113 protein-coding genes, 1 tRNA gene and 1 pseudogene (1 of these 115 running past the window's edge) are annotated in these 110,519 nt (G+C 63.8%); 73 read left to right on the forward strand and 42 right to left on the reverse strand.

Annotation, left to right across the window (positions count from 1 at the left end; genetic code table 11):
• Window positions 1-80 precede the first annotated feature (80 nt).
• From CKO27_RS03950 to CKO27_RS03960, 4 genes are all read right to left on the reverse strand, one after another.
• Window positions 81-275 (reverse strand): hypothetical protein, encoded by a 195-nt coding sequence (locus CKO27_RS03950; RefSeq protein ID WP_200373586.1) that lies wholly within the window; start codon window positions 273-275, stop codon window positions 81-83.
• Window positions 276-506: 231 nt separating this feature from the next.
• Window positions 507-2,399 (reverse strand): AAA family ATPase, encoded by a 1,893-nt coding sequence (locus CKO27_RS03955; protein ID WP_242470718.1) that lies wholly within the window; start codon window positions 2,397-2,399, stop codon window positions 507-509.
• Entirely contained in the window at window positions 2,348-2,674 is a 327-nt protein-coding gene (locus CKO27_RS24395) for a hypothetical protein (protein WP_242470719.1), read from the reverse strand. The genes CKO27_RS03955 and CKO27_RS24395 overlap by 52 nt, the downstream gene beginning before the upstream one ends.
• A gap of 2 nt (window positions 2,675-2,676) precedes the next feature.
• Complete coding sequence (locus tag CKO27_RS03960; protein WP_200373587.1) at window positions 2,677-3,105, reverse strand: hypothetical protein; 429 nt, start codon at window positions 3,103-3,105, stop codon at window positions 2,677-2,679.
• Between the two features lie 109 nt (window positions 3,106-3,214).
• Between CKO27_RS03960 and CKO27_RS03965 the strand changes: the two genes are divergently transcribed.
• Window positions 3,215-4,276, forward strand: a complete 1,062-nt coding sequence (locus CKO27_RS03965; RefSeq protein WP_200373588.1) for a helix-turn-helix transcriptional regulator — start codon at window positions 3,215-3,217, stop codon at window positions 4,274-4,276.
• Window positions 4,277-4,489: 213 nt separating this feature from the next.
• On the opposite strand, the gene CKO27_RS03970 is transcribed toward CKO27_RS03965, so the two are convergent.
• Complete coding sequence (locus CKO27_RS03970; RefSeq protein WP_200373589.1) at window positions 4,490-5,839, reverse strand: histidine phosphatase family protein; 1,350 nt, start codon at window positions 5,837-5,839, stop codon at window positions 4,490-4,492.
• A 659-nt stretch (window positions 5,840-6,498) separates the two neighbouring features.
• Here CKO27_RS03970 and CKO27_RS03975 point away from each other — a divergent pair.
• The 3 genes from CKO27_RS03975 to CKO27_RS03985 are packed head-to-tail and all read left to right on the forward strand — an operon-like array spanning window position 6,499 to window position 10,069.
• Complete coding sequence (locus CKO27_RS03975) at window positions 6,499-7,521, forward strand: glycosyltransferase family 2 protein (RefSeq protein ID WP_200373590.1); 1,023 nt, start codon at window positions 6,499-6,501, stop codon at window positions 7,519-7,521.
• Between the two features lie 53 nt (window positions 7,522-7,574).
• Window positions 7,575-9,164 carry an ArnT family glycosyltransferase gene (locus CKO27_RS03980; protein WP_242470725.1) on the forward strand — a complete coding sequence of 530 codons (1,590 nt, stop codon included), beginning with the start codon at window positions 7,575-7,577 and terminating at the stop codon, window positions 9,162-9,164.
• Window positions 9,165-9,217: 53 nt separating this feature from the next.
• Window positions 9,218-10,069: a phosphatase PAP2 family protein gene (locus tag CKO27_RS03985; protein ID WP_338115875.1), complete on the forward strand. Its 852-nt coding sequence runs from the start codon at window positions 9,218-9,220 to the stop codon at window positions 10,067-10,069.
• Window positions 10,070-10,171: 102 nt separating this feature from the next.
• Here CKO27_RS03985 and CKO27_RS03990 read toward each other — a convergent pair whose 3' ends face one another.
• Window positions 10,172-11,794: a sensor domain-containing diguanylate cyclase gene (locus CKO27_RS03990; RefSeq protein WP_200373592.1), complete on the reverse strand. Its 1,623-nt coding sequence runs from the start codon at window positions 11,792-11,794 to the stop codon at window positions 10,172-10,174.
• A gap of 23 nt (window positions 11,795-11,817) precedes the next feature.
• Window positions 11,818-12,642 (reverse strand): ABC transporter substrate-binding protein, encoded by an 825-nt coding sequence (locus CKO27_RS03995; protein ID WP_200373593.1) that lies wholly within the window; start codon window positions 12,640-12,642, stop codon window positions 11,818-11,820.
• A 160-nt stretch (window positions 12,643-12,802) separates the two neighbouring features.
• Between CKO27_RS03995 and sdhC the strand changes: the two genes are divergently transcribed.
• The 9 genes from sdhC to CKO27_RS04040 all read left to right on the forward strand — a co-directional run bounded on the left by sdhC (window position 12,803) and on the right by CKO27_RS04040 (window position 21,172).
• Window positions 12,803-13,186: a succinate dehydrogenase, cytochrome b556 subunit gene (gene sdhC / locus CKO27_RS04000; RefSeq protein ID WP_200373594.1), complete on the forward strand. Its 384-nt coding sequence runs from the start codon at window positions 12,803-12,805 to the stop codon at window positions 13,184-13,186.
• Window positions 13,183-13,527 (forward strand): succinate dehydrogenase, hydrophobic membrane anchor protein, encoded by a 345-nt coding sequence (sdhD, locus tag CKO27_RS04005; protein ID WP_200373595.1) that lies wholly within the window; start codon window positions 13,183-13,185, stop codon window positions 13,525-13,527. Before sdhC ends, sdhD begins: the two co-directional genes overlap by 4 nt.
• Before the next feature lie 7 nt (window positions 13,528-13,534).
• Window positions 13,535-15,298: a succinate dehydrogenase flavoprotein subunit gene (gene sdhA, locus CKO27_RS04010; protein ID WP_200373596.1), complete on the forward strand. Its 1,764-nt coding sequence runs from the start codon at window positions 13,535-13,537 to the stop codon at window positions 15,296-15,298.
• On the forward strand, window positions 15,298-15,990 hold the full coding sequence (locus CKO27_RS04015; protein WP_200373597.1) for a succinate dehydrogenase iron-sulfur subunit: 693 nt from the start codon (window positions 15,298-15,300) through the stop codon (window positions 15,988-15,990). The genes sdhA and CKO27_RS04015 overlap by 1 nt, the downstream gene beginning before the upstream one ends.
• Before the next feature lies 1 nt (window position 15,991).
• A complete protein-coding gene (locus tag CKO27_RS04020; RefSeq protein ID WP_200373598.1) occupies window positions 15,992-16,273 on the forward strand; it encodes an FAD assembly factor SdhE in 282 nt (93 codons plus the stop codon).
• Window positions 16,274-16,276: 3 nt separating this feature from the next.
• Entirely contained in the window at window positions 16,277-16,741 is a 465-nt protein-coding gene (locus tag CKO27_RS04025; protein WP_200373599.1) for a protein YgfX, read from the forward strand.
• 47 nt (window positions 16,742-16,788) lie between these two features.
• Complete coding sequence (gene galE, locus CKO27_RS04030; protein WP_200373600.1) at window positions 16,789-17,799, forward strand: UDP-glucose 4-epimerase GalE; 1,011 nt, start codon at window positions 16,789-16,791, stop codon at window positions 17,797-17,799.
• Between the two features lie 128 nt (window positions 17,800-17,927).
• On the forward strand, window positions 17,928-19,502 hold the full coding sequence (locus CKO27_RS04035) for an AAA family ATPase (protein WP_200373601.1): 1,575 nt from the start codon (window positions 17,928-17,930) through the stop codon (window positions 19,500-19,502).
• 95 nt (window positions 19,503-19,597) lie between these two features.
• Complete coding sequence (locus tag CKO27_RS04040; protein ID WP_200373602.1) at window positions 19,598-21,172, forward strand: AAA family ATPase; 1,575 nt, start codon at window positions 19,598-19,600, stop codon at window positions 21,170-21,172.
• A gap of 30 nt (window positions 21,173-21,202) precedes the next feature.
• On the opposite strand, the gene CKO27_RS04045 is transcribed toward CKO27_RS04040, so the two are convergent.
• The 10 genes from CKO27_RS04045 to hrpB form a co-directional block, all read right to left on the reverse strand.
• Entirely contained in the window at window positions 21,203-22,543 is a 1,341-nt protein-coding gene (locus CKO27_RS04045) for an ATP-binding protein (protein ID WP_200373603.1), read from the reverse strand.
• Window positions 22,540-23,238, reverse strand: a complete 699-nt coding sequence (locus CKO27_RS04050; protein ID WP_200373604.1) for a response regulator transcription factor — start codon at window positions 23,236-23,238, stop codon at window positions 22,540-22,542. Before CKO27_RS04050 ends, CKO27_RS04045 begins: the two co-directional genes overlap by 4 nt.
• 17 nt (window positions 23,239-23,255) lie before the next feature.
• Window positions 23,256-23,477, reverse strand: a complete 222-nt coding sequence (locus CKO27_RS04055) for a PepSY domain-containing protein (RefSeq protein WP_242470720.1) — start codon at window positions 23,475-23,477, stop codon at window positions 23,256-23,258.
• A 125-nt stretch (window positions 23,478-23,602) separates the two neighbouring features.
• Window positions 23,603-23,896, reverse strand: coding sequence for a hypothetical protein (locus tag CKO27_RS04060; RefSeq protein WP_200373605.1), 294 nt, complete (start codon window positions 23,894-23,896; stop codon window positions 23,603-23,605).
• A gap of 111 nt (window positions 23,897-24,007) precedes the next feature.
• On the reverse strand, window positions 24,008-25,369 hold the full coding sequence (locus CKO27_RS04065; protein ID WP_200373606.1) for a DegQ family serine endoprotease: 1,362 nt from the start codon (window positions 25,367-25,369) through the stop codon (window positions 24,008-24,010).
• Between the two features lie 147 nt (window positions 25,370-25,516).
• Window positions 25,517-26,767, reverse strand: coding sequence for a pectin acetylesterase-family hydrolase (locus CKO27_RS04070; RefSeq protein WP_200373607.1), 1,251 nt, complete (start codon window positions 26,765-26,767; stop codon window positions 25,517-25,519).
• Window positions 26,768-26,955: 188 nt separating this feature from the next.
• Window positions 26,956-27,411, reverse strand: coding sequence for an Hsp20 family protein (locus CKO27_RS04075; RefSeq protein ID WP_200373608.1), 456 nt, complete (start codon window positions 27,409-27,411; stop codon window positions 26,956-26,958).
• A gap of 141 nt (window positions 27,412-27,552) precedes the next feature.
• The gene (mobA, locus tag CKO27_RS04080; RefSeq protein ID WP_200373609.1) at window positions 27,553-28,203 is read right to left on the reverse strand and encodes a molybdenum cofactor guanylyltransferase MobA; all 651 of its coding nucleotides are present in this window, start codon (window positions 28,201-28,203) and stop codon (window positions 27,553-27,555) included.
• Window positions 28,200-28,937 carry a carbonic anhydrase gene (locus tag CKO27_RS04085; protein ID WP_200373610.1) on the reverse strand — a complete coding sequence of 246 codons (738 nt, stop codon included), beginning with the start codon at window positions 28,935-28,937 and terminating at the stop codon, window positions 28,200-28,202. The genes mobA and CKO27_RS04085 overlap by 4 nt, the downstream gene beginning before the upstream one ends.
• A gap of 118 nt (window positions 28,938-29,055) precedes the next feature.
• Window positions 29,056-31,617, reverse strand: a complete 2,562-nt coding sequence (gene hrpB, locus CKO27_RS04090) for an ATP-dependent helicase HrpB (protein WP_200373611.1) — start codon at window positions 31,615-31,617, stop codon at window positions 29,056-29,058.
• Between the two features lie 145 nt (window positions 31,618-31,762).
• Here hrpB and CKO27_RS04095 point away from each other — a divergent pair, with 145 nt between their 5' ends.
• The 18 genes and pseudogenes from CKO27_RS04095 (at window position 31,763) to CKO27_RS04180 (ending at window position 43,946) form a co-directional block, all read left to right on the forward strand.
• Complete coding sequence (locus CKO27_RS04095; protein ID WP_200373612.1) at window positions 31,763-32,479, forward strand: transposase; 717 nt, start codon at window positions 31,763-31,765, stop codon at window positions 32,477-32,479.
• Between the two features lie 50 nt (window positions 32,480-32,529).
• Entirely contained in the window at window positions 32,530-32,865 is a 336-nt protein-coding gene (locus tag CKO27_RS04100) for a cupin domain-containing protein (protein WP_200373716.1), read from the forward strand.
• 126 nt (window positions 32,866-32,991) lie between these two features.
• Window positions 32,992-33,576 (forward strand): flavin reductase, encoded by a 585-nt coding sequence (locus CKO27_RS04105; RefSeq protein WP_200373613.1) that lies wholly within the window; start codon window positions 32,992-32,994, stop codon window positions 33,574-33,576.
• A gap of 91 nt (window positions 33,577-33,667) precedes the next feature.
• Entirely contained in the window at window positions 33,668-35,116 is a 1,449-nt protein-coding gene (gene pyk, locus CKO27_RS04110; RefSeq protein WP_200373614.1) for a pyruvate kinase, read from the forward strand.
• A gap of 81 nt (window positions 35,117-35,197) precedes the next feature.
• Window positions 35,198-35,272 (forward strand) — tRNA-Val (locus CKO27_RS04115).
• Between the two features lie 160 nt (window positions 35,273-35,432).
• On the forward strand, window positions 35,433-36,359 hold the full coding sequence (locus tag CKO27_RS04120; protein WP_242470721.1) for a tyrosine-type recombinase/integrase: 927 nt from the start codon (window positions 35,433-35,435) through the stop codon (window positions 36,357-36,359).
• Window positions 36,356-36,646, forward strand: a complete 291-nt coding sequence (locus CKO27_RS24400) for a tyrosine-type recombinase/integrase (RefSeq protein WP_242470722.1) — start codon at window positions 36,356-36,358, stop codon at window positions 36,644-36,646. The genes CKO27_RS04120 and CKO27_RS24400 overlap by 4 nt, the downstream gene beginning before the upstream one ends.
• An 81-nt stretch (window positions 36,647-36,727) precedes the next feature.
• Entirely contained in the window at window positions 36,728-37,300 is a 573-nt protein-coding gene (locus CKO27_RS04125; RefSeq protein WP_200373615.1) for a DUF2267 domain-containing protein, read from the forward strand.
• Between the two features lie 93 nt (window positions 37,301-37,393).
• Window positions 37,394-37,600, forward strand: coding sequence for a helix-turn-helix transcriptional regulator (locus tag CKO27_RS04130; RefSeq protein WP_200373616.1), 207 nt, complete (start codon window positions 37,394-37,396; stop codon window positions 37,598-37,600).
• A 329-nt stretch (window positions 37,601-37,929) separates the two neighbouring features.
• Window positions 37,930-38,193, forward strand: coding sequence for a hypothetical protein (locus CKO27_RS04135; RefSeq protein WP_200373617.1), 264 nt, complete (start codon window positions 37,930-37,932; stop codon window positions 38,191-38,193).
• Window positions 38,190-38,342 carry a DUF3077 domain-containing protein gene (locus CKO27_RS04140; RefSeq protein WP_200373618.1) on the forward strand — a complete coding sequence of 51 codons (153 nt, stop codon included), beginning with the start codon at window positions 38,190-38,192 and terminating at the stop codon, window positions 38,340-38,342. The genes CKO27_RS04135 and CKO27_RS04140 overlap by 4 nt, the downstream gene beginning before the upstream one ends.
• A gap of 639 nt (window positions 38,343-38,981) precedes the next feature.
• A pseudogene (locus CKO27_RS04150) lies at window positions 38,982-40,871 on the forward strand (DUF3987 domain-containing protein).
• The gene (locus CKO27_RS04155; RefSeq protein WP_200373619.1) at window positions 40,868-41,221 is read left to right on the forward strand and encodes a hypothetical protein; all 354 of its coding nucleotides are present in this window, start codon (window positions 40,868-40,870) and stop codon (window positions 41,219-41,221) included. The pseudogene CKO27_RS04150 and the gene CKO27_RS04155 overlap by 4 nt, the downstream one beginning before the upstream one ends.
• Window positions 41,218-41,508: a hypothetical protein gene (locus CKO27_RS04160; protein WP_200373620.1), complete on the forward strand. Its 291-nt coding sequence runs from the start codon at window positions 41,218-41,220 to the stop codon at window positions 41,506-41,508. The genes CKO27_RS04155 and CKO27_RS04160 overlap by 4 nt, the downstream gene beginning before the upstream one ends.
• Before the next feature lie 350 nt (window positions 41,509-41,858).
• Window positions 41,859-42,113 carry a hypothetical protein gene (locus CKO27_RS04165; RefSeq protein ID WP_200373621.1) on the forward strand — a complete coding sequence of 85 codons (255 nt, stop codon included), beginning with the start codon at window positions 41,859-41,861 and terminating at the stop codon, window positions 42,111-42,113.
• Window positions 42,110-42,997, forward strand: a complete 888-nt coding sequence (locus CKO27_RS04170; RefSeq protein ID WP_200373622.1) for a hypothetical protein — start codon at window positions 42,110-42,112, stop codon at window positions 42,995-42,997. Before CKO27_RS04165 ends, CKO27_RS04170 begins: the two co-directional genes overlap by 4 nt.
• Before the next feature lie 30 nt (window positions 42,998-43,027).
• On the forward strand, window positions 43,028-43,504 hold the full coding sequence (locus CKO27_RS04175; protein ID WP_200373623.1) for a Mor transcription activator family protein: 477 nt from the start codon (window positions 43,028-43,030) through the stop codon (window positions 43,502-43,504).
• A gap of 136 nt (window positions 43,505-43,640) precedes the next feature.
• Window positions 43,641-43,946, forward strand: coding sequence for a hypothetical protein (locus tag CKO27_RS04180; protein WP_200373624.1), 306 nt, complete (start codon window positions 43,641-43,643; stop codon window positions 43,944-43,946).
• Between the two features lie 408 nt (window positions 43,947-44,354).
• On the opposite strand, the gene cas6 is transcribed toward CKO27_RS04180, so the two are convergent.
• The 4 genes from cas6 to CKO27_RS04200 all read right to left on the reverse strand — a co-directional run bounded on the left by cas6 (window position 44,355) and on the right by CKO27_RS04200 (window position 47,066).
• Window positions 44,355-45,053, reverse strand: a complete 699-nt coding sequence (cas6, locus tag CKO27_RS04185; RefSeq protein ID WP_200373625.1) for a type I-MYXAN CRISPR-associated protein Cas6/Cmx6 — start codon at window positions 45,051-45,053, stop codon at window positions 44,355-44,357.
• 56 nt (window positions 45,054-45,109) lie between these two features.
• Complete coding sequence (locus CKO27_RS04190; RefSeq protein WP_200373626.1) at window positions 45,110-45,829, reverse strand: hypothetical protein; 720 nt, start codon at window positions 45,827-45,829, stop codon at window positions 45,110-45,112.
• Window positions 45,830-45,851: 22 nt separating this feature from the next.
• Window positions 45,852-46,043 (reverse strand): sulfur relay protein DsrC, encoded by a 192-nt coding sequence (locus CKO27_RS04195; protein WP_200373627.1) that lies wholly within the window; start codon window positions 46,041-46,043, stop codon window positions 45,852-45,854.
• Window positions 46,044-46,157: 114 nt separating this feature from the next.
• Complete coding sequence (locus CKO27_RS04200) at window positions 46,158-47,066, reverse strand: TauD/TfdA family dioxygenase (RefSeq protein ID WP_200373628.1); 909 nt, start codon at window positions 47,064-47,066, stop codon at window positions 46,158-46,160.
• 446 nt (window positions 47,067-47,512) lie between these two features.
• On the opposite strand from CKO27_RS04200, the gene dsrA reads away from it, so the two are divergent.
• The 17 genes from dsrA to CKO27_RS04285 all read left to right on the forward strand — a co-directional run bounded on the left by dsrA (window position 47,513) and on the right by CKO27_RS04285 (window position 63,002).
• On the forward strand, window positions 47,513-48,766 hold the full coding sequence (dsrA, locus tag CKO27_RS04205) for a dissimilatory-type sulfite reductase subunit alpha (protein ID WP_200373629.1): 1,254 nt from the start codon (window positions 47,513-47,515) through the stop codon (window positions 48,764-48,766).
• A 61-nt stretch (window positions 48,767-48,827) separates the two neighbouring features.
• Entirely contained in the window at window positions 48,828-49,898 is a 1,071-nt protein-coding gene (gene dsrB / locus CKO27_RS04210; RefSeq protein ID WP_200373630.1) for a dissimilatory-type sulfite reductase subunit beta, read from the forward strand.
• A 37-nt stretch (window positions 49,899-49,935) separates the two neighbouring features.
• Window positions 49,936-50,328 carry a sulfurtransferase complex subunit TusD gene (tusD, locus tag CKO27_RS04215; protein ID WP_200373631.1) on the forward strand — a complete coding sequence of 131 codons (393 nt, stop codon included), beginning with the start codon at window positions 49,936-49,938 and terminating at the stop codon, window positions 50,326-50,328.
• A gap of 12 nt (window positions 50,329-50,340) precedes the next feature.
• Complete coding sequence (gene tusC, locus CKO27_RS04220) at window positions 50,341-50,751, forward strand: sulfurtransferase complex subunit TusC (RefSeq protein ID WP_200373632.1); 411 nt, start codon at window positions 50,341-50,343, stop codon at window positions 50,749-50,751.
• A 12-nt stretch (window positions 50,752-50,763) separates the two neighbouring features.
• The gene (gene tusB, locus CKO27_RS04225) at window positions 50,764-51,072 is read left to right on the forward strand and encodes a sulfurtransferase complex subunit TusB (protein ID WP_200373633.1); all 309 of its coding nucleotides are present in this window, start codon (window positions 50,764-50,766) and stop codon (window positions 51,070-51,072) included.
• A gap of 36 nt (window positions 51,073-51,108) precedes the next feature.
• Window positions 51,109-51,447, forward strand: coding sequence for a TusE/DsrC/DsvC family sulfur relay protein (locus CKO27_RS04230; protein WP_200373634.1), 339 nt, complete (start codon window positions 51,109-51,111; stop codon window positions 51,445-51,447).
• Window positions 51,448-51,534: 87 nt separating this feature from the next.
• Window positions 51,535-52,263: a respiratory nitrate reductase subunit gamma gene (locus tag CKO27_RS04235; RefSeq protein WP_200373635.1), complete on the forward strand. Its 729-nt coding sequence runs from the start codon at window positions 51,535-51,537 to the stop codon at window positions 52,261-52,263.
• Window positions 52,264-52,310: 47 nt separating this feature from the next.
• Window positions 52,311-53,879 carry a sulfate reduction electron transfer complex DsrMKJOP subunit DsrK gene (gene dsrK / locus CKO27_RS04240; RefSeq protein ID WP_200373636.1) on the forward strand — a complete coding sequence of 523 codons (1,569 nt, stop codon included), beginning with the start codon at window positions 52,311-52,313 and terminating at the stop codon, window positions 53,877-53,879.
• Between the two features lie 113 nt (window positions 53,880-53,992).
• Window positions 53,993-55,957 (forward strand): NAD(P)-binding protein, encoded by a 1,965-nt coding sequence (locus CKO27_RS04245; RefSeq protein WP_200373637.1) that lies wholly within the window; start codon window positions 53,993-53,995, stop codon window positions 55,955-55,957.
• A 17-nt stretch (window positions 55,958-55,974) separates the two neighbouring features.
• Entirely contained in the window at window positions 55,975-56,445 is a 471-nt protein-coding gene (locus CKO27_RS04250; RefSeq protein ID WP_200373638.1) for a sulfur reduction protein DsrJ, read from the forward strand.
• A 1-nt stretch (window position 56,446) separates the two neighbouring features.
• Entirely contained in the window at window positions 56,447-57,256 is an 810-nt protein-coding gene (gene dsrO, locus CKO27_RS04255) for a sulfate reduction electron transfer complex DsrMKJOP subunit DsrO (protein ID WP_200373639.1), read from the forward strand.
• Between the two features lie 21 nt (window positions 57,257-57,277).
• A complete protein-coding gene (nrfD, locus tag CKO27_RS04260; RefSeq protein ID WP_200373640.1) occupies window positions 57,278-58,528 on the forward strand; it encodes an NrfD/PsrC family molybdoenzyme membrane anchor subunit in 1,251 nt (416 codons plus the stop codon).
• A 19-nt stretch (window positions 58,529-58,547) separates the two neighbouring features.
• Window positions 58,548-59,978 carry a cobyrinic acid a,c-diamide synthase CobB gene (locus tag CKO27_RS04265; protein WP_200373641.1) on the forward strand — a complete coding sequence of 477 codons (1,431 nt, stop codon included), beginning with the start codon at window positions 58,548-58,550 and terminating at the stop codon, window positions 59,976-59,978.
• Window positions 59,979-60,048: 70 nt separating this feature from the next.
• The gene (locus CKO27_RS04270; protein ID WP_200373642.1) at window positions 60,049-60,363 is read left to right on the forward strand and encodes a HesB/IscA family protein; all 315 of its coding nucleotides are present in this window, start codon (window positions 60,049-60,051) and stop codon (window positions 60,361-60,363) included.
• A 39-nt stretch (window positions 60,364-60,402) separates the two neighbouring features.
• Window positions 60,403-61,512, forward strand: coding sequence for a sulfur reduction protein DsrS (locus CKO27_RS04275; RefSeq protein ID WP_200373643.1), 1,110 nt, complete (start codon window positions 60,403-60,405; stop codon window positions 61,510-61,512).
• Between the two features lie 148 nt (window positions 61,513-61,660).
• Window positions 61,661-62,455: an EF-hand domain-containing protein gene (locus tag CKO27_RS04280; protein WP_200373644.1), complete on the forward strand. Its 795-nt coding sequence runs from the start codon at window positions 61,661-61,663 to the stop codon at window positions 62,453-62,455.
• 157 nt (window positions 62,456-62,612) lie between these two features.
• Entirely contained in the window at window positions 62,613-63,002 is a 390-nt protein-coding gene (locus CKO27_RS04285) for a YchJ family protein (protein WP_200373645.1), read from the forward strand.
• A 101-nt stretch (window positions 63,003-63,103) separates the two neighbouring features.
• Here CKO27_RS04285 and CKO27_RS04290 read toward each other — a convergent pair whose 3' ends face one another.
• The 5 genes from CKO27_RS04290 to grxC all read right to left on the reverse strand — a co-directional run bounded on the left by CKO27_RS04290 (window position 63,104) and on the right by grxC (window position 67,668).
• Window positions 63,104-65,140, reverse strand: coding sequence for a TIGR03768 family metallophosphoesterase (locus tag CKO27_RS04290; protein WP_200373646.1), 2,037 nt, complete (start codon window positions 65,138-65,140; stop codon window positions 63,104-63,106).
• Window positions 65,141-65,449: 309 nt separating this feature from the next.
• On the reverse strand, window positions 65,450-66,307 hold the full coding sequence (locus tag CKO27_RS04295; RefSeq protein ID WP_200373647.1) for an SDR family NAD(P)-dependent oxidoreductase: 858 nt from the start codon (window positions 66,305-66,307) through the stop codon (window positions 65,450-65,452).
• 234 nt (window positions 66,308-66,541) lie between these two features.
• Complete coding sequence (locus CKO27_RS04300; RefSeq protein ID WP_200373648.1) at window positions 66,542-67,000, reverse strand: hypothetical protein; 459 nt, start codon at window positions 66,998-67,000, stop codon at window positions 66,542-66,544.
• A gap of 9 nt (window positions 67,001-67,009) precedes the next feature.
• The gene (locus tag CKO27_RS04305; protein ID WP_200373649.1) at window positions 67,010-67,417 is read right to left on the reverse strand and encodes an RNA-binding S4 domain-containing protein; all 408 of its coding nucleotides are present in this window, start codon (window positions 67,415-67,417) and stop codon (window positions 67,010-67,012) included.
• Window positions 67,414-67,668, reverse strand: coding sequence for a glutaredoxin 3 (gene grxC / locus CKO27_RS04310; RefSeq protein ID WP_200373650.1), 255 nt, complete (start codon window positions 67,666-67,668; stop codon window positions 67,414-67,416). Before grxC ends, CKO27_RS04305 begins: the two co-directional genes overlap by 4 nt.
• A gap of 177 nt (window positions 67,669-67,845) precedes the next feature.
• Between grxC and pepN the strand changes: the two genes are divergently transcribed.
• Window positions 67,846-70,488, forward strand: coding sequence for an aminopeptidase N (pepN, locus tag CKO27_RS04315; RefSeq protein ID WP_200373717.1), 2,643 nt, complete (start codon window positions 67,846-67,848; stop codon window positions 70,486-70,488).
• A gap of 36 nt (window positions 70,489-70,524) precedes the next feature.
• On the opposite strand, the gene CKO27_RS04320 is transcribed toward pepN, so the two are convergent.
• Window positions 70,525-70,764 carry a TraR/DksA C4-type zinc finger protein gene (locus CKO27_RS04320; RefSeq protein WP_200373651.1) on the reverse strand — a complete coding sequence of 80 codons (240 nt, stop codon included), beginning with the start codon at window positions 70,762-70,764 and terminating at the stop codon, window positions 70,525-70,527.
• 101 nt (window positions 70,765-70,865) lie between these two features.
• Here CKO27_RS04320 and lptF point away from each other — a divergent pair, with 101 nt between their 5' ends.
• Window positions 70,866-71,990: an LPS export ABC transporter permease LptF gene (gene lptF / locus CKO27_RS04325; protein ID WP_200373652.1), complete on the forward strand. Its 1,125-nt coding sequence runs from the start codon at window positions 70,866-70,868 to the stop codon at window positions 71,988-71,990.
• Between the two features lie 267 nt (window positions 71,991-72,257).
• Here lptF and CKO27_RS04330 read toward each other — a convergent pair whose 3' ends face one another.
• From CKO27_RS04330 to CKO27_RS04345, 4 genes are all read right to left on the reverse strand, one after another.
• The gene (locus tag CKO27_RS04330) at window positions 72,258-72,461 is read right to left on the reverse strand and encodes a hypothetical protein (RefSeq protein ID WP_200373653.1); all 204 of its coding nucleotides are present in this window, start codon (window positions 72,459-72,461) and stop codon (window positions 72,258-72,260) included.
• A gap of 57 nt (window positions 72,462-72,518) precedes the next feature.
• Window positions 72,519-72,818, reverse strand: coding sequence for a DUF4342 domain-containing protein (locus CKO27_RS04335; RefSeq protein WP_200373654.1), 300 nt, complete (start codon window positions 72,816-72,818; stop codon window positions 72,519-72,521).
• Between the two features lie 103 nt (window positions 72,819-72,921).
• Window positions 72,922-73,908 (reverse strand): serine/threonine protein kinase, encoded by a 987-nt coding sequence (locus CKO27_RS04340; RefSeq protein ID WP_200373655.1) that lies wholly within the window; start codon window positions 73,906-73,908, stop codon window positions 72,922-72,924.
• Between the two features lie 124 nt (window positions 73,909-74,032).
• Window positions 74,033-74,377 (reverse strand): TusE/DsrC/DsvC family sulfur relay protein, encoded by a 345-nt coding sequence (locus CKO27_RS04345; RefSeq protein ID WP_200373656.1) that lies wholly within the window; start codon window positions 74,375-74,377, stop codon window positions 74,033-74,035.
• Between the two features lie 274 nt (window positions 74,378-74,651).
• On the opposite strand from CKO27_RS04345, the gene CKO27_RS04350 reads away from it, so the two are divergent.
• Complete coding sequence (locus tag CKO27_RS04350) at window positions 74,652-75,620, forward strand: CHAD domain-containing protein (RefSeq protein WP_200373657.1); 969 nt, start codon at window positions 74,652-74,654, stop codon at window positions 75,618-75,620.
• 28 nt (window positions 75,621-75,648) lie between these two features.
• Here the strand turns inward: CKO27_RS04350 and CKO27_RS04355 are convergent, their stop codons facing one another.
• Window positions 75,649-77,148, reverse strand: coding sequence for a leucyl aminopeptidase (locus CKO27_RS04355; RefSeq protein WP_200373658.1), 1,500 nt, complete (start codon window positions 77,146-77,148; stop codon window positions 75,649-75,651).
• A gap of 112 nt (window positions 77,149-77,260) precedes the next feature.
• Between CKO27_RS04355 and lptG the strand changes: the two genes are divergently transcribed.
• Window positions 77,261-78,325, forward strand: a complete 1,065-nt coding sequence (gene lptG, locus CKO27_RS04360; RefSeq protein ID WP_200373659.1) for an LPS export ABC transporter permease LptG — start codon at window positions 77,261-77,263, stop codon at window positions 78,323-78,325.
• A gap of 204 nt (window positions 78,326-78,529) precedes the next feature.
• Here the strand turns inward: lptG and CKO27_RS04365 are convergent, their stop codons facing one another.
• Window positions 78,530-78,985 carry an RDD family protein gene (locus CKO27_RS04365; RefSeq protein ID WP_200373660.1) on the reverse strand — a complete coding sequence of 152 codons (456 nt, stop codon included), beginning with the start codon at window positions 78,983-78,985 and terminating at the stop codon, window positions 78,530-78,532.
• 111 nt (window positions 78,986-79,096) lie between these two features.
• On the opposite strand from CKO27_RS04365, the gene CKO27_RS04370 reads away from it, so the two are divergent.
• Window positions 79,097-81,634, forward strand: coding sequence for a PAS domain-containing sensor histidine kinase (locus CKO27_RS04370; RefSeq protein ID WP_200373661.1), 2,538 nt, complete (start codon window positions 79,097-79,099; stop codon window positions 81,632-81,634).
• A gap of 1 nt (window position 81,635) precedes the next feature.
• Complete coding sequence (locus tag CKO27_RS04375) at window positions 81,636-82,247, forward strand: response regulator transcription factor (protein ID WP_200373662.1); 612 nt, start codon at window positions 81,636-81,638, stop codon at window positions 82,245-82,247.
• 227 nt (window positions 82,248-82,474) lie between these two features.
• Here the strand turns inward: CKO27_RS04375 and CKO27_RS04380 are convergent, their stop codons facing one another.
• The gene (locus tag CKO27_RS04380; RefSeq protein ID WP_200373663.1) at window positions 82,475-82,744 is read right to left on the reverse strand and encodes a FitA-like ribbon-helix-helix domain-containing protein; all 270 of its coding nucleotides are present in this window, start codon (window positions 82,742-82,744) and stop codon (window positions 82,475-82,477) included.
• A gap of 188 nt (window positions 82,745-82,932) precedes the next feature.
• Here CKO27_RS04380 and CKO27_RS04385 point away from each other — a divergent pair, with 188 nt between their 5' ends.
• Complete coding sequence (locus CKO27_RS04385) at window positions 82,933-83,340, forward strand: hypothetical protein (RefSeq protein ID WP_200373664.1); 408 nt, start codon at window positions 82,933-82,935, stop codon at window positions 83,338-83,340.
• A gap of 229 nt (window positions 83,341-83,569) precedes the next feature.
• On the opposite strand, the gene CKO27_RS04390 is transcribed toward CKO27_RS04385, so the two are convergent.
• A complete protein-coding gene (locus CKO27_RS04390; protein WP_200373665.1) occupies window positions 83,570-83,830 on the reverse strand; it encodes a hypothetical protein in 261 nt (86 codons plus the stop codon).
• Window positions 83,831-84,159: 329 nt separating this feature from the next.
• On the opposite strand from CKO27_RS04390, the gene CKO27_RS04395 reads away from it, so the two are divergent.
• The 6 genes from CKO27_RS04395 (at window position 84,160) to CKO27_RS04420 (ending at window position 87,224) form a co-directional block, all read left to right on the forward strand.
• A complete protein-coding gene (locus CKO27_RS04395; protein ID WP_200373666.1) occupies window positions 84,160-84,903 on the forward strand; it encodes a hypothetical protein in 744 nt (247 codons plus the stop codon).
• A 157-nt stretch (window positions 84,904-85,060) separates the two neighbouring features.
• The gene (locus CKO27_RS04400) at window positions 85,061-85,228 is read left to right on the forward strand and encodes a hypothetical protein (protein WP_200373667.1); all 168 of its coding nucleotides are present in this window, start codon (window positions 85,061-85,063) and stop codon (window positions 85,226-85,228) included.
• Between the two features lie 190 nt (window positions 85,229-85,418).
• Entirely contained in the window at window positions 85,419-85,589 is a 171-nt protein-coding gene (locus CKO27_RS04405) for a hypothetical protein (RefSeq protein WP_200373668.1), read from the forward strand.
• 163 nt (window positions 85,590-85,752) lie between these two features.
• The gene (locus CKO27_RS04410) at window positions 85,753-86,628 is read left to right on the forward strand and encodes a hypothetical protein (RefSeq protein ID WP_200373669.1); all 876 of its coding nucleotides are present in this window, start codon (window positions 85,753-85,755) and stop codon (window positions 86,626-86,628) included.
• Window positions 86,629-86,685: 57 nt separating this feature from the next.
• A complete protein-coding gene (locus CKO27_RS04415) occupies window positions 86,686-86,907 on the forward strand; it encodes a hypothetical protein (RefSeq protein WP_200373670.1) in 222 nt (73 codons plus the stop codon).
• Between the two features lie 65 nt (window positions 86,908-86,972).
• The gene (locus CKO27_RS04420; RefSeq protein WP_200373671.1) at window positions 86,973-87,224 is read left to right on the forward strand and encodes a hypothetical protein; all 252 of its coding nucleotides are present in this window, start codon (window positions 86,973-86,975) and stop codon (window positions 87,222-87,224) included.
• Between the two features lie 232 nt (window positions 87,225-87,456).
• Here the strand turns inward: CKO27_RS04420 and CKO27_RS04425 are convergent, their stop codons facing one another.
• From CKO27_RS04425 to CKO27_RS04440, 4 genes are all read right to left on the reverse strand, one after another.
• Entirely contained in the window at window positions 87,457-87,780 is a 324-nt protein-coding gene (locus CKO27_RS04425) for a PIN domain-containing protein (RefSeq protein WP_200373672.1), read from the reverse strand.
• Window positions 87,780-88,013: a hypothetical protein gene (locus tag CKO27_RS04430; RefSeq protein ID WP_200373673.1), complete on the reverse strand. Its 234-nt coding sequence runs from the start codon at window positions 88,011-88,013 to the stop codon at window positions 87,780-87,782. Before CKO27_RS04430 ends, CKO27_RS04425 begins: the two co-directional genes overlap by 1 nt.
• Window positions 88,014-88,182: 169 nt before the next feature.
• Window positions 88,183-88,935, reverse strand: a complete 753-nt coding sequence (locus CKO27_RS04435; protein WP_200373674.1) for a class I SAM-dependent methyltransferase — start codon at window positions 88,933-88,935, stop codon at window positions 88,183-88,185.
• The gene (locus CKO27_RS04440; RefSeq protein WP_338115879.1) at window positions 88,932-90,086 is read right to left on the reverse strand and encodes a BtaA family protein; all 1,155 of its coding nucleotides are present in this window, start codon (window positions 90,084-90,086) and stop codon (window positions 88,932-88,934) included. Before CKO27_RS04440 ends, CKO27_RS04435 begins: the two co-directional genes overlap by 4 nt.
• A 292-nt stretch (window positions 90,087-90,378) precedes the next feature.
• Between CKO27_RS04440 and CKO27_RS04445 the strand changes: the two genes are divergently transcribed.
• Together CKO27_RS04445 and CKO27_RS04450 are read left to right on the forward strand one after the other, a co-directional pair.
• Window positions 90,379-91,362 carry an aldolase catalytic domain-containing protein gene (locus CKO27_RS04445; protein WP_200373675.1) on the forward strand — a complete coding sequence of 328 codons (984 nt, stop codon included), beginning with the start codon at window positions 90,379-90,381 and terminating at the stop codon, window positions 91,360-91,362.
• A gap of 3 nt (window positions 91,363-91,365) precedes the next feature.
• Window positions 91,366-92,664: a citrate synthase gene (locus CKO27_RS04450; protein ID WP_200373676.1), complete on the forward strand. Its 1,299-nt coding sequence runs from the start codon at window positions 91,366-91,368 to the stop codon at window positions 92,662-92,664.
• Window positions 92,665-92,887: 223 nt separating this feature from the next.
• On the opposite strand, the gene CKO27_RS04455 is transcribed toward CKO27_RS04450, so the two are convergent.
• Both CKO27_RS04455 and CKO27_RS04460 read right to left on the reverse strand, forming a co-directional pair.
• Window positions 92,888-93,280, reverse strand: coding sequence for a DNA-binding transcriptional response regulator (locus CKO27_RS04455; protein ID WP_200373677.1), 393 nt, complete (start codon window positions 93,278-93,280; stop codon window positions 92,888-92,890).
• Complete coding sequence (locus CKO27_RS04460) at window positions 93,280-93,594, reverse strand: hypothetical protein (RefSeq protein ID WP_200373678.1); 315 nt, start codon at window positions 93,592-93,594, stop codon at window positions 93,280-93,282. Before CKO27_RS04460 ends, CKO27_RS04455 begins: the two co-directional genes overlap by 1 nt.
• A 204-nt stretch (window positions 93,595-93,798) precedes the next feature.
• On the opposite strand from CKO27_RS04460, the gene CKO27_RS04465 reads away from it, so the two are divergent.
• From CKO27_RS04465 to pmbA, 4 genes are all read left to right on the forward strand, one after another.
• Window positions 93,799-97,854, forward strand: coding sequence for a YhdP family protein (locus CKO27_RS04465; RefSeq protein ID WP_476718494.1), 4,056 nt, complete (start codon window positions 93,799-93,801; stop codon window positions 97,852-97,854).
• A 210-nt stretch (window positions 97,855-98,064) separates the two neighbouring features.
• On the forward strand, window positions 98,065-98,895 hold the full coding sequence (locus CKO27_RS04470) for a carbon-nitrogen hydrolase family protein (protein ID WP_200373680.1): 831 nt from the start codon (window positions 98,065-98,067) through the stop codon (window positions 98,893-98,895).
• Window positions 98,896-98,981: 86 nt separating this feature from the next.
• Complete coding sequence (tldD, locus tag CKO27_RS04475; protein ID WP_200373681.1) at window positions 98,982-100,427, forward strand: metalloprotease TldD; 1,446 nt, start codon at window positions 98,982-98,984, stop codon at window positions 100,425-100,427.
• A 193-nt stretch (window positions 100,428-100,620) separates the two neighbouring features.
• Window positions 100,621-101,970, forward strand: a complete 1,350-nt coding sequence (gene pmbA, locus CKO27_RS04480; protein ID WP_200373682.1) for a metalloprotease PmbA — start codon at window positions 100,621-100,623, stop codon at window positions 101,968-101,970.
• A gap of 2 nt (window positions 101,971-101,972) precedes the next feature.
• On the opposite strand, the gene CKO27_RS04485 is transcribed toward pmbA, so the two are convergent.
• Window positions 101,973-105,224, reverse strand: a complete 3,252-nt coding sequence (locus tag CKO27_RS04485) for a PAS domain S-box protein (RefSeq protein WP_200373683.1) — start codon at window positions 105,222-105,224, stop codon at window positions 101,973-101,975.
• Window positions 105,225-105,534: 310 nt separating this feature from the next.
• On the opposite strand from CKO27_RS04485, the gene CKO27_RS04490 reads away from it, so the two are divergent.
• The 6 genes from CKO27_RS04490 to serB all read left to right on the forward strand — a co-directional run.
• Window positions 105,535-106,881 (forward strand): NAD(P)/FAD-dependent oxidoreductase, encoded by a 1,347-nt coding sequence (locus CKO27_RS04490; RefSeq protein ID WP_200373684.1) that lies wholly within the window; start codon window positions 105,535-105,537, stop codon window positions 106,879-106,881.
• Window positions 106,878-107,645, forward strand: a complete 768-nt coding sequence (locus CKO27_RS04495; RefSeq protein ID WP_200373685.1) for a DUF1365 domain-containing protein — start codon at window positions 106,878-106,880, stop codon at window positions 107,643-107,645. Before CKO27_RS04490 ends, CKO27_RS04495 begins: the two co-directional genes overlap by 4 nt.
• Window positions 107,645-108,871 (forward strand): SAM-dependent methyltransferase, encoded by a 1,227-nt coding sequence (locus tag CKO27_RS04500; RefSeq protein WP_200373686.1) that lies wholly within the window; start codon window positions 107,645-107,647, stop codon window positions 108,869-108,871. Before CKO27_RS04495 ends, CKO27_RS04500 begins: the two co-directional genes overlap by 1 nt.
• Window positions 108,872-108,932: 61 nt before the next feature.
• Complete coding sequence (locus CKO27_RS04505) at window positions 108,933-109,262, forward strand: type II toxin-antitoxin system RelE/ParE family toxin (RefSeq protein WP_200373687.1); 330 nt, start codon at window positions 108,933-108,935, stop codon at window positions 109,260-109,262.
• A 4-nt stretch (window positions 109,263-109,266) separates the two neighbouring features.
• On the forward strand, window positions 109,267-109,590 hold the full coding sequence (locus tag CKO27_RS04510; RefSeq protein WP_200373688.1) for a helix-turn-helix domain-containing transcriptional regulator: 324 nt from the start codon (window positions 109,267-109,269) through the stop codon (window positions 109,588-109,590).
• Between the two features lie 11 nt (window positions 109,591-109,601).
• A protein-coding gene (serB, locus tag CKO27_RS04515; RefSeq protein ID WP_200373689.1) for a phosphoserine phosphatase SerB crosses the window boundary here: on the forward strand, window positions 109,602-110,519 show its 5' portion. It continues 306 nt past the right edge of the window; 918 of the gene's 1,224 nt are visible here — the first part of the coding sequence; its start codon is at window positions 109,602-109,604; its stop codon lies beyond the right edge, outside the window.

Below are 110,519 nucleotides of genomic sequence, written 5' to 3' on the forward strand. Positions count from 1 at the left end.
CAGGGTTCGGAGCCGTTTGACGGTACGGATTTCAGACATCAGGACATTGGGGGCAGAATCTCATGGCGATGTCATTATAATCAATATCTTAATGTGAAATGCACTGTACTGAGCAGCAGGCCAAAGGATTCGCCCTCGTGCTTACTGATCTTCTTACCTTTCCGCGGTTTGGTCGCGCCGGCCCTGGCGCGGATATAATCGGAGGGAAAGGTCTCGATGCTGGAGATCAGCAGGCTTTGGAAGGCGTAATCGCCAAGATGGACAATGACTGACATGGTGTATCCGTTTTAGTTGTCTCGGATGGATCGCCGGAGAGGCGTCTACCGAAGTCATCCGAAATGAAGCCAGTCTCTAGGCTTCGATCGCCACCGCGCGGGTGGCAAACACTCCGCGCGGAGGATCCGATGTCGCGTCAGAACAACAGCACCAGTTGAAAGGCGATTGAGTGTGCGCCTGGAACCATCGACAGACTGTGGTACAGGCGACAGTTCCAGCGCCGGTTTTGGCTAGACCGCTTGGACACCGTCGCGTGGCTTGAGCCGACACTCCGCCGCCAACCGGCGCAAGAACTGCTCGGGCGTCAACCTCTCGCCGATCAAGGTCTGCTGCCGGCAGACGTTGGCGACGTCGCCCGGCGTCAACCCCTGAAGCCCGTCGAGAGACCGCGCCAGGTCCGGCGGAATCGTCGCGGTTTCGTCCCCGAGCGCCTCGCGGGCGAAGAGTCCCCGCCGCTGCGCCGGGTTGAGGGCGCGAAAGCCCAGCTTGAAGTCGAAGCGCCGCAGTGCCGCCCCATCAATGCCGGCCATCAGGTTGGTCGCGGCGATGAAGATACCGGGGTAGGTTTCCATCTGCTGCAACAGTTCATTGACCGCCGTGCGCTCCCAGGAATGCCGCGCCTGCCGCCGATCGCTCAGAAAGCTGTCGACCTCATCGAGAAACAACACCGTCCGCGTCGGATCGCACTCGCGGAACAACCGCGCCAGGTTCTGTTCGGTCTCCCCGACATAGGGCGAGATCAGGTCCGACGCCTGCCGCGCGATCAACTCCCGATCCAGCGCCTCGGCCAGCACCTCGGCGAGGGCGGTTTTGCCGGTGCCGGGCGGGCCGTAGAAGCAGAGACTCCCCCGACCCTGGCGGTGCAGCGCCTGAGCGATGGCACTCGGGGCCAGGCCGCCCGTCAGGTTCAGGTAGGCGACATCGAAATCCGTCGCCGGGGTGCGGCGTCGCGGCGCCGGGGCGCCGTGCAGCAGAGTGCGCAGGGCGGCCACGCCGGCGCGCACCGTCGCCTCGGGCGGGGCGGCGGGACGCAGGTCGAGTAGCCGGCGTGCCGCACCCAACTGGGCCGGGGCGAGCGCCGGATCGGCGGCCAACTCGTCGAGCAGGTCGGGCGCGAGTCCGCAGCCCCCCAGATGCCGCTCGGCCATCTGCCGGCGCACCGAGCGCGGCGGGGTGACAAAGGCCACCGGCAGCAGGAAGCGGCGCAGAAAGGCCGGATCCATGCCGTCGGTCGCATTGGCAATCCAGAGTGCCGGCACCCGGTTTTCCTCCAGGATGCGGTTCATCCAGCCCTTTTGTTTGCCGGTGACGCTCTGCCCACGCAGCAGGGCGAACAGATTGTCGCCGGAATCGAAGACATCCTCGACCTCGTCGAAAATGAGCAGGGCGTCATGCCGACGGGCCAGCAAGCGTTGCGCCAGCAGATAGGCCGACAGCCGCCCCCGGCGCGACAGCCCGTCGTCCTCGTCATCGGCGCTGCGCACCTGGTAGGCGGTGAGTCCGCAGGCGGCGGCCACGGCGCGCGCGAGTTCGGTCTTGCCGGTGCCGGGCTCGCCGTGGAGCAAGGCATTGACCCCGACCGTGCCGGTCCGTGCCGCCTCGCCCAGCACCTCGGTCAGGCGCGCGCTCTCGGCCGCCAGATGCGGAAACGACACCAGATCCCAGACGGCGGGGGGCGCGGGCTCGATCAGCAGCGCGAGCAGCGCCGCGCCGTCGGTGGGCGCGGCCTCCAGCACCTCGCGCAGCAGGTCGCTCGGGCGCAGGAAATCTTCCAGATCCGAGGGGTCCGCGTCGTATTGGATCAGCCCCAAGGCGCGCAGCGGGGCCTGCCGACTCAGGGTCTCGCGCAGCGTCGCGGCAGAGAGTCCGAGCAGAGCGGCCAATCGTGGCAGATTGACCCGCGCCGGCGCCCGCCCGCATTCGCGCAGCAGTACGCGCAATGGTTCGACCAGGGTGTGCTGGTCCAGAAAGTCCAGCACCCGCAGCGCCGCTGCATCCAGGTCAAACTGCTCGCCGAGCAGGGCGACGGTCGGCGACAGGGGTGCCGCATCGTCGGCCCTCGTCAGGTGTGTCAGGACGGTGCGCGGCACGGACTGGAAACACTGCCGCAGACGCTGGCGCAACCAGCGGTCATGCTGAGGGGGGCGGGCTCCTCGTCCCCATCGTCCGGCCGTTCGTCATCCTCGTCGTCCGGTTGGGTCACGAAGGACGCGACCGTGCGCGGATGGAGCACGGGCTGCAGTAACTGCCATAAAGCGCCGAGGAAATCGGGATCCTGGAAGCGTGGCTTCAGGTCCGGTGAGCCTTGGAGCATCTGCAAAACGTAGAGGGCGAGACGCCGCTCGGTGGCCGGAACGGCACTGACATCGGTCAACCAGAAGGTCCGCAGATGCGTCATGTTCAGCACTCCTCGTCCGCCGCCTGGAAGCGACGACTGTCATAGTGGAAAGTCACGAACTCGCCGCGCGCGGGGCCTTCGTCCAGCAGTAGGCCGAGCACGATATCCAGCGGCTCGCGGAAATAGGTGCTGCCGGCGGCGTCCTCGCGATCGAGCACGGGCGTTTCCAGGATCTCGATCACCACGGCGGGTTGACCGTAGCGGGGGATGCGCTTGTTTTTCAGTCCGGGTTTCCACGCTACGAGCTGACCGGGGGTGAAGCGCTGGCGCTGGACGAAGGACTGGTAGCGTTCGCGCAACACCGCGCCGGGATCGCCGCACGGATCCTCCAGCGGTTCGTCGTCGAGCAGGTCGAACGGGTGCTCCTCGCTCAGTCCGATGCGCGCGAGCAGTTCGTGCGAGGACAGTTCCTGGGGCTTCTGGCGTGACATGGCGGATTCCTCTCGGTCCGGTTGGGCGGGGTCTGGACGGCCCCTCGGGGGGGCTTGGAGGGCATTAAAGCCCATCGACGCGAAAGACCTTTTCGCATAGGCTCGCCTCATGAGTGCCACCCATGACACCCGCATCAAACGCCTGAAACGCCTCGTCGCCGTCTTGCCGCCGGCGGGGACGGGCCAGGAGCACTGCCCAGACGGCCAACGTCTACTCACGGTGCTCGGCGAGGACTACGGAACCGGCGACGAGAAGGCACGCCGGCGGTCTCTCCAGCTCGATCTCAAGGATCTGGTCGAGGAGGGACGCATCGAGGCGGCCAATCCGGGCGGCAAGCCCCGGCACTACCGGCGCGCCGGCGCGGATCCCGAGGACGCGCCGCTGCTTTGGCACTACACGCTGCAACAGATCCAGGATCTGGTGGCCGACGCCGTGCCGCGGCGTCAGCTCAACCGCATCTGGGAGCGCTTACTGGCCGAGGACGTGGGGCCACGGCTCGACCGCGACCGTCTGCGGATCGTTCCCGACACCCTGCGCTTGCAGCCCGTCGAGCTGTATCAAGATGTGCTGATGGCGGTAATCACCGCACTGGCCAATGGTCTGGCCCTGGAGGTGCGCTACCGCCGTGCCGGGAAAGACCCCGCCCCGGCCCGGCTGCATCCGCAGGCGCTGGTTCAGCGGGGTCCGATTCCCTACCTCCTGGCCCTGAAGAACCACGAGGAAGCGCCGGTGCGGTTCTATGCCCTGCACCGGATGCTCAGCGCCACCGCCTTGGTTAACGTGTGTGCGCGTCAGGCCGAGGATTTCGATCTGGACGTAGCCATCGCCGAGGGCGTGATCGATTTTGGTCAGGGCGACTGGATCGACCTGGAACTGCGAGTGCGCGGCTACCTGACAGACCTCCTCACCGTCTGCCCGCTGGAACCGGGCCAGCGCTGGAAAGACGAACCGGACGGCACGGGCTTCGACATTCGGGTCTGGGCAACACTGCCCTCGACCGGGCAATTGCTGCGCTGGCTGCTCGGCGCGGGAGACAATGTCGAGGTGGTGTCGCCAGCGGAGCTACGCCAGACCGTGGCGGTGCAGGCGGCGAAGATGGCGGGGATCTACGGCACGGCATGCGGTGCGGCTGTTTCCGGAGCCGCCGGTGTTTCCGGGGCGAGTGACTAGATGGTCGGTCGCGAGGTGGGTGAATCCTGGAGACTCATGACGGAATACTCTAATCCGGTCTGGCTGGTGGGTGGACCTCCCCCCAACGCATCGGCGAGACCGAGGTGACGCACCAGGCGCGCCAGGACCGAAGGACGGATGCACGCCGGGCGATCCGCCATCCAGCCAGCCGCCGAGATGGCGGAACCGCTATCTCACTTTCTGCCCCGCGTGCTAATTCAATGGAACATTGTCTAACACGCCAGGTGGCACCTCGTTCCAGAAAGGTTGCACATATCTCTGGTCGATGGCTTCCGTCAGAAGGTTGGCGAAGCTGTCGAAACTGACATCCAGGTTTGCGGCCGAGCGGCGCCCCCCTGGGATCGTCAGTTGCATGGTCGCGGGCGGTTCTTCCTGGGTCAGGGGTGTCAGATTCCGCAGTTGATCGAAGGTCTGCGCGGTGAAGTAGGCGCGCACGAAATACTCTTGTGATTCGTTGGACTGTCGCAGCTCGAAAACGAGCGCGCCACCCGGCGGACAAAAGTCCGGTTGATAGCCGGGCAGTGTCCAATGGAGGTTAAGAAGCCCCGCCAGCCCAACGACGTAGACATCGGAGCTGGTAATGACAAAAATCCGCGATTGGGCGTCACCAAATGCGCCACGAAGCACGTCTTGATCGTTGTGCCAGCCATCACGTCCGATCGAGGGTGTGACATTCCACCATTCCGCAGGCGGGAAATCCGGTGCCCGGCCGAAACCATGATCGGGACCAGGCGGCTGGCCGCCGAAGACGACTTGATTCATGGTGTGAAGGACGTGAGAGGCTGCGTTCGAGCTTTGCGCTCGGCTGACATAGGGTTGCTGCATGGCTATGTTGAATTCCAGCACAGAAAGCCGCGTCAGTTGGGAGAGTGTTTCTAATGACAGCCGGCCCCAGGCGACATCCTCAAGCGCGAAGCCATCCGCGTATTGCATGACAAAGGGATCGGTTGCGGCATTCGTGGCCGCCAGTCCGCCGCTATCGATGGACGTGCCTGCATAGTTAGCCTGAGGATAAGCCGTCAGCGTCATGGGTTGCGAGGTTGGATCAACCGAGCCCTGTGCCGCGCCGGGTGTTGGCTGTGTTCCTGGCGGATAGAGCAGACCACGAACGAGGGACAGTTCGCCGCTATAGGCGGACGTCAGTGCGGTTCCATCACCGAGAATGCCCTGAGCTTCGGTCGCGGCGCGCGCCGGGTCGATTGTCACCACCTTCGCCGCAACGGGATCGAACACAGGGTCCGGCTCGGCGGCTGTGCCGGTATTGGGGTCGGCGATTCTGTAGGCGTGAACCGGTACGGCCGCGCCAGGGATCAACCCTTCACCAAATTTGGTGGCGGTGACGAAGGAGCGCTGAATGGAATTGGCACGAAAATAGGAGCGAGACAAATCCGTTTCAGTGTCACCCGTCAGAAGCCCTTCGTGAAGCAGATAGTCGCGGAAGTAGGAACCAAGAAGACCGGCCGCCCGCTGTCCATTTGGGGTCAAATAACCCCTCTTCACCCCGGCGAAGCTGGGATAAGGATCGACGGCGAATTGTTCCAAGGTGGATGGATCGGTTGTGGTTGAGCGGATGCTATGGCGGCCGAAGATGATGATCTGCCGAAGCGTGGTGCCGTCATCGGTATCCGCGATGGTTTGCGCAAGACCCGGAACTGAAGATGCGAGCGCAAGTACCAGACCGGTCAGAATCGCATGGCGTTTAAAAGGATTAATGGCGCACCTCCAGACTCATGAATAGAGTGACTCGTTTTGCTCGGCGTGGATTTTTGGCGTGTAATTGGAATTCCAGGGGCAGTATATGCAAATCGTCAGCACGGCACACGTCGGCTGTCCACTCGACCGCTGACGCCGACCGACGAAGGACCAGTGAACGCTAATGGGACGAGGCCGTCAGTGACAGTAGCGGGCTCAGTGACCGGTCTGGCTCGATTTCCGACTGTCGGTCGCGAGCTGGGCGAATCGTGGAAACGCATGACGCAAGACGCAAGACTCTTGGAGACAACAGACACGGGCGGATCCCGGTCAAGATCTTCACCATTCATGCGCCTAAGCCGCGCGGGCGCGCATCGAGCTTCCCGATCCGCTCAACTCCGCTCAACGTCCTGCCGCCTCTGGCCTGCGAGCGGTTGAATTTTCCCTCCGGACCCTTTAGCTTGCCGGCGCTGGGGCGGCTTCGCCCTGAATCTATGGATGCCCGCTTGATGTCCCTCTCCGTCGCCAATCCATCGTCCGCCGAGCGGCGGCCCGCGCTCTCGGTCGTGATCCCCATGTATGAGGAGATCGACAATGTCGAGCCCCTGGTCGCGCGGGTGCATGAGGGCTTGGCCGATTATCGCGGCGACTGGGAGCTGATCGGCGTGGACGATGGCAGCCGCGATGGGACCGGGGAGCGGTTGCGGGAAGTCGCGGAGCGCGCCGGGCCGCATCTGCGGGTGATCCGGCTACGCCGTAACTTCGGCCAGACGGCGGCGATGCAGGCGGGCTTCGACGCGGCACGCGGCGAGCTGATCGCGACCCTGGACGGGGATCTGCAGAACGATCCGGCGGACATCCCCCGGATGGTCGATGAGCTGCTGGAGCGCGATCTGGATCTGCTGCAAGGCTGGCGGCGCCAGCGCCAGGACGCGCTGCTGATGCGCAAGATCCCCTCGCGGATCGCCAACGCCCTGATCGGCAAGGTGACGGGCGTGGCGCTGCACGACTATGGGTGCAGCCTCAAGGTCTATCGCGCGGAGGTCATCAAGGAGGTGCGCCTGCTGGGCGAGATGCATCGCTTCATTCCGGTCTGGATGGCGGGGGTGACCGCGCCCCAGCGCATCGGCGAGACCGAGGTGACGCACCAGGCGCGCCGGTTCGGCGTCTCCAAGTATGGGATCTCGCGCACCCTGCGGGTGTTGCTGGATCTGCTCGCCGCCTTCTTTTTTCTACGCTTCGGCTCGCGGCCGGGTCACTTCTTCGGCTCCATCGGCCTCCTCTTCGGGGGGCTTGGAAGCCTGATGATGACGCACCTGCTGGTGGTCAAGTTCATCCTGGGTGAGTCGATCGGACAGCGTCCGCTGCTGTTCGTCTCCATCCTCTTTCTGGTCGCCGCGATTCAATTTCTCACCACCGGTGTGCTGGCCGAACTCCTGACGCGGACCTTCTACGCGACCGGCGAGCGCACCCATCACCGCATCCGCTGGGAGTCCAATCCCGAGTCGGCTGGCTGGAAGGTTTACCCATGAATACAGACGCAAGTCTCACGAAAGCGGGCGCTCCGCGCGGTTGGCTGCACGCGATGCGGGCGGTGATGACCTCGCCGCTGCTGCTCGCTCTGGTGATCGCCCTGAGCTTTTTCTGGTCGTTGGGGTCCATGCCGCTCTACGACCTGGACGAGGGCGCCTTCACCGAGGCGACCCGCGAGATGCTGGCGAGCGGCAACTTCATCACCCCGCATAAGGACGGCGAGCCGCGCTACGACAAGCCGGCGCTCATCTACTGGCTGCAAGGCGGTTCCACCCAGGTGCTTGGGTTCAACGAATTCGCGTTGCGCCTGCCTTCCGCGCTGGCCGCGACCCTGTGGGTGATGGCGCTCTGGCTGTTCGTGCGCGAGCGGTTGGACGCGCCGACCGCGACCGTCGCCGGTCTGGTGATGGCGCTGAGTCTTCAGGTGTCGCTGATCGGTAAGGCGGCGGTCGCCGATGCCCTGCTCAATCTCTTCATTGTCCTGACCTTTTTCGAGATCTACCGCTTCTATCTCAACCCCGATCCCAAGGCCAATCGGGGCGCGATTCTCCGCGCCTATCTCTGGATGGGGCTCGGCTTTCTGACCAAGGGGCCGGTCGCGGTCTTCTTTCCGCTGGTGGTCAGCTTTCTGTTCTTTCTCTCCGGGATCCGCTGGTCGAAACCGAGCCTCCTGGCCTTCGGGCGCTGGTTCAAGGCGGCGTTCGACCCGCTTGGCTGGCTGGTCTTCCTGCTGGTGGCCGGTCCCTGGTATCTGGCGATCTATCTGGACAATGGCGCGGGCTTCTTCCGGAGCTTCTTCCTCGATCACAATCTCGGGCGCTTCGGCGACGCCATGCATGGTCACGGCGGATTTCCCGGCTATTACCTGGTGATCCTGCTCCTGATCCTCTTGCCCTTCACCGGCTGGCTGCTGAATCTGGTGAAGAGCTACCGCTCGGCCTGGTCGGATCCGCTGGATCGCTTCCTCTGGATCTGGTTCCTGGTGGTGATCCTTTTCTTCTCCTTCTCCGGAACCAAGCTGCCGCACTATCTGCTCTATGGCGCGACGCCGCTGTTCATCCTCATGGCGCGCCATCGTGATGCTCTGACCAATCGCTGGCTGGCGTTCGCGCCGCCCCTGATCTTTTTCGCTCTGCTGGTGGCGCTACCCTTCATTCTCGACGTCGCCATGGTGCTGGCCAAGAAGCCCTATGACGCCATCCTGCTTGAGGAAGGTCGGATCGCGATCGATCGGGAATACGGCGTCGTCGCCCTGGCCGGCTTCTTTCTCACGGTCCTGCTGTTCTGGTGGTCCAGGCCGGCGCTCTGGCCGCGTCTGGTACTGGTGGGGATCATCCAGACCCTGGTGGTCTACGGCGCCCTGGCGCCGCGCGTGCTCGATACCATGCAGGGGCCGGTCAAGGAGGCGGCGCTCTTGGCCAAGCGAATGGATCTGCCGACCGTCGTCTACCGGACCTCGATGCCGAGCTTCAGCGTCTATCGCGAGGCCATCACGCCGAGCCGTGTGCCGCGACCCGGCGAACTGGTCTTCCTGCGGGTCGATAAGCTGGAGCAACTGACCAGGGACAACCCTGGGTTGAACCTTGAGCTGGCCTATCATCGCGGCCCGGTGGCCCTGTTGCGGGCGCGGCCGGCCGAATGATGGGGAACTCCGAACGCGCGGGCCGGCTGTCGGAGGCTGCGTCAGATCTCGTCGTGCGGATCCGTCGCTGTGATTTCCGGCGCGCCTGGGGCGAGCGCCTGACGGCCGGAGCCGTCCGGACGCCCCTGGACGCGCCGGGCGGGGATCGCTGGCTGTTGAGCTGGGTCCTGGTGGGCGCGATCGTCGGGGCCAGTCTGTTTCTGGTCTGCGGCTATCACGCCGGTTTTCTGAGGCTTAACGCCCTCGCGGCCGAGGTTCCGGGCTGGATCTGGCCGTACCTCACGGTGCTGGGTGACGAGCGGGTGGCCTTCGCCCTGACCCTGTTCTTCTCGCTGCGTTATCCACGGCTGTTCTGGACGCTGATCCTGGCCGCCGTGATCGCGATCGCCATGGGTCGGGGCCTGAAGCTGCTCTTCGACGCGGCCCGACCACCGGCCGTGCTGGCGGCGGACCTCTTCAATCTGATCGGGCCGTCTCATCAGCGGGCCAGCTTTCCATCCGGTCACAGCCTGACGGCCGCGGTCTTCCTTGGTGTTCTGATCCATCAGGCGCGGTGGGTCGGGTGGCGGGCGCTCCTTACGCTGCTCGCGGTCCTGGTCGGGCTGAGCCGGGTCGCGGTCGGGGTGCATTGGCCGGTCGACGTGGCGGCGGGTCTGACGATCGGGGCGCTGGCCGCCTGGATCGGTGGACGACTGGCCGCGCGCTGGCCGGGGCCGGCGACCCATGTGGGCGTCCACATGGGTTTCGTGCTGCTGGCCTCTCTCATGGCGCTCGGCCTGATCTTCGACGATGGCGGCTACTCGGAGGCGGCGTCCGCGCTGCGCCTGCTCGGGCTGGCCGCCATCGGGAGCGCCATCGGACACTACGTCCTGCCTCCGCTGAAAGCCGCTCGTCTGGGTGGCTGACCCGGCCTCGGAGCGCGATTTTCCGCCCATCCTTCGACTGCTCGACAGGCTCACAGCTCAGGATGAACGGAAAATCGGTAAAGTCTTTCCCTGAAATCCGCTTCAAGCGACCGGCCGGCGATCCATGGGCGGATCCGGGCCATGGAGGGCGTCGACTCGCTGGGACGGAGTTTCCCCGAAACCGCCGGCAATCTCGACGCGATTCCGTCCCCGATGCTTGGCCGCGTAGAGCGCCTGGTCGGCGTGTTGGATGAGCGATTCAAGGGTGTCGCCATGTTCCGGGTAGCTGGCGAGCCCCAGGGACAGGGTCGCGCGCAGGCTGAATTCGCCAAAGGGAACCACCAGCCCGGCGAACGCCCGCCGCAACTGCTCGGCGCGCTCGATCGCCGCGGGGAGCGGCAATTCGGCCAGCAGGAGCAGAAATTCCTCGCCGCCGATGCGACAGACGATGTCGACGGAGCGGGTCTGGGCACGCAATAGCTCGGCCAGCGCCACCAGTATGCGGTCGCCCCCTGGGTGTCCATAGGTGTCGTTGACGATCTTGAAATGATCGATGTCCAGCGCCGCGACGGTGAGCGCGAGGCCATTCTGTTGGACGCGCAGGAAGACGCGCGCGCCGGCGTCATCGAGGTAGCGTCGATTGTGCAGGCCGGTCAGTGGATCGAGCATGGCCAATTGCTCCAGCCGTGCCTGTTCCGCCTCCTTCTGGCGCATGTGCTCGCGAAGTTGTTGATAATCGCGCGCCGCCTGTTCGGCGCGCCGATGGTCGGCGGTGATGCGCCGGAGCTGATAGAGCACCGCGACGCTCAGCAGCATGACAACGGTTAGCACGGAGAGCACCAAGCGCAGCACCGGATCCCTGGCCCGTCGCCATTCGGCCAGGACGTGCTCGTAGGGGATGTGGGTCGTCACCATGAAGGGGAAGCGGCGCGAGGCGCGATAGGCCCCCAGGGTCGGGCGTCCGGCCAGCGAGGCTTGGGTGAACGCGCCGATTTCGACGCGGGGCGGGATGCCGGACTGAAAGGCGATCGCGCCGGGCTCGACCAGGCCGGGCGGTCGTCCTGGGTCGGTGGTCAGCACCAGGGTAGCGTCGTAGCGGAAGACCTCGACGATACCGTGGAGATCCTCCAGGTTGCGCATGTACTGGTTGACGAAATAATCGACGTTGATCGCCGCCACCAGCCATTGCCTCCTTGGCCCATCGCCGATGGCCATGATGGCGGGCAGGAAGGTCCGCGCGGCTGGGTCGGTCCCGTTGGCGGCGATGGGCCGGCTGTCCCGAATATCCCGGCCTTCGCGCGGGCGGCCGAAGCGGAGCGCATCGCCGCTGGCGGCGAGTGGCGGTAGGACATCCTCGATCTCGATCCGGGCTCCCAGGTTGGCTGGATTCGAGCTGGCGATGAGGCGCCCATCGGCATCGGCCAGCGAGAGCGAGCGCAGATAGGGGGCGTGACGCACCGCGCGGACCAACTCGTCGGGTTTCTCCAGCACCTCATTCTCGATCAAGGCCCGCAGCGTCAGGTCGATCACACCCAGGTTCTGCGTCAGAAAATCCTCGGCGGTGCGCGCGTGGATGGCGGCGAAGGCCCGCTGAATCTCCAGTCCGGCATGATAGGTCTGGGTCAGGTGCAGCAGGGTGCCAAGCGTGATGGTCACGAGGAGGGTGCCCAGAAAGATGGTCAGCCCGGCCTCGCGGGACAGATGAGTGCCGGCGGTTCGGGGCATCCGCGAGGCTCCCGACACGCCGCTCAGTCGCCGAGGACGACGATCGGTTCGAGCCCATGGTGCCTGGCCGCCGTCAGCAGACGGCCATCCTGGCGGATCTCGGCGACGAAACGATCCATCCGCTCCAGCCAGGCCGGGTCTCCGGGGGCGACCGCGTAGGCGTAGGGCGTGAGGTGATAGGGTGTGGGCGCCGAGAGGAGTCGCGCCCAGTCGACGGTATCGAGCATGCGCCGGCCGTAGGGGTAATCCGTCATGAAGACATCGGCCCGACCGGATTCCACTTCCTGTTCGCGGGCTTGGGGTGTGTCGAGCACCAGCAAGGTGGCCGCCCTCAACTTCTGGCGCATGACCGGCTCGTGATAGGTGCCGCGCGCCACGGCGACGACGACGCCCGGCTGGTCGATATCCTCCCAGGTTTGGATGTGGCGGTTGGAGCGCGTGGTGACGGCCTGGATGTCACTGCGCAAATGCGGGCGCGTGAAGCGCAGGGACTCGGCGCGCTCCGGCGTGATGCCGATGGCGAACATGGCGACGTCGCAACGGTCGTCGGTGAGATCCGCGATCAGTCTGGAGAAAGAGCTATCCACGAACCGCGCCTGAACACCCAGATCGCTAGCCAGCTCGCGCGCTAGGTCGATATCGATACCGGACAGCTCCAGGGTTCTCGGGTTGCGGAAGGTGATCCCGTAATAGTCCGGCCAGATGCAGACGCGCAGCTCCCCAGCGGCGGAGACGCGATCGAGACGCCCCTCCGCCTGGACGATGGAGGCCGCCAGACTCAGCGTGAACAGCAGGAGTCCGAGCGGGATAAGTCGCCCGCATGGGTTGGTGAACTGAAGCGGCGACATGGGTGGCACCCTGGATTGACGGATAAGGACGCGCGGGTTCCATTATCCAGGAAACGGTGGCTGAACGCTTCCGATGACCGCCTTCGACGAAAGCAGTTGATGGAGCGGACAATAAGTCGATATCCTGTTGCGCTGCACAATAGACTTGGTTCGTTGGAGCATGCAAACATCCAGACCCGTTTTCCTGGAGCCGTGGCGCATCAAGCTGCCGCTTCCGGGCGTCGTTTCCATCCTGCATCGTGTCAGCGGGATTCTGTTGGTCCTGTCCATCCCATTCTCCGCTTACCTCTTTCATCAGGCGCTCTCGGGGCCGGAAGGGTTCGCCGCGACGGCCGCGTTGCTGGGCTCCTGGCCCGTTGAGCTGGCGCTCCTGCTCTTGCTCTGGAGCCTGCTCCATCACCTGCTGGCCGGCATCCGGCATCTGGCGCTCGACATGGGGTTTGGGTTGGATCGTCCCATCGCCCGTAAGACGGCCAGGATCACTCTGATCGCGGTGCCGGTGCTGTTGATCCTCACGCTCGCCCTGGGAGGGCTGACCGCATGAGCCGCCAAGCCTCCGGACTCATGGCCTGGCTGATTCAACGCGCCACGGCCGTCTATCTCGCCTTTTTCCTGGTTTATGTCCTGATCCATTTCACGCTGAACGCGCCGGCCGATCACGCGGCCCTGAGCGCCTGGGCGACCCGTCCCTGGGTGGCGCTGGGGCTGATGCTGTTCGTGCCGGTCCTGCTGGCGCACGCCTGGGTCGGCATCCGCGACGTGCTGATCGACTATGTGCATGCGCTCGGCGCGCGCATCGGTCTTATGCTGCTGTTCGGCTTCGTCTTCATCGCCTCGGGGCTTTGGGCTCTCAAGGCGATCATCACCGCTGGTCTCGGAGGCTAACGCCCGCATGAGTCTTCCAACACGCCATTTCGACGCGCTCATCATCGGCGCGGGCGGCGCGGGCCTGAATGCCGCCCTGCAACTGGCCAGCGCGGAGCTGCGCGTGGCCGTGGTCTCCAAGGTCTTTCCGACCCGCTCCCACACGGTGGCGGCGCAGGGCGGGGTGAACGCGGCGCTCGCCAACATGATGCCGGACTCCTGGCACTGGCATATGTTCGACACCGTCAAGGGGTCCGACTATCTGGGCGACCAGGACGCCATCGAGTTCATGTGCCGCGAGGCCATCCCGACGGTCTATGAGCTGGAGCACGCCGGCGTGCCCTTCTCGCGTCTGGACAACGGCAAGATCTATCAGCGCCCCTTCGGCGGTCAGAGCCAGAATTTCGGCGGCGATCAGGCGGCACGCACCTGCGCGGCGGCGGATCGCACCGGCCACGCCATCCTGCATACCCTCTATCAGCAGAACATCCGCGCCCGCACCCATTTCTTCGATGAGTTCTTCGCCATCGATCTGGTGCGCGATGCCGAGGGTGTCATCTGCGGCGCGCTGGTGCTGGAGATCGAGACCGGGGAGCCGCTGCTGATCGAGTCCAAGGCGACCCTGCTCGCCACCGGCGGCTGCGGTCAGGTCTTCCGCACCACATCCAACGCCCACATCAACACCGGCGACGGCACGGCGATGGCGCTGCGCGCCGGCATCCCGCTGATGGACATGGAGTTCTTCCAGTTCCATCCGACCGGCATCGCCGGCAAGGGGATGCTGATCACCGAGGGCACGCGCGGGGAGGGCGGTTATCTGATCAACAAGGACGGCGAGCGCTTCATGGAGCGCTACGCCCCGCGCGCCAAGGATCTGGCCAGTCGCGACGTGGTCTCGCGCGCCATCGTCACCGAGGTCAAGGAGGGTCGCGGCTGCGGCGAGCATGGCGATTACGTCATGCTCAAGCTCGATCATCTGGGCGAGGCGGTGATCTCCAAGCGGCTTCCGGGTATCCGCGAGTCGAGCAAGATCTTCGCCGGCTGCGATCCGGTCATCGAACCGATCCCGGTCTTCCCGACCGCGCATTACGCCATGGGCGGCATCCCGACCGACCGCTTCGGCCGTGTCGCCATGCCGGCCGGTCATGGCTCCGAGGAGGTCGTGGCCGGGCTCTACGCCGCCGGCGAATGCGCCTGCGCCTCGGTCCACGGGGCCAACCGGCTGGGCGGCAATTCGCTGCTGGATATCCTGGTATTCGGACGTCTAGCGGGGAAGGACATCATCGACTTCGTGCGCGAGAACCCCTACCAGCGGACCGCCGACTCGGCGAGCCTGGACTGGGCGATGGCGCGACTCAGCCGTTGGGACCAGAAGGGCCAGGGTATCCCGGTCCAGGAACTGCGCGCCGAATTCCGCAAGTGCATGGAGGATCACGCCGGCGTCTTCCGCACCGAGGCGATCATGTCCGAGGGCGTCGAGAAGCTGCGCGAGATCCGCGCCCGGCTGCCCGAGGCGCGCCTGACCGATCATTCCAAGGTCTTCAACACCGCGCGCATCGAGGCGCTGGAACTGGAGAACATGGTCGATGTCGGCTTCTCCATCGCGGTCTCCGCGCTGCATCGTCAGGAGAGCCGAGGCGCGCATTCGCGTCCCGACCATCCCGAGCGCGACGATCAGTCCTGGCTCAAGCACAGTCTCTACTACCAGGACGGCGATCGCATGGACTACAAGCCGGTGCGCACCAAGCCCCTGACGGTCGAATCCTTCCCGCCGAAGGAGCGAGTCTACTAATGAGAATCAGCGTCTACCGCTTCAATCCGGACACCGACACCAAGCCCCGGATGCAGGACTACGAGGTCAAGACCTTCCAGGGCATGATGCTGCGCGATGCCCTGCTGGAGGTGAAGAAGCAGGACGAGTCCTTCAGCTTCCGTCACTCCTGCGGCGAGGGTGTCTGCGGATCCGACGGTGTCAACGCCAACGGGACGAACGTGCTCGCCTGCATCACCCCGATCAGCGAGCTGAAGACGCCGATCCAGGTACGTCCGCTGCCGGGCCGTCCGGTCATCCGCGATCTGGTCGTCGACATGACCCAGTTCTACGAGCAATACCGCGCGGTCAAGCCCTATCTGGTGCGCAAGGATCCGCTGCCCGAGCAGGAGATCCCGCAATCCCCGGCCGATCGCGACAAGCTGGATGGACTCTACGAGTGCATCCTGTGCGGCTGCTGTTCCACCGCCTGCCCGTCTTTCTGGTGGAACCCGGACAAGTTCCACGGACCGGCCGCGCTGCTGCAATCCTGGCGCTTCCTGGCCGACAGCCGCGATCAGGCGACCGAGGAGCGTCTCGATGCCCTGGAAGGGCCGTACAAGCTGTTCCGCTGTCACAGCATCATGAACTGCGTCGAGGTCTGTCCCAAGGGGCTGAATCCCACGCGCGCCATCGGCCATATCAAGGAACTGATGCTCGACAAGGGGCTTTAGGATGGACCCGCTCGTAGCGGACGATGAGCAGGAGATCCGGCGGCTGCGCTGGCAATGCCGGCGCGGGATGCTGGAACTGGACCATCTGCTCGACCGCTTTCTCGATCTCGGTTACGCCGATCTCACGACGGCAGAGCGGATCGGGTTCGTCGCCTTGCTGGGCGAGCAGGATCAGCGCCTGAGCGATTGGTTCATGGCGCGCGCCGAGCCGCCGGATCCGGGGATGCGCGCCCTGGTGGCGCGGATCCTGGAGGTCGTCCGCGAGCGTCCGCGCGGTGCCTGACCGATGGGCGACCATCGGGCCACCCCGCCGCTCGTCATCCATCCGCGACTCTCCAGGCGGCTCGCCATCCATGCCGCCTGGACCCATGGCCTGGCGTTCGCGGTCGCGACCGCGTTGCCGATCGGCCTCTTCGTGATTCCGCTGATGCTCGCGATCTCCGTCAGCGCGATCGAGGTGTTCCTGGTCAAGGTGCTGAGACGCGCGCCCTGGTCGATCCGCTCGGCGACCTGGCGCTCGGATGGATCCTGGCTCCTGACCTTCGTCTCCGGCAAGGAACGCGAGGCCGAGCTCTCGCCCGCGACCTTCGTCGGTCTTCCGCTGATCGTGCTCAATTTCCGTCTCGGCCGGCGGCGCCGATGCGCGCTCCCGCTCTGTTCCGATGCGCTCGACGCCGATTCGTCGCGACGCTTGCGCCAACGCCTGCGTATCGAGGGCGGGCGCCGGGCATTGACGCCGGAGGCCGGTTGAATCGGATACACTGAGTCCAGGTCTCGAACATCAGGAGTGGACGTGCGATGCGGGTACTTGTGACGGGTGGCGCTGGATATATTGGGAGTCATGCCTGCGTGGAACTGCTTCAGGCGGGCCTGCGGGTGGTGGTGGTCGACAACCTGTGCAACAGTAAGGATGAGTCGCTGCGGCGGGTCCGCGAAATCACCGGCAAGAGTCTGGGGTTCATTCAGGCCGACCTGCGCGATCGTCAGACCCTGGACGAGATCTTTCGCGAGGGCGCCTTCGATGCCGTGGTCCACTTTGCCGGGCTCAAGGCCGTGGGTGAATCGGTCGAGCAGCCCCTGGCCTATTACGACAACAACATCCAGGGCACCCTCACGCTCTGTCAGGCGATGGCTGCGGCGGGCGTCAGGAACATCGTCTTCAGCTCCTCGGCGACCGTCTATGGCGATCCGGCCTCGGTCCCGATCCGGGAGGATTTTCCGCTCTCCGCGACCAATCCCTATGGACGCTCCAAACTCTTCATTGAGGAGATTCTGCGCGATCTCCAGGTCTCGGACCCGCGCTGGAACGTCGCGCTGCTGCGTTACTTCAATCCGGTCGGCGCCCATCCGAGCGGGCGTATCGGCGAGGATCCCAACGGCATCCCGAACAATCTGATGCCCTATATCGCCCAGGTGGCGGTGGGCAAGCTCCAGCGCCTGCGGGTCTTCGGCAGCGACTATCCGACCCCGGACGGAACAGGGGTGCGCGACTACATCCATGTGGTGGATCTGGCGCGCGGCCATCTGGCGGCCCTGCGCAAGCTCCAGGGGGATCCGGGCGTGGTCGTCTACAATCTGGGGACCGGGCGGGGCTACAGCGTGCTGGAAATGGTCGCCGCCTTCGAGCGGGCCTGCGGTCGGTCCATCCCCTACGAACTGGTCGAGCGGCGGGCCGGCGACATCGCCACCTGCTATGCCGATCCGACCCTGGCGTTCGAGGAACTGGGTTGGCGGGCCGAACATGGGATCGAGGCCATGGTGAGCGACGCCTGGCGCTGGCAGTCCGGGAATCCGAACGGTTTCGACTAATCCAGCCCCTGTGCAACCAACCGACTGATTGTCCGCGCCCATCGGCGCCGCGGACGGATGGGATGCAGCCGCTGCCCGGATCCGCTACCGTGGCGAGCTTCCCAGACCATCCGAGCGCGGAGGTACCGATGCGTTTTTTCACCACCGAGGGACCCGTCAGGGCCGAGGATCATTACTTCCTGCCACCCCTGCAACGCTGGGATCTGGCGGAGATCCTGACCCTGATCGAGCGGAAGAAATATTTCCTGCTCCACGCCCCGCGCCAGACCGGCAAGACCACCTGTCTGCTGGCGCTGATGAAGCATCTGAATCGGGACGGGCGCTATCGGGCGCTCTACGCCAATCTGGAAACCGCTCAGGCGGCACGCGAGAACGTTCCGCTGGCGATGACCGGTATCGTGCAGACCCTGGCCAACAGCGCACGGCTCTGGCTTAAGGATCCGCACGCCGAAGCCCTGGCGCGCCAGGTGCTGTCGGAGCAGGCCGCGACGGTCGCGCTGGAACAATACCTGACCCACTGGTGCGAAGCGTCGCCGCGGCCGGTGATCCTGCTGCTCGACGAGGTCGATGCCCTGGTCGGGGACACCCTGATCGCCCTGTTGCGCCAGATCCGCGCCGGCTACGCTCAACGGCCCGAGTCGTTCCCCCAGACGGTGATCCTCTGCGGGGTGCGCGATTTGCGCGACTACCGCATCCATGCCAGCTCCGAGTCCGAGGTCATCACCGGCGGCAGCGCCTTCAACATCAAGGCCAAGTCCTTGCGGCTGGGAGATTTCACCGCCGCGGAAGTGGCGGCCTTGCTCCAGGAACATACGGCCGAGACCGGGCAGATCTTCACCCCGGAGGCGCTGGCGCGCGTCTGGGAGTTGACCCTGGGCCAGCCCTGGCTTGTCAACGCCCTGGCCTACGAGACCTGCTTCGAGATTCGGGAGGGTCGCGACCGCGCCCATCCCATCGAGGTCGCCTTGATCGATCGGGCCAAGGAAAATCTGATCCTGCGTCGCGTCACCCATCTGGACCAACTGGCCGACAAGCTGCGCGAGCCGCGGGTGCGCCGGGTGATCGAGCCGATGCTCGCCGGTGCCCTCCTGGGCGAGGTGCCCGAGGACGACATCCAGTATCTGCTCGACCTGGGCCTGTGCCGGATGGCGCAGGGTCAGGGCCTGACGATCGCCAATCCGATCTACCGCGAGGTGCTGCCGCGCGCCCTGGCCTTCACGCCGCAGGCGTCCTTGCCCCACATCAGTCCAAGCTGGCTGAATTCCGATGGCGGTCTGAATCCCGAGCGTCTGCTGGAATCCTTCCTCGCCTTCTGGCGCCAACACGGCGAGCCGCTGCTCGGAAGCGCGCCCTATCACGAGATCGCCCCTCACCTGGTGCTGATGGCCTTTCTGCAACGGGTGGTCAACGGCGAGGGGACGCTGGAGCGCGAATATGCCATCGGTCGCGGACGCATGGATCTCTGTCTGCGTTATCGCGCGGTCACGCTCGGGATCGAGCTGAAGGTGTGGCGCGACGGCGCGCCCGATCCGCTCGCCGAGGGGCTGGTGCAACTCGATGGCTATCTGGCCGGCCTGGATCTGGACAGCGGCTGGCTGATCGTCTTCGACCGGCGTACCGGACAGCCGCCGATCGGCGAGCGGCTGGCGCGCGCCGAGGCGCTCAGCCCCCAGGGACGGCGCATCCAGGTGGTGCGGGTCTGAGCGGGCAACGCTGGTTCCAACGGTCAGGGAGCGGGCGCGCCCATCGGCGTGGCCGACATGGCGAAAGCCCGGACCATTCGCGCGGAGAGTCACAGATGCGTTTTTTCACCACCGAGGGGCCTGTCAAGGCCGAGGATCATTATTCCCTGCCACCCCTTGAACGCTGGGATCTGGCCGAGATCCTGACCCTGATCGACCGGAAGAAATATTTCCTGCTCCACGCCCCGCGCCAGACCGGCAAGACCACCTGTCTGCTGGCGCTGATGGAGCATCTGAATCGGGACGGGCGTTACCGGGCGCTTTACGCCAACATCGAGGGGGCGCAGACGGCGCGTCAGGATGTCGCGCGCGGGGTGGCGACGATCTGCAGCGTGCTGGGGCGTTCCGCGACGCTCTATCTCCAGGATCCCGGCATCGACGTCTGGTGTCGCGGCACCGGCGTCGGAGTTCCGGCCGATGATCGCCTGACGCACCTGCTCGGCGTTTGGGCCGCCGCCGATCCCCGGCCGGCGGTGCTGCTGCTCGACGAGGTCGACGCCTTGGTCGGAGACACCCTGATCGCGCTGTTGCGCCAGATCCGCGCCGGCTACGCGCAGCGGCCCGAGTCGTTCCCTCAGACGGTGATCCTCTGCGGGGTGCGCGATCTGCGCGACTACCGCATCCATGCCAGCTCCGAGTCCGAGGTCATCACCGGCGGCAGCGCCTTCAACATCAAGGCCAAGTCCTTGCGGCTGGGGGATTTCACCGCCGGGGAAGTGGCGGCCTTGCTCCAGGAACATACGGCGGATACCGGACAGGTCTTCACTCCCGAGGCGCTGGCGCGCGTCTGGGAGTTGACCCAGGGCCAACCCTGGCTGGTCAATGCCCTGGCCTACGAGACCTGTTTCGAGATGCCGGAAGGTTGCGACCGCGCCCGTCCCATCGAGGTCGCCTTGATCGAGCAGGCCAAGGAGAACCTGATCCTGCGTCGCGTCACCCATTTGGACCAACTGGCCGACAAGCTGCGCGAGCCGCGGGTGCGCCGGGTGATCGAGCCGATGCTCGCCGGCACCATCCCACGGGAAGCGGCGGAGGACGACCGCCAGTATCTGGTGGATCTGGGCCTGTTGCGCCGCGACGGGGCGGGCGGTCTGGTGATCGCCAATCCCATCTATCGCGAGGTGCTGCCGCGCGCCCTGGCCGGGGGTCCGCAAGACTCGTTGCCCCACATCAGTCCGAACTGGCTGGATCCCGACGGCGGTCTGAATACCGAGCGATTGCTGGAATCCTTCCTGGCCTTCTGGCGTCAGCACGGTGAGCCGCTGCTCGGCAGCGCGCCCTATCACGAGATCGCCCCGCATCTGGTGCTGATGGCTTTTCTACAGCGGGTGGTCAACGGCGAGGGGACGCTGGAGCGCGAATACGCCATCGGTCGCGGGCGCATGGATCTCTGTCTGCGCTATCGCGCGGTCACGCTCGGGGTCGAGCTGAAGGTGTGGCGCGACGGCGCGCCCGATCCGCTGGCCGAGGGGCTGGTGCAACTCGATGGCTATCTGGCCGGACTGGATCTGGACGGCGGCTGGCTGATCGTCTTCGACCGGCGTACCGGACAGCCGCCGATCGGCGAGCGGCTGGCCCGCGCCGAGGCGCTCAGCCCCCAGGGGCGGTGCATCCAGGTGGTGCGGGTCTGAACGACTCGCGGCGTTGCCCCGAGCCTCGGGCTACCCCGGCAACCGCAGCCGAAAGCCGGCTCCGCCCAGTTGACTGGATTCGACCCGCAGCTCGCCTCCGTAAGCCTCGCCGATCTCGCGGACCACGGCCAAGCCGATGCCGTGTCCGGGGGTCGCCTCGTCCGCCCTGGCGCCGCGCTCAAGCAGGCGGGCCGCCTGGTCGGGCGGGATGCCGGGGCCGTCGTCCTCGATCAGGAGCGTCAGTGTGCCCCGTGCGGTTTCGGCGGAGAGCCGGATCCGCTGGCGGCACCACTTGAAGGCGTTTTCGAGCAGATTCCCCAGCATCTCCAGCAAGTCGCCCTCGACGCCGCGAAAGAGGATCGCGGGATCGATCTCAAGGGACAGGGTCACCGGCTTGTCGCGGTAAACCTTGGTCAATGAGGCGATCAGGCGTTCCGCCGCGCGTCTGACCGGAACCGGCGGGGCCAGGATCGCGGCCTTTTGATTCCCCGCCCGCGCGCGCTGCAACTGATATTCGACGATGTGCCCCATGCGCGTCAGTTGCTCCTGGATCAGCTCGGCGTTGGCCGGCGGGACGCGCGACTCTTCCAACGCCCCGCGCATCACCGCCAGCGGGGTCTTGAGACTGTGGGCCAGATCGCCGAGCGTGTTGTCCAGGCGTCGCTGACGCGCCCGCTCGTGGGCGAGCAGGGCGTTCAGATTACCGGTCAGGGCCTGGATCTCCCGTGGATAGCGCCCCTGGATCTGGGTCTGACCGCCGGCCTCGATGCAGGCGACTTCGCCGGCGACCCGCCGTAGTGGCTTGAGTCCCCAGCGCAGGATGAGCACCAGGCTGACGAGCATCAGTGCGGCCATGGCGCCGAGCCAGCCGGCGAGGCTGGCGCGAAACTGGGCCACCTCCGACTCGAAGGACGAGGCGTCCTCGGCGGCGATGAAGGTGTAATCCCTCGGCACGGGTCCGGTCGCCCAGGTGACGCCGAAGGCGAGCAGGAGATAGTCCCGACGGTCGCCTCCGGGCCGTCGTTCGAACCGGCGTTGTCCGGGCGCGAGTGGCTGGGGCTTTGGAACCTCCGCGCCGATGGCGGACGGGGAGGTCCAGATGGGGTCGCCCAGCGCGTCCAGCACCTGGGCGTAGAGACCGGAGTCGGGCAGCGTCAGGCGCGATTCGGCGAGCGCGTTGGGGAAGACCAGACCTTCCTCGCCTTCCTCGCCCGCGGCCATGAGCAGGAAGATCTGGGCTTGCAGCCGCTCCTCGCGCGCGGAGAAGACGGCGTCGCGCACCGCGCGTTCGAGTGCCAGGCTGGTCAGCAGGACGAAGAGGGCGAGCACGGCGGCGGCCGAGAGCAGCACGCGCGCGCGCAGCGACATCATCCGCCGCCGTCCTCGCTGGCGTCGCGCGTCAGGGTGAGACGATAGCCGCGTCCGCGCAGGGTCTCGATCGGTCCGAGGGATCCGTCGGGGTCCAGCTTGCGGCGTAGCCGCCCGACCAGCACCTCGATGACATTGCTCTCGCGATCCTCGTCGTGCGGATAGAGCCGATCGGCCAGGGCCTGTTTCGAGAGCACCTTGCCCTGGCCGCCGGCCAGTTGTTCCAGCAAGCGGTATTCGTAGGCGGTCAGTTCGACCGGACGGTCCTCGATCCAGACCTTCTCGGCGGTGAGATCCAGCCTGAGCGGTCCCAGCCGCAGCTCGCGCGAGGCGGTCCCGGCGGCGCGCCGGACCAGGGCGCGCAGACGCGCCAGCAACTCCTCGCTGTGGAAGGGCTTGACCAGATAGTCATCGGCCCCGGCCTCCAGTCCCTCCACCTTGTCCTGCCAGCGGTCGCGGGCGGTCAGGATGATAATCGGGAGCTGGCTCTGTTGGGCGCGGAGGCGGCGGATGATCTCCAGTCCCGGCATCCCCGGAAGTCCGAGATCGATGACGGCCGCGTCGAAGCTGAATTCCGAGGCCAGATAGAGCCCTTCCGGACCATCGCCGGTGCCCTCGGCGATCCATCCATCCTGGGCGAGACGGCCGACGAGCTGTCGGCGCAGCTCCAACTCGTCTTCGATGATGAGGATGTGCATGGCGCTGGCGGTCTCGGTCAGCGGCCCGGCACGAAGACGTAGCGAACCGATCCGTCGGGCGTCAGCACCTTGACCTGGTAGCCGCCATCGGCGGGCTTGACGGCCAGCACGCGGCCGCCGGTCTGGCGCTGCGCGATCTCGCCTGCCTGGGCCGGCGAAATCTGATTGGCGGAGGCTGGCTGGACGAGAGAGAGCGCCAGGGCGATACAGGTCGCCAGCGCAAGTTTGGACAGTGGCATCTCGAATCGGCTCCCTGACTGGATTGGGCTCCCGCGCGAATCTAGCACAGTCGAGGCCGGCGGCGGGTTGGGTGACCCCGCCGTTCGTCCCGTTTGGCTGGCGGGGCCTGACCTCGCTTCCAGGGTCATCGATAGATGATGGTCAGTCCATGGCCCAGGTACTCGCGAAACGCCCGGTCGGGGTGCCCATGGCGTCTCGCCTGTCTTGGCGTATCGACATGGATCCGGGCCAGTCCCCGATGGTCCCTATGCCGATGGGACCATTTCGAATGCCGCGGCGGGGGTGAGTTCCAGCGCTCGCTCTGATAATCGTGGCGCCAGTGATCGCGCGGACCATGGGCGGAGGCCAGGGCTGGGGTCATCAAGGCGCCAGCCACGACGGCGGCGGACAGCCAGGTCATGAGTCGAAGGCTCTTCATCGGATGATCTCCTCGGGTGGCGCGACGGGAGCCCTTTCTCCCGTCGTCGAGGTCATCCTATCCAAGCCTTCCTGAATCCAGCCTGAACCGGCGACAACCCGCCCGTGCGCCTTAACGTCGGGCGAGCAGGACGAGATCGTCACCACGCTGGATGCGCAGACTGAAGAGTCCCTTGGAACTCCGGAGCACGGTGGCGATGTCGCGCAGGCTACCGATCCGTTGGCCGTTGACCTGGACGATGCGATCGCCCTCGCGCAACCCGGCCAGCCAGGCGGGGCTGTCGGGATCGACCGTTCCGACCGGGATCGCCGGAACGCCGCCCTGAGTGTCCAGTTCGCCGAGCACGGCGCCCGCCAGGCTGGGGGAGACACGCTCCCCCGATACGAAGTCACGGTAGGGATCGGCGATCTTGCCGTTCAGCCGACGCGGCTTGCCGTTGCGCACGACATCCAGCTCCACCGGCTCGCCGACCCGCAGTACCCCGAACTGATTGCGCAGATCCGAAGAGCTTCGCACGGGTTTGCCGTTGAGCGTCAAGATGACATCGCCTTCGTGCAGGCCCGCGTCGGCGGCGGCGGAGCCCTTGTCCACGGTCGTGACCAGGGCGCCCTCGCGGTTGCGAATGCCCAGCGCGCCGGCGAGTTCGTCCGTCAGATCCTGCACCCCGACGCCGAAGAGTCCGCGCCGCACGGCGCCGAATTCGGCGATCTGGTCCATGATGGCGCGCGCCATGTTGGCTGGAATGGCGAAACCGATGCCGATGTTGCCGCCGCCGGGCGCGAGGATCGCGGTATTCATCCCCACCAGCTCGCCGCGCAGATTGACCAGTGGGCCGCCCGAGTTGCCGGGATTGATGGAGGCGTCGGTCTGGATGAAGTTCTCGTAGCCCTCGATGCCCAGCCCGGTGCGTCCCAGACCGCTGACGATGCCCGAAGTCACGGTCTGTCGCAGGCCGAAGGGATTGCCGATGGCGACCACGAAATCCCCGACCTGGAGCCGGTCGGAATCCGCGAAGGGCAGGGCGGTCAAGTCCTTGGCGGGGATGCGCAGGACCGCGACATCGGTCTCCGGATCGCTGCCGATCAGGGTCGCGTCCAGGGTTCGGCCGTCGTGCACCGTGACCTTGATCGCGTCCGCCTTGGCGATGACGTGATGATTGGAGAGGACGAGTCCGCGCTTGGCGTCCACGATGATCCCCGAGCCGAGGCTGTTGTTCTCGCGTTGCTGGTGTTCGCGCGGGATTTCGAAGAAGTGTCGGAAGAAGGGATCCCGGAGCAGGGGATGATCCGCCGCCTCGATTCGGGTGACGGTCGAGATGTTCACGACCGCCGGAACCACCTGTTCCAGCATGGGCGCGAGCGTCGGCAATGGCTGGCCCTCGACCGCTGGGGGCCATCCGGCCCCGGCATCGGTCAGCGGGATCAGGAGCGCGGCAAGCAGGATGAAACGGCTGGGACGGTTCTCTGTGTGCATGGGTCGTTGAGGATGTGACGGGATGAAATCGAGAAGCTACCGAGGCGGGATCAAGACTTCAATCCCGTCGGGAGCGCGCGGGCCATGGGTTTCTCGGTCATGTCCCGCGCCTGATCGGCCGCGCCCTCCCAGGCCAATGCCTCGGGATCAGAGCGCCGGGAGACAATCGGGCGCGCAGCTCGAATTTTGCCATTGGCCCCGGAAGGGCCAGCGTTTTTCGATCATGTCGGCGAACCAGTCGGAAAACTGGACGTCCCCGGCCGACCGTTCCTCGTAAAAGCTCTGATCGCCGATGATCGTGTGACCCGTGCCCTCGCCAAGATAGAAGCGGTAATTCCAGGTGGTGAGGGCGGTCATCGACAGGGTCGAGCGCGTCTGGGTCGACCATTCCAGCCCGGAGATGAAGAGCGCGGCCGGATCGAGCCAGTGCTCGGGGGCGTTCAAATGCTTGGCGAGGTTGTAGAAGAGAATCTGCACGCCATCCAGCGCGCGGCTGTACTGCCCGAAATGGACGGCTGGGTAGCGCCAGCCCAGGGCTTGATACATCCCCATGACCAGGGTGTCGGGTCCGGAGGCGAAGGTTTCCTCCAATTCGGGCGGGAGATGCGTCCAGGCGCCCCAGACGCCCTCGGGGGTCAAGGCCCGGAGGTAGAGATCCCAGTTGATCACGCCATTCGCGGAATCCCCCAGGACGCTGACTTTCCTGGCCAAGGGAAAGGCTTGGGTCACGGCGGGAAAACTGTAGAGAACGCCGTAGCCTCCCGCGCTCGCGCCGGTCAGCACGATCTCCTCGGGCTGACTTCCCAGCGTGTCGGCGTAGTAGTCCTTGAGGATGTCGAGTACCGCCAGGACATTATCCTGTCCGCGATGGTGGATGAGCCACTGGCCGCCGCCAGGGGCGTCATAGAGCACGTCCCTGGAGCCGAAGTACAGGTCTCCCGTGCAGTAGGGAATGAAGACCAGAGTGAACTCGCGTACCGGATTGCGGGCGTCCTGGGTGTCGGCGATTCCGCCAAGCGTGGAGAGGCTCTCGGGGGTCTCGTCGATGCCGAGATCGTAGACCGGCGATCCGGTCATGGCCGAGTCGATGCAGGTGATCGAATCCCAGCAGGCTCCGCCGCCATCCCAGACGATCAGGAGACGTTTCGGATCGCCGGGGCGCAGAAAGAAGGAGAAATCCGTCGGGGCGGGCGCCACTGTCGTCCCCTCGGCGGTAGTGCTGACCAGGGGGCCGCCCGAGCAGCCGGGTCGAGGCGTGCCTTCCGGGTCGTTCTCCGAGGCGGGCTCGACCAGGATCCGTTGCCATCCGGCGGCGGCGTCCAGCCCGAAGGCCGCGCCCGAAACCGCGCAGGCAAGCAGCAGAACAAGCACTGGTCCAAGTTTCGATGGCGATGGCATGGCTCTTCTCCTGAATATGGTCCCCCGTCCCTAGAAGGCTGGACCACCTCATCCATGAAATCAATGCGCCTGGCGAGACATTTCCCCGTCGACCCGGCGCGAGCCGAGCCTGGGGCGGCGACGGCCAACAAAAAGCCGGGCGGGAGCCCGGCTTGTCGTCTCGAACCGGAGGTCGGTTCCGTTGTCGATCAGGCCGCGACCGCGCGCGCGTCGGCGACCTTGGGCTCGCCGCGAATCTCGATTTTGCGGGGCTTCATGGCCTCGGGAATCTCGCGGCGCAGATCGACATGCAAGAGGCCATTCTCCAGCCTGGCATCCAGGACGCGCACGTAATCCGCAAGCTGGAACTTACGCTCGAAACTGCGATTGGCGATGCCTCGATAGAGGAACCGACGGCCTTGCTCCTCGTCGTCGGGACGTCCGCCTGACACCGTGAGGATATTCTCCTTGACCTCCAGCCCCAGATCCTGCTCGGAGAAGCCGGCCACCGCCATGGTGATGCGATAGTCGTTCTCGCCGCTGGCCTCGATGTTGTAGGGAGGATAACCGCCCGCCTCGGACCGATAGGCGTTCTCGAGCGCCGAGGTCATCCGGTCGAAACCGATCATGGAGCGGAAGAGCGGTGAAAAATCGATGCTGGTCATGAACATATTCTCTCTATGAGCAATATGGAAAGGCGCGTTCACAATGAACCGCGTGGGAAACAAGCCTCGGTCGAGCGCTTGTGTTATGTAAACTAAGGTTCGATACCCGGCTTGTCAAGAGGTGTGCCTGAAAATCTTATGTCAAGTTATTCGCGGCGCGGAGGGCGGTGATTCGGGGTCGGTATTGGCCGGCCAGACGTGCTCGAGCCGGCGCGCCTCGTCGGGCGAATTGATGTTGCCGAAGCGCTCGGGGCAATCCCTGAAATCGGCCAGGGCGATTCGATGCCGGGTCTGCCAGTGCTCGACCTTGCGTTCGCCGGAAGCAAGAAAACGCTCCAGGTCATCGGCGAATGACACAGGCAGAAGCGCGTGGAGCGATTGCCGGCGCTCGCCATCCGTGGCCACGGCCAGATCCGCGTTCCGCTCGACCAGCGCCTGGACGAGCCGTTGGGCCAGATCCAATGGCGGCCGGGGGGCGTCGCAGGGTAGGGTCAGGATCCATGGGGTTCGAGCCGCCCGCAGGCCGGCGAGCAGGCCGGCCAGCGGTCCCTGGAAGCCCGCCATCGAATCCGCGATGACCGGATAGCCATAAGCGGCGTAGCGCTCGATGTTCCGGTTGGCGCTGATCAGCAGGGTGCCGACCTGGGGCGCCAGCGCCTCGATGCACCACTCCACCAGGGGGCGGCCCGCGAAGGGTCGCAGCCCCTTGTCCTCGCCCCCCATGCGACGTGCCTGGCCGCCCGCGAGGATGAGGCCGGTGATCGCGTCGCGATTCGGGGGGCCGTCGCTCACTCGACGATGACGCGTGCGTTGAGATTCTGGATCGGGCGGTTGTTCGGATGACCCATGACGCGCGCGAAGCGGTTGATCTGCTCATGGGAGGCCGTTACCGGATGCTTCATCACCAGCCAGGCGACGCCCTCGGAGCAGGGTGGGGTGGTCAAGGATCCATCGAATCGGTAGTAATCGCGGTCCTTGGGCAAGAGCTCCTCGGCCGATACCTTGATGGGGAGGTGGACGCCGGTATCGGCCTGTTCCGGAATGACCGACCAGGGATTGGCCAACAGGCCATTCTCGGTGCCTGCCTCGATCATGACCGCGATCACGGCCAGATGACCGTCCTGGTCGGCGTGAACGAGATGGGCCTCCATCGGGAATTCCTTGCCCGAGATGTGATTCTCGCTCGGGGTATGGAAATGGAATTGCTTCAACTCGTAGTCACGGCCGTCGAGCGTGATGGTGCTGCCGGCCTCGTAGTCGATCTGAATCGTGTGTCCGTTGTTGACCTCGTCGCGGCCGCCCGGTCGGTAATGAAAGCCGATCGGAGGCAGTTGGGAGTCGACGAAGCCGGTCAGATCCACGGGTGACTGGTGCTTGCCGTTCTTGCAGAGACTGAAGCTCGGGTCGAGTTCGCCCCAATGATCCGGAGCCTCCGCGCCGACGTAGCCCCAGTGCGCGCCATGCTCGACCGCCAGGGCCGAGCCGGCGGTGGCCAGTAAGAGTGCCAGGATCATTGGTTTGTTCATCGATCGCTTAACCTCGTGGTTGGTCGCGGATCCTCGGAAGGCGCCGAGGTCTCTCGCGTGGGTTTTGGACTGGTGATTATAGTCATGGGCAAGGGCGCTCGCCCTTGACGATCATGGCTCATCGCCGGGTGGCGGATGGATCGGCGGCGCGCCGGCGGATGCCGCCGACGATCGCTTGGGCCTCGGTGGGATCCTCCGGCCAATGATGCTTGGGGTAGCGCCCCCGCAGTTCCTTGCGAACCTCGGCGTAACCGCGCTTCCAGAAGCCGGCGAGATCCTGGGTGACCTGCACCGGTCGGCGGGCCGGCGAAAGGAGATGCAGCAGGACCGCCACGCGACCTCCACACAGACGCGGCGTCTCCGCGAGTCCGAACAGCTCCTGGAGCGGCGCGGCCAGGATCGGGATCTCGCCGCTCGCATAGTCGATCGGCCGGTTGTTGCCCGCCGGCGTGACGAAGGTCCGGGGCGCTTGGCGGTCGAGCCGCTGGTGCTGCTCCCAGGTCAGGCGATCCAGGAGGATGGTCGATAGATCGAGCCGTTGGACATCGGCCAGACGGGTCTTGTCCGCGATCCAGGGGGCGAGCCAGTCCCCGAGCCGCTCTCGCAGCCAGGCGTCCGAAAGGTCCGGCCAGTCGCCCTCGGTGTCATGCCGGCGCGCCAGTTCCACGCGCGCCTGAAACTGACGCGCCTCGCTCGACCAGACGAGCGCCGCGTCGAAGCCTTCGCGAATCCGCTCCAGCAGCCGCTCGCCGGCCTGGTCCGATGGCGCGAGCGCGACCGCTCGCGTCGCCAGGGTGAGGGCGCCGAGCCGGGTGACCTCGCGGCAGGCGACGGCCTCGCGCTCCGCGTCCCAGGTGACCTCGCGAGCGGAGATGAGCCGATCCTCGAAGACCTGGCGCAGTTCGCCCTCCTCGATCGGTAAGGCGAGTTGGACGAGGCCATCCCGTCCGAGCGCATCCATCTTGGCCACGATCAGATAGGGATGGATGGCGAGCGCGTCGTCGCACGGCAGCCTCGCGCCCGTGCCGGAGGCCAAAAGATAGCGATCGTCCGCGCCCTCGCGTCGTCGCGCCACGCGGTCCGGGTAGGCTAGGGCGAGCAGCGCGCCCGGCGTCCGCTCCCCGATCCTCGGGGATGGGGAGGCCCTATTGGTCGGCTCGCCCAAGCCCTCGACCAGCCGCGTCAGTTGTCGCGCGACCCGCTCGACGGTCGCGAGCTGTCTCCGGTCGAACCCTGGGGGCGGGCCTGGCTCGCGCGCCTCGCGCAGGGCCTGGAGGCGCGAACCCAGATCCGCCGGGCGGCTCCGGTCGGCCCCGACGATGAAGGGATCGCGCTCCGAGATCAGGGCGCAGAGGTCGGCGGCGGTGCGCCGCTCGGCGGGCGCGGCGGCCAGGAGCATGACCGCGAGCCGGGGATGCAGGGGCAGCTCGACCATGGCGCGCCCCAGACGGCTGATGGAGTCGTGCCCGTCCAGCGCCCCGAGCGCCCGCAGCAGGTCGATGGCCTGACTCCAGGCGGGGCCGGGGGGCGGATCCAGCCAGCTTGGTTCGCTGGGATCCTTGATCCCCCAGAGTGCCAGCTCCAGGGCCAGCGGCGCCAGGTCGGTCGCCAGGATCTCGGGGGTGCGATGCTCGGGCCGTCCCTGTTCCTGGGCGCGCGTCCAGAGACGGTAACAGACCCCCGGACCGAGACGGCCGGCGCGGCCCGCGCGCTGCTCGGCGGAGGCGCGCGGGATGGTCTCCATGACCAATCGGGTCAGGCCGGATCCGGGATCGAAGCGGGGCTTGCGGGTCAGCCCGCTGTCCACGACCACCCGAATACCCTGGATGGTGACGCTGGTCTCGGCGATGTCGGTCGCCAGGATGACCCGGCGCCGACGCCCGTCGGTCGGAAGCAGGGCGCGATCCTGCTCGATGGACGAAAGACTTCCGTGCAGCGGCAGGATCTCCAGGTCCGCGTCACCGAGCGCGGCCAGTGGCTCCAGGGCGCGGCCGATCTCGCCCGCGCCGGGGAGGAAGGCCAGGATGTCGCCCTCATGCTCGGCCAGCGCCCGTCGGACAGCCGCGACCAGGGCGCGGACCGGATCGGTGTCCGGGGCGCGCTCGGCATAGCGGATCTCGACCGGGAAGCTCCGCCCCTCGCCGCGCAGGATCGGCGCGTCGCCCAGCAGGCGGGCGACCGGCTCGGCATCCAGGGTCGCCGACATGACCAGCAGGCGCAGGTCCGGGCGCAGGTTGCGCGCGACGTCCAGGGTCAGCGCCAGCCCCAAGTCGGATGGCAGGTTCCGTTCGTGGAACTCATCGAAGATGACCAGTCCGACGCCCTCCAGTCCGGGATCGCCCTGGAGACGGCGGGTCAGAATGCCCTCGGTGATGACCTCGACGCGGGTGCGTGGGCCGGCGCGACGCTCGAACCGGACCTGATAGCCGACGCGCTCGCCCAGCGGCTCGCCGAGCAGGCTCGCCATGCGCGCGGCGGTCATCCGGGCGGCCGGGCGGCGTGGCTCCAGCATCAGGATCCGCTGGCCGGCGAGCCAGTCCTCGTCGATCAGGGCCAGCGGCGCCCTGGTCGACTTGCCCGATCCGGTGGGCGCGCACAGAACCGCATGACCCTTTCGAAGCGCGGCGCGCAGATCGTCGAGCAGGGCCTCGATGGGGAACCCTTGGTCGGAGGAAGGCATGGCGGTTCCGCTACCGGGGTGGTTTCCATTGGGGTTGAACGCGAGCGGGTGAAATCCAACACCGCTCGCGCGATTCGGACACGGCAAGCGTCGGAAGGGCGTCTATACTCTGGGGCAGGTCAATCAACCGGATCCGACCCTACTCATGGCACGTCTTCCCCGCTTCGTTATGCCCGGCTACCCCCAACACGTCATCCAGCGTGGCAACAACCGACAGCAGATCCTGTTCGAGGAAGAGGATTACTGGTTCATCTGGGACAAGATGGGCGTCGCCGCCGAGAAATTTCAGTGCGAGGTCCATGCCTACGTGCTGATGCCCAATCACTTCCACCTGCTGCTGACCTCCCACCTGGAGAATGGCATCGGCAAGCTGATGCAGTATGTCGGCCGCTATTATGTCCAGTATTTCAACAACCGTTATGACCGCACGGGTACCCTCTGGGAGGGTCGCTATCGGGCCACGCTGGTCGATCCCAGGCATTATCTGCTGGCCGTCGCGCATTATATAGAGGCGAACCCGGTGCGCGCGGGACTGGTCGCCAAGCCCTCGGACTATGGCTGGTCGAGCCATGGGGCCAATGCGGAAGGCAGCGACGACAAACTGATCAGTCCGCATCGCGAGTACGAGCGACTGGGCCGAAGCGCCAAGGCCCGCCGCGAACACTATGCCGCCGAGGCCGAGACGCGGGTACCGGATTCGCTCCTCAAGGAGATCCGCGACTCCACCAACAAGGCTTGGGTGCTCGGTGGCCCAGAGTTCTGCCGGGAGGTCGAGGGTCTGCTGAACCGCCGTCCACTGCCCAGGCCGCGTGGCGGAGATCGCCGTTCCGATGCCTATCGGCGGAGCGTCGGACTCGCGTGAGCCTGGACCGGGGGCTGGTTCATTCGCCCGACGAAGCGGATGAATATTTCATGGAGGAGGGCTGTTTCATCCTGGAGTCCTGGAACCGCGCGGAGGATCCCGAGGTGTCCATCGCGCGCGCCAGGGTGCGGCCGGGGGTCACGACCCGGCGGCATCGGCTCGACGGAATCGTCGAGCGCTATCTGATTCTCGACGGTCTGGGCACGGTGGAGATCGAGGGGATGACGCCCAGGCGTGTCGGAGCGGGCGATCTGGTCCATATCCCGGCCGGCCTGGGTCAGCGTATCCGCAACGACGGCGAGCGGGATCTGGTGTTTCTCGCCATCTGCACCCCGAGATTCCGGCCGCCGGCCTATGAGGACATCGATCCCGCGTCCGGACCCTGACCGAACCGCCGCCCTGGTTGGAAGACCGAACCGCTGTTCGTCATCCATTCATGTCATCATGTGGGCTGACGCGGTCCTGGTAGCTGATCGACCGCGCGCGCCCTCCCGAAGCAGGACCATTCCAGCGTGACCTACCCAAGCATCGACGCCATCGAAGAGATTTTCCATCTCTACGATCCGCCCCTGTGGCTGGTGACGGCGCGCGCCGGTGAGCGCCGGGGCTCCCTGATCGCCACCTCCGTCGTCCGGGCCTCGATCGTCGCCGAACGGCCCCGGATGCTGATCGCCATCGCCAGGCAGCACCATACCTGGGGGTTGATCGAATCGTCTGGCCGCTTCGCGCTCCATCTGCTGCCGGCCGACGACCTGGAGGCGGTCTGGCGCTTCGGACTCGCGACCGGTCATCGGACCGACAAGTTCGCGGGGCTGGCCATCCGGGAAACGCCGGATGGCCAGCCGCTGTATCCCGGTGCCGCCTCCTGGATGGATTGTCGCGTCGAGTGGGGGATGGACACCGGCGACCGTAGCGTCTATCTGGCCGAGATCGTCGGCGGTGGCCTCATGCTCGAAACCCCTGTGCTTACGGTCGCGGCCCTGCTGCGCGAGGCACCACCTGACCGCAAGGCCGAACTCGATCGTCTCTACGCGCGGGACCGGGAGATCGACGCCGCCGCGATCCTGGCCTGGCGTCGGGAGCGTCCGCCGCGCTAACACTCTCATGCACGCACTCAGGCGGTCTGTCGCCGGCCTGGGGTTCAGCCATTGTCATCTCTCGATCACTCCCTTCCGATTAGGATTCCTCATGCATTTGCCTGACCACAAGACCAAGATCGTCGCCACCATCGGCCCAGCCTCCGACGCGCCCGAGCGGCTGGCCGAGCTGATCCTCGCCGGGATGAACGTGGCCCGATTGAACTTCTCGCACGGCCACCCGGAATACCATGCCGAGGTCATCGCCCGGATCCGCGCCGCCGCGCGCGAGACGGGGCGGCGGGTCGCCATCATGGGCGATCTTCCTGGCCCCAAGATGCGTATCGGCGATCTGGCCGAGGAGCCGATCGAGCTGCAACGCGATGACGAGCTGACCCTCACCACGCAGGATATCCTGGGGAGCAAGGAGCGCGTCAGCATCAGCTTCCCGAGTCTGCCGGAGGCCGTCCAGCCCGGCGACCGGCTCTATCTCAACGACGGCTTCATCCTGCTCAAGGTGCTGGAGGTCGATGGGACCGAGATCCGTTGCAGCGTCCGCGTCGGCGGCGATTTGTCCTCCCGCAAGGGGTTGAATCTGCCGGGCATCAATCTGGGGATCAGCGCCTTCACCGAGAACGATCACGCCTGGCTGCGCTTCGCCGCCGAGCATCGTCTGGACGCCGTGAGTCAGTCGTTCGTCGCCACCGCCGACGACATCCTGGCCGTGCGCCAGGCCGCCGCCGAGCTGGGTTACGCCCCCTTCATCATCGCCAAGATCGAACGCGCCGACGCCCTGGACAACCTCGCGGCGATCCTGACCGCCGCCGACGGCATCATGGTGGCGCGCGGCGACCTGGGCGTGGAGATTCCGATCGAGCGCATCGCCGTGGTCCAGAAGCAGATCACCGACCTGGCGAATCACTTCGGCAAGCCCGTCATCACCGCGACCCAGATGCTGGAGTCCATGGTCATCTACCGTCGGCCGACCCGCGCCGAGGCGACCGATGTCGCCAACGCCATCCTCGGCGGGACCGATTGCGTCATGCTCTCCGCCGAATCGGCCGTCGGCCGCCATCCCGTCGCTGCGGTCGCCATGCTCGCCAGCATCGCCGCGCAGGTCGAGCCCGAGCGCAGCAAGCAGCCCTTCGTGCGCACCATGGACGGCTTCTACGGCAGCGACCGCACCCGCGCGGTCGACCTCATCGCCGCGAGCGTCTACCACACCATCAACAACAGCGAGCCGAACTTCGTCGTCGTCCCCACTCAATCCGGCAGCACGCCCCGCAACGTCGCCCGCTTTCGGCCGCCGGTCTGGATCATTGCCTTCAGTCCCAACGCCACCACCTGTCAGTCGCTCCAGTTTTCCTATGGAATTCATACGGTTCAGGTCGATGCGGATCGGCCGGACTGGTCGAATTTCGTCCGCCACTGGCTGCGCGAGCGTGGCGTCGACTCCGGTCTTGCCCTGCTGACGCAAGGTCCGACGGCGGATAACCCCTGCGGCAACTACCGCATGGAGATCCTGGAGTTGGGACTGGACGCCGGCTCGCAGTGCGAGTGAGGCCGGGCGGGATCCGTGCCAGCGATGGTTTCCGTAGGTTGACCATGCCGACGCCATTCGCGTAAGATTCGCGATCTGATTGGGCGCATAGCTCAGCGGGAGAGCGCCCCCTTCACACGGGGGAGGTCGTAGGTTCGATCCCTACTGTGCCCACCAAATACCCGTTTCAAGCCATTCCAGAACGTCCAAGAACCCGCCTAAGTGCGGGTTTTTTATTGGCTATTCGTCTTCCGCCGTCTCATGGCGTCCCTTGACAGCTTAGGGTATTTGCGGGTAGGTATCCGGGTATCTCCCAACCCCTATGGGTACCTGCCCCATGCCACTGACCACCGATGCCGCGATCCGCAACGTCAAGCCCACCAACGCGCCCACCAAATACCCCGTTGGAAAGGGGCTCTATCTCCTCGTCACGCCCAAGGGTCAGAAGTGGTGGAGGCTGCGCTATCGCTTCGAGGGCAAGGAAAAGATGCTCGGTCTTGGCGTCTATCCCGAGGTGTCGCTCAAGAAGGCCACCGAGAAACGAGACGAGGCCCGTGGCCACTTGGTAGAGGGACGAGACCCCAGTCAGGTGAAGCGGGAGGAAGCCGCCGAACGCAAGCGCCAGGACGCCAACAGCTTTGAGGTCATGGCCCGCGAGTGGTACGCCTCTCGTGCCCCTGGTTGGGCTCCGGGCCATGCGGACAAGATCATCCGACGCCTGGAACTGGATGTATTCCCCTGGATCGGGAGCCGCCCAATCGCCGAGATCAAGGCGCCCGAACTGTTGGCCGTCGCGCGGCGCATCGAGGCGCGTGGCGCCCTGGATACCGCTCATCGGGCGATTCAGAGCTGTGGGCAAATCTTCCGCTATGCCGTCGCGACTGGCCGGGCCGAACGCGACCCGTCCGGGGATCTACGCGGCGCCCTGCCGCGAGCGAAGGGCGGTCACTTCCCCTCGGTCACGGATCCGGCCCGCGTCGCCGAGCTGCTACGCATGATCGACGGCTATCAAGGCACCCCTACCGTGCGTGGGGCGCTGCGCCTGGCGCCGCTGGTATTCGTCCGGCCCGGCGAGCTACGCCAGGCCGAATGGGCGGATATCGATCTGGAGGCCGCTGAATGGCGTTACACCGCGACCAAGACCGGCACCCCGCATATCGTCCCGCTCGCCACCCAGGCCGTGGCGATCCTTCGGGAACTGGAGCCGATCACCGGACGCGGGCGCTATGTCTTCCCGTGCGCCCGTGGCGCCGTCGCCCGATGAGCGATAACGCCATCCTCGCCGCCATGCGTCGGCTAGGCATTCCGAAGGACGAGATGTCCGGGCACGGCTTTCGCGCCATGGCCAGAACGATCCTGGATGAGGTGTTGGGCTTCCGTCCCGACTTCATCGAGCACCAGTTGGCCCATGCCGTGAGGGATCCCAACGGCCGCGCCTACAACCGGACTGCCCACCTACCGGCCCGCAAGCTGATGATGCAGGCGTGGGCGGATTACCTGGATGGGCTCAAGCAGGGGGCGAAGGTGTTGCCCCTCAAGCGCACCGCCTGACTCCAGACAACAACAGGCCCCGAGACGGCACCACCCGTCCCGAGGCCCTGACCACAACCCAACCTGAAGAGAGGTTCGGCGATGGCTGATGAAAAGCTTACCCCATCCGAGGTGGCCATATGGCGCGCCACCCGCGCCTATACCCCGGCCGAAGCCGCGTGGCTACTGATGGACAAGGCCCCGCAAACTATCTGGATTGATGACACGAAAGGCGCCGCGTTCGCCTTGGCGTGCCAGATTCGAGAAGAATTCAGGACCAGCGATTACGGCGCGTTCGGTACCCCCAGGGAAAGCATCGCGTTCGATGTGCGGTACGAGGGCGAATTCAGGGGAATCGCCACGATAGAAGGCGGCAGACGGCAGCGAATCACGTTCGATGAACTGCGCCAGTTCGCCGAACAGCGCGGACTGAAACCCATGATCCTTTCCGCCCAAGAACCGGCTGGCGCCGATGATGACCGCGAGCCTGACCCGCGCCACCGCAAGACCCTGCTACGCATCATCGCAGCCCTTATGAAGCTGGCCAAGATCGATTCAGACATGGCCACCAAGACAGCGGCCCATGCTATCAATTCGGTTCTGGAAGAAACCGGACGGTCAATGAAGCCGGACACCATCGCGCGCGTCCTCAATGACGCTCGCGAGGTCGATTAGCCCTATAGGGTCGTATCGCAAGCCCTATAGGAACACATCCTTTCTGCGTCTCGCTATCGTCTCGCCATGTTCAGCAACATGACGAGGCAACACATGGCCGCTAAAGCCGCTCCTGCCGTTCCCTTCCGCATCGTCCGCCTACCCGAAGCCGTCGAAATGACAGGGCTTTCTCGAGGCTCTCTCTACCGCCTGATGCAGAAAGGCGCGTTCCCGAAGTCCGTCAAGCTCTCCGAGCGCGCGGTGGGCTGGAGGGAGTCAGACCTGAATGCCTGGCTCAACTCACGCCAGAACGCCGCTTGAGGGAGCCGTCACGATGTCCACCAGATCGAAACAGGTCCGCGCCAATCGGCGCGCGAAGCAGGCCCGGCGATGGTCCGGAAATGAAAAACGCCCTGGCGGGGGCGGCCACCAAGGCGTTGCGAAGAAGCAGAGTTCTGACTTAGAGTGGTGCCGTCCGTCAGGTGCGATCAACACCTAACGGCAAAGCAATTACCGACTGGAATCGGCTTGCACCGGCAGGGCTCAGTATATCCGTTCGTCCCCTATCCGCACCAGGGACGCGCGCGCCTGCCGTCAATCTGCCTGCCATCTTCAGTTGGTACCCGTCATTACGACCGAGGTATCAACCCATGACCGACCAACACACCCGCACCACCCAGGACGTTGACCGCCACATCGGCGAATTCGTCCGCGAAAACATCGCCGAACTTTGGGCCTTGTCCGCCGCCATCGGCACCGGCGCCAAACTGGCCGCCGACTTCGCCATGGATATCGAGGGCGAGATCGAAGGGCATGCCAACCCAGGCACCACCGACGCCTTGATCCGTCTGATCCGCGCCAGCTCCGATCATCTGACCGATCGGCTGGAGAGTCTGATGGAGGCGGCGGGATGAGCAACCAAACCACCCGCAAGATTTCCTTCCTCCCGACCACGGCCAACAACGATTTGCTGTCTGTCCGGTCTGGCGTGCCGATCGCCGAGGCTGTCGAGCAAGCGAGCTTCTTGCTCGGGGCAGCCATCCGAGCCGCGATCGAGGCCTAAGCCCCCGGCCCGATCGTCGCACCCTTCGAGCGCGATCCCCAGGGCGAAGATCCGGAGCCCGGCCCGATCTCGGACGAGCTGCTTGAATGGGTCGCCAAGGCCGAGCGCGCCACCGATTCCGATATCACACGCCACCTGCCGGGAGCCATGCGGCAGGCTCGCCGCTGGCTGTTGTGGAAGGCCATCCCGCATAAAGACCCGTCGAAGAAGCCGCGCAAGGTTCCGTTCTACTGCGACGGATCGCCGCGCCAAGGCGCTCTCGACACTGAACAAGATCGTGGTCGGCTGACGGATCTCGACACGGCTCAAGCCGTACTCGCCGATGGGTCTTATACCGGGCTCGGGTTCGCTCTCGGACCCGATGGGGACGGGAACCACTGGCAGGGGATCGATCTTGACGGGACCGATCAGAGGCCGAATCTCGCCGCCCTGGCCGCCCGCCTGCCTGGATACGTCGAGCGGTCGCCCAGCGGGAAGGGCTTCCATGCCATCGGCTGCGGCAGGGCGTTCAAGTCGCTGGGAAGCAATTCCACCGGGATCGAAGCCTATGCCGGAGGCCGCTACTTCACCGTCACCGGCTCGGAGGGGCACGGCGACCTGGAAGATATCGCCGAGTTCGTCACCGGCACACTCGCGCCGATGCACTCGCCGCCAAGGCCCAAGACCGAGGCGTCCGAGCGGCCGTGCGTGGACACCCAGGACGCGGTGATCCGCGATCTGCGTTCGGCGCTGGCGTCCATGCGTTCAGACGACAGGGATCTTTGGGTTCGGATGGGGTTGTCGCTCAAAACGATGGGCGATCAGGGACGGGCGCTCTGGATGGAATGGAGCCAGTCGAGCGAGAAGTTCGATCCGAGCGACGCCGCGCGGGCTTGGGAATCCTTCCGCCCTGAGTCCACCGATCATCGCGCCGTCTTCGCCGAAGCCACCCGGCACGGATGGACGAACCCGGCGAAGCGTAAGCACCGCGCGGAAGAGCCGCCACCGCCCCCAGGGGCGGACGACTACGCCGATGTGGACATGGGCACCAAGCAAGATTGTGGGGGCGAGTGGCCGAAGCTGGAACCGCTTCCAACCGCGCTTTCTCCGGTTGCCCCCTTTGATTACGACCTGCTGCCGGACGCCTTTCGAGCCTGGATTCGCGATATATCCGAGCGGATGCAATGCCCCCCGGACTACCCCGCCGTCTCCGCCGTCGTGTGCCTCTCGGCTGTGGTCGGCCGGCAGATCGGCGTCAGACCCAAGTGCAAGGACGATTGGACCGTGGTCCCCAACTTGTGGGGGTCCATCATCGGCCGTCCATCGCTGCTGAAGACCCCGGCGCTACAGGAGACGCTGAAAGGAATCGACGGGCTCGAAGCGGCCGCGCGCAAGCAATTCGAGGATGAAGAGCGGCACTACAAGGCCGATCTACTGGTGGCCGAAGCCGAAGTAAGGGAGTCCAAGACGGAGATCGCGAAGGCGCTCAAGGCGAAGGATAAGGACAAAGCGCATCAGTACGCGCTCGACGCTGGCCGGGAGCCTGAAACGCCCGTGCGAAGGAGATACCGGACTCATGACGCGACGGTCGAGTAGCTCGGCGAGCTACTGAAGGACAACCCCAACGGCATCCTCGTCTATCGGGATAAGCTGATCGGGTTCCTCAAGTCGCTGGAGCAGGAGGGCCGGGAGGGCTCGCGCGCTTTCTACCTGGAAGCCTGGAACGGCAACGGCGGTTTCGCCTTCGACCGGATCGGGCGCGGCACCGTCGAGATCGAGGCCGCCTGCGTGTCCATCATCGGCGGCATTCAGCCGGGACCGCTGGGTGACTACCTGGTAGGGGCGGTGCGTGGAGGCGCTGGCGACGATGGCTTGTTGCAGCGATTTCAGCTCGCGGTCTGGCCCAACGCCCCGAGGCAATGGAAGAACGTGGACCGCTGGCCAGACAAGGAAGCTCGGCGGATCGCCAGGGAGGTGTTCAATCGCCTCGACACTATCGACGTGGAAGCTCTAGGGGCTCGCCGTGACGATGGCGACTCCACCCATTGGTTGCGGTTCAGTGAGGAGGCACAGGCCGCGTTCGACGAATGGCGCGCGACGCTCGAACATCGCCTGCTGAGTGGCGAAATGCATCCCGCGATGGAATCGCATTTGGCCAAATACCGCTCTCTTGCCCCGTCGCTGGCGCTGCTGTTTCGCCTGGCTGACAACCAGGCCTGCGGCCCCGTGGATCTTCAGTCGCTCTTGAGGGCGCTCGCCTGGTGCGAGTACCTGGAAACCCATGCCCGCCGCATCTATCAGCCGGCGATCGAGGTGGATATGAAAGCCGCGATCGAGCTTAGCGGTCGCCTCTCGTCGCTCACGAACCCCTTCACGGCCAAGGACGTCTACAAGCGGCACTGGCGATTGCTCGACCGCGAAGGGACCGTATCGGCACTTTCGATACTTGAGGACTTCGGGCATATCCGAAGCGAACAGACGACGGGACCAGGGCGACCGACCACCCTCTACCGGGCCCATCCTGATCTGCTTGGTGAGGTGGCCGCATGAGCTATCTCGACCGTCTCAAGAATCTGAAAACGCCAGGACGGGGGGGGGTCGAAAGTGTCGAAACCCCTGCCGATTTTTCGGAAACGCCAACATCACCTAGTGTAGAAAGTGTCGAAACTATCCAAACGGGGGGTTTAGACACTTTAGACACCTGCCCATCTGGGCGTTTTCAAAATATCGGGGACTCCGAGGTCCGATCGCGGATCTGGCGGATCATCACCACGGACCAGGAGATTGACGTCATCACCGGCGAGCCGATCACGGCAGCCGAAGCCTGCCAGGGTTACCCCGTCGTGCTCGAAGTCTTCCCTAGGCCCCTTGAGGACGAGTCCGTGGGGGTGGCGGCATGAAGCTCTACGACAGCGACGCCAAGATCCGGCGCCTGGCGCGCGAGGATGGGGTAGAGCAGGCGCTGAGGGAGGCGCGCGCCCAGCCGTGCGTGACCACTATCGCGGTCGGCCGACGGATCTACATCGTCCACACCCAGCCGGGAGACGCGGGGCTCTCTTGTATCGAGATGCGTTCGCCGCTGGACCTGCCAGCGGTCATGGCCAGGCTCGGGTCTGTCGTCGGCCCGATCCAACGCGCTCGCGTCGCGCCAACTGAGCACAGGGGGCGCCGATGTCGCGCGGACTGACACCCAAAGTCCGCCTGCACTGAGTTTCCAATAGTCGCCATCGCCACCGATAGGGACAGAGCATAATCCGCCAGTATTACGCGGCTATTGAATAAAATCAGTCGGTTAGCTGAGTTCGTCCGATTATGGAAAAATCGGACGATCATTGCGCCACGCTATACAACTTGAATTCAATCGCTTAGCCCATGCCTCGAATTGACATAAACTATGTTCTGCGCAATTGGCCCGGTTATCGCGCGCCACTTTCGTAATACTGGACCGCGCCAACGGCTTTAATTCAGATTGGCGGACGCTAACCGGGATTAGCGCGAAAGTCGCCTCACTTCAACCAGCCACAGGCCACGCACCCCGTGACCGACGAACGCACCGCCCAACTGATCGATGCCGCTCTCGCCGAGGGCCGTCTTGCCGGACCACAAACCGCCGCTTGGCTCCGGGAGATCAAGCCCGAGCGAGCCCGCGCCTACCTCTCGCAGCATGCGACCACCGTCGTCAACCGACTGCGCGCCGAGTTCCCGCCCGACACAGATGGCGAAACCTCCTTCCGGGCGTACCAGAAGGCCGCCGCGCGCGGCGATGTCCGCGTCATTGGAGGTGCGGCATGAGTGCCGACAAGCTCTATCGAAGCCGTCTCGCGCTGATCGGGGAAGCCCGCGAGCTGCGCGCGGAGCAAACCGCACTCGGCCCGCGCCTGATCGAGGCCGGTACCCGCCAGCGCGAAGCCGCTACCCAGCTTCAAAACTGCACGGCTCGGACTCGCGGCGATCGCGAGGACGCCGAACAGCAAGTCAGGCAGGTCGAGGCCGACAGCAGCGATGAGGCATTGCACACCTTGCGGACCAGGGGCGAAGCGATCCGCGCCCGCCTGGCTGAGATCGAGCACGAGGTTCACCTGCCGATCGCGCTCACGGACAAGGACATCAGGGGGCACCTGAAGGCCCTGGACGCCGCCCGCCAGGCGGTCGCGAAGCTGGAAGCCGTCGTAAGCACCCAGGCTGAGCTCGTCGACAGCCTCGGGAACGGCCCCGACGCCCGGCTTGATCTCGCCGCCCGGCGCGCTGACCTCCTCGCACGGATCGCACTCGGCGAAGGCACCACGGACGATCTGGCGCGGTTCGACGAGGCATCCGCACCGAAGCTGCGCGAAGCCGACGCCCTATCTGAACGGCGGGAGGAGGCCAATGCCGTGTCGGCGGTGCTCGCCGCTCGACTGGTGGCCGCGCAACAGGCGGTTGACGACTTGCACCCGCTGAGCCGGCTATGTGCGGAGTCGATTGTCGCGTCCGAGCTGGCCAGCGCGAGTCAGGCTTGGCAGTCGATCGCCGCGCAAGAGATCCAGGCCCGCAACGCCCTGGCTGGTCTCGATCAGGTTTTCCGAAGCCTTGGAGGCGCTCCACCGGCACGCCCGAGCTTCGAGCCGCTCACCATCACCCAGGCCGCCGCGTCCGAGCTGGAGCGGCTTCGATCCGCCCATCCCGATCTGTTCTGAGTTCAAGGCGTGGGCACGACGTGAGATCCCGTGCCCGCACCGGAGCACCGCGCGACGGCTCCCGGCCGATTCCTCTCGGTCGCCAAGAATCGCGCCACCATCACCGAGGGCCGAGCCATGCCAGCACCGAAAGACGGGATCTCCGATTTCTGCGCAATGTTGCGCCTGTGCGTCGAGCAGGCTTTGGGCGGGCGACTGGAGCCAGACGTGGCCGAAAACGTCGCCGACGGCGCGGCGTATGCCTTCATCGGCGCGTTCGGCGGAACCTGCCTGTACATCCCCAAGAGCGCACCGGGCGAACTGGAGCGACGCAACCGGGAAATCTACCGCGCCTGGATTTCCGCACCGGAACACGACCACCCCGACACCTTGCGCAAGCTGATCGCGCGGCACGCCTTGAGCGAGAACCAGATTTACAAAATCATCCGCACCGAACGCCAGCGGCGCATACGGGCGAAACAGGCCAGCGAGAGCGAGGTTCAGGAATGGCGACACAACGCCGCCTGATTGGCAGGGCAAAACCGTTGCGTTCGGTGTTGCGTTTTGCGTTGCTTTTGAGGCGGCAATCTCGGGATTTCTCAGTGTTTCAGAGGGCACCACCATGAATTGCAACGATGCAATCAGAGGCGCGATCGAGAAGGGGATGGCGGAGGGCCGCGTCTTGCGGATGCTCTCGGCGGGACCGAGGCCGATGAATTTCACCGCCTCGACCGAGACGCAATTGCTGATCGCAGCCGAGCAAAAGCGCAGCGGACGGACGATGAATGCCATCGTGAACGAGTGCCTGCGAGTCGGCCTGGCTCACCACATCCGCCCCATCGAGCCTGTCCCACTGCCGGACCTGGACGTCGACCTATCCGCCGTGGACGTCTCCTTGCCCATCATGCCTGTCGTCCTGCCCGATCAGATCGACTGGCTAAGCGACCCTCTCGGCATGGGCTCGGAGTAACGGATCGACTGTCCGGGCTGATAAATCCCTAGATCGCCGCTTTTGAAATGCACCGGCCGACCCTGGCTGGACACCGACCCGGCCGAGTGCCGGGTTTTCTTTATGAGGCGCCGTGAGACTTGGCGAGAAGGGAAGGGTACCGGACCTATTGTGTGGGTACTTTTACGGGTACATTGGCGACAGTCTTGCAATAATGCGCTTTTAATTCAATCGCTTGGGTAGTCTATTCGATAGATACTGTGCAATACATGATTCGTGATTCCCACATCTAAAGGCCGGCTTTCGCCGGCCTTTTTGTTTTTCAGGCGGTGCTCGCGAGGGTTTTGGCCACCGCGCCAGGTGCCGGGCATTCGGGCGATTGACTGGAAGGATCCTGGTGGGAGCCGGGTCAATGCTGGTGGCGGCGAGTCAGGAGCCGGCCTTGACCGCATCGATACCCTTATGCGGGATGAAGATTCCGCAGCCCATCAGGCGGTGTGGGCCGAGCCCCTGTTGCTGGAGCCGAATGGACTCCTGCTGGGTCAGGCCGGCCAGCATCAGGCTCCGGGTGTGGAGGATGCCGGTCGGGGTGAACAGGGGTGTGGTCTTGCCACAGAGCGCCTTGCGCACCTGGATGTCCAGTTCGCTCAGGGCGCGAACGGCGATGTCGAGGAAGTCCGTTTCGTCCATGGGAGGGGCGCCTTCGGCTCCGGCGGCGACATAGCGGGCGAAGAGCGTCGTTTCCTGGCTCAAGGGACGAATCTTGCCGACCCCAATGGTCAGGGATTCGCCGCCGATCTCAAGGCGCAGACCGGGGAGTGTCACCAGCAGCCTGTCGGCCTGGCCTCGGGGGGCGCGAATGGTCAGCTTGGTGCGGCGCGAGACCATGAGCACGGCATCGGGCGCCGGCTCGGGACGTTCCCAGCCGTTCTGCGAGCCGGCGACATGGATGCTGTGAACGCCCACTCGGGGTTCGTCGGCCAGCCAGGGCACGGCCGCTTGCAAGGCGGCGGCGAGCGGGTAGGCGTGCTCGACGGGGATCCGCCTGCATTCGATCGCGAACAGGACGTCGACGACGGATTCCGGGATCGGCGTGACGTCGGGCGATTCATCTTCGTTCCAGTACATAAGACAGTCTCGGTCCGTGCGGGGCGCTTGGCCGCCGTCTCCGGTTATTCCGACTCTCAGCCGAAGGGCAGGCGCTCTTGAAGGGCTTCGCGGTCGAACCACCAATCGTCCTGTACCAGGACGTCGACGACATTGCGCAGGCGTACCAGGAATTTCTCGGGTTCCTTCAGTTCCAGTCGATCCATCCATTGATCGAGTTGCTCCGGCGTTTCCACGTCGCCGTGACGACGCGCGACCGCGCCCAGCAGTTGGGTCGCGAAGAACATGAGGTCTTCCCGGTGTCGTCCGTGCGCGCGCACGTCGGCCAGGAAAAGCGCGGTGGTGGCAGCGACGGCGGCGCCGTCGGAGTCGTCGGGGGTGTCCTCGATGACGTGGTTGAGGAGTTCGATCGTTAATTCGGGGTCGATCGGGCAGGTCACCGCGAGCCAGATTCCCTGCCCGAGCGCGGCGATCGATCCCGTCTGGTCGGCCTGGAAGAGCACATCGCAGGCATCCGCGGCCAGTTCGTAGAGATCCCAGTCGATGAAATGGTCGAAGGCGGCGCGGGCGAGTGGCCAGGCCTCTTCCCCCCGGTCCAGGTTGACCAGGGTGCGGGCGACCTGCAAGCGCAGGTCCGCCAGCCTGTTGTCGGAACCGCCGGTGCGCTGGATCTCGTTCAGATGCTCGGTCAGCACCTGGAGATGAGATTCCAGCGCGGCCATTTCGATGCCGTGATTGAAAACGGAATCGGCGGCGGAATCCGGAAGCGGCGTGGCGAGCAGGTTGAATTGATTCATGAAATCATGCCTACGGCCTGGATTAGCGAATGAGCCCACTGAAGGCCGCCTCGAGTCGATCCTCCCAGTTTTCCGGGGTGTCCGGGTAGGGTGGCTTGACGTCCATGCGGAAAAAACGCTCTCCGGATCGGGCTACGTCTTGAACCAGTGGGATGAGTTCATCGAACGACTCGACGCCTTGATTGGCGACCAGGATTTCGCTGAGCTTGAGCATGTGTTGTCCTAACCGCTTTCTTTGTCTTGATGTCGGGGTGATGGCTGGCCAGATGACGTGAGCGTTCGAGGAGATCTGGCGGCTTTTCACTGGTGGGCGCGTTTCCCGGTTCGTTCATCGGGGCTCGTCGTCCCTGATCCAATCGTGGTAACGCACTCGGATCAGCAGGCGTTCGAGACGGTCGTCCTCGCTGTCGATGAATCCGGAACGATTGTGGGGCACGTTGTTGGAAACGAGGCCTTCGCCGGATTCCAGTCCGTGACTGAATGTGAAGACGTCGGGCGTTGAAAACAACCGATCCAACGCCCGACGGGCGGCGTCCGTCTCGGGGGTGTCGCGCCAGCGCGCGTTCCTGGTCCGCGCCGTGTAGCGCATGTGCAACCGCCCCTGGCGTATCGAAAAGACCGGTCCGGTGCTCGTGGCTCGGACGACCACGCCGTTTTCGATATGGGCCGGTATGCTCAGGGCCTCGGGATGCGCGAGCGCCGCGATCAGGTCCGGCGAGGTATCGCGCAGACGGATGTAGAGGATCTCGTGATCCAGCAGGCTATTGATGCCGCCGCTGACCGCCGGGCGGACGCAGAAGAGCGTCCAGGCTTGGATTTGTCGCTCCGGTGGGTTGTAGTAGCCGTCGGTGTGCCAGCTCAGGGGTTTGTTGGTATAGGGGATGTAGTCGCCGCGCGGTCCGTTCGGGGCGTGCCGGTCTTGCGATGGATCCGCTTGCGTGATCCGGCTGATCGCGCTCGCGTCGGCGAAACGGTTGATGTCCGCGCGCGCGAGTCCGAGCGACAGACCGAAGGCGAGCACGGCCTCGGGCGTGACCTGGGCCGGCTCCACCCGGACGATGGCCAGGTTGTAAGCCTTGATTCGCTCCATCAGGGCGGCGCGTTCGCGTGGCGTCGGTTCCGACAGCCGGGAGATCCCGACCGCCGGGTCGCTCGGCCTGGCTGAATAGCGCTCGAGCCTGGAGTCGCGCCAGGCGCGGTAGGTGGTCTCGTCCGCGAGATCGAAGGGATTCGGCAACGGTTGTCTCGATATATAAGAAAATGTTAATATTAGACTGCGTTGACTTGTCGCGCCCCGGGCTTGTAGCATCCGGGTTCGGTCGACGCAAGCATGCGCGGCGTGACAGATCGGGAGGACACCGGTCGCGCCGCGACGAATAAATAAACAGGTGCGTCGCGAAACAAGATTCCGAAAGGGCCATATCCCGAAAGGGATAGATGTCTGGTGACTAGCCCCCCCAATCGTGGAATGGGCGGCTCGCGACTCCATCGGTACATTAGGATCCGCCGATGAGGTTGCCGGTATAGCGGATAGCGACGCATAGAGTCGGTACCACCACATCCAATCCAGACGTGACGTGACGCGATGCATCGACCCGTGGCCCCGGCTTCCCGGCTACGGCGCGCTTGTGCACGCGCTTCAACCACATCCTTTCCTGGTTAATTGATAGGAGAGTCCGCGCAATGGCTATCGATAAGCACACGACCCCGATGCTCGACCAGCTTGAGACCGGGCCTTGGCCCAGCTTCATTTCCGGTATCAAGCGTCTCCGCGATCAGCATCCGGATCCGCGCATCAACGAAATGACCAATGACCTCCTGGGTCAGCTCGAGCACTCCTACGAGACCCGCAAGGGTTACTGGAAGGGCGGCACCGTGTCGGTCTTCGGCTATGGCGGCGGTATCATCCCCCGTTTCTCCGAAGTGGGTAAGGTGTTCCCCAAGTCGAAGGAATTCCACACCATTCGCGTTCAGCCGCCGGCCGGCAACCACTACACGACTGGCATGTTGCGGCAACTCGCCGATAGCTGGGAGAAATACGGCTCGGGTCTGGTGACCTTCCATGGCCAGACCGGCAACATCATGTTCATCGGGACGGATACCCAAAACACCCAGAATTTCTTCGACGATATCAATGAGTATGGCTGGGATCTCGGTGGTGCCGGTCCCTGCGTGCGTACCGCCATGTCCTGCGTCGGCGCGGCCCGCTGCGAGATGTCCTGCACCAACGAGTTGAAGGCGCATCGGATGCTGGTCAACAACTTCGTCGACGACGTGCATCGCCCGGCGCTGCCCTACAAGTTCAAGTTCAAGGTCTCCGGTTGCCCGAACGACTGCCAGAACGCCATCGAGCGTTCCGACTTCGCCGTGCTCGGCACCTGGCGCGACGACATGAAGGTCGATCAGGCCGAGGTCAAGAACTACATCGCCGACAAGGGTCGTCAGTACTACATCGACAACGTCATCACGCGCTGCCCGACCCAGGCGCTGGCGCTCAACGATGACAATACGCTGGCGGTCAACAATCGTGATTGCGTGCGCTGCATGCACTGTCTGAACGTCATGCCCAAGGCGCTGCACCCGGGCGACGACAAGGGCGTGACCATCCTGATCGGCGGCAAGCGCACCCTCAAGATCGGCGATTTGATGGGCACCGTGGTGGTTCCCTTCAAGAAGCTGGAGACCGAGGAAGACTACGAGTCCATGGTCGAGCTGGCCACCACCATCATCGATTTCTGGGCGGAGAACGGTCTGGAGCACGAGCGTTGCGGCGAGATGATCGAGCGCATCGGCCTGGCCAATTTCCTCGACGGCATCGGTATCGATCCGGATCCGAACATGCTGAGCCACCCGCGCCAGAGCTCCTACATCCGCATGGATGGCTGGGACGAGGCGGCCGAGGAATGGTTCGCGCGCCAAGCGGAAGCGGGCAAGTAAGCCGCGACTCCCGGACGACCACAACTCATTCCCTGAACTGAATAAACTGGAGGATTAGGCCATGGCGGAAATGCGCGAGCCGATCGAATCCGGGTGCCCGGATCCCTGGCAGTACATGCATCCCGTGATGCGTAAGAATTTCGGGCAGTGGAAGTATCACGAGCATCCGCGCCCCGGCGTGCTGCTGCATGTCGCCTTCAGTGGCGACAAGATCTGGACCATCAAGGCTGGCACTCAGCGCATCCTGGACGTTTTCTCGCTGCGCAAGCTGTGCGACATCGGCGACCAGTTCGCCGACGGCTACGTCCACTTCACCATTCGCTCGAACATCGAGTACCTGGTGAGCGACGAGTCCAAGGTCCAGCCGCTGATCGATGCCCTCGAAGGCGCCGGCTTCATCGTCGGCGGCACCCAGAACTCGGTGGCCATGATCTCGCACACCCAGGGCTGGCTGCACTGCGACATCCCGGGCACCGACGCCTCGGGCGTGGTCAAGTCCATGATGGACGAGCTGATCGACGAGTTCCGTAACGCCAACATGCCCAACCGGGTGCATATCACCACCTCCTGCTGCCAGATCAACTGCGGCGGGCAGGGCGATATCGCCATCAACATCCAGCACACCAAGCCGCCGCGGATCAATCACGATCTGGTCGCCAACATCTGCGAGCGTCCCTCGGTCGTCGCCCGCTGCCCGGTGGCCGCCATCCGTCCGGCCATGGTCAACGGCAAGCCCTCGCTGGAAGTCGACGAGCGCAAGTGCATCTGCTGCGGCGCCTGCTATCCGCCGTGCCCGCCCATGCAGATCAACGACGCGGAGCACTCCAAGCTGGCGATCTGGGTCGGCGGCAACCACTCCAACGCGCGCGGCAAGCCGACCTTCCAGAAACTGGTCGCGGCCGGCATCCCGAACAATCCGCCGCGCTGGCCCGAGGCGACCGCGATCGTCAAGAAAATTCTCAAGGCGTACAAGGAAGGCGCGAAGGACTGGGAACGCATCAACGAGTGGATCGAGCGCATCGGCTGGCCGCGCTTCTTCGAGGAGGTCGAACTGCCCTTCACCAAGTATCACATCGATACCTGGCGTGGCGCGCGCGCGAGCTTCAACAGCTCTTCCTATATCCGCTTCTGAGGCGGTTGGATTCTCACCCTAGCCATTCGAGGTCGACATGAAGTTCGCACTTCAGATCAACGAGGGACCCTACCAGCACCAGGCGTCCGACTCGGCCTATCAGTTCACCAAGGCCGCGCTGGAGAAGGGACACGAGATTTTTCGCGTCTTCTTCTATCACGATGGTGTCAACAACTCGACACGTCTGACGACGCCGCCCCAGGATGACCGTCACATCGTCAACCGTTGGGCGGAACTGGCCGAACAATACGATCTCGACATGGTCGTCTGCGTGGCCGCAGCCCAGCGCCGCGGCATCGTCGACGAGGGCGAGGCGACCCGCAACGGCAAGGACGCCACCAACATCCATCCCAGGTTCCGCATCTCGGGGCTCGGGCAATTGGTCGAGGCGGCGATCCAGGCCGACCGTCTCGTCGTCTTCGGCGATTAAGGGGATTGAGTCATGTCGGAAATCGTGAAGAAATTCATGTATCTGAACCGCAAGGCCCCTTACGGAACCATCTACGCCTGGGAGGCGCTGGAGGTGGTTCTGATCGGCGCCGCCTTCGATCAGGACGTGAGCGTCATGTTCCTCGATGACGGTGTCTATCAGCTCACCAAGGGCCAGGACACCAAGGGCATCGGGATGAAGAACTTCTCCCCGACCTTTCGTACCCTCGGCGACTACGAGGTCAAGAAAGTCTATGTGGACCGCGCCTCGCTGGAGGCCCGCGGGCTTACCCAGGAGGATCTGGTCGCGATCGCCTGGGAGGACATGGAGACCGAGGAAGAGGTCGACAATATCGTCGAGGTGATCGACTCGGCCCGCGTCAGCGCGCTGATGAACGAATCCGACGTGGTCTTCAGCTTCTAAGGGGCCGATCCGATGAGCATCCTCCATACCGTTAATAAATCACCCTTCGAACGGAATTCGCTAGAATCCTGCCTGAAGTTTGCCACCGATGGCGCCGCGCTGCTGTTGTTCGAGGACGGCATCTACGCGGCCCTGTCGGGCACCAGCGTGGAGGCCCAGGTGGCCGGTGCGCTCGACAAACTCAAGATTTACGTGCTCGGCCCGGATCTCAAGGCACGGGGCTTCTCCGACGAGCGCGTGATCGCTGGAATCAGTGTCGTGGACTATGCGGGTTTCGTGGATTTGGCCGCCGAAAGCGACACGGTCCAGGCCTGGTTGTAATTTTCGTTTTTAAGACACCGAAGAGAGGAATGTCACATGTCCGACACGATCGAGGTTGATGGCAAGCAGTTTGCTGTGGACGAAGAAGGTTATCTCTCCAATCTGAACGACTGGGTGCCCGGCGTCGCCGGCGTCATGGCCGCGCAGGACAACCTGGAGCTGACCGAGGAGCACTGGGACATCATCAACTTCCTGCGCGAGTACTACGAGGAGTATCAGATCGCTCCGGCCGTGCGCGTGCTGACCAAGGCCGTTGGCAAGAAGCTGGGCAAGGAAAAGGGCAACAGCAAGTATCTCTACAGCCTGTTCCCCTATGGTCCCGCCAAGCAGGCCTGCCGTTTCGCCGGTCTGCCCAAACCGACCGGCTGCGTCTAACGAGCCGATCCTCCGGCGGGTCGCGCGCGTCCAGGTGACGCGCCGGCGCGCCGGACCACTGTCAAGACCCACCGAGGTAGCGGAAACATGGCGTTTCTGACGAACTTCTACGCCTTCCTGTTCTATTTCGCCGCGTTCGTGATCCTTGCCGGCCTGACCCGCAAGATCGTCCAGTACGCCCGGACTCCGGCGCCGCTGAAGATCCCGACCACGCCGGCCCCGACCACCCGTAGCGGTGTCGTCTTCAGGATGATGCGTGAGGTCGTCCTGTTCGAGAGCCTGTTTCGCGGCAACAAGTGGACCTGGATCTTCGGCTGGATGTTCCACTTCGGCCTGCTCCTGGTCACCCTGCGCCATCTGCGCTACTTCATGGAGCCCGTGTGGTTCCCGATTCAACTGGTTCAGCCCTTCGGCATCTATGGCGGCCTGGCCATGATCGTCGGCCTGGCTGGACTCTGGGCGCGGCGTTTCCTCGTCGATCGCGTCAAGTACATTACATCGACCTCGGACCATCTCATCCTTGGGCTCCTGGTCCTGATCGGGTGCACGGGGCTGCTGATGAAGTTCGTCTTCCATGTGGACGTGGTCGAGGTCAAATCCTTCTTCCTCGGGCTTTACAGCTTTGAGATCGAGCCGTTGCCGGCCGACCCGCTGTTGATGCTGCATCTGTTCCTGGTGGCCCTGCTGATGATCATCTTCCCCTACAGCAAGCTCCTGCATGCCCCTGGACTCTTCTTCAGCCCGACCCGCAATCAGGTCGACAACCCGCGCGAGCAAAGGCACATCGCGCCCTGGGCGAGAAAGCTCGAACAGTGATGAGTGCGAGCCGAATCTCCGCGTCGTCCGCTATTAGAGGTTGATCCATGGCCAAGGCAACGTTTGAAGTCCCCGAGCTGACTCAGTACACCGAGGTTCCGCCTGTCACGCCGAACGCCATGGCGCACAGCGCGCCCTTCAAGTCGAAGGAAGATTTCCAGATTCCGCTGGGTTTCCCCGGCGAACTGGTCGACGACTGGCAGGCCAAGGCCATCGACAAGATGGGCGAACTGCTGGGCAATTACCGCTCGCTGCGGGTTTACCTGGACTCTTGTGTCAAGTGCGGTTCCTGCACCGACAAGTGCCATTACTACCTGGGCACCAAGGATCCCAAGAACATGCCGGTCGCGCGTCAGGATCTGATGCGCAAGGTCTATCGGCGCTACTTCACGCTGGCGGGCCGGTTCTTCCCGAAGCTGGTCGGCGCCGAGGACTTCACCAAGGAGGTTCTTGACGACTGGTACAGCTACTTCCACCAGTGCTCGCAGTGTCGCCGCTGCTCGGTGTTCTGTCCCTACGGCATCGACACCGCCGAGATCTCCATGGCCGCGCGCGAGATCATGGACTCAATCGGCGTCGGTCAGAAGTACTGCAACGAGATCATCGGCAAGGTCTACAAGATCGGCAACAACCTGGGTCTGCCGGGTCCGGCGCTGATCGATACACTCGAAGGTCTGGAAGAGGACGTCTACGACGACACCGGCGTCAAGGTCCGCTATCCGATCGACGAAGTGGGCGCCGAGATCCTGCTGGTCACGCCCTCGGCGGACTTCTTCGCCGAGCCGCATGTCGACGGCCTGATCGGATACGGCAAGGTGTTCCACGAGGCCGGCGTCTCTTGGACCCTGAGTTCGCACGCCTCCGAGGCGGCCAACTTCGGCATGTTCATCGGCTCCTACGCCAACATGCACCGGATCGCCCAGCGCATCCGCGAGGCGGCCATTCAGCTCAAGGTCAAGCGCATCGTCTTCGGCGAATGCGGTCACGCCTGGCGCGTCGCCTACAGTTTCCTCAACACCCTGGCTGGCCCCTGGGACTTCCTGGATCCGCGTTACCCGGTGCCGCAGCATATCTGCGAGTTCACCTACGATCTCATCCAGGAAGGCAAACTGACCTTCGACAAGACCGAGAACGACGACAAGGTTCTGACCTATCACGACAGTTGCAACGTCGCCCGCGCCTCGCGCATGGGCAACACCCCCGGCGGTCAGTTCGAGATTCCGCGCGCCATCATTCGCGCGACCTGCAACCATTTTCACGACATGGACGAGGACACGATCCGCGATCGCACCTTCTGTTGCGGCGGCGGTGGCGGTCTGCTGACCGACGACCTGATGGAACTGCGCGTCAAGGGCGCCAAGCCCAGGCTCGATGCCCTGAACAACGTAATCCAGGAAAAGGGCGTGACGCACATGGCCGCCATCTGCGCCATCTGCAAGAGTCAGTTCACCAAGGTCCTGCCCTACTACGGCATGGAAATGGACCAGATCGTCAGTCTGCACCAGTTGGTGTCGAACGCCATCGTGCTCACTCCCGGACCGGATGACGAAGAGGACGATGACGAGCCGGACGATGATCTGGACAGCGAAGAAGAAGAGACAGACGAGGCGGCCTGAGCGGGGCCATCCAGTGAGAGCCGGCCGGCCCCGCGAGGCGACGGCCGGCTCCGCGACCTGATACGAACCCCCTGATCCCGCGTCAGGGTTCAACTGGTATGGAGAGTGATCAAATGGCAACTTCCAGCGACGAGATGAAGACCAAGCCCTCCTGGCGGCGTTTCGAGGACGGTAACCAGGTTTGGGACGACCTGACCGATAAGATCTTCAATCAGGACCGCTCCCACAAGTGCCCGACCTACGTCCACAAGACGCCTCCCTGCCAGGGAAGCTGTCCATCCGGCGAGGACATCCGTGGCTGGTTGCAGATCGTGCGTGGCATGGAGAAGCCGCCGGTGGGCATGGACTGGCGCGAGTACGCCTTCCGTCGCTCCACCGAGGCCAATCCTTTCCCCTCCATGATGGGTCGGGTCTGCCCCGCGCCCTGTCAGGATGGCTGTAACCGTAACGAGCTGGAAGACTTCGTCGGCATCAACGCGGTCGAGCAGTTCATCGGCGACACCGCGATCACCAATGGTTACAGCTTCGACGCCGCCCCGGCCGATACCGGCAAGCGCGTGGCCATCGTCGGCGGTGGTCCGGCCGGTCTGGCCGCGGCCTATCAACTGCGCCGCAAGGGCCATGCCTGCACCATCTTCGAGGCCAACGAGGGGCTCGGCGGCATGTTCCGCTTCGGCATCCCCGGCTATCGCGTGCCGCGCGACAAGCTGGACGCCGAGATCCAGCGCATCCTGGATCTGGGCCAGATCGAGATCAAGCTCAAGACCCGCATCGGCACCGACGTGACCGTCGAGCAGCTCGAACAGGACTATGACGCCATCCTCTGGGCGATCGGCTGTCAGAGCGGACGCGGTCTGCCGGTGCCTGGCTGGAAGGACACCCCCAACTGCGTCTCGGGCGTCGCCTTCCTCAAGGCGTTCAACGAAGGCCGCATGAAGGTCACGGCCGACAAGGTGGTCTGCGTCGGCGGTGGCGACACCTCGATCGACGTGGTCTCGGTCGCGCGCCGTCTCGGTCACACCACCAAGACCGGCAAGAGCGATCTGCCCGAGACCGTGATCCGCGACGGCTACGTCGCCCACGACGCGGCCATGACGGCCGCCGCCGAGGGCGCCGAGGTCACCCTGACCTCGTTGTTCACCCGCGACAAGATGACCGCCTCCGAGCACGAGGTGGACGACGCGACCCGCGAGGGCGTCACCATCCTGGATGGCGTCATGCCTCTGGAGGTTCTCAAGGACGCCAACGGTCGCGCGACCGGGCTCAAGGTCGCCGACTGCGTCATGACCGATGGTCGACCGACTCCGGTCGAGGGCACCGAGCGCGTGCTCGCGGCCGATCTGATCGTCTCGGCGATCGGGCAGGGTGGCGATCTCTCGGGGCTGGAGCAACTGGACAACGGCCGCGGCCTCATGGATTCGGACAAGTTCTACCAAGTCCCCGGCAAGGCGGGTCACTTCGTCGCTGGCGACATCATCCGTCCGCATCTGCTGACCACCGCCATCGGCCAGGCCTGGATCGCCGCCGACTCGATCGATGCCTATGTGAGGCAGGCCGAGCATAAGCGCCGTCCCAAGGTCGACGTGCATCACTTCAACCTGCTCGACAAGATGACCGAGGCCAACCTGGCCCCGGAGACCTTCAGCCTGGCCAAGAGCGGCGACCTGCGTGGTACCTCGACGGCCAACTTCGCGATCCACAACTACGAGGATCGCTCGGGCGCCGAGATCATTCCCCAGGACGAACTCTTCCTCGGGCACTTCAACTACGTGGCGCGTAATCTGCGCAAGGAAGAGGTGCCGAGCGCCGAGGACGTGCTGGGTCACTTCCACGAGCGGGTCATCGGCCTGACCGAGGAAGAGGCGATCGGCGAGGCCAAGCGCTGCATGAGCTGCGGCATGTGCTTCGAGTGCGACAACTGCGTCATCTTCTGTCCGCAGGATGCCGTCTTCCGTGTCGACAAGAACAGCCGGACGACCGGCCGTTATGTCGACACCGACTATGCCAAGTGCATCGGCTGTCATATCTGTGCCGATGTCTGCCCGACCGGCTACATCAAGATGGGGCTGGGCGAATAACTCAGGTGGAGGCGTCGATGGCTAAAGCCTTGGTCAGAGCGGGCCTCGTCGCCGTTGGTCTGGTGTGGGTGGCGTTCGCCACCAACACCGCACTGGCGGGCGAGGTCAAGCGATACGTGGTGGAGGGGTCGCGGGCCGCCGAGCTGGACTCCTGCGTGGAGCCCACGGAGCGGATGCGCCGCATGCATATGGAGTTCATCAAGCATCAACGCATCTCGACGGTTCACGAGGGGATTCGAGGAACCAAGTACAGTCTGACCGGGTGCGTCGATTGCCATATCAGCTACGACGTCGAGCGGATCCCCAAGCCGATCAACCAACCGGATCAGTTTTGTGGCGCCTGTCATGCCTATACCGCCGTGGATCTGAACTGTTTCGACTGTCATGCCTCCGTGCCCAATCGGCCGGGCGTGGATGCCGACAGGGCACACCGGGAGGCGGGTGTCGAGGGGCTGGTCCGGAGCGGTCGCAATGGGGAAGGCCACTGAGATGAACGATAAACACACGAGAAGCGAGGCCGAGAGCGGGGCGTTGAAGGCATCGGCGATCGATGGGGGCCGCCGTGGCTTCATCGGTGTCGCCGCGGGTGTGACGGCCGCCATGGTCGCGCCCGGCGTCATCCTGCATGCCGTCGCCGCCGCGCCGCGCTCCCAGCCGGTCACCAGCGATGTGCGCTGGGGACTGCTGATCGACACGACCAAATGCGTGGATGGTTGCTCGGCCTGCGTCGAGGCCTGCGGTCGCGAGAACGGTCTCGATCTTCAGGTCAAGTCCGAGGACGAGTCCGAGGCCCGGTGGGATCATCAGAAGTCGGTGTGGATCCGTAAGGTCAAGCTCCAGGACAACCAGACCGGCCGCGTCACCAACCTGCCGATGATGTGTCAGCATTGCGAGCATCCGCCCTGCGTCGACGTCTGTCCCACTGGCGCCTCCTTCAAGCGCGCGGACGGCATCGTGATGGTGGACCGCCATCTGTGCATCGGCTGCCGTTACTGCATGATGGCTTGTCCCTACAAGGCGCGCAGCTTCATCCATCAGGGCACCAGCGGGCAGCTCACCAGGGCGCCGCGCGGCAAGGGCTGTGTCGAGAGCTGCAACCTCTGCGTGCATCGCCGCGACAATGGCGAGGAATCCACGGCCTGCGTCGATGCCTGCGTCGCCGAGGGACATGAGGCGATCGTCTTCGGTGATCTCAAGGATCCGGCGAGCCCGATCAGCCGCAAGCTCAACGAAATCCCGAGCCGCCAGATCCGCGAGGATCTGGTCTTGAATACGGGTGTGCGTTACTCCGGTGTCTAGTCAGGGCGAGGAAAACCGAGTATGAAACGAATCGTCTATCGCGAATGGCGGATTGCGCCCCAGCGCTTCTGGAGTCTCCTCGGCATCCTGGCCGCGGTGATCGGGGTCGGGGCGCTGGCCTTCGGCTACATGGAGCATCAGGGCCACTGGGTCACCGGCATGAACAACTCGGTGGTCTGGGGCGCGCCCCACGTCTTCGCCGTGTTTCTGATCATCTCGGCATCCGGGGCGCTCAACATCGCCTCCATCGGGACGGTTTTCCGCAAGCCGATCTACAAGCCGCTGAGCCGACTCTCGGGCCTGCTCGCGGTAGCCTTGCTCATGGGTGGGCTGCTGGTGCTGGTGACCGACCTGGGCCGGCCGGAGCGCCTGATCGTGGCCATGACCACCTACAATTTCAGCTCCATCTTCGCCTGGAACATCTTTCTCTATACCGGCTTCATGGTGATCGTCATCGCCTATCTCTGGTCGATGGCGGATCGTCAGGGCGAGCCCTTCAACCGGCCGATCGCGCTGGTGGCCCTGGTCTGGCGACTGGCGCTGACCACCGGCACGGGTTCGATCTTCGGTTTTCTCGTCGCGCGCCAAGCCTACGACGCGGCCATCCTCGGACCCATGTTCGTCGCCATGTCGTTCGCCTATGGGCTGGCGGTCTTCATGCTGGTGTTGATCTTCTCCTTCGAGGACGAGGGACGCCCGATCGGCCCCCGGATGATGCGGCGGTTGCGCAACCTGTTGGCGCTTTTCGTCTCGGTGGTGCTCTATTTCACCCTGACCTATCACCTGACCAATCTCTACATGGCCAAGCATGACGGCCTGGAGCACTGGCTGCTGTTCAATGGCGGCATTTATACCTTCCTGTTCTGGGTCGGCTGGGTGCTGATCGGTGGCCTGCTGCCGCTCTGGATCCTCTACCATCCGCACCTGAACCAACAGCGCCACTGGATCGTCGCCGCCTGTGCCATGGTCATCGTCGGTGGGTTCGCGACCCTCTATGTCGTCATCATCGGCAGTCAGGCGTTTCCGATGCCGATGTTCCCCGGTCAGACGATCCTGGAGTCCGGTTTCTTCGACGGCGTGAATGGTGAGTCCGCGGCTTACTGGCCGACGATTCCCGAACTCCTGCTGGGTCTCGGCGGGGTAGCCGTGGCGCTGCTCATCACCACCGTCGGCGTGCGGGTTCTGCAATTCCTGCCCGAATCGCTGGCGGACGACGTGGTCGCCCCGGACGAGGAGACCATGCACGATCAGCCCTTCGCCAAGCCCGCCTGAGGGCGGGTCGATTCGCGCGATGGCGCATCTCTATATTTCGGCTCCGCAAAAGTCGTCAGGGAAGACGACCCTATCGATCGGACTCTGTCGTGAGTTTCGCAACCGGGGCCTGGTCATTCAGCCCTTCAAGAAGGGGCCGGATTACATCGATCCGCTCTGGTTGAGTCAGGCCGCCGGACGGGCCTGCTTCAATCTGGATTATCACACCATGGGCGTGGAGGAGATCCGCGCCGCCTTCGCCCGCGAGCTGGGAACCGCCGACATCGGCCTGATCGAGGGCAACGTCGGTCTCTTCGACAGCACCGACCTTCGCGGATCCACCAGTAACGCCGAATTAGCCAAGCGGCTGGGCGCCCCGGTTGTCCTGGTCGTCAATTGTCACGGCCTCGCACGCGGGATCGCGCCACTGCTCCAGGGCTATCGCGCCTTCGATCCCGAACTGGATCTGGCCGGTGTCATCCTGAACAAGGTCGGCGGCGGGCGTCATGCCGAGAACCTGGTCCGGGTCGTCGAGCACTACACGGATCTCCCGGTGCTGGGCCTGCTGCGCCGCGACGACGAGATCGGCATCTCCGAGCGCCATCTGGGCCTGATGCCGAGCAACGAGGCCGAGCACGCCGAGTCCTGGATCGAGGGCATCCGCGCCCGGATCGCCGACCAGATCGATCTCGATCGGCTGATCGAGATCGCCGAGCGGGCTCCGCGTCCGACGGCGCCGCTGGACGAGACCCGCGCGCGGGCGTCGGCCGGCGGGTTGGTGCGGATCGGAATCGCCCGCGACGCGGCCTTCGGTTTCTATTATCCGGACGATCTGCGCGCGCTCGCCGAGGGAGGCGCGGAACTGGTGCCCTTCAGCCCGCTCGCGGATGCCGAACTCCCGCCCGTCGATGCCCTGTTGCTCGGGGGTGGGTTTCCGGAGTACCGCATGGCCGAGTTGGAGGCCAACCGCTCGATGCGTCAGCATGTCGGCGACTTCATCGGCGATGGCGGTCCGGCCTATGCCGAATGCGGCGGCCTCATGTATCTCTGCTCGGGCTTGAGCTGGAACGGCGAGCGGCGCGCCATGGTCGGCGCGCTCAAGGCCGAGGTCGAGATGCGCGCGCGTCCCCAGGGGCGGGGTTATGTCCGTCTGCGCGAGACGCCGGACTTCCCCTGGCCGCGACTGGAAACCGGACCGGCCGAGGTCGCCGCGCACGAATTCCACCATTCGGCGATCCTGGAGCCGGATCCCGACTGGTCCTATGCCTATGAGATGCTCCGGGGCACCGGCATCGACGGTCGGCATGATGGCCTCGTGCAAGGTAACCTCCTGGCCTGCTACAGTCATCTGCGCGATGTCGGCGGGAACCGCTGGACCAGCCGTTTCCTCTCCCATGTCAGACGCTGCCTCGACGCCCGGGGGACAGGAGGGTCGATCGGCACGTCCGTCGGATCGCGCCTGGTCCACTGAAGCGGGCGGATCCTTTTAGGTTAAACTCCCGATTGATCACAAGCGCAAGCCAAGGGCACGAAGGTCCGAGATGTTCAAACTGACAGCAGCAGCCGCGGAACAGGTTCTCAAGGCGGCCAGGCAGGGCGGCACCGAGGGGTTATCCCTGCGACTGGCCGCCGCCCAGAACCCGGACGGAAGCATCGATTACCGCATGGGGTTCGATGAGCTGACCGAGGACGATATCCGGATGAACTGCGAAGGTGTCGATGTGATCATGGCGCCGGAACAGGTTCCGCTCCTCAATCAGGCGACCATGGATTACGTGGAACTCGAGCCTGGCCAATTTCATTTCATCTTCCTGAATCCGCGGGATCCGACCTACGCGCCGCCGATCGAGGGTTGATCCCGGCCCCAAGGCGCATCCCGAGATCCGCGCGCTCCCATGGACCTCAGTCACGAGGACAGTCTTCGGCTCAACGTCCTGCTCGCCAACAAGCCGCTGGCGATCCGCATCGACGAGAGCCGCTTGCTCGTCCAGGGCTTGACGACCCAGGGCGAATCGACCGTCCGACTCAATCCCGGCGCCCGCCCGGAACCCTACCTGCGCCGGGTGCGTGAACTCATCTCCGGGCATGTCCTGGGATCACCCGGAGGCTATCCGGTCTATCTGAAACGCTGGACCCGCATGGGCCAGATGCGTGACGAAAGTCTGGCGCAATTGCTGTTGCTCGGCGAGCCCGAGGCGGTGGTCGCCGCCGTCGGTTCGCCCGGCCTCACGGACGAACTGGCGCGACGCGCCTGGTGGGCCATGGAGGAGGCCGGCAATGCCCGTCGCATGCTGGGCCATCCAGCGATCCAGCAGGGCCGCATGGGGCCGATCCTGGCCGACTACCTGGTCGAGTATCTGCCGTTCGAGACCGAGCACGAGGCGGTGATGGACACGGTTCGGCTGGTCCTGCGACCGGGTCTGCTGGACGCGCGACGCCGGCTCGATCTGTGGCGCAAATCCGCTCGCAAGCCGACCTACCTGGTCGGCTTCCTGCGCGCCCTTCCGGACGATCTGCCCGAGCCGGCCCAGCCCCGCGAACTGGATACGTCGGTTCGCGACCTGGCGCGGGTCGGCCATCCCTACGCCGCCTTGCTTGAACGTGTCCATCGTGGAACCGGGCAGGCGTTCCTCAAGACCGCCGCGACGGTTCTGGCCAAGCCGCCCAGTCAGGATGTCGTCATCGCCATGCTCGATTGTCTGCGGGATTATTTCGCTGTCCTGCGCCCGGAGGGTGATCCGGATCTGACGCTTGAAGCCCTGATCGCCGACGCCGAGACCTTCGTGTCACCGGCCGGCCGCGATCCAGGGCTGATCGAGCTGGCGCGGAGATCCCCGAGCCAGATCCCGGATATCGCCGCCATGCGGTTCCTCTCGGGACTCGGCTACGGGCTGATCCGTCCCCTGCTGCGCGACCCCACCACGCAGGGGAGTCTCATGCGTCGCAAGCTCTCGCCCATCATCGATCCGATCCAGGAACGTCTCGACCAGTTACGCCGTGCCTGAAATCCTCGGGCTGAGTCGACCCTGGCTCACGGATTGCATTTAGTCTCCTCGAAAACTCCATTCACTCCAGAATGACCGATGTTCGACTCGGCCGGCCGAGGCTTCGGAGTCGAAGGATCACGAACCGGATAGTCGCGAGGAACTGGCCATGAGCAGTCTGCTGAACAGCGTTACCAATGCGGCCTCGATGGTGAGCGGATTGACCGGGACTGGCGCCAGGCAACGCCAGGATCCAACCGAAACCATCGCGCGGGTCTTCTCCAATCTCGATACCGAGGGCAAGGGTTATCTCGAAGCGGCCGATTTCGAGACGGCGTTCGAGAAGCTCGGCGTCGGCGACACGGGTACCTCCGACGAAAACTTGACGCTTGTCGATGCCGACAGGGTCATTTCCGCGCTCGATCAGGATGGCGACGGCAAGGTCACCACCGAGGATCTGTCCCAGGGCTTGCGGGCGATCACCGACAGTGTCGGTTTCCTGCAAGGCCGACTGGGGACGGAAGGTCTCGAGGCCATGGGCGCGATGCCTCCGCCACCTCCGCCGCCGCCAGGTGAGCAGGCCGGATTCACCGAGGAGGAATTGACCAGCCAACTGGCCGCCCTGACCGAATCCGACGAGGCGAGCGAAACCGATGCCTATGGCAGCGATCTGCTGGCCAATATCCTCGCCCAGTTCGACACGGCGGACGCGGATGGTGACGGGCGGATCAGTGGCGTGGAGGCCATGTCGTTCGCCCAAACCCTCGGAGACGCGGACCCAGGGTCGAACGAGGAGGGCGAGGCGGATGGGACGACCACGAGCACCGCCGGTTCCCAAGGCGCCAACGCGGATCGAGCGACCGCCGATCTCCTGGTGATGCGCCGCATCATGCAATTGATGGACGCCTACGACTCGCCCTATCAAACCAGCGACACGGGCGAGTCGCTCTCGGTGAGCGCCTGAGACTGGACAGGATCATCAGGGTGAGTCAGGATTTAAAGCATGAAAAACAATGGGTTTCGACTGCTGGTGATGAGGCGTACCGGCCATCGCCCGTAGGATGGGCAGAGCGAGAGCGATGCCCATCCTGTACGCTCCGAGGCTCAAGAGACAAAACGCCATGTCCAGTACAGACTGTCCCTGCGGCTCCGGCCGTTCCTATGCGGATTGCTGCGGTCCCTCCATCGCCGGGACCGTCCGGCCCGAGACCGCCCTGTCCCTGATGCGCTCGCGCTACACGGCCTTCGCCATGAATGACATCGACTATCTCCGGGCGACCTGGCATCCCGGTACCCGCCCGACGGATTTTGCCCCGGACGCCTCGACCAAGTGGATCGGGCTCAAGATCCTGGCGACGGATGCCGGAGGTCCGGGGGATAGCGAGGGGCGCGTCGAGTTCATCGCCCGATACAAGATTCAGGGCCGCGCCCATCGCCTCCACGAGCGTAGCCGTTTCGTGCGTGACGCTGGGCGCTGGTGCTACCTGGATGGCGATCCGAACCCGGTCTGAATCCGCCTGGCTGGCCACGCCAAAAGGGCCAGGCTTTATGCCCGCGCCAGTCGCAATCCGGTGGTCTCAACGGCTCACAGCTTCGGCTCTCTCGGGAGCTGTCAGGAATGCCTAAAGAGCCGTTTCAGTTCGTTGGCCATTCTTGGACTTAAAAGCTTCACCAACTCCGCATTGTATGAGGCATTGCACGGAACGCCTTTTGAACTCAGATCCGGGAATTTAATGCTTGGATCGGGTTTGTTGTTCTGCTCTCTGGATGGATCCATGCTGACAACCGATATGGGAGGTGCGCCTTCGGCAAGGCGCATGGAACGGTAATTGGGATTATTTACCGTAATATCGTTCTTGGTGATCTGCTGCACCGCGATCGCATACTCGCGCGATGTCGCGGCGGGCGTGCCGATTTGAACCGCTGGGTCGACGTTGGTTGTCACAATGGAGATGCTATAGTCTCTGTTGAGATAAATCTCGAACGTGCGAAATTGTTGAGGCCAGTCTCTTAATGATGATGTTTCAACCTGCCAGAAGCCTTTCCATGGCGCATTTTTCGGATCGGGAGAGACAAAGGCCTTGACGGTATTCATATGCCGATGTCCCGCCATCCACATCAGCAGATTCGGTGTGTTTTGAAGTGTCTTGATCAAAGTGGCGATGTCCACGGCGTTCTCCCAGGCGTCATAACCATCCACTTTCTCATCCCACCACTCCGTCTCCGAACCGATGGCCGATACCCCGATGGGGACATGGGCGGCGATGATCATTAACTGATTATTGTCCTGTCCCGCCTGAAGCTCGGCTTGAAGCCATTCCCATCGAAGCGCATCAAGATAACCATGCCCATGGATATCCTTGGAGCCGTCTTCTTCTGACTGGGTGTCGTCAAGCACAATCACCTTGAGTGGCACATCGTCTTTTGGCATGAAGCTATAACAGGCGAAGCCAGGGTCTCGGGCGGCATAGCTTGGGTCGATCAGCTTGAAACCGTATCCATCCGGACTCGCTTCCGATTTGATGAACTCATCCATCCACTCAACCCGAGATAGCGAGCGACGATCGGCGTTTGCAATAATGGCAGGCGCATCGTTCATGTCCGCGCCTACGCCCGCGCCAACAATCTCACCATACTGACTGGTGCCGTCTATTGTCCCCGTGTAATACGAAGGGTTGTTGTCGTTGGGTTTGAGGTTGTCGGAGTTGATTAATACCGGGAAGTTTGACATGTCGATCGGGTCTGGGGTCAACACATCGCCAACAGACCAGACCGTCGGCTGAATATAGGCATCGCGAATGGTGTCGCCCTTATCATTGATCTCGGTGTTAACCGGAAATGAACCGATGAAAAAATGATCGTGATTGCCTAGGGTTTGATAGAGCGGAATATTCGTATTGAGCCCGGCGGCCTGGTAAGGTTTTTGATAGTCAATGCTATCCACGCCCAAGCCGCTGGAGCTTGGGTGAATTTCCTTGCCTTCGATGACGTCGATATACCAACGTAACTCGTTGTACTGTGTGCTGTTGCAGGCATCCCCCAGCGAGATTCCAAAATCAAAGGGATTAGTTTGCCCGGTTTGGTCGGCTTGATTGTGCAGGGCATTGACCGTCTGAACGGCGGCATCGAGTACATGCGTGGTATACAGCATGACAGGCGAATAGATCGATGTATTGTTCCCGGCGTATGTTGGATTTTCCTGCTGGAAATAGATTAATTGATTTGGCGATTCCTTGTCGGTAATGTGAATATCCGTAATGGCGAAGAAGCGCAGGAGTTGCCGGCTGTGCTCGGACGCTTTTCGATAATAGCCGGGCATGAGGTCCAGCCTTTGTTGCATTGGCAACCCCGCCCCGTATGTCCAGAGTCCATACCCATGATTATAATATTCAGAAACCTTGGGCAGGTCTTCTTCGGTAAGGATATCTATGTTCATGGAAAACGACAGCATCCTCTGGCGCGTCGTTTGGACAACGGGATTAATCGGGTAAGTTGGTACAAGGGCCGGCTGATTCTCGGCACTGAAGACCAGCGAAGGAAAGGTGACGGTCGCGAGTGCTGTCCATGCCGAATGTATTAAGAAATTCCGCCGGGTTATTTCGAAACCATGAATGGCGCCAATGGATTTTCTAGAGTCGTTGTTTTTCATATGGGGTGCCATTTAAGTTTTCGGCCTGAAAATACAGGAATCAAAGTGATGAATTTACTCGCCTGCGGAGGGCGCAAGTTGGCGTGTTGAAGTGAAAAATCCCCATCGTGCTGATTTGGGTGATCGCAGATTAGCTGTTCAAGCGGCGGCTTTCTGCCAAGCACGGCACAGTTACTCAGTCGGATCCCGGGCTGGATCGAGGCTCGGAGGGTTGGCGGCTAACGCCGTTCGACCCGAGTTGACCGCGGAGTGACTCCCCGCAGGGCAAGGTCGGCCTGATTGGCAAGTTTCTTCGGCCCGTGAAGCGGTTCAGCCCCCGAGGCCCGTCAATTCTTCGCTAATGTCCCAGAGCCGCCGATTGGCGCGCGGATCCCGCGCCTGGGCCGGTGCGCGGATGGTCTTTCGATCCCCGAGATATTGTCCGCTGACAGCGGCCATGTCCTCTGCCAGGGCCGCATGGAGAACCCGTTGGGCGGCCTTCTCGGGTGCCGGGATCGCCCAGCCGAGCAGACGGGCGACGAGCTTCCAGAACAGCCCCTGGGCGCCGTCCGTTCCGCCGAGATTGGATCTGAAGACACCGGGGAAGACGCAATTGACGCTGACATCCTCGTCCGCGAGCCGGCGCGCCAGCTCGAAGGTGAAATGGAGGTTGCCGAGCTTGGACTGACCATAGGCCGCCATCATGCGGTAAGGCCGTCGCTCCCAGTTCAGGTCGGCGAAATCCATGGCGGTGTCCATGCGGGTTCCGACGTTGAGGATACGCGCGGGGGCGCTCTCCCTGAGTCGGTCGAGGAGCAGATGCGTGAGTAGAAAGGGCGCGAGATGGTTGATCGCCAGGGCGCGCTCGATCCCTTGAGGGCTTTCTCGCCGCTCGGCAAAGGCGGTTCCCGCGTTATTGATCAGCAGATGCAGGGCGTCGAAGTGCGCCAGCACGTCGCGCGCCAGCGCGCGGATCGCGGATTGATCGGCCAGGTCGGCGATGAAGAGATGCAGGTTCGGATTACCCGTGGCCCGACGGATGTCGGCGAGCGCCGCCTCGCCGCGCGCGCGGTCGCGCGCGACCAGTCCGACCCGCATTCCCCCGGCGGCGAGCGCTTGGGCGATGGCCAGGCCCAGGCCGGAGTTGGCGCCCGTGACCAGCGCTGTCTTGTCTGTTGAATGCGCCATCGTCCGCGACTCCTCGGGTTTCATGATTCGCCTTGGGTCAGGTGAGGTCCGGAAAACCTTCTCATCCTAGAAAGAGCCGTCAGCCGCCAGCGATCCGCCTCCAGCCGTGGTATGACTGAGGTTTTCGCTGCTTGCGGGCTTCGCCCAATGGGGAGCCTCGGCCGGTCTCGGTCAATAGCCAAGTGGCTGATTCCCAATAGCTGGCGGCTGACAGCTGACAGAGCCTTTTAGGTCTTATTGACGCCGATCGGTTCGTCGGCGTCCCCGGAAGGTCGCGATTTCGCGCAGGATCGCCGCGAAGGGCAGATCCTCCAGCGCGCCGAAGCGTGAGACGGCCTCCGAGACCGTGGCGTTGATGTCCTCGATGAAGCCGGGTACGGGCTCGTCCGGTGTCAGGCTCGCCTGGATGCCGCGCAGTCCGCCGACCTGGATCCGCATCGCCTTGGCGTGGGGCAGGGCGGCGCTGGCGTCGGTCGACTTGAGCGCGAAGCGGGCCTGTCGTCGCAAGAGATCCAGCAGTTCGAGGCAGGTCGACTGGGCGGCGGCCGAGCCGCACTGCACGCCCTCGCGCTCCGCGATGCAGAATTTGCGCGCCAGCGAGCAGCCAGCATTGTTGGTCAGGAGGCTCTTCTCATAGGGGCAGAACAGCTCGTTGACGGCGCGGTAGGTCTCGCGGAAGGCATCATTGTCCAAGCTGACCTCTCAGGCGTCGGAATCGCCGCGACCGGTGAAGCGCTGGATCTGGCGGCGGTCGCGTTTGGTGGGACGGCCGTCGGCTCCCGGCGCGGTGCCCATCTCGCGGATCTCGCGCAGCCGCTCCTGGCGTCGCAGGCGGCTGGCCTCCGCTTCCTCGTAGAGCCGGGCGGCCTCGCTGGCGGGGCGGCGCTGTTTGTCGATGGCCAGTACCTGGATCTCCCAGGTCAGTCCGCCCTTGTTGATCTCCAGGCGGCTGCCGGGACGCACCGATCGGCTCGGCTTGGCACGTTGGCCGTCGACCTGGACCTTGCCGCCGTTGATGGCCTCGATCGCCAGTTGCCGGGTCTTGAAGAAACGCGCGGCCCAGAGCCATTTGTCGACCCGGATCTCCGGCAAGGGGGCTTGTTCGTTCATCGTCCGAGCCGTCCGTCCAACTCGCCGCAACGGTCCAGCCGGGCCATGTCGTCGTAACCGCCGACGTGGAAGTCGTCGATGAAGATCTGTGGCACCGTGTGTCGCTGGCTGCGTCGCACCATGATCGCGCGTTGCTCGGGGTCGTGATCCACCGGGATCTCCTGGAAATCGACGCCCTTGCGTTTCAGCAGATTGCGCGCGCGCGAGCAGTAGGGGCAGATTCTGGTGGTGTAGATAGTGACCAGCGGCATCTTGTCATTCTGTCCTGAACCGTTAATCTGGCGTTCGAGCTTCGCCGTCAGGGCGGATCCCGTCAAGGTATCACTTGAAATGTCGCGCTCGCGGCCGAAAAACCAAGCCAACGCACCGTCTTTCTCGCCGCCTCCCGAGGGCGGTTGTTCCGCAACGACCTGGACCCTGGGTTTCTCATGTATCGCGACACGCCGCACCCCGTTCATCTCAAGGACTATCAGCCACCTGAATTCCTGATCGACCGGGTGGATCTGCGTTTCGAGCTCGATCCCGAGCGAACCCGGGTGGAGTCGCGGCTCGCGCTGCGCCGCAATCCGGCCGCGACCCGCGGCAATGGGGATCTGTGTCTGCATGGCGAACAGTTGGACCTGGAACAGGTCGCCATCAATGGCCATGTCCTGAGCGCGTCCGAGTATCGGCTGGATCCGCGGACCCTGACCCTGCATCGGGTGCCGGACCGTTTCACGCTCGAAACCCGCGTGCGCATCCACCCGAATCTCAACACCGCGCTCGAGGGGCTCTATCAATCGGGCGACATGCTCTGCACCCAGTGCGAGGCGGAAGGCTTTCGCCGCATCACCTATTTCCTGGATCGCCCGGATGTGATGGCGCGCTACGGCACCACCCTGATCGCCGACAAGAAGCGCTTCCCCGTGCTCCTGTCCAACGGGAACCAGGTCGAGCGGGAGGACCTCGCGGACGGCCGACATCTCGTCAAATGGGAAGACCCCTTCCCCAAGCCGAGCTATCTCTTCGCCCTGATCGCGGGCCACCTGAGCGCCATGGAAGACCGCTTCACCACGGCTTCGGGTCGCGAGATCGCGCTGCGGATCTTCGTCGAGCCGCACAATCTGGACAAATGCGAGCATGCCATGCGTTCGCTCAAGAAGGCGATGCGCTGGGACGAGGAGCGCTTCGGGCGCGAGTATGACCTGGACGTCTTCATGATCGTCGCGGTCAGCCATTTCAACATGGGGGCGATGGAGAACAAGGGACTCAACGTCTTCAACGACAAGTTCGTGCTGGCGCGTCCGGATACCGCGACCGATGTCGACTTCGACGGCATCGAAAGCGTCATCGCCCACGAGTATTTCCACAACTGGACCGGCAACCGCATCACCTGCCGCGACTGGTTCCAGTTGAGCCTGAAGGAAGGCTTCACCGTCTATCGCGACCAGGAGTTCTCGGCCGATGTCGGCTCGCGCGGGGTCAAGCGTATCAGCGACGCGCGGCTGCTGCGGGCGCACCAGTTCCCGGAGGACGCGGGTCCGCTGGCACATCCGGTACGTCCCGATTCCTATATCGAGATCAACAACTTCTACACCGCGACCGTCTATCAGAAGGGCGCCGAGGTGGTGCGGATGCAGGCCAACCTGCTGGGTCCGGAGTTGTTCCGCAAGGCGACCGATCTGTATTTCGAGCGTCACGACGGGCAGGCGGTCACGACCGACGACTTCGTGCGCCGCATGGAGGAGGCCAGTGGGCGCGATCTCGGACAGTTTCGGCGCTGGTACCGGCAGGCCGGCACGCCGGAGCTGCGCGTCCAGGCCGACTTCGATCCGGCGGCGGGGCGCTATACCCTGAGGATTCGCCAACTCACGCCGCCGACTCCGGGGCAGTCGCTCAAGGAGCCCTTCCACATTCCCCTGGCCATTGGGCTACTGGGATCGGATGGCGCGGATCTGCCTGTCTGGCTGGCCGGCGAGCCTCGGCCTCCGGCTCCCGGAACGCGCGTGCTGGAACTCAAGACGGTCGAGGAGTGTTTCGAACTCATCGGACTCGCGGCACGGCCGGTTCCCTCGCTGCTGCGCGGTTTTCCGGCACCGGTCAAGCTCCGCTTCGATTACGGCGACGAGGAGCTGCTGTTCCTCATGGCCCACGACAGCGACGGCTTCAATCGCTGGGATGCCGCCCAGACCCTGATGCAGCGTCTGCTGCTGGCGCTGGTGGCGGATCCCGCCGCCCGGATCCCGGATGTCTTCTTCGACGCCTTTGGCCGCGCCCTGCTCGACCCCGGCGGCGACAAGGCCCTGCTCGCCGAGGTCTTGAGCCTGCCGTCCGAGTCCTATCTGGGCGACCAGATGGAGGTGGTCGACGTGGATGGGATCCATCGCGCGCATAGGGCGCTGGGACAAGCGATCGGCGAGCGACTGAACGAGCCGCTGCTGGCGGTCTATTGCGCCAACGATGATTCGGATCCCTATGTCTTCACCCCCGAGGCGGTCGGCCGGCGCTCGCTCAAGAACCTCGCCCTGGGCTATCTGACGCAGGCCGGCGACGCCGGGGGGCGCGAACTCTGCCGGATCCAGTTCGCCGCGGCCCGGAACATGACGGACGTCATGGCGGCCTTGCGGCTATTGGTCGACCTGGATCCCGACCAGGGGCCGCGCGCCCTGGAGGATTTCCGCCGGCGCTGGTCGAGCGAGTCGCTGGTGATGGACAAGTGGTTCGCCGTTCAGGCGACCAGTCCGCGCGAGGACGCCCTGGAGCGGGTGATTGCGCTCATGGGGCATCCGGATTTTTCGCCGCGCAATCCCAACCGGGTTCGCAGCCTGATCGGGGCCTTCTGCAACGCCAATCAGGTCCGTTTTCACGCACCCGATGGGGCTGGCTACCGCTTCCTGGCCGATCGCGTGCTTGAGTTGGATCCGCTCAATCCACAGATCGCCGCGCGCCTGTTGAAGGCGATGATCCGCTGGCGGCGCTTCGACCCCGAGCGGCAGGCGCTGATGCGCGGCGAGATCAGGCGGGTGCTGGACAGCTCGGAGTTGTCGACGGATGTCTTCGAGGTCGCTTCCAAGGCGCTGGAGGCGGAGTAGGTCTGACACCAACACTCTGTCGGCGTCGCGGCTGGGCTAGGCGGCCGAGCGTCGAACGGGGTCTCGATGATGCTCCAACTTTTGCTGACAGACGGAGCAGCGCACCGCGTTGGGGACGTGCCGACGGCGGTTCTCCGGGATCGGCTCTCCGCAATCGACGCAGCAGCTACGGCCAAGCCCGTCATTCGCGCGTCTTTGAATCGCGGCGATCCGTATCTGTAGCTCGCGCTCCATGTGAGCCTGGGCCATGTCGAGTTCGTCGGCGCATTTTTCCATCGGATTCCTACCTTGAGTCGAGGTATGAACCCTAAGTATGTTCCCGCGAGATGATGCTGATGTGAGCGTCCGATGGCGGGTTCGTGACAAACGAGGCGAACATGCTGGGCATCCTCGATCGTTATATCCTGCGTGAAGTGACGAAGGTCTTTCTGGCGATCATTCTGGTGCTGGTGCTGATCGTCGCCAGTCTGATGTTCCTGCGCACCCTGGAGGAGGTGAATGTCGGCGGGCTTGGGGTGGATGTGGTCTTCCTTTATCTGCGCCTGCAACTCCTGCGGGACGCCTCTAGTCTGCTGCCCCCCGCCTTTTTCCTGGCCCTGCTGGTGACGCTCAGCCGGCTCTCCCGCGACAGCGAGCTGATCGCCATGAATGCCTGTGGCGTCGGGCCGCCGCGTCTCTATCTCATCTTCCTCCTGCTGGCCATCCCCGTCGCCCTGATCACTGGCTGGTTCGCCCTCGATCTCAAGCCGCGCGCGGCGGCCGGGATCCAGGAGATCCGTCTGCAACAGCAGGGACAGGCGGCCCAGATCGCCGGCTTGCAGCCCGGTCGTTTCTACGTCGAGGAGCAGGGGGAGGTAGTGGTCTACATCGGGGAGATCGATCGGCGCAAATCGCTTGAGAAGGTTTTCATCCTGGACCGGCGCGGCGGAACCACCCGGTTGGTGGTGAGCGACCGTGGGGCGCACCGCATCGAGGAGGTCACGGGCGACCATCTCGTCGCCCTGAATCGCGGCCATCGCTTCGATGGTCAGCCGGGCTCCGGGGCCTATCTCGTCGGTGATTTCGAGGAATACCTGATCCGGATTCCTGGGGCGGGTCCGGCCAAGCGGGCGAGCACCAAGCGGGCCACGACCCCGACGGCGGATCTGCTGCGTTCGCCAGAGCTCGGCGACCGGGTCGAACTGGAGCATCGCATCGCCGCCCCGCTAGCGATCTTCACCCTGGTCTTGCTGGCGATTCCGCTGGTCGATCCATCGCCGCGCCAACGGGCGTCCGGGCGCCTCTTGTTGGCTTTCCTGGCCTATTTCAGCTTTTTCAACCTGCAGCGACTCGCCGAAAGCTGGCTGGAGACCGGGGTAACGCCCTCCTGGCTGACCAGTTTCTGGTATCAATTCGCCATTCTGGCGTTCGTGCAACTGGTGCTGCTGCCCGAGAACGCCTGGATCAAGCGGCTAAGGGATTGGCGGCCGGGGTCGCGCGTGGCGAGAGCCGAGGGAGCCTGAGCCGGAAGCACCGGCTGGCTGGATCCTTCCGGGAAACCTTGTGCCCGTGATCCGTCCGGTCATCCAATTCCGGAGCTTTCGGTCGGGTACGGAGGTTCCCGGAAATCGCCTCGGGCGAGTGGCCGAGGCTGATCGGGCGTGCCCGTCCTGGATGCTCGGATGGTTCGGGATACTGGCGGAAGCTGGAGCAGGAACTGGAGGGGCGGGGTGGACGAGACGGCCCACCCGTGCCAGGTCGGGGTGCGGGGAAGGGGACCGGCGGTCGCCCTAGGCCTCGGTCGCGCCCTCGGCTTCAGCTTCGGCCTCGACGGGCTTGGCCTTCGGCGTGGGCATGGTGATCAGCTTCTCCTCGACCAGGATCGCATGCTTTTCGTCGCCGTTGATCCACTTCTTGTTCTTGCCCTTGACGGCATAGTGGCCGGAATTCTTCTGGTACAGGGTGTAATCGGCGGTTTTCTTGAGCTTCTGCATCGGATTTCTCGGGTGTGTTGCGTTCGGTTGAATGAATGGTTCGTGGTTGGTTTGGTGTCAGTCGTCGTCGAACCGACCGCCGCGCGGCGGCTGGTCGCGTTCGATCTCGATCCTGAATTGGGTCACGAGCGCGGCGATCGCGGCGATCGCCACCAGCATCGGCGTGAGCAGCGTCAGCACGGCGGCGACGGCGACACCCGCGGTCAGCGGGATGTCGACGAGAACCCGGCCGCTCGGCCGACGCACGATGAGCCGGCGGAGATTGCCCTGATCAAGCAGATCCTTGGCCCTGTCGAGCAGTGTCGAACCGCCGAGTCCGATCTCGTCGGGCGGACGGCGTCCATCGCGGTTTCTCATGGCTACCTCGCTTCGCCCAAAAGGATCCGGGCCGGATAGAATCGCGCATTTTACCCTGTTTAGGCGCGCGGCGTGAATCCGGATTCATGGATGATTCAGAGCGTTAGGCGGACCAGAGCGGTCCTTCCTCCATGGCCGCGATCTGCTCGCGGAGCTGAAGGATGTGGTTCTGCCAGTAGTGCTGGGTGCCGAACCAGGTGAAGGCGGCGGGAAACGCCGGATCCTCCCAGCGGCGCGCCAGCCAGGCGGCGTGATGGATGATGCGCAGGGTGCGCAGTGCCTCGATCAGGTGCAACTCGCGGTGATCCAGCTCGTGGAAATCCTCGTAGCCGGCCAGGATGTCGGCAAGCTGGCGGCTCATCTCGTCGCGCTCGCCCGAAAGCAGCAGCCAGAGATCCTGGATGGCGGGGCCCATGCGGGCATCGTCGAAATCGACGAAGTGCGGCCCGGCATCGGTCCAGAGCAGGTTGCCGAGGTGACAGTCACCATGCAGTCGGATCAGGCCGATGGTTCCGGCGCGGGCGTAAGCGTCCCGCACGCCTTGCAGGGCCTGGTCGACGACACTAGTGTAGGCGGGCAGCAGATCGGTCGGGATCCAGTCGTGGGCGAGCAGGTCATCGCGCGGTTCGGTCCCGAAGCTGGCGATGTCGAGGGTTGGTCGATGCGCGAAAGGCGTCACCGCGCCGATGGCATGGATACGGCCGATGAAACGTCCGATCCATTCGAGTACGCCAGGGTGGTCCAGCTCGGGCGCGCGACCGCCCCGGCGCGGCGAGAGTGAAAAACGATAACCGCCATGTTCGTGCAGGGTGCGGCCGTCGACGATGGCGGGCGGGACGGCTGGGATCTCGTGCTCGGCCAGCGTCAGGGTGAAGCCGTGCTCCTCCAGGATGGCCGCGTCGCTCCAGCGTCCCGGACGGTAGAACTTGACGATGACGGGTTGGGCGTCCTCGATGCCGACCTGATAGACCCGGTTCTCGTAGCTGTTGAGCGCGAGCAGGCGTCCATCGGTCAGGAGGCCCGTGCTCTCCACGGCATCCAGTACCAGGTCGGGGCCGAGGTCGGAATAGGGTGTTGGATTCGTTGTCATGGCCGGATTCTATAGACCCCGGTCCATTTGCTCCACTCGACGGGGCCTCGGTCGCGGCGCGTGCCTGTTCGCCGGCTTTTGAGCCAGGGGCGAGCCAGCCGGTCCGCTGGCTCGCCGGGTCCGTTCAGATCATGTAACTGAGGGCTTCCTCGCCCGGATGTGGAAGTCCGGCGATGCGCCAGGCTTCGCGGCAGGAGCCGAACATCCGCCGCACCGCGTCACGTTCCATGCCGTGGGTGCGGCAGATCTGCGAGACCGGGGGCAGGGCGCCGTAGGTCAGGCGATGCTCGCGCAGGTAGTAGATGACCGCCCAATGATCGGGCGTCAATGGCCATACGCCGTCCATCTTGGCGATGAAGCGGGCCATGCCCCGGTTCCAGAGTTCGGGATCGACCAGGAATCCGGCTTCATCGAGCGGAAGGTGGCGCTTGGCGGCGGTTGTCGGCTGTTGGCCGTGGGACTGAATCATGACTCCATCGCTCCTTGTGCGTGGTTGAGGCGCCAAATCGATCTATGTCCGCATGAATTTAATTAATCATAGTCGACAAATCCAGTTGGAATAGTCGGATCCTCAAGCGGGTGGTCCCGAGGAGGCTTGGCCGGGCCCGCTCCACATCGTCATCAAAGGTTCATGATCCGATGATCCGGGAGGGTGTTAGGCTGGCTTTCCCTGAGAACGAGTGGGTGATTCGCGATGCGGTATCCGATTTCGGACAGGTCGATGGCTGGGGAGATCAAGCGCCATGTCCAGATCGCTGGATGATCCATTGGATCCAAACGATCGCGCCGAGTCCGTGATCAAGCGGATTCTGCTCGGGCTGGTCGAGGTACTGGAGGCCAATGTCGCGGGCGCCCGTTCGGGCAGGGATAGCGAATGCCTGCACGATCTGCGGGTCGCGACCCGTCGCACCCGTTCGGCGCTGGGTCAGATCAAGGACCTATGGCCCGCCGAGCGGGTGCTCGCGTACCAGGAGCGCTTCACCTGGCTCCAGCGGGTCACGGGGCCGATGCGCGATCTCGACGTCTATCTGCTGGCGTTCGACGGGTATCGAGAGAGCCTGCCCGACTCGCTCCGACCCCGGTTGGAGCCGTTGCGTGACTTTCTGATCTCCAGCCAGGAGCGGGAGCGGCTGGTTCTGGCCGAGACGCTGGACTCATCCGAGTTTCAATCGCTCATGCGCGATTGGCGGGCCTTCTTGACGGCACCGGCCTCCACCGACCCGGTTGCGGCGAACGCCGGGCGCCCCATCAAGGCCGTGGCCGACGAGCGCATCCGTCGTCTGGTTAAACGGGTGCGGCGCGAAGGGAGGGCGATCGACCGCGACTCACCCCCGACCCAGTTGCACGAGCTTCGCAAGAGTTGCAAGAAGCTGCGCTATCTGATCGAGTTCTTCGGGAGTCTCCATCCGCAAGAGGAGATCCGAGCGATTCTCAAGCCGCTCAAGCGATTGCTGGATCAGTTGGGCGCTTATCAGGATCTGGCCGTCCAGGCGGCGCATCTTGAGGAAATCGCCGAACGCATGGGCGCCGAATCCAAGGCGAGTGTCGGAACCCTGCTCGCGATGGGGGCGCTGATCGCGGATCTGCTGGCCCGTCGGCAGGCGGCGCGGGATCGCTTCGCCGAGTCCTTCGCCGCGTTCGACGAGTCCGCGCATTGGCGGCGTTACAAGGCGCTGTTCTGGCCATCGGCCCGCGACGATGGGGCGGCGTGACCGCTTCGGTCACGCCACGACCACGTCGCTATTCGGTCGCTCCGCTGCGATCGAGCAACCACTGAGTGAGTAGCGCGACCGGACGACCGGTGCCGCCCTTCTCCTTACCGCCGAGCCAGGCGATGCCGGCGATGTCCAGATGCGCCCAGCGGTACTTCTTGGTGAAGCGCGACAGGAAGCAGGCGGCGGTGATGGCACCGCCCTCGCGTCCGCCGACGTTGGCCATGTCCGCGAAGTTGCTGTCGAGCTGGGACTGATAGTCGTCCCATAGGGGCAGGCGCCAGGCGCGGTCGCCGGCGGCCTCGCCGGCCTTGAGGATCTCCTCGGCGAGCCCGTCGTCGGCGCTGAAGAGTCCGGCGGGATGCTTGCCGAGCGCCACCACGCAGGCGCCCGTGAGGGTGGCCAGGTCGATCACCGCGGCGGGCTCGAAACGCTCGCAGTAGGTCAGGGCATCGCAGAGGATGAGACGGCCCTCGGCGTCCGTGTTGAGGATTTCGATGGTCTGGCCGGACAGACTGGTGACGATGTCGCCCGGCTTGTTGGCCGCTCCGTCGGGCAGGTTTTCCGAGGCGGGCACGATACCGATCAGGTGAATGGGCAGCCCCAGCTCGCAGGCCGCGCGCATGGTGCCCAGGACGCTCGCGCCGCCGCACATGTCGTACTTCATCTCGTCCATCTCGGCGGCGGGCTTGAGCGAGATGCCGCCGGCGTCGAAGGTGAGCCCCTTGCCGACCAGGACCAGCGGCTTGGTGTCGGACTTGGTGCCCCGGTAGTGCATGACTATCAGCTTGGCGGGTTGGCGGCTGCCATGCGAGACCGAGAGCAGGGCGCCCATGCCAAGCTCCGCCATCCGATCCTCTTCCAGCACCTCGACCTTGAGGGCCTTGTAAGTTTCCCCGAGCCGGCGCGCCTGATCGGCCAGATAGCTCGGCGTGCAGACATTGCCCGGCAGGTTGCCCAGCTCCTTGGCCAGTCGGATGCCATCGGCCATGGCGCGGCCGTGGCGGACGGCCCGTTCGGCGGGCGCGGTCTCCGGCTTCGTGTCGACCCAGAGGGTGAGACGCTTGAGCGGTGTCTTGGGTGCCTGCTTGTCCTCCTTGGTCGCACTGTAGCGATAGAGCTTGTCATCGATGGTGACGACCGCGTCGCGCACACCGGCGTAGACATCCATTCCCTCCGGGCGCGATTCGGGTAGCGCGAGCGTGGCCTCCCCGGCACCGCTCTGCTGGAGCACGACGGCGATGGCGGCGAGCGCCTTGCGATAGTTGGCGCGCGTGAACTCCTTCTTCTTGCCGCATCCGACGAGCAGAACCCGCTCGGCGGCCAGTCCGGGGAGGTCGTAGAGCATCAGGGTCCGACCCGCGTCGCCCTCCAGGTCGCCCATCTTGAGCCGTTCCGTCAAGCGTCCGCCGGTGACCTTGTCCATGGCCTCGGCCGGTCCGGTGAGCTTGCGTTTTTCAAAGATTCCGAGCACCAGACAGGGGGTCTTGTGGGCGGCGAGGTCACCGGTCTTGATCTTGAATTCCATCGGGGGCTCCTGGCGATCGGTCTAAAGAGTCGAAACCAGCGCGCTCTGGCTGGCTCCATCCAATGTTAGGATGAATCCTTCGAAGTCTACCCAAGGACAGTCCCTGGTCGTAGTGAGAATCCTCGATCGTTATCTCGCCTGGGCGGTGATGAGCGGCACCCTGCTGACGCTGGGTGGGCTGCTGCCGCTGATGGGCGTCTTCATCCTGTCCGACGAGATCGACGCCATCGGCGTCGAGCGTTATGGGTTGGCCGAGGCCCTGCTGTTCATGCTGCTGAGCCTGCCGCGCTATCTCTATCAGATCTTTCCCATCGCGACCCTGATCGGGGCACTGATCGGTCTCGGCGCGCTGGCCAGCCGCTCGGAGCTGGTGGCCATGCGCGCCGCGGGTCTCTCGGTCGCCCAGATCGTGCGCGCGGGTCTGATCGGCGGACTGCTGCTCGCCCTGCTCGCGGTCATCCTGGGCGAGCTGGTCGCTCCAATCGCGGAACAGCGCGCCGTCGAATTGAGGCGCCAAGCGCTCTCGGGCGAGGTCGCGCAACGCACGCCCTACGGATTCTGGGCGATCGACGACGGTTCCTATGTGAATATCCGCGAGATCCGATCCGGGACCAGTCTCCGCGATATTTCCATGTATCGGCTCGACACCGCCAACGGCTCGCTGGTGGCCAGTCATGCCGAGGGCGCGCGCTACCGTGACGGACGCTGGGTGCTGGAGGGGATCGCCCGCAGCCGGGTGGACGCCACTGGCGTCAAGGTCGAACAGATCGAGCAGGCGGAGTGGGGGTCGATGCTCGACCCTGGCCTGCTCAGGATCGTGGTCGCGGATCCGCATGCACTCCCGGTGTGGGGGCTGTACAAATACATCCGCTTCATGTCGATCAACAAGCAGGACGCGGGGCCCTACGAGGTCGCCTTCTGGGGCAAGGTGCTCCATCCGGTGCTGACCCTGTCGATGATCCTGATCGCGATTCCCCTGCTGCTGGGATCCTCGCGCAGCACCGGGATGGGGCGGAGGATGCTGGTCGGCGTACTGGTCGGGATCCTCTATTACATGGTCAGCCGGACCTTCGCCTATCTGGCGCTACTCTTTGGCATGAGTCCGTTCCTCGCGGCCGTCGCGCCGCCGGCCCTGTTCATCGGCGCCGCCCTGCTCCTGCTGAGACGCCTGGGATAGGGGCCGAGGCGGGCGACTGGGGACCGCGATCGACGCCAGTGGTCCACCGCTGGACCCCTTGCGATCGCGCGCCTAAAGGTGGCCTGGTAACGCTTCAAAACAACGGAACAGTCCGTCCTCTAGCCCCTCTCCCCAGCGGGGAGAGGGGTTGGGGAGAGGGGAGAAGGCCGAGCCAATCCGTATCCTTTGTTCTTGCACCGTTCCCTAGGCGTTCTTCGCCAGCATCACCAGGCGGGTATTGGATTTCCGGTCGTGCCAGGCGAGCCCCTCGCGGTTGAAGAGGCTCCACCAGAGACCGAGGCCGGCCGGAACCAGGCTCACGATCGACCAGACGAAACGCTTGATCGCGGTGCCGAGGCCGACCGATCCACCGTCGTTTCCGACCACCCGCAGGCGCCAGGCCCGCATCCCGAGCGTCTGTCCGCCGTGGGTCCAGAAGTAGACATAGAAGGCTCCGATGACGCCCAGCAGATAGAGACGCATGAGCGTCAGGGGCAGGAAGCTGTCATAAATCGGATGCCCGGTCAGAATCTCATAAGGTATGACGATGATGGCGTTGGCGAACATCAGAACGGCCACCAGCAGGACGAGATCGTACAGGAAGGCGCCGAGCCGCCGGAGGATCGATGGTTTCTTGGCTTGCGATACGTCGAGTTGCATGTTTTTCAATGTCGAGTCTGTGTTGAATGAATATGGCTTCGCGACGAAGCCGCCACTGTGATTCGGATGACTATTAAAACACTTATCTTCCGGCTTTTGCGACGGATCCCCATGCCCTGGATCGCGATCGTCATCGGTCTGGTCGCGGGTTTCGCCATCTGGAGCCTCCTGGATATGATCCAGAGCCGTCAGGTCGACAAAATCTTCAGCCAGGAACTTCAGGTCCAACTCGACCTGCGGGCGCGCGAAAGTCTGATCCGCTTCGACCGCTATGTCTCCAGCTATGGGGCGACGACCCGCCTGCTCGCCAATTACCGCCGGCTCTCCGAGTATCTGGAGCCGCTGTTCTGGGCCGAGGACGAGGCGGCGGCCCCGGTCGTCTACAAGGATTTCCGCCCGCTCTGGCTGCCCGATTTCTTCGAGCGGGATGCCCTCACGCCCCCCAGTCACGTTCTGCTGACCGATCCGCGCGGCCAGGTGCGCGAGATCTTCCAGGCCGGCGCGGAGCCGGTGCCGGTGGAGATCGCGACCCAGGTGCCGACGCGATTCCTGGCCGAGCGCGAGGTCCGGACCGTGACCGGGCGGATCGGCGAGCGGCTCTATCTGCTCGCGAGCGACGCGGCCGAGGACGCGGGCGGCTATCACATGGGCTATCTGGTGGTGCTGGTCCCCGTCGATGCCGCCTTTCTGGCCGCCTCGCAACGCGGACTCGACGTCGGACGCGCGGCCGTGGCGCTGGTCGACAGCGACGATCAACGGATCCTGGCCAGTCTCGACGCGGACGCCATCGAGCCGGACAGCCTGCTGGGCGATTGGAACGACACCTATGTCATCACCTCGCAGTCGCTTCCCGAGTACGAGGGGTCGGACTCCAATCTGCTGTTCGCGACCTTCGTTCCCCATGCGAGCGTGGAGAAGATGTCGCGCCATGTGCGCATCTTCGAGCGGCGCCAGCGTTTCTTCGCGGCGGCGGTGTTCGTGGTCGTGTTCACGGCGGTCATCTATCTCGTCTCCTCGCGGCTGAACAAGGTTCTCAAGCGCATGACCCGGTTCTCCCAGCGGGCGCTCGGGATCCCCGAGCCGGGCTTCCATCGCGCCGGCAATCAACTGGTGCTGCTGGAGGATTGGATCCAGCATTTCACCCACCTGGTGCTGACCGCCCGCGAGGAGATGAGCCAGCGGCATCAGGCCGCGCTGCGCGAGAGCGAGGCGCTCAAGGCGGCGATGATGGAGGCGTCGCTGGATGCCATCGTCACCCTGGACCACAGCGGGCGCGTCATCGAATACAATCCGGCGGCGGAACGGCTGTTCGGCCTGGGGCGGCCCTTCGCGATCGGCTCCATCTTCACCGAACGCTTCCTGCCCGATGTCGCCCGCGCGGCCTTCAAGCGTCTGCTCGATCGCTCCCGGCATCTGCATCGCGAGCCACTGGGACGGGGCGAGCTGATCGCGCTGCGCGCCGACGGATCCGAGGTTCCAGTGGAGATCTCCATTGCCCCCATCGATCGCGTCGACGAACGTTTCTTCACCCTTTATATCCATAACATCAGCAGTCGCAAGCGCGCGGAACAGGAGATCAAGAGCCTCGCCCGTTTCGCCAGCGAGAGTCCGAACCCCATCCTGCGCGTCACGGCGGCCGGCCTCATCGTCTACGCCAACAACGCCAGCCGCCCGTTGCTGCGGGCCTGGGGGGCCGAGTCGGGGGAAAGCCTGCCGGAGGAGTGGGGCGCGACGGTCGCGAGTGCCCTGGAGATCGGCCAGCCGCTGGAGCGTGAACTCGATGTCTTCGGGCAGCTTTACTCCCTCTTGTTCGCGCCGATCCGCGACCTCGGCTACGTGAACATCTACGCGCGCGACATCACGGCGGTGCGCCGGGCCGAGCAGGAGTCCCGCCAGCACCAGGCCGAGCTGGTTCATGTCTGCCGCCTGAGCACCATGGGCGAGGTCGCGACCGGGATGGCGCACGAGCTGAATCAGCCGCTCTCGGCCATCGTCAACTATGCCAACGGCTGCACGCGCCGCCTGCAAAGCGGGCTCGGGCAGACCGACGAGCTGATCGGCGCGATGAACCAGATCACCGCCCAGGCCAAGCGCGCCAGCGAGATCATCAAGCGGCTGCGCGCCCTGGTCGGCAAGCAGCCGCCCACCCGGGCGCCGGCGGATCTGAATCATCTGGTGCGCGAGGTCTGCTCCTTCCTGGAGTTCGAGACGAGCCGGATCGGGGTTCAGATCGAGCTGGACCTGGACCCGAACGAGATTCCGGTGTGCGTCGATCTGGTCCAGGTCGAGCAGGTGCTGCTCAACCTGGTCGGCAACGCGCTCGACGCCCTGGAGGAACGTCCGGAGGACGGGCGCCATCTGCGCCTGCGTACCACCATGGACAGCGAACGGGCGCATGTCGCCGTCGAGGATAGCGGACCGGGCATCTCGCCGGAGCGCATCCAGGGACTCTTCGATCCCTTCGTGACCACCAAGGACAGCGGCATGGGCATGGGTCTGGCGATCAGTCAGACCATCGTCGAAAATCACGAGGGACGTATCTGGGCCGAGTCCAGTCTTGGACAAGGCTCGACCTTTCACATGAGCCTGCCGCTCTCCGCGATCCCGAGGGAGACCGAGCAGGCTCGCATCGAATCGCTGGAAACCTAGGATGACCCCTGACGCAACCGTTTTTGTCGTGGACGATGACCAGGCCATGCGCACCTCGCTGCAATGGCTGATCGAATCCACGGGTATGTCGGTCAAGACATACGACTCCGCCGACGCCTTTCTGGCCAACTATTACCCCGGACGGGCCGGCTGTCTCCTGCTCGATGTACGCATGCCCGGCATGTCCGGGCTGGAACTCCAGGCTTACATGGCGCGCGAGGGCTTTCGATTGCCGGTGATCCTGATCACCGGTCATGGCGACGTCGCCATGGCGGTGCGGGCCATGAAGGCCGGCGCCCTGGACTTCATCGAAAAGCCCTTCCACGACGAGGATCTGCTGCGCAGCATCCGCCAGGCGCTGGAATACGATCAGAAGACGCGGGCCAGCCGTTCCACCAAGGCCGAGATCGCCATGCGGCTCGCCGAGTTGACCCCGCGCGAGCATGAGGTCATGGACATGGTCACCGACGGCAAATCCAACAAGGAAATCGCCGCCGCGCTCGGAGTCAGCGCCAAGACCGTCGAGGCCCACCGCGCGCGGGTGATGGAGAAGATGCGCGCCGAATCGCTCGCGGAACTGGTGCGCATGGCCCTGATCGCCGGGCAGGATTAATCCCGATACCGTTCAATGGGGCGCGGGGTCCGGGTGCGACCAAAAGTGAGGCGTACCGGCCATCATCGGTTGGGGTGAACGGGAGTGAGCCCCAACAGGCTTTTTCTCCGGCGATGGAGCCTTGAACGAATTCGGCCAAGCGCCGGGCGTACTGTTCGGCCTCGGGTTCGTCCAGCAAGAGACAGATCAGCGACGAGGTGTCGATCACCATGCGCGTTGTCGCGGGTTCACGCGGGCCAACCGTTGGCGTCATAGCCGATGATCTCATCCGCGCTACGCGGATCCTGTTCAGGTGCCGTTGCGCACCGGCGGCTAATGCGCAGCATCGCCGCGCGCCGTTCCTCACGGGTCGGTGTGGCAGGCGTCACGGGGCCATCAAGCAGGGTTTCCAACAACACCATCACCTCGCGGTCAATGGAGCGATGGTGCTGTCTCGCCTGCTGCTGCAAGCGTTGATGCAGGGGTTCCGGGACATCGCGCAGGGTGATCGTGGGCATGGCTGTTGGTCTCAAGCGTTGGCGGTGAAGGATTCGGGATTCGGGTAGGTCTCCCATGGCAGATTGCAGCTCTTAACCCTCATGTGCTCACTTGAAAAGAAGCAAATTCAGTCGTTTAAACGAAAACCCGAGTGCAAGATGTTGTGTTCTGCAAGCGGCTGACACACAAGACAACGGAGTGAATCGCGATGGACGCGGAAGCTGTCCATGGCTACGACGAGGATCGCCATGTGGTCGAGATCGGTAACCTGCGCGTGCTGGTGACCGAGCAAGCGGGCGAATGGTTCGCGCAGGGGATCGAAATCGACTATGCCGCGAGCGGTTGGTCATTGGAAGAGGCGCAACGGCACTTTGAGCGCGGGCTATCGGCCACGGTCGATTTGCACTTGCGGCAATTCGATTCGATCGAACGGCTGTTGAAGTTTGCGCCCGAGAGCGTCTGGAGCCAACTCAAAGCGCCCCAGGCATTCGATTTCAGTCTGATGACAGTCCATGATCTCTCCACGTTGGGAAGCGGCATGCAACGTCTGCCCTTCGATCGCATCGCCTACCTCCCCGAGCCGAGAGTCCACCAGGCGCTTACCGCCCAAGGATGACCCGCACGGCGACATTGAAGGTCGCTTACCGCTAGAAGATGTTCTAACCGTGCTGCGGCGCCATGACGTGAGCGTCACGACCGAACCCGCCCCGGATGGACCCTCTGCTGTAAGCTCGTTTCCGACGAGGTAGCGGAGGTTCAGTTTCTCCCCGATTCGGTGGGCGGGGTGATGTCAAGTATCTTGCCCGCAAGTTCGACATCGAGATCGTGGAGTTCCACTACTTCCGTCAGCTTGACGCCCAGCGCGAACAGCCGCCGTTGCATTGATCCGCCTTTTCATGATGGGCTGGTTCTCCAAAAAATAAATGCGTCCCCTTTTCGCGCGTCCCCTTTTCGCGGATCCGTCCCCTTTTCGCGCGGTTGAGCCGCTCGCGCGCCTCTTTGAGGTCCGCGAACAAGCGCTTGGACAACTCACGCAAAGCCGTGCCGGGCAGTCCATGGAGACGCGCCTCGTCGAGTTGGCGAAGATCGTGATCGGTCAGGCGCATCGCGTCGTATCGTCACGATGCTGTCGCCAAGACACGAAACGGCAGGCGATAATGGGGATAAACGGCTACTGCATATCACGTTTTGCTTCAACCACTATTCCCATAAGTCATATTTCGGGTATACACTCCTGATGCGGCGCGCGGCATCAAAACGTGGCCCGCAGATGGATAGCCTGCTGGCCGTTGAAATTCCGGAGGGTTGGCTTGAAGAGCGGTTCGAAGAGTACGAGGAAAAATTTACAACTCTCTGCCCTGCGTGGGTCAATCAGGATCAATCATCCTAAATTGCGTACTTCAGAAAACAAAAAACAGAGAAAGAGGAAATACCAATGAGCGAGACTTGCTTTAATACCCTTTATGTCAAAGGCGATAGCGAGAGTGCATCTAAATTTTTTGATCTTATAAACGAGATTTCAGATATTGGTAATTATTTTCTGGATTTAGAGAAAGCACTCGAAGAGACTGAAGCTGATTTAGATTTGCCATGCTCTTCACAAAGGCCGTGGACTAATACGTTTTCTATAGATGTCGAGGATAAAAAAATTTCATGGGAAGCAAGCAGTTACCCATCGATACTTGCTGTATATCAACTCTCGAAAAATTTTCCAGACTTAGATTTTATTCTAGACTTTGATAATACTGAAGAAGAGTTAGTGGGGTATTTCAACATACGCAATGGCGATATCTTGGATCGTCGCCTTGTAGATTTTGATGATGCTTGCCAAACATTATTATCAAATTACGGAAATGAAATAATGTCTTTAAAAAAAGGAGAGAAAATAGAAGTTGGCATCGGAATGGTTGATATTGAATGCACCGATGAAGAGGATGCGGAAATTGAGATAATCAAAAGATTTGACATTGTCTTCCAATGTGATTTGTCTCCCAAAATTATTGTTCATGTTCCAAAGGATTACGAGCATATTTCTCTTGATATGGATTTCATGAATAATGAATGGGCATGGGATGATATTGAATATTCTGATGATGATGGTAACGAAGCCGTATGTGATAACTCATGCCATAAAGAAATGTGCGTCCATTCGGAAAAGCCATTTCCTCACTATAAATGAATGGACCATCGCCTAGAAGGCGATGGTATCGAGTAACGGCTAAAGCCGGCGATTTCGGCTCAAGCCGAGGCGGTCCCCGCTGAAGCAGGCTCAAGGCGAAGGGGACTCCCCATCCGGGGATGGCCTCCCCTTCGATGGGGCAAGCGGAAGCCTGACGATGGCGGCGGTGAACCCTCCTCAGTCGCTTGAACAGGCTGTCACCCATGTCTCGGCGAGCGCTGAAGTCGCGACGTTGTCGCGTTTGCGCCGCTTCGAGAAAGCACGAACTAAGCCGTCGAGCTTTTTTCATGTTGAAGCCGCAAAAAATGCTCAAGCTTCCGCCTAAAGGCGGGGGTTTTACCCCTCCCCATTGGAGACAATAAGCAACAGAAAAAATCTGGAGCCTTGCCGGGAGTTTGGGAACGAACCAACCCTGTACGCGGTGCGCAGACTCGCCGGACTTGGGTTCTCGGTCGTTGATGTTCAATGCTGCCACGCCTAGATGAATTGCAGCCATAATTTGAAGGAGATTGGTTATGCCATCAGTAAATGTAAAAATTAAATATTCCTCTACAGGGGGCACTCCAAATGCGACAACGACTACTTCAGTTCAAGTAAGCTCAAAGACGCCAACAGAATCAGAGGTTTCTGCTGCAATAAAGAAAAAGAATCCTAAATGGAATTTCATCATTCTTGAAATAAAGTAGTTGCCTAACAACTTGACTTTTCAAGCGGGATTAAGCGGTTAAAGGCCGGACCCTGTTGGCATAGCAGAACTTATTCTGTAATGCCGTGCCACAGGCTCTCGGTCCAGTTTTTTTCGGCTCAATTTTACATTGAATGTTGAGCGCAGAATTAAGGAAGAGTCACATGAAACTCGAAGCAGTTAGCATCAAGCAATGCATCACACTCAACGAAAAATGGGTGCAAGATCAAATTGCTGAAGACCCACCCATACTCGGGTTAGGAGACTTAATTTTAAAAGATAAGGAACGCATTCAACAGCATGCCGGGCGTTTAGACCTGCTTCTACAAGATCCGGAAACCTTGAAGCGATATGAGGTTGAAATCCAGCTTGGCGCAACTGATGAGAGCCACATTATTAGAACAATAGAGTATTGGGATATTGAGCGCAAGCGGTATCCACAGTATGAACATGCCGCAGTAATAATTGCTGAAAATATAACCTCGCGATTTTTGAATGTCATTCAGCTATTTAATGGCACTATACCGTTAATTGCTATAAAGATCACCGCATACAAGGTTGGTAACGAATATGCCTTGACATTCGTCAAGGTATTAGACGAAATGAGCCTTGGGTTGGTAGATGAGGATGAGCCGATTTCAGAACCTACTGACAGGGCGTTTTGGGAAACCAAGCGAGGAACCACTAAGACATTGCAGTTAACGGATTCATTATTAGCCCTTGTAAAAAAAGTCGAACCAAGGGCAGCTTTGAAATACAACAAACATTATATTGGTATCGAAGTAAATGGAATTGCTCGTAATTTTGTGACTTTTATGCCGCGAAAAGCTCATGTTATTATGACAATAAAGCTACCAAAAACAGATGAAACCGATTCGCTTTTAGATGAAGTTGCGTTGCAAAAATTAAACTATGAAAATCAGTGGCGCCAATATCGGATCAAGCTTGACTTGCTTGCCAATGCCGACGATGAAAAGCAAAAAGAAGCGATATTAAATCTAGTCAAAGAAGCAAACGAAAACTTCGGTGGCAGCTTCTAAAAATAGACTCCAATTCCAAAATCACACCCCGAATAGATATGAGAAATTGAGTATTCGATGAGTGAAAAATTAGTCATTACTCTTGACGAAGATATAACTAAAAAATACTTGGCGGAAGCGGCCAAAAAAACCCAAGCTGAAATTAACGCAGATTGCTTGCCTTCCGGAGCTAGTCTACGTATTGATATATGCTCACCTTTTGGAAATTTATTGTATTTAAATGTTAATGGAGAATGGGAAGAAATCGGTGAGGTTGTAGTAGACTTAAAAGCAATTTAACCAGTCGTCAATCTGCTCGCTTGATTTTATAGGTAAAAGCAGATTAAAAATAAAGGCAAAAAGATATGGATAATCAAAAACAAACGTGGTCAGATAACCTTAAAAAGCAAACACGCGAGATAATTGATGCTCATGGAACGGATTCTGTTTTACCTGACCTCAAGTTGCATATGAAAAATATTAGTTCTCGTTACGGCTATATCGAAATCGAAAATTTACTTAAGGGGGTCGTAAAGGTGGTTGACAAAGAAACAGGTTGTGAAGTTCTTTTCAAAAACACTGATGACTTGATCAGCGCCGGATGGGTCATCGACTAGCCAAGTATATTCGTTTAATTCGTTTTCGGTGATTTAACGTAAATATAATATATTGTTTTTAAAGTTATTTTTAAAATTAAAAATCTCAACTAAGCTATTAATCGAGTATAGGATAGGTAGAGCTGCCACGCTATGAATCCGAAGTTTGGTACGGACGCCGACTGGCCGTGAAACCCATCGACCATTGCTCCAAAGCTTGACGAAAACGCCCTCGCGAAAACGGGGGCGTTTTTTATTGCGCGGTTCTGATGCCTTGGTACGGGGTTCGATGGGTTTCGCTTCGCTCTACCCATCCTACGATACTGAATCGTGGATGGTTGGCGCGGTTGGTGACTGCGGTTACAGGCCGGTCGCTCAAGTCCGCCTGGGCCTCGTCCGGTTTCTTCCTGGCCAGCACCGCCGCGACCTCGGCGATGAAGTGTGGCGGCTGATGGAATTCAGCCAACCCATCCCGATTGGCGCGGAGCAGGGCGACGGCGGCATCGACATCCGCTTCATCCGGTGCCGACTGAAAGAACCATTTGATGGCGACGCTGGCATCCACCACGTAGCGCATCAGGGGCGGCCGTCCTCGCGGGCACAACGAAGCTCTTCCTCGGTTAAACGCGGTGCGTGCTGACGGCGCTCCAGAATCCGATCGATCGCCTCGACGTGCCGCTGGCGGCGCTGGGCGCGCTCCACCGCCTCGCGCATCAGCTCGGCGATGATGGCGCTCTTGTTTTGGTCCTTGAAGGTCTCGTTGAAGGACTGCTTGATCGCTTCCGGGACGCTGAAATTGACGGTAGCCATGGACGCCTTGTCGCGCGGGAATGTTGATGATTTCAACAAAAGCCTAGGCGGATCGAAAGCCGGTGTAAACCAGTCGTTGAGTCCCTGGGAGAATTCGCCCGTGGTCGGATCGGCGTTACCGCCGGCCCAGGACGTAACCAGCAGGACGTAGCCAGGACGCCATCCCCTTTCATCCAGGATCGCTCCGCGTCTCCGGCGACTCGGCGCGGTCTCCGCGTCCCAGGAACAGATAGTAGGGTGCGCGCGCTCCGGGCAGGTAGGGCACGGGTGCGCGGCGTTCCAGCAACTGGTGATTGGGAAGCCGTTGGCGCAGTAGACGAAGATGGTCGGGGTTGGGGTGTACGCCGTCATGCCCGAACCAGCGTGGCCAGAAGAATCGGGTCAAGGCGTCGTGGCGGACCGTTCCTGGTCCGCCCGAGGCATCCGAGACGTAGAAATCGACGACGCCAAGCGTTCCGCCTGGGCGAAGGATCTCGATGGCGTTGAGGATGGCCCCGCGCCAGTCCGGGATCATGGTCAGCGAATAGGAAAACAGGATGAAGTCCGGCGGTGTCTCGGGCCGATAGCTCGTGGCGTCGGCCTCGATCACATGGACGTTGTCCATTCCCCGAGTGCGCTGGCGCGCCTGTTCCAGTAGGGCTGGACAGAGATCGACCAGTTCGACCCGCTCGAACTCGGCGAGCCGCTGGCCGAACAGGGCCAGGTTGCTCCCCGTTCCTCCACCCAGTTCGAGGATCCGCGCCCCGGCTGGCGGGTCCATGAGCCTGAGCAACGCCTCGCGTCCGTGCAGGAGACGCTCGCGGAAGCGGTCGTAGTCCCTGGCTTGAGGGGCATAGAAGGCTTGGAGCCGTTCGGCGTGGGAGCCGCGTCTGGGCTGGCCGAGCAGCAGACGGGCGAGGATGCGGATGTCGCTGGCGATCATGCCCGGACGTCGGCGATGTGGAAGCCGGCGTAGGTGTGGACCCGGTCGAGCAGGCTCAGCCGTCGAGCCAGCTCCGGGTGGAACGCCAGACGTTCGCTCAGCCGGTCGCGGTTGGCTCCCAGCTCGATACGCTCCAGATAGGTCGGCGCGGCGTGGGCGCTGCGGAAGATCAAGCGCGCGTTGGGCGTTGCCCGGTCCAGGATGGCGACCCATTCCTCCTCCAGGGCCTCGGGATGATAGGAACTCATCCAGTCCATGTGGTCGAGCAGGACGAACTTGGAGATCGGCTCCTCGGTGCCGCGCAGGAACTCGGTCACGGTGGATGTGTGCGGCTCGATGCGATCCACCAGTCCGGCCTTGAGCGCGGCGAAATTGTCGCGCTTGAGATACTCGGGACAGCAGTCCTCGGTATAGCGCCCGCGCAGATAGACCGACCAGAAATAGTTGGTCGAGATCGGCAGTTGACGGAAGACGTACTCGATCGCCTCGCGCACGAATCCGGCCACGCCTTGGGTGTGCTGGGCCTGGACCTCCTTGCGCTGGGGATGGGGGACGCCGAGCAGGCTCATGGTGAGCTGACGCGAGAGCGTCCACTTGACGCTCGGCGTCCAGATCAGCGGCTGAACCCGGGTGTCGTAGACGTGGCGCTGGTCCTCCAGCGTGTGGCTCTCGAACAGATCCCGAACACTTTGGGCCAGACGCGGCCGGACCTTGAGATAGCCATGGAAGGCGCGCGCGACGATCCCCGAGAGTCCATGAAAATAGAAGCTGCCGTTCGGGTTGCCGAACCAGGGGGCGCGCCGGTCCCAGAAGGCCAGTGCCTGGGGTGATAGCTCCGGACGCAGAACCTCCCAATAGAGCGAGCGGAATTCCGGGTGATAGCCGTGCCCGAAGACCGCGAAGAAATCCGCGAAATCGAGCCGGCGTATGCCGGCGAGCTTGAGTTCCAGCAGGGCGTTCTGACGCGGGTTGGCGTCGACCGCGTGGATCCGTCGCGGTCCGGTCAGGGCATAGTCCAGCACGTTGCAGCCCGCGCTGGTGATGACCAGCAGGGTATCCTCGGGCGTCAGCTCCAGCGCCAGGCGGTCCACGGCAGGATCCTCCCAACAGGTGTTGTAGACCAGGGCGCGCGAATAGATGGCGTTGAACACCCGCTGATCGATGCGGTCGGCGAGTGTCGGTTGGGTCTTGGTCGCTGGAGTGTTCAGGGGATGGCTCCTGGCGATGCGGCGCTCCGGCCCATCGCCGCGCGGGTTGGCGAAAATCGCGCTAGCTTAGCCGCGCCTCATGACGGCCTCGTGGCGGCCGGGCGACGATTGGATGTCCATCCGGTCACGGAACCCTTGCCGGGCGCTGGCGCGGGGGTGAGTCTGGTATTTGCCCGGACAATCCTTTTGGGCTCAAAATGACGAATCGATCAATAGAACTCGCGGAGACCCACGCATGTCCGAGAAAGCCCCCTGGATCACCTTCCGTCCCGAGCTCAAGGTGCTGGACTGCACCGTGCGCGACGGCGGGCTGGTGAACGCCCATCAATTCAGCGACGAGTTCGTGCGCGCGGTCTATCAAGCCTGTGTCGACGCCGGCATCGACTACATGGAGATCGGCTACAAGAACTCGGCCAAGATCTTCCCCAAGGAGAAGTTCGGACCCTGGCGTCACTGCGACGAGGCGGATCTGCGACGGGTGGTGGGCGATCACGATCCGGACAAGACCGGGCTCAAGCTCGCGGCCATGGCCGACGCCGGCAAGAGCGATTGGACGACCCAGATCGTGCCGGCGGCCGAGAGTCCGCTGTCGGTGATCCGCGTCGCCTTCTACGCGCATCAGGTGTCGGAGGCGGTGGACATGATCCGCCATGTCACCGAGCTGGGCTACGAGGCGACGGCCAATCTGATGGCCGTCTCCAACATCACCGAGGAAGAGATCGACACGGTTCTGGAGGCCATTGCGCCGACCCCGGCCACCACCATGGTCATCGTCGACAGCTTCGGCTATCTCTACCGCGAGCAGATCGACCGGCTGTACAGGAAATACACCATGGCCCTGGAGGGCACCGGCAAGGAGATCGGGATCCACGCCCACAACAATCTGCAACTGGCCTTCGCCAACACCATCGAGGCCATCATCCTGGGCTGCAACCGCGTCGACGCCACCATGTATGGCTTTGGCCGCGGCGCGGGCAACTGTCATACCGAGTTGCTGCTGGGTTTCCTGCGCAATCCCAAGTTCGAGGTGCGGCCGGTCATCGACGTGATCCAGAAATATCTGCTGCCGCTGCGCCAGCAACTGGATTGGGGTCCGTCGATTCCCTACAACATCACGGGTCAGCTCAACCAGCACCCGCGCAGCGCCATCGAGTGGCGCGAAGGGCCGACCCCCGACGATTTCCTGGGCTTCTACGACAAACTGGTAGCGGAGATCTAGATCATGTCCGAAGACGCGACCCTCATCCTTGGCGACAAGCAATACCGTTTTCCCATCCGTGAAGGCGCCGAGGGAGAGCGCGCGATCGACATCCAGGACCTAAGGGCGCGAACCGGCTACATCACGCTCGATCCCGGCTATGGCAACACCGGCAGTTGCGAGAGCGCCATTACCTTCATCGACGGCGAGCAGGGGATCCTGCGTTATCGCGGGATCCCCATCGAGCAGTTCGAGCAGGCGCCGAATTTCGTCGAGGTGGCCTGGCTGCTGATCTTCGGTCATCTGCCGAGCGAGGATGAATATCGCGTCTTCTCCCATGATCTGACGGTCTGCGCCAACCTCGACGAGAGCATGAAGCATCATTTCGAGGGCTTCCCGCGCTCGGCGCCGCCGATGGCCATCCTCTCGGCCATGATCAACGCCCTGTCCTGCTTCCATCCGGATTTCTTCGAACTCGACGATCAGGCGCAGTTCCGGATGGCCGCCGCCGGACTCATCAGCAAGGTCCGCACCATCGCGGCCTATGCCTATCGCCACTCGATCGGGCAACCCTATATGTATCCCGACCCGGCGCTGCGCTATGTGCCGAATTTTCTGCACATGATGTTCTCCCAGCCCTACGCCGAGCACATCTGCGAACCCATGGTGCGCGACGCGATCAACCTGGTTCTGCTGCTGCACGCCGACCACGAGCAGAACTGCTCGACCTCCACGGTGCGCATGGTCGGTTCCAGTCAGGCCAACCTCTTCGCCTCCTGCGCGGCGGGGGTCTGCGCGCTCTGGGGACCGCTGCATGGCGGGGCCAATGTCGCCGTGCTGGAGATGCTGGATCAGATCCACCAGGGCCAGATCAGTCCGGAGGACTACGTGCGCATGGCCAAGGACAAGGACAGCAAGGTGCGCCTCATGGGCTTCGGGCACCGGGTCTACAAGAATTTCGACCCCCGCGCCAAGATGCTGGCGAGCGTCGCCGAGAAGCTGCTGCCGACGCTCGGGGTCAAGGATCCCTTGCTCGACATCGCCCGCAAGCTGGAGGAGATCGCCCTGGAGGATCCCTATTTCGTCGAGCGCAAGCTCTATCCCAATGTCGACTTCTACAGCGGCATCATCATGCGCGCCGTCGGCATCCCGACCAACATGTTCACCGTCATGTTCTCGATCGGTCGGCTACCCGGCTGGATCGCACACTGGTGGGAACAGGCCCAGACGATGGGCAACAAGATCGCCCGACCGCGCCAGATCTATACCGGCCCCACGCAGACGGACCATGTACCGCGGGACGAGCGTCCTGATAGGTTGTGAAGCGATTCAACCCGGCCTGGGCTACGACCCGTAGGACGTAGGATGGGCAGAGCGAGAGCGATGCCCATCTTTCAAGCCATTGTGAATTCAGGATTGTGCCGGATGACATCGGCACGGTTCGAGGGGCCTCGCGGCGCTCGGCCCATCCTTGTATCTAGGGCCTCGGAGCGTACAGGATGGGTTTCGCTGCGCTCTACCCATCCTACGAAGGTTTTTCAAAAGCTTATCCGAGCGCCCGCCGCAACGCCGCCTCGACCTCGTCCGGGTCGACGGGGAAGGGGATCGCGACGAAGATGGCGAAGCGCTTGGCCAGCGTGGCGAATTTGTGCCGGAAGTCGCGCGGATACAAACAGATCACCTTCACGTCCGGATACCGCTGCAGACCGGCCATGAGGGTCTCCAGATTGCTGGTGCGATCCCTGAAATCGGACTGGAAGTTGTATTCCGCGACGACCACGTCCGGAATCCGTCGTTTGAGCGCCGCCTGGGCCTTGCGCTGCGAGGTGACCTGTTCGACCTCGAATCCGAGCGACCGATAGAGCGGGACGAGGTTCGGATAGCCGCCCAGCTCGATGATCGCGAGCAGGCGCGGCGCGTCGCCGGGGTTCCCGGCCATCAGGCGAATACCACCCAAGCCGTGGCGAAGTAGGGGAATGGGTAGTGCCTCGATTCGTAGGATGACGACAAACGAGCACGCCCGTAGGAGCGGCTTGTAGCCGCGAAAAGCCTCGCGTCGGCGCTCATCGCGGCTACAAGCCGCTCCCACGAAATCCTATCGATTGGGGCGCTACCCCGCCCCGCGTACCGATACTCCGGATGGACCTCGAAACGCTCGATCACCGCCGCGCGGAAGGCCAGCGGACGCGCGAAGATGAATCCGCCGGGTTTGATTTCCTGGAGGGCGGCGAGACGCTTGTTGGCGGGATTCATGGCTCGGGTGCCGGGCGGTGGTGTTTCGCCGATTGTCCCGACAGGGGAGGGGCGAGGTCAAACCCCTGTGCCGGAATCACTCCGCCGCTGGCTCCAATCCGATGATCGCCGGCTTTTTCAGGGGTTTTCGCTTCGACCCTGGATCGTCGAGAATGTCCAGCCGGTGCCGCTCGGACCCTATGCGAGACTTCATGCCTGTATTTCATGCCTGTATTTAAGCGTCTCCCGGCGTTCGTTTTGACCTTCGGTCTCGTGGTTTTGGTGACCATGACGCTGTTGATCGCGATCGTGCCGGTTTCGCGCCCGATCGCGGATCAGGCTCGGGAGATCCTGGAGCGCACACTGTCCGAGCGTCTGGGCTATCGAGTGTCGATCGGGTCGCTGAGGCTGGGGCTGGCGGGGCTGAAGCCGCGCCTAACGCTGCGGCGGGTCGAACTCGCGGATCGTGATGAGGGTACGCTGGCCCTGGTCTTGAAGGCCATGGAACTGGAACTGGATCTGTTTGAGTCGCTGCGAACCCGCTCGCCCCGGATTCGGTCGCTTACACTGATTGGCGCGAACCTGGTGGTCGAGCGGACCCTGGACGGGCGTTTGAGGATCCTCGGTCTGGGAGGGCTGGGGGGCGACGACCCGAGGGCCTTGGAGCTGTTTCTGCGCCAGGGTCGGCTCAATCTGGTCGATGGCGAGCTGCTTTATCTCGATCAGGGGCAGGGCGGCAAGCTGTTGCGTCTGGCGCGGACCCGCCTGAGTCTGGACAACGAGGGCGCGCGCCACTGGCTGGAGCTGTCCGCGAGCCCGGTCCCTCCCGAGCCGATCGCGACCGGGGCGGACGAGGCCGAATCCGAGCCCGAGCCCGAGCCCGAGCCCGAGCCCGAGGGCGAGTCGTCGGAGGGTCACCGCCTGTACATGGCCGCGCTTCTTCATGGCCCAGCGGCCGACCCCTGGTCCTGGAGCGGCGGCCTCTACCTGCGTGTCGACAGCTCGAATCTGGGTCTGCTCGTACCGCCGGGGCTTCTGGAACTCGGCCGTCTCGATACCGAGAGCGCCCGGCTGGAGAGCTGGTTCCGAATCCAGAATGGCCGATTGGAGCAGTCATTGATTCGGGCGGATCTGATCGGTCTGAATTTTTCTCCCCCGGAAGCGGGGGCGCGGCCGCCGGGGACCGAGCCCGAGGTCCAGCCCATGCGGTTGCGGCGGTTCCACGCGCTGACCCAGATCCGCCCCCTGGCGTCTGGTTGGCGGGTGCGGATCACCGATCTCGGCGCCAGTCTGACCGATGCCGACCTCTCGGGGCTGAATCTGGATCTGCGACTGAATCAGGACGGGAAGCCCGTTCAACTGGGCGTGATCGCCGCTCGTCTGGATCTGGCCGACCTGGTCGAGATCCTCAAGTCCAGTCCCTGGTCCGTGCCGGAACCGCTGCGCGCGGTGCTCGATCGGGATCCAAGGGGGCTGGTCAGGGATCTGGCCCTGCGTGTCGGGCTGGATGGCGCGGGGCGCCTTCCATCGGGTTGGCGAGCCTCGGCCTCCCTGTCCGGGCTCGGGTTCGCGCAACGCGGCTCGCTGCCGGGGCTCGATGGGCTCGATCTGCTGGTGTCGGGGGATCAGGACGGTGGTGAGTTGCGCCTGGGCTCCGAGGGCCTGGCCCTGGACCTGAATCCGCTGTTCGACCAACCCCTGAACCTGCATCAACTCAGCGGCCGACTCGCCTGGGCGCGTCAGGTCGATGGCGGCTGGCGGATTCAGGGGCGTCATCTGTCACTGGAGAACGCGGATCTCGCCGGCCGGGCGCGGCTGGATCTGGAGTTCCCGGCCGATGGGGGCCGCCCATTCATGGATCTGCGCGCCAGTTTCCATGACGGGAATGGCGCCAATGTCCGGCCCTATCTGCCGGCGGGTATCATGCAGCCCCAGTTGGTGCGCTGGCTCGACGAGTCGATCGTCTCCGGCCGCGTCGTCCAGGCCGATCTGATCTTTCGCGGGGCCTTGGCCGATTACCCCTTTCGCAAGCACCAGGGGCGTTTCGAGCTGCGGCTCGACTTCGAGGATCTTCGGCTCGACTATCAGAAAGGCTGGCCGCCGATCGAGTCCGCCGTCGGGCATCTGCGTTTTCTCGACCAGGGCCTGAGGATCCAGGTCGATCGCGGCCGCATCCTGGACAGTGCCTTATCGGCGGGGCGGGCGGAAATCCCCAACCTCTGGGGGGCGAAGCGAATGCTCATCCATGGCGAGGCGCAAGGCCCCTTCAGCGATGGTCTACGTACCCTGGCCGAAACGCCGCTCGCCAAGGATCTGGGACGTCTCGCCGGGATTTTGGAGGTCAGCGGCGAATCCCGGCTGGCGCTCGATATCGATCTGCCATTCGACAAGAGCCGTGAGCTTGGCGTGGCGGGGCGTCTCACCTGGCCCGCGCCCGCCACGTTGGGGATCCGGGGAACCTCGGTCGTGCTCTCGGAGTTGGGTGGCGCGGTGCGGTTCACCGAGCGAGGCATCGATGCCGAGTCCCTGTCGGCCAAGCTTTGGGGACAGCCGGTCGGCCTCTCGATCGCCACCGAGGGCGCGGGCGATCCCGAGACCTCCGTCACGCGCATCCAGGCGCGCGCGCGCACCCCGGTCAAGACGCTGGCCGAGCGTTTCCCGGCGGATCCCTGGCGATGGCTCGACGGTCAGCTCGATTGGAACCTGGCCGTGACCCTGCGCAACCGCGATGTGAACCAGACAACACTGCCACTGGATTTCCGACTCATCTCGCCATTGCGCGAGCTGTCGATCGCGCTGCCGTCGCCCTTGGGCAAATCGGCCGGCGCCTCACGCGACCTGGACCTGTCGGGGCGATTGGTGCCTGGCCAGTCGCTGTCCGTCCTGGGTCATCTGGGCGATCTCGGCGCGCATCTGAATTTCGATCTGGACGGAACCTCGAAACGCATGGCCCGTGGTCGCCTGAGGCTGGGGGCCACCGAGGCGCCCGCTCCGGAGGCCGAGGGGTTCTACCTGGATGGCTCGCTCGCGGAGCTGGATCTGTCGGCCTGGATCGACTGGGCCGGCGCGGCGAGTCGGGGTTCGCGTCAGGAAACCGCGGCCACCGATGGATCCGCGTTCGCCGGCCTGGATCTCGGGGCACGGCGTCTGCTCCTCGGGGATCTGACGCTGACGGACGCCAGGCTCCGGGCGGATCCGGGCGCGGAGGACTGGCGATTCCGGGTCGAATCCAATGAGGTATCCGGGCGGGTGACCCAGCCCAGGGCGGGGGCGAATCGGCCGCTCGATGTCGCACTCGACCGGCTCGATCTCAAGCGGCTCCTGGCGCGCCCGGAGGACGAACCACCACGCACCGTCGCGCCGGGCGACCCGGATCCGATCGCCGGGCTGCCCTCGCTCGACCTGCGGATCGACAGGCTCCATTGGGGGGATGGCCTGCTCGGCCGCCTCGATCTCGCGCTGCGTAACGACGTGGCCGGCACGCGCTTCCCAACACTGGCCTTGAGCGGCCCCGGATTGCTGACCCTCAAGGGTGACGGCGATTGGATCCGCGCGGCCGACGGCGGACGCGGTCGTATCGATCTGACGGCCCGGACGCCGGACTTGGGACGTCTCCTGGCGGGACTGGACGAAAGTCGCGCCCTGGAAGCCGGCGAGGCCACGGCGAAGGTCCAACTCACCTGGCCGGGTGGCCTTTCGGCCTTCGCGCTGCGCCGCGCGGACGGATTCCTGGATCTGAGGGTCGGGTCGGGGCGTTTCCTGGGGGTCGAGCCGGGTGTCGGGCGTCTGCTCGGATTCCTGAACGTCGGCATGATCGGCCGGCGGCTGGCGCTGGATTTCTCCGACCTCTACGGGGAGGGCTTCGCCTTCGAGCGGATGGGAGGACGTCTCGCGATCGGTCGTGGACAAGCCCGCTTCGACGACTTCCTGATCGACGGAGCGGCCGGCAAGGTGATCGTGGCCGGACTCACGGATCTCTCGGCCCAGCGGCTCGATCAGACGGTCACGGTCGAACCCCGGCTGGGATCGAGCGTCGCCCTGGCGAGCGCGGTGGCGGGAGGTCCGGTGGTGGGCGCGGCCGTGTATCTGGTCGATCGGGTGACCGGTAACCCGCTCGATCGCTTGGGACGTTATCAGTACCGGGTCACGGGTCCCTGGGGCGAACCCGAATGGAAACGGCTCGGATGGGAGCCGCTGTCCGGTCAGGACCAGTCGGGCGAAACCGCGACCAAGAACCCATCCCCGGAACCCGGACAGAACCACTTCATGGATTTGCAATGAGGTTCCGGTTTCGGGGGCCTGGGTCTGGTGGTATGGTCGCAACAGTTACGCGGTCCCGGCCAGGTGAGGATTCTGGTCCGCTCGGATGCCTGGCGTTTGGCCGCGAGAGTGGGGCGGAGAGACCTCCGGGCGGGAAGACGGCGGCTGGCCGCCAACCAACGAATGTAGGGATCCGCGTCTCGGTGTAGGCAGGATTGGGTGATCAGGGCCATGAAAGAAAAACAGAAAATCGGTGCGGTCCAGATGGCGACCGGTCCCAATATCAGCGCCAACCTCTTCGAGGTGGAGCGCCTGACCAAGGAGGCGGTGGACGAGGGCGCGCGCCTGGTGGTGCTACCCGAGAACTTCGCCTTCATGGGCAAGACGGATCGGGAGCAGCTCGCGGTTCGTGAGCCGGATGGCGAGGGTCCGCTCCAGTCCTTTCTGGCGCGCCTCTCCAAGCAACTGGGTGTCTGGTTGGTGGGAGGCACCATCCCCCTGGCCGGCGATGACCCGGACAAGGTTCGCGCCGCTTGCCTGGTGTTCGACGATCGGGGCGAGCGGGTCGCCCGTTATGACAAGATCCATCTCTTCGACGTCAATCTTCCAGGCGTCGACGAGCGCTATCACGAATCGGCGGTCATCGAGGCCGGTAGCGAGCTGGTCGTGATCGATAGTCCATTCGGCCGGCTGGGCGTCGCCGTCTGCTACGATCTGCGCTTTCCCGAGCTGTTCCGCCGGATGCTCGACAGCACAGTGGAGATCCTGGCCATTCCCGCGGCCTTCACGGCGATCACGGGCAAGGCCCACTGGGAGTCGCTGGTGCGCGCGCGCGCGATCGAGAATCTGACCTACGTGGTCGCGGCGGCCCAGGGCGGCTTCCATATCAACGGTCGCGAGACCCATGGACACAGCATGATCGTCGACCCCTGGGGTACCATCCTGGCGCAGGTGCCGCGCGGCACGGGCTACGTCTGCTCCACGATCGACAGGGAATTCCTGGATTCGGTGCGCCGCAGCTTTCCAACCATTCATCACCGTCGTTTGAAATGTGGCCCTTGAGGCCGCAATTTCCCAGACAAACACGATCATTCAGCCTGCTCTGAAAGCCGGCGCTTATCAATCGGGCGCGCCCTTTGTCATTACACATGAACGATCCCATTGCCATCGCCCGCGATCGCATCCTGGCTCCGGCCGGACTGACCGAGCTCGATCTCGATCGTCTGCTCGGCCACCTGACCAACTCGGCGATCGACGCGGCGGATATCTATTTCCAATACAGCCGGCTCCAATCCTGGGTGCTGGAGGACGGCATCCTCAAGGATGGCAACTTCAGCATCGAGCAGGGGGCCGGATTGCGCGCGGTCAGCGGCGAGAAGACCGGCTTCGCCTATTCCGACGAACTGCACTTCCCGGCCCTCGCGCAAGCCGCGTCGGCCGCGCGGGCGATCGCTCGCGGTGGCCAGGAAGGAAAGGTGCGGGTCGGCACGGCCATGGTCGAGCGGCAACTCTACGAGCCGCTCGACCCGATCGCGAGCCTGCCCGACCAGGACAAGGTCGCGCTCCTGCAGCGTGTCGACCTGGAGGCGCGGCGCGCCGATCCGCGCGTGCGCGAGGTCACGGCCAGTCTGGTCGCGGTGCAGGATACGGTGCTGGTCCTGGCCGACGACGGCACACTCGCCGCGGACATCCGCCCGCTGGTGCGTCTCAACGTCAGCGTCATCGTCGAGGACAAGGGGCGGCGCGAGCAGGGTTCCAGTGGCGGCGGCGCCCGTGCCGATCTCGGCTACTTCCTGGTCGAGGATCGCGCCCTGGGCTTCGCCCGCGAGGCGGTGCGTCTGGCCCTGACCAACCTGGACGCGGTCGAGGCCCCGGCCGGAACCATGACCGTGGTGCTGGGCGCCGGCTGGCCGGGCGTGCTGCTGCACGAGGCGATCGGGCACGGGCTGGAAGGCGACTTCAACCGCAAGGGTAGTTCGGCGTTCTCCGGGCGGATCGGCGAGCGCGTGGCGGCTAGGGGGGTCACCGTGGTCGATGACGGCACCCTGCCGGGTCGGCGCGGATCGCTCAACATGGACGACGAGGGAACCATTACCCAGAACACCGTCCTGATCGAGGACGGCATCCTGCGCGGCTACATGCAGGACAAGCTCAACGCCCGTCTGACCGGCGGGCTCTCCACCGGCAACGGTCGGCGCGAATCCTATGCCCACCTGCCGATGCCGCGCATGACCAACACCTACATGCGCCCCGGCGATCGGGATCCGGAGGAGATCATCGCCTCGGTCGAGAAGGGGCTTTACGCCGTCAACTTCGGTGGCGGTCAGGTCGACATCACCTCCGGCAAGTTCGTCTTTTCCGCCAGCGAGGCCTATCTGATCGAGAACGGCCGGATCGGACGCCCGGTCAAGGGCGCGACCCTGATCGGCAACGGTCCGGACGTGCTGACCCGGGTGAGCCTGATCGGCAACGATCTCAAGCTCGACGAGGGCGTCGGAACCTGCGGCAAGGAAGGCCAGAGCGTTCCGGTCGGCGTCGGTCAACCGACCCTGCGGATCGACTCACTCACCGTTGGCGGGACGAGTCAGTCGTAGGATGGGTAGAGCGAAGCGAAACCCATCCTGTACGCTCCGAGTCCGAGGATGCGCACGCGAGGCTTGGCCCATCCTTGTATCCTGAGCCTCGGGGCCTGGAGGATGGGTACGCCCGGCCAGCCTCATCGCCAGACTCGGCCTATTTCCACGGGCTTTACCCATCCTACACACCGTTCACTGTTCAAGAGCATCCATGCCCATCCTGACGACCGAGGACACCGCCGAGCGCCTGGCTCGGCTGCAACAGATCATCGACGACCTGCTCAAGGAGGCCAAGCGCCAGGGCGCGAGCGACGCCGAGGCGTCGGTCGGCGGCAGCGCCGGTCTTGAGGTTGCCGTGCGGCTCGGCGAGGTCGAGACCGTCGAGCATACGCGCGACAACGGATTGGGCGTGACCGTCTACTTCGGTCATCGCAAGGGCTCCGCCAGCACCTCGGATCTCAGCCCTGGTGCCGTGCGCGACGCCGTCCGGGCCGCCTGCGCCATCGCCGAGCATACCCAGGACGATCCCTGCGCCCATCTGGCCGAGGCCGAACTGATGGCGACAGAGATCCCGGACCTGGATCTCTGTCACCCCTGGTTGGTCGACGTCGAGCAGGCGATCGAGCTGGCTGTCGCCTGCGAGGACGCCGCCCGCGCCTTCGATCCGCGCATCGTCAATTCCGAGGGGGCCAGCCTCTCGACCCATCTCGGCATCAATGTCGCCGGCAACAGCCGGGGGTTTCTCTGTGGCTATCCGACCACGCGCCACAGTCTCAACTGCGCCGTGATCGGGCAGGACGGGGACATGATGCAGCGCGATTACTGGTGGACCACCGCGCGCGCGGCGTCCGATCTGGACTCGGCCCGGTCGGTCGGCGAGCGGGCCGCCGAGCGGACCGTCTCGCGGTTGGGCGCCTGTCGGCTCGGCACGCGGGAGGCGCCGGTGCTCTTCCGGGCCGAGGTGGCGGCCGGGCTCTTGCGCAGTCTCGTCTCGGCGATCACGGGCTCCAGCATCTATCGTCGCTCCAGCTTCCTGCTCGATCATCTGGGTGAGCGCATTTTCCCCGCATTCGTGCGGATCCACGAGGAGCCCCGTCTCTTGCGCGGGCTCTCCAGCGCGCCCTACGACGGCGATGGCGTGGCCACGCGCGCCAAGGATCTGGTCAGGGATGGCGTGCTCCAGACCTATATCCTGGACACCTACTCGGGCTGTCGTCTCGGCCTGCCGACCACCGGCAACGCCGGCGGCGTGCGCAATCTGCGCATCGAGATGGGCGAGCTGGACCGCGCGGGCCTGATGCGCGAGATGGGAACCGGTCTGCTGGTCACCGAACTCATGGGACACGGCGTCAACGCGGTCACCGGCGATTATTCGCGCGGGGCGGCGGGCTTCTGGATCGAGAACGGCGAGATCCAGTATCCGGTCGAGGAGATCACCATCGCCGGCAATCTCAAGAAGATGTTCGCCGGACTGGTGGCGGTCGGCAACGACTGCGATTTCCCCGGCGGCACCCGTACCGGCTCCTGGTTGATCGATCGCATGACGATCGCCGGGGAGTAGGGTCAGTTATCAGTTGTCGGGGGCGGCAGCCAGCGCAGCAGCCTTTCGTAGAGCCGGTCCGGGTCCACCGGCTTGCCGATGTGGTCGCACATGCCGGCTTCCGCGCAGGCTTGCCGGTCATCCTCGAAGACGTTCGCGGTCATGGCCAGAATCGGGATCCGCTCCCGTCCTGGCAGCGCATGGATGGCCCGCGCCGCCTCCAGTCCGTTCATCAAGGGCATCTGTAGATCCATCAGGATGAGGTCGTAGGGGTGGTGGCGAGCCATCTCCAGCGCCATGCGGCCATCATCGGCGACATCCACGCGCAGCCCGGTTTCCTGGAGCAACTCCAGGGCGACTTCCTGGTTGATCGGATTGTCCTCCGCCAGGAGCAGATGACAGCCCCGATAGTGCGCCAGTCGTCTGAAGTTGGCCTCGGCCGTCGCCGTCTCCTCGGTCGGATCCTGATCCGGCGAACGCGGCGATTCCGCGGGCTCCAGCGGAACCTCGAACCAGAAGCGGCTCCCCCGGCCAAGCTCGCTTTCCAGGTCGATGCGACCGCCCATGAGACTCACCAGGTGGCGGCTGATCACCAGCCCCAGGCCGGTGCCGCCGTAGCGCCGGGTGGTGGAGTTGTCGGCCTGCTCGAACGCCTGGAAGAGTCGTGTCCGTTGCTCGGCGCCGAGACCGATGCCGGTATCGCTCACCTGGAAACGCACCCAGATCCGATCACCCGGCGCATCGAGCCGTCGCGCGCTGATCTCCACCAGGCCCTGGTCGGTGAATTTCACCGCGTTGCCCACCAGGTTCAGCAGCACCTGGCGCAGCCGCAGCTCGTCGCCGCGCAGGCGTCGCGGCAGTTCCGCGTCCAGGTCGAACCTCAGTCGCAGACGTTTTTCCCTGGCCTTCACGGAGGTCAGGCCGTACAGGCTCGCGAAGGTCTGCTCGGGCTCGAAGTCGACGTTGGCCAGCGTCAGTTTGCCGGACTCGATCTTGGCGATGTCGAGGATGTCATTGATGATCGCGAGCAGGTGCTGGGCGGCGCCAGCCACCTTGTCGAGCTGCTCGCGTTGGCGCGGCTCTCCGCTGTCGCGGCGCAACAGATGGGTGAGCCCCAGGATGGCGTTCATCGGGGTGCGGATTTCGTGGCTCATGTTGGCGAGGAAGGTGCTCTTGGCCTGGCTCGCGGCCTCCGCTTCCTCCTTGGCGGCTTCCAGCTCGGCGGTGCGCTCGCGGACCAGCTCCTCCAGATGGCGGCGATGACGCTCCAGTTCGGCCTCGGCCTGCTTGCGCTCGCTGATGTCTTGCAGCGTGCCCATGACATAGTCGACACGGCCGGTCGCGTCCTGGTGAGGGTAACCCCGCAGCTCGGTCCATTTGATCTGGCCGGAGCGGGCGCCGAGCACCTGGACCTGGATACCGAAGGGTTTTCCTGTTTCCAGGGTACGGGCGAGGTTTTCCGTCACCCGCGCGCGTGAGTCCGGCGGATAACAGTCAAGGGCGGTGTCGAGGTCGGGCTGGAAATCCAAGGGCATCTCGGTGATCTGGTAGACGCCCTCGGTCCACATCACGGTATTGAGCACCGGGTCCGCGCGCCAGCCGCCCAACTGGCCGATCCGCTGGCTCTGGAGCAGGAAGAATTCGCTCTCGCGCAAACGCCCCTCGGCCAGCTTGCGGGCGGTGATGTCCTGATGCAGACAGAAGAGATAACGGTTGCCGGCCCACTCCACGCCGGTCACGCTCACCTCGACATCGTATTGGGTCTTGTCCTTGCGCCGGTGCCGGGTCTCGATGATCCGATGCCGGGTGCCGAGGTTGATTAGTAGATCATCGAGTTCCTCGGGCGTCATCTGGATGTCCCAGTCCCAGACGCGCAGCCGCGCCAGCTCATCCGGCGGGTAGCCAAGCATCCGCGCGAAGGCGGGGTTGAACTCGTCCAGTCTTCCGTCCGGACGCAGCAGGGCGATGCCGTCGCGGGTTTGCTCGAACAGGATCCGGCGGCGTTCCGCCTCGTCCAGCAGGGCTTGATGGGCTTTCAGCCGCTCGCTGATATCCCGGCTCACCCCGAACAGGGCCGGGGCGGCGTTCCACTGACCGAGGACGACCCTGGTCTCGACCGGAATCAGCCGGCCATCGGAGGCTTGCAGCGGCACGGGGCAGTAATCCAGGCGTCCCGCCAGCATTTCGGAGACGATTCGGCCGGCTTCGTCGCGTCGCTCGGGAGGATGTACCTCGAGTACGCTTTTTCCGATCAGTTGGCTCTCCCTGTAGCCCAGACGTTCCACGACCACCCGGTTGACCCGCTGGATGACGCCGGTCTCGTCCAGCACGAAGAGGAAGTCGTCGATGGTGTCGAAAAAGGCGCGAAAATTGGCCTCGCTGTCCTGAAGCCGCCGTTCGGTGCGCTTACGCTCGCTCATGTCGACATGGGTGCCGACCAGTCGCCGCGGCGTGACCACATGACCCCGACGGTTCCGGGCCAGGGTCGCTCGGGAGAGGATGTCCACCCAGTGACCATCCTTGTGACGCATGCGGAATTCGATCTCGAATTTCTCGCGGCGCCCGGCGATATAGTCGGCGGCCAGGGCGAGCGCCCGTGCCCGGTCATCCGGGTGCGTCAGCATCGACCAGGTCTCCAGAACCTCCGGGAAATCGCCTGGGGCATGGCCGAGCATGCCGAGACAGCGCTGGGAGTAATAGACGGCGTTGGTTTCCAGATTCCAGTCCCAGAAACCGTCGTTGGCCCCCTGGAGCGCGTAGGATAGCCGTTCCTCGCTGACACGCAGGGCCGCCTCGGTCTGTTTGCGCTCGCGGATGTCGAGGCCGGTGCCGACCAGCACGGGCTGTCCATCGAGCTCGATGCGGTTGCCGGTGAACAGGAAGGGCGTTCGCCGACCGCTTTTGGCGACCAGATCCGCCTCGATCGAGCCTTGGCCCTGCTCGAAGACCTCGCGGATACGCTCGGCGAGCCTCGGCCGGGTGGCCTCATCGAAGAGTTCGAAGGCGTCGAAACCCGCCAATTCGGCCTGGCCACGCTCGCTGACCTGCTCTAAATGCCGGTTCCAGAACAGGATCCGTCCGGTTTTATCGAGGGCATAGAAAATTCCGGGAATCGACTCCACGATGAGTTCCCGGAAGGCGCGCTCCCGCCGGATTTCTTCCCGCAAGGCTTCCGGATCATCGCGTCCCTTGGCTCGCGGCGGCACGGCGGCCGGCTCGTGCCTCGTCTGGTTGCGCCGGAAGGGGAGGAAGGGGTTGTTCTGGTCGCTGATCATGGTGTCTGTGACGATGGCGCGTGAGTCGCGGTTGCTTGAAGGCGCGATCGATCGCCCTGGGCCACCGCGTTTCAAGGGCTGAAATTATCATAGGCATCGAGAGGATGGCCGGAAATCGGTCATGGAATAGTCACCGGGAAGGTACGGGGCGTGGTTGTCGATGAGCCTGTGATGGACAAGGACTCCGGCCTTGGCCGGCGCCTTCCCCTTGAGCTGTTCATTTTTGGCTTCACTATTGGACGAAACATGGACGCGCTACCCCTGTTTCGGGGATGGCGGTCGACGGATCAATCGCGAGGACGGTTAAGCCATGGCGTTGGAACGAATCGGGGTGGTTGGCGGGGGGATCGGAGGACTGGGCGCGGCCTGGCTCCTGGATGGCCGATACGAGGTGACGCTGCTGGAGCGTAACGACTACGTGGGAGGGCACACGCACACCCTCGATGTGGAGGGCGCGCTGGGTCGGTCTCCGGTCGACACGGGATTCATGGTCTTCAACCGGCGCAACTATCCGCTGCTGTGCGCCCTGTTCGCGCATCTGGGGGTCGAGTCCTATCCAACCGAGATGTCCTTCGCGGCCAGTCTGGACGGCGGGCGGGTCGAGTATGCGGGCACCAATCTGAACACCCTTTTCGGTCAGCGGAGCCATCTGCTTGACTGGCGCTTCATGCGCCTGCTGCTGGAGATTCCGCGCTTCAATAAGGCGGCCAAGTCCTTCCTGGACAATCCCGAGGGCGATCCGAGCCTGGGCGAGTTCCTGAGACTCGGTGGCTATTCCGAGCGCTTCGCGACCCAGTATCTGCTGCCGATGGCGGCGGCCATCTGGTCCTGTCCGACCCAGGACATGCGCGCCTTTCCCTTCCGTTCCTTCGCGCGCTTCTTCGCCAATCATGGCTTGCTGGATCTGGCCGATCGGCCCCAGTGGGAAACCGTGCGTGGCGGCAGCCGCGCCTATGTGGAACGGCTCCTGAGCCAATTCCGGGGCCAGTACCGCACCAACGCGCGGGTAACCTCGGTGCGCCGGAGCGACCGGGGTGTCGAGGTCGATCTGGCCGACGGCGAACGTCTGACCTTCGATGCCCTGGTCATGGGCTGCCACGCTGACGAGACCCTGGCCCTGATCGAGTCCCCGAGCGACACCGAGCGCGAACTGCTCGGGAGCTTTCCCTACCGGAGCAACCGGGTCTATCTGCACTCCGACACGACGCTCATGCCGAAACGGCGCCGCGTCTGGGCCTCCTGGAACTATCTCCAGCAACCGGGCGAGGATCCGACGCGACCCGTGACCGTCACCTATTGGATGAACAGCCTCCAGGACCTCCCGGCCGAGCCTAATGTCTTCGTGAGTCTCAATCCCCAGGAGCCGCCCCGACCCGAGACCATCCTGGCCGAGCTCGACTACGATCATCCGATGTTCGATGCACGCGCGCTCGCGGCGCAGCGGCGGATGGGCGAGATCCAGGGGCGCGATCGTCTCTGGTTCAGTGGCGCCTGGATGGGCTATGGCTTCCATGAGGACGGGCTGAGATCCGCCGTCGAGGTGGCGCGCGGACTGGGCGTGGATCCACCCTGGGCGACGAGCGCCGCCGAGACGCGCGCGCCGCGACCCGAGTCGGCCAGGGCGCCGACGGTGCTCGCCGGGGTGGCTGGATCATGACCAGCCCAGCCGCCCAGCTCCTGTTCGGCGACGTCATGCACCGCCGGCTCTTCCCGGTGCGCTACCGTTTCGCCTATCGGATTTTCAGCCTGCTGGTGGATGTGGAGCGGGTCGATGAGGTCGCGGCCTCGTGCCGATTCTTCTCCCACAACCGTTTCAACCTTTTCTCGTTTCATGAGCGGGATCATGGTCCCCGCGATGGCGGGCCACTGAAGCCCTGGCTGCTGGATCGGTTGCGCCGACTCGGGCAAGACTTCGACATCGACCGGGTGGAGCTTCAGAGCTTTCCAAGGGTCCTGGGGCATGTCTTCAACCCGCTGAGCGTCTGGACCTGCTTCAATCCCGAGGGCGAGCCGCTCGCGGTGCTCTGCGAGGTCAACAACACCTTCGGCGAGGCCCACGGCTATCTGCTTCACGAGCATGGCGCCGCCCTGTCCTGGCCGATCCGCCAGACCCATGCCAAGGAGTTCCATGTCTCGCCCTTCGTCGACATGAACGCCGACTACCATTTCCGCTTCTCGCGCGTTGGGGGGCGACAGGGCATCGTCATCCGCGAATATCAGGACGACGCCCTGATGCTGGTGGCCGTCCAGAACGAGTCGGTACAGCCCATGTCCGACGCCAACCTGCTGCGGGCGGCCTTCGCCTATCCCTTCCTGACCCTCAAGGTGGTCGTCATGATCCATTGGCAGGCCCTGCGGATCTGGCTGCGCGGCGGGGTCTACTACCCGAAACCGGCGCCCCCCATAGAGGAGATAAGCTGATGTCCGCGGAGGAATTGCTCGATGCGCCCGCGCCGAGCGGGCCTGGCTGGCCCGCTCGGCTGATTGGCGGTTTTTGTCGCGATCTGGCCTTCGGCCAGCTCAGGATCCGGTTTCAGGGTGGCGAGTCGGCGCTCTATCGCGGCCGTTTCGAGGGCGGATCCGGCGTCCTTGAGATCCGGCGTCCCTTCAAGATGGCGTTCAAACTCCTGGCGCGCGGCGAGATCGGCTTCGGCGAGGCCTATGTCGAGGGCGACTGGGACACGCCGGATCTTCCCGCGCTGCTGGAGGTGCTGCTCGACAACGAGGAGCATCTCTCCGGCGGTTTCAGCGGGATGCGCTGGTCGCGCCTGCTGGATCGGCTGTCGCATCGGCGTCGGGATAATCACAGGCTCAACAGCCGGCGCAACATCGCCAAGCACTACGATCTGGGCAACGCCTTCTATCGGCGCTGGCTCGACGCCAGCATGACCTATTCCTCCGCCCTCTTCGCGGACCGGGAGCGCGAGCCGCTGGAGAGCGCGCAGCAACGCAAGTACGAGCGCCTGCTGGACGCGCTCGGGGCCAAGCCGGGAGAACACATCCTGGAAGTCGGCTGCGGCTGGGGCGGTTTCGCCGAGGTCGCGGCGCGCCGTGGGTTGCGCGTCACCGGCGTCACCCTCTCGCGCGAGCAGTTGGACTACGCCCGAGGGCGCATGGAGGCGGCGGGCTTGTCGGACCGGGTCGAATTGCGTTTGCAGGACTATCGAGACATTCAGGGCCAGTTCGATCACGCCGTCTCCATCGAGATGATGGAAGCGGTCGGCGAGGTCTACTGGCCGACCTATTACGGCGCCCTGAAACGCCTGGTCCGGCCGGGCGGACGCATCGCGCTCCAGGTCATCACCATCGGCGACGATCTCTTCGAGCGCTATCGGCGCACACCGGATTTCGTCCAGCTCTATATCTTTCCGGGTGGCATGTTGCCCTCTCCCGAGCGGATGGAGGGTTTGGCCAGGGACGCCGGCCTCGTCGTTCGCCAAAGCCACTGGTTCGGAGACGATTACGCCGAGACCCTGCGTCGCTGGCGCCGGAGCTTCCACGCCGTCGCCGAGGAAATCGACAGGCTCGGCTACGACGCCCGGTTCCGGCGACTCTGGGATTACTATCTGGCTTACTGCGAGACCGGCTTCAAGACGGGCAGCATTGATCTGTTGCAGACTTTGTTGGAGGTTCCGGAGGCTGCTTGACCGAGTTGTCCTCGTGCGGTGCCGGCTTGTTATCATGGTAACGAACAGGTTACCTTGACGCATGATCGAGATCGTCCAGTACGAGACCAGGGAAGGTCGTTGTCCATTCGCTGACTGGTTCGATGAACTTGACGCCCAAACCGCGGCCAGGATTCGTACCGTCATTGCCCGGATCGAGACCGGAAATCAAGGGGATGTGAAGCCGGTTGGCGAGGGTGTTTCCGAACGCCGGATCGACGTCGGTCCTGGATATCGGATCTATTTCGGTCAGGATGGTCGCAGGCTTCTGATACTTTTGGTGGGTGGTACGAAGAAACGCCAGCCGCGCGATATCGAGCTGGCCAAGATGTATTGGCGCGACTACAAAAACCGAAAACAGGCAGGAGACTGAGCGGATGGCGCTGACGAGGGACTTCAAGGATACGATTAAGGCTCGCGCCGAGCGCGATCCGGAGTTTCGTATTGCCCTGCTTCAGGAATCCCTTGAGGCCTTTCTGAGCGCGGACATCGAGACCGGCAAGGTGCTGTTGCGTGACTATGTGAACGCGACTCTCGGCTTCGAACAGCTTGGCGTACAACTTCACAAGAGTCCCAAAAGCTTGATGCGGATGCTCAGCCATCAGGGCAATCCGCGCGCGGATAATCTCTTCGCCGTTGTCGCGCATCTGAAGGCCCGCGAAGGGATCTCCTTCAGCGTTCGTCGTTCGGCGAATTCCTAGGCGAATCCAAAATGAGCGAAATCGTCCTGATCAACGTCACGGGCGAGGACCGTCCGGGCATCACCGCGGCCCTAACCCGGATCCTCGCCCGCTTCCATGTCCCGGTGCTGGATATCGGCCAGTCGACCATCCACAACGCCCTGGCCCTGGGCCTGCTGGTGGAGCTGCCGCGCGAGGGCGGCGAGTGCGGGGTCTTTCGGGAGTTGCTCTTCAGCGCGCACGGAATGGGGCTGGACATCCGTTTCACCCCCATCGCCGCGGACGATTACGAGGACTGGGTGCTCGAACAGGGCCAGCCGAGACACATCCTGACCCTGCTTGGCCGCGAGATCGATGCCGAGCATCTGGCCCAGGTCTCCGCCGCGGTGGCGGAGCGGGGGCTCAACGTGGACCGGATCGTCCGCCTGACCGGCCGTATCTCGCGCCGGGACGAGCGGCCCCATCCGCTCGCCTCGGTCGAGCTGTCGGTGCGCGGGGCGGTGGCCGATCTCGCCGAGTTGCACGCCGCCCTGCTGGCGCTGGGCCGGCTGATGGACGTGGACGTTTCGGTGCAGGAGGACGATATCTTCCGCCGCAACCGGCGTCTGGTCTGTTTCGACATGGACTCGACCCTGATCCAGACCGAGGTGATCGACGAACTGGCTGCCGCAGCCGGGGTCGGACCCCAGGTCGTGGCCATCACCGAAGCGGCGATGCGCGGTGAGCTGGACTTTCAGGAGAGCTTCCGTCGCCGCATGGCCCTGCTGGAGGGCTTGGACGAGTCGGTGCTGGCCGGGATCGCCGAACGGCTCCCCATCACCGAGGGGGCGGATCGACTCATCGCCGCGCTCAAGCGGCTGGGCTACAAGATCGCCATCCTCTCGGGTGGCTTCACCTATTTCGCCGAGCATCTGCAACGGCGCTTCGGCATCGACTACGTTCACGCCAAC

Origin of the sequence: Thiocystis violacea, assembly GCF_016583575.1 — a bacterium.
GTDB classification, from domain to species: Bacteria; Pseudomonadota; Gammaproteobacteria; order Chromatiales; family Chromatiaceae; genus Thiocystis; species Thiocystis violacea.

What these genes read in the sequence shown, in the direction of transcription:
- CKO27_RS03950 (WP_200373586.1), bottom strand. Translation starts at nt 275, where the DNA reads ATGTCAGTCATTGTCCATCTTGGCGATTACGCCTTCCAAAGCCTGCTG.
- CKO27_RS24395 (WP_242470719.1), bottom strand. Translation starts at nt 2,674, where the DNA reads ATGACGCATCTGCGGACCTTCTGGTTGACCGATGTCAGTGCCGTTCCG.
- CKO27_RS03960 (WP_200373587.1), bottom strand. Translation starts at nt 3,105, where the DNA reads ATGTCACGCCAGAAGCCCCAGGAACTGTCCTCGCACGAACTGCTCGCG.
- CKO27_RS03965 (WP_200373588.1), top strand. Translation starts at nt 3,215, where the DNA reads ATGAGTGCCACCCATGACACCCGCATCAAACGCCTGAAACGCCTCGTC.
- CKO27_RS03975 (WP_200373590.1), top strand. Translation starts at nt 6,499, where the DNA reads ATGTCCCTCTCCGTCGCCAATCCATCGTCCGCCGAGCGGCGGCCCGCG.
- CKO27_RS03980 (WP_242470725.1), top strand. Translation starts at nt 7,575, where the DNA reads ATGCGGGCGGTGATGACCTCGCCGCTGCTGCTCGCTCTGGTGATCGCC.
- CKO27_RS03990 (WP_200373592.1), bottom strand. Translation starts at nt 11,794, where the DNA reads ATGCCCCGAACCGCCGGCACTCATCTGTCCCGCGAGGCCGGGCTGACC.
- CKO27_RS03995 (WP_200373593.1), bottom strand. Translation starts at nt 12,642, where the DNA reads ATGTCGCCGCTTCAGTTCACCAACCCATGCGGGCGACTTATCCCGCTC.
- sdhC (WP_200373594.1), top strand. Translation starts at nt 12,803, where the DNA reads ATGCAAACATCCAGACCCGTTTTCCTGGAGCCGTGGCGCATCAAGCTG.
- sdhD (WP_200373595.1), top strand. Translation starts at nt 13,183, where the DNA reads ATGAGCCGCCAAGCCTCCGGACTCATGGCCTGGCTGATTCAACGCGCC.
- sdhA (WP_200373596.1), top strand. Translation starts at nt 13,535, where the DNA reads ATGAGTCTTCCAACACGCCATTTCGACGCGCTCATCATCGGCGCGGGC.
- CKO27_RS04015 (WP_200373597.1), top strand. Translation starts at nt 15,298, where the DNA reads ATGAGAATCAGCGTCTACCGCTTCAATCCGGACACCGACACCAAGCCC.
- CKO27_RS04020 (WP_200373598.1), top strand. Translation starts at nt 15,992, where the DNA reads ATGGACCCGCTCGTAGCGGACGATGAGCAGGAGATCCGGCGGCTGCGC.
- CKO27_RS04025 (WP_200373599.1), top strand. Translation starts at nt 16,277, where the DNA reads ATGGGCGACCATCGGGCCACCCCGCCGCTCGTCATCCATCCGCGACTC.
- galE (WP_200373600.1), top strand. Translation starts at nt 16,789, where the DNA reads ATGCGGGTACTTGTGACGGGTGGCGCTGGATATATTGGGAGTCATGCC.
- CKO27_RS04035 (WP_200373601.1), top strand. Translation starts at nt 17,928, where the DNA reads ATGCGTTTTTTCACCACCGAGGGACCCGTCAGGGCCGAGGATCATTAC.
- CKO27_RS04040 (WP_200373602.1), top strand. Translation starts at nt 19,598, where the DNA reads ATGCGTTTTTTCACCACCGAGGGGCCTGTCAAGGCCGAGGATCATTAT.
- CKO27_RS04045 (WP_200373603.1), bottom strand. Translation starts at nt 22,543, where the DNA reads ATGATGTCGCTGCGCGCGCGCGTGCTGCTCTCGGCCGCCGCCGTGCTC.
- CKO27_RS04050 (WP_200373604.1), bottom strand. Translation starts at nt 23,238, where the DNA reads ATGCACATCCTCATCATCGAAGACGAGTTGGAGCTGCGCCGACAGCTC.
- CKO27_RS04055 (WP_242470720.1), bottom strand. Translation starts at nt 23,477, where the DNA reads ATGCCACTGTCCAAACTTGCGCTGGCGACCTGTATCGCCCTGGCGCTC.
- CKO27_RS04060 (WP_200373605.1), bottom strand. Translation starts at nt 23,896, where the DNA reads ATGAAGAGCCTTCGACTCATGACCTGGCTGTCCGCCGCCGTCGTGGCT.
- CKO27_RS04065 (WP_200373606.1), bottom strand. Translation starts at nt 25,369, where the DNA reads ATGCACACAGAGAACCGTCCCAGCCGTTTCATCCTGCTTGCCGCGCTC.
- CKO27_RS04070 (WP_200373607.1), bottom strand. Translation starts at nt 26,767, where the DNA reads ATGCCATCGCCATCGAAACTTGGACCAGTGCTTGTTCTGCTGCTTGCC.
- CKO27_RS04075 (WP_200373608.1), bottom strand. Translation starts at nt 27,411, where the DNA reads ATGACCAGCATCGATTTTTCACCGCTCTTCCGCTCCATGATCGGTTTC.
- CKO27_RS04085 (WP_200373610.1), bottom strand. Translation starts at nt 28,937, where the DNA reads ATGAACAAACCAATGATCCTGGCACTCTTACTGGCCACCGCCGGCTCG.
- hrpB (WP_200373611.1), bottom strand. Translation starts at nt 31,617, where the DNA reads ATGCCTTCCTCCGACCAAGGGTTCCCCATCGAGGCCCTGCTCGACGAT.
- CKO27_RS04095 (WP_200373612.1), top strand. Translation starts at nt 31,763, where the DNA reads ATGGCACGTCTTCCCCGCTTCGTTATGCCCGGCTACCCCCAACACGTC.
- CKO27_RS04100 (WP_200373716.1), top strand. Translation starts at nt 32,530, where the DNA reads ATGGAGGAGGGCTGTTTCATCCTGGAGTCCTGGAACCGCGCGGAGGAT.
- pyk (WP_200373614.1), top strand. Translation starts at nt 33,668, where the DNA reads ATGCATTTGCCTGACCACAAGACCAAGATCGTCGCCACCATCGGCCCA.
- CKO27_RS04120 (WP_242470721.1), top strand. Translation starts at nt 35,433, where the DNA reads ATGCCACTGACCACCGATGCCGCGATCCGCAACGTCAAGCCCACCAAC.
- CKO27_RS24400 (WP_242470722.1), top strand. Translation starts at nt 36,356, where the DNA reads ATGAGCGATAACGCCATCCTCGCCGCCATGCGTCGGCTAGGCATTCCG.
- CKO27_RS04125 (WP_200373615.1), top strand. Translation starts at nt 36,728, where the DNA reads ATGGCTGATGAAAAGCTTACCCCATCCGAGGTGGCCATATGGCGCGCC.
- CKO27_RS04130 (WP_200373616.1), top strand. Translation starts at nt 37,394, where the DNA reads ATGGCCGCTAAAGCCGCTCCTGCCGTTCCCTTCCGCATCGTCCGCCTA.
- CKO27_RS04135 (WP_200373617.1), top strand. Translation starts at nt 37,930, where the DNA reads ATGACCGACCAACACACCCGCACCACCCAGGACGTTGACCGCCACATC.
- CKO27_RS04140 (WP_200373618.1), top strand. Translation starts at nt 38,190, where the DNA reads ATGAGCAACCAAACCACCCGCAAGATTTCCTTCCTCCCGACCACGGCC.
- CKO27_RS04155 (WP_200373619.1), top strand. Translation starts at nt 40,868, where the DNA reads ATGAGCTATCTCGACCGTCTCAAGAATCTGAAAACGCCAGGACGGGGG.
- CKO27_RS04160 (WP_200373620.1), top strand. Translation starts at nt 41,218, where the DNA reads ATGAAGCTCTACGACAGCGACGCCAAGATCCGGCGCCTGGCGCGCGAG.
- CKO27_RS04170 (WP_200373622.1), top strand. Translation starts at nt 42,110, where the DNA reads ATGAGTGCCGACAAGCTCTATCGAAGCCGTCTCGCGCTGATCGGGGAA.
- CKO27_RS04180 (WP_200373624.1), top strand. Translation starts at nt 43,641, where the DNA reads ATGGCGGAGGGCCGCGTCTTGCGGATGCTCTCGGCGGGACCGAGGCCG.
- cas6 (WP_200373625.1), bottom strand. Translation starts at nt 45,053, where the DNA reads ATGTACTGGAACGAAGATGAATCGCCCGACGTCACGCCGATCCCGGAA.
- CKO27_RS04190 (WP_200373626.1), bottom strand. Translation starts at nt 45,829, where the DNA reads ATGAATCAATTCAACCTGCTCGCCACGCCGCTTCCGGATTCCGCCGCC.
- CKO27_RS04195 (WP_200373627.1), bottom strand. Translation starts at nt 46,043, where the DNA reads ATGCTCAAGCTCAGCGAAATCCTGGTCGCCAATCAAGGCGTCGAGTCG.
- dsrA (WP_200373629.1), top strand. Translation starts at nt 47,513, where the DNA reads ATGGCTATCGATAAGCACACGACCCCGATGCTCGACCAGCTTGAGACC.
- dsrB (WP_200373630.1), top strand. Translation starts at nt 48,828, where the DNA reads ATGGCGGAAATGCGCGAGCCGATCGAATCCGGGTGCCCGGATCCCTGG.
- tusD (WP_200373631.1), top strand. Translation starts at nt 49,936, where the DNA reads ATGAAGTTCGCACTTCAGATCAACGAGGGACCCTACCAGCACCAGGCG.
- tusC (WP_200373632.1), top strand. Translation starts at nt 50,341, where the DNA reads ATGTCGGAAATCGTGAAGAAATTCATGTATCTGAACCGCAAGGCCCCT.
- tusB (WP_200373633.1), top strand. Translation starts at nt 50,764, where the DNA reads ATGAGCATCCTCCATACCGTTAATAAATCACCCTTCGAACGGAATTCG.
- CKO27_RS04230 (WP_200373634.1), top strand. Translation starts at nt 51,109, where the DNA reads ATGTCCGACACGATCGAGGTTGATGGCAAGCAGTTTGCTGTGGACGAA.
- CKO27_RS04235 (WP_200373635.1), top strand. Translation starts at nt 51,535, where the DNA reads ATGGCGTTTCTGACGAACTTCTACGCCTTCCTGTTCTATTTCGCCGCG.
- dsrK (WP_200373636.1), top strand. Translation starts at nt 52,311, where the DNA reads ATGGCCAAGGCAACGTTTGAAGTCCCCGAGCTGACTCAGTACACCGAG.
- CKO27_RS04245 (WP_200373637.1), top strand. Translation starts at nt 53,993, where the DNA reads ATGGCAACTTCCAGCGACGAGATGAAGACCAAGCCCTCCTGGCGGCGT.
- CKO27_RS04250 (WP_200373638.1), top strand. Translation starts at nt 55,975, where the DNA reads ATGGCTAAAGCCTTGGTCAGAGCGGGCCTCGTCGCCGTTGGTCTGGTG.
- dsrO (WP_200373639.1), top strand. Translation starts at nt 56,447, where the DNA reads ATGAACGATAAACACACGAGAAGCGAGGCCGAGAGCGGGGCGTTGAAG.
- nrfD (WP_200373640.1), top strand. Translation starts at nt 57,278, where the DNA reads ATGAAACGAATCGTCTATCGCGAATGGCGGATTGCGCCCCAGCGCTTC.
- CKO27_RS04265 (WP_200373641.1), top strand. Translation starts at nt 58,548, where the DNA reads ATGGCGCATCTCTATATTTCGGCTCCGCAAAAGTCGTCAGGGAAGACG.
- CKO27_RS04270 (WP_200373642.1), top strand. Translation starts at nt 60,049, where the DNA reads ATGTTCAAACTGACAGCAGCAGCCGCGGAACAGGTTCTCAAGGCGGCC.
- CKO27_RS04275 (WP_200373643.1), top strand. Translation starts at nt 60,403, where the DNA reads ATGGACCTCAGTCACGAGGACAGTCTTCGGCTCAACGTCCTGCTCGCC.
- CKO27_RS04280 (WP_200373644.1), top strand. Translation starts at nt 61,661, where the DNA reads ATGAGCAGTCTGCTGAACAGCGTTACCAATGCGGCCTCGATGGTGAGC.
- CKO27_RS04285 (WP_200373645.1), top strand. Translation starts at nt 62,613, where the DNA reads ATGTCCAGTACAGACTGTCCCTGCGGCTCCGGCCGTTCCTATGCGGAT.
- CKO27_RS04290 (WP_200373646.1), bottom strand. Translation starts at nt 65,140, where the DNA reads ATGAAAAACAACGACTCTAGAAAATCCATTGGCGCCATTCATGGTTTC.
- CKO27_RS04295 (WP_200373647.1), bottom strand. Translation starts at nt 66,307, where the DNA reads ATGGCGCATTCAACAGACAAGACAGCGCTGGTCACGGGCGCCAACTCC.
- CKO27_RS04305 (WP_200373649.1), bottom strand. Translation starts at nt 67,417, where the DNA reads ATGAACGAACAAGCCCCCTTGCCGGAGATCCGGGTCGACAAATGGCTC.
- grxC (WP_200373650.1), bottom strand. Translation starts at nt 67,668, where the DNA reads ATGCCGCTGGTCACTATCTACACCACCAGAATCTGCCCCTACTGCTCG.
- pepN (WP_200373717.1), top strand. Translation starts at nt 67,846, where the DNA reads ATGTATCGCGACACGCCGCACCCCGTTCATCTCAAGGACTATCAGCCA.
- CKO27_RS04320 (WP_200373651.1), bottom strand. Translation starts at nt 70,764, where the DNA reads ATGGAAAAATGCGCCGACGAACTCGACATGGCCCAGGCTCACATGGAG.
- lptF (WP_200373652.1), top strand. Translation starts at nt 70,866, where the DNA reads ATGCTGGGCATCCTCGATCGTTATATCCTGCGTGAAGTGACGAAGGTC.
- CKO27_RS04330 (WP_200373653.1), bottom strand. Translation starts at nt 72,461, where the DNA reads ATGCAGAAGCTCAAGAAAACCGCCGATTACACCCTGTACCAGAAGAAT.
- CKO27_RS04335 (WP_200373654.1), bottom strand. Translation starts at nt 72,818, where the DNA reads ATGAGAAACCGCGATGGACGCCGTCCGCCCGACGAGATCGGACTCGGC.
- CKO27_RS04340 (WP_200373655.1), bottom strand. Translation starts at nt 73,908, where the DNA reads ATGACAACGAATCCAACACCCTATTCCGACCTCGGCCCCGACCTGGTA.
- CKO27_RS04345 (WP_200373656.1), bottom strand. Translation starts at nt 74,377, where the DNA reads ATGATTCAGTCCCACGGCCAACAGCCGACAACCGCCGCCAAGCGCCAC.
- CKO27_RS04350 (WP_200373657.1), top strand. Translation starts at nt 74,652, where the DNA reads ATGTCCAGATCGCTGGATGATCCATTGGATCCAAACGATCGCGCCGAG.
- CKO27_RS04355 (WP_200373658.1), bottom strand. Translation starts at nt 77,148, where the DNA reads ATGGAATTCAAGATCAAGACCGGTGACCTCGCCGCCCACAAGACCCCC.
- CKO27_RS04365 (WP_200373660.1), bottom strand. Translation starts at nt 78,985, where the DNA reads ATGCAACTCGACGTATCGCAAGCCAAGAAACCATCGATCCTCCGGCGG.
- CKO27_RS04370 (WP_200373661.1), top strand. Translation starts at nt 79,097, where the DNA reads ATGCCCTGGATCGCGATCGTCATCGGTCTGGTCGCGGGTTTCGCCATC.
- CKO27_RS04375 (WP_200373662.1), top strand. Translation starts at nt 81,636, where the DNA reads ATGACCCCTGACGCAACCGTTTTTGTCGTGGACGATGACCAGGCCATG.
- CKO27_RS04380 (WP_200373663.1), bottom strand. Translation starts at nt 82,744, where the DNA reads ATGCCCACGATCACCCTGCGCGATGTCCCGGAACCCCTGCATCAACGC.
- CKO27_RS04385 (WP_200373664.1), top strand. Translation starts at nt 82,933, where the DNA reads ATGGACGCGGAAGCTGTCCATGGCTACGACGAGGATCGCCATGTGGTC.
- CKO27_RS04390 (WP_200373665.1), bottom strand. Translation starts at nt 83,830, where the DNA reads ATGCGCCTGACCGATCACGATCTTCGCCAACTCGACGAGGCGCGTCTC.
- CKO27_RS04395 (WP_200373666.1), top strand. Translation starts at nt 84,160, where the DNA reads ATGAGCGAGACTTGCTTTAATACCCTTTATGTCAAAGGCGATAGCGAG.
- CKO27_RS04400 (WP_200373667.1), top strand. Translation starts at nt 85,061, where the DNA reads ATGGCGGCGGTGAACCCTCCTCAGTCGCTTGAACAGGCTGTCACCCAT.
- CKO27_RS04405 (WP_200373668.1), top strand. Translation starts at nt 85,419, where the DNA reads ATGCCATCAGTAAATGTAAAAATTAAATATTCCTCTACAGGGGGCACT.
- CKO27_RS04410 (WP_200373669.1), top strand. Translation starts at nt 85,753, where the DNA reads ATGAAACTCGAAGCAGTTAGCATCAAGCAATGCATCACACTCAACGAA.
- CKO27_RS04415 (WP_200373670.1), top strand. Translation starts at nt 86,686, where the DNA reads ATGAGTGAAAAATTAGTCATTACTCTTGACGAAGATATAACTAAAAAA.
- CKO27_RS04420 (WP_200373671.1), top strand. Translation starts at nt 86,973, where the DNA reads ATGGATAATCAAAAACAAACGTGGTCAGATAACCTTAAAAAGCAAACA.
- CKO27_RS04425 (WP_200373672.1), bottom strand. Translation starts at nt 87,780, where the DNA reads ATGCGCTACGTGGTGGATGCCAGCGTCGCCATCAAATGGTTCTTTCAG.
- CKO27_RS04430 (WP_200373673.1), bottom strand. Translation starts at nt 88,013, where the DNA reads ATGGCTACCGTCAATTTCAGCGTCCCGGAAGCGATCAAGCAGTCCTTC.
- CKO27_RS04435 (WP_200373674.1), bottom strand. Translation starts at nt 88,935, where the DNA reads ATGATCGCCAGCGACATCCGCATCCTCGCCCGTCTGCTGCTCGGCCAG.
- CKO27_RS04445 (WP_200373675.1), top strand. Translation starts at nt 90,379, where the DNA reads ATGTCCGAGAAAGCCCCCTGGATCACCTTCCGTCCCGAGCTCAAGGTG.
- CKO27_RS04450 (WP_200373676.1), top strand. Translation starts at nt 91,366, where the DNA reads ATGTCCGAAGACGCGACCCTCATCCTTGGCGACAAGCAATACCGTTTT.
- CKO27_RS04455 (WP_200373677.1), bottom strand. Translation starts at nt 93,280, where the DNA reads ATGGCCGGGAACCCCGGCGACGCGCCGCGCCTGCTCGCGATCATCGAG.
- CKO27_RS04460 (WP_200373678.1), bottom strand. Translation starts at nt 93,594, where the DNA reads ATGAATCCCGCCAACAAGCGTCTCGCCGCCCTCCAGGAAATCAAACCC.
- CKO27_RS04465 (WP_476718494.1), top strand. Translation starts at nt 93,799, where the DNA reads ATGCCTGTATTTAAGCGTCTCCCGGCGTTCGTTTTGACCTTCGGTCTC.
- CKO27_RS04470 (WP_200373680.1), top strand. Translation starts at nt 98,065, where the DNA reads ATGAAAGAAAAACAGAAAATCGGTGCGGTCCAGATGGCGACCGGTCCC.
- tldD (WP_200373681.1), top strand. Translation starts at nt 98,982, where the DNA reads ATGAACGATCCCATTGCCATCGCCCGCGATCGCATCCTGGCTCCGGCC.
- pmbA (WP_200373682.1), top strand. Translation starts at nt 100,621, where the DNA reads ATGCCCATCCTGACGACCGAGGACACCGCCGAGCGCCTGGCTCGGCTG.
- CKO27_RS04485 (WP_200373683.1), bottom strand. Translation starts at nt 105,224, where the DNA reads ATGATCAGCGACCAGAACAACCCCTTCCTCCCCTTCCGGCGCAACCAG.
- CKO27_RS04490 (WP_200373684.1), top strand. Translation starts at nt 105,535, where the DNA reads ATGGCGTTGGAACGAATCGGGGTGGTTGGCGGGGGGATCGGAGGACTG.
- CKO27_RS04495 (WP_200373685.1), top strand. Translation starts at nt 106,878, where the DNA reads ATGACCAGCCCAGCCGCCCAGCTCCTGTTCGGCGACGTCATGCACCGC.
- CKO27_RS04500 (WP_200373686.1), top strand. Translation starts at nt 107,645, where the DNA reads ATGTCCGCGGAGGAATTGCTCGATGCGCCCGCGCCGAGCGGGCCTGGC.
- CKO27_RS04505 (WP_200373687.1), top strand. Translation starts at nt 108,933, where the DNA reads ATGATCGAGATCGTCCAGTACGAGACCAGGGAAGGTCGTTGTCCATTC.
- CKO27_RS04510 (WP_200373688.1), top strand. Translation starts at nt 109,267, where the DNA reads ATGGCGCTGACGAGGGACTTCAAGGATACGATTAAGGCTCGCGCCGAG.